The 115,343-nt window shown below is 56.4% G+C and carries 108 protein-coding genes, 1 tRNA gene and 5 pseudogenes (2 of these 114 cut by a window edge); 55 read left to right on the top strand and 59 right to left on the bottom strand.

The window, feature by feature from the left end; genetic code table 11:
* Both ADG72_RS08085 and ADG72_RS08080 read left to right on the top strand, forming a co-directional pair.
* Nucleotides 1-703: the 3' portion of a hypothetical protein gene (locus tag ADG72_RS08085; RefSeq protein WP_048714230.1), read on the top strand. It extends 224 nt beyond the left edge of the window; the window shows 703 of its 927 coding nt (coding positions 225-927); the start codon falls outside the window, past its left edge; it ends in the stop codon at nt 701-703.
* Nucleotides 700-1,500 carry a hypothetical protein gene (locus tag ADG72_RS08080; protein WP_048714228.1) on the top strand — a complete coding sequence of 267 codons (801 nt, stop codon included), beginning with the start codon at nt 700-702 and terminating at the stop codon, nt 1,498-1,500. Before ADG72_RS08085 ends, ADG72_RS08080 begins: the two co-directional genes overlap by 4 nt.
* Before the next feature lie 69 nt (nt 1,501-1,569).
* Here the strand turns inward: ADG72_RS08080 and ADG72_RS08075 are convergent, their stop codons facing one another.
* The 6 genes from ADG72_RS08075 to ADG72_RS08050 all read right to left on the bottom strand — a co-directional run bounded on the left by ADG72_RS08075 (nt 1,570) and on the right by ADG72_RS08050 (nt 7,587).
* Entirely contained in the window at nt 1,570-2,292 is a 723-nt protein-coding gene (locus ADG72_RS08075) for a hypothetical protein (protein ID WP_048714226.1), read from the bottom strand.
* A complete protein-coding gene (locus ADG72_RS08070) occupies nt 2,289-3,185 on the bottom strand; it encodes an ABC transporter ATP-binding protein (RefSeq protein WP_048714224.1) in 897 nt (298 codons plus the stop codon). The genes ADG72_RS08075 and ADG72_RS08070 overlap by 4 nt, the downstream gene beginning before the upstream one ends.
* Nucleotides 3,182-3,571, bottom strand: coding sequence for a GntR family transcriptional regulator (locus ADG72_RS08065; RefSeq protein WP_048714222.1), 390 nt, complete (start codon nt 3,569-3,571; stop codon nt 3,182-3,184). The genes ADG72_RS08070 and ADG72_RS08065 overlap by 4 nt, the downstream gene beginning before the upstream one ends.
* Nucleotides 3,572-3,767: 196 nt before the next feature.
* Nucleotides 3,768-4,664: a sugar ABC transporter permease gene (locus ADG72_RS08060; protein ID WP_048714220.1), complete on the bottom strand. Its 897-nt coding sequence runs from the start codon at nt 4,662-4,664 to the stop codon at nt 3,768-3,770.
* Nucleotides 4,664-6,250, bottom strand: coding sequence for an ABC transporter permease subunit (locus tag ADG72_RS08055; RefSeq protein WP_048714217.1), 1,587 nt, complete (start codon nt 6,248-6,250; stop codon nt 4,664-4,666). Before ADG72_RS08055 ends, ADG72_RS08060 begins: the two co-directional genes overlap by 1 nt.
* A gap of 110 nt (nt 6,251-6,360) precedes the next feature.
* The gene (locus ADG72_RS08050; RefSeq protein WP_048714215.1) at nt 6,361-7,587 is read right to left on the bottom strand and encodes a sugar ABC transporter substrate-binding protein; all 1,227 of its coding nucleotides are present in this window, start codon (nt 7,585-7,587) and stop codon (nt 6,361-6,363) included.
* Between the two features lie 170 nt (nt 7,588-7,757).
* Here ADG72_RS08050 and ADG72_RS08045 point away from each other — a divergent pair, with 170 nt between their 5' ends.
* From ADG72_RS08045 to ADG72_RS08020, 6 genes are all read left to right on the top strand, one after another.
* The gene (locus ADG72_RS08045) at nt 7,758-8,774 is read left to right on the top strand and encodes a LacI family DNA-binding transcriptional regulator (RefSeq protein WP_048714212.1); all 1,017 of its coding nucleotides are present in this window, start codon (nt 7,758-7,760) and stop codon (nt 8,772-8,774) included.
* Between the two features lie 33 nt (nt 8,775-8,807).
* Nucleotides 8,808-9,791: a metal ABC transporter substrate-binding protein gene (locus tag ADG72_RS08040; RefSeq protein ID WP_107070858.1), complete on the top strand. Its 984-nt coding sequence runs from the start codon at nt 8,808-8,810 to the stop codon at nt 9,789-9,791.
* 91 nt (nt 9,792-9,882) lie between these two features.
* The gene (locus tag ADG72_RS08035) at nt 9,883-10,650 is read left to right on the top strand and encodes a metal ABC transporter ATP-binding protein (RefSeq protein ID WP_048714209.1); all 768 of its coding nucleotides are present in this window, start codon (nt 9,883-9,885) and stop codon (nt 10,648-10,650) included.
* On the top strand, nt 10,647-11,579 hold the full coding sequence (locus ADG72_RS08030; RefSeq protein ID WP_107070857.1) for a metal ABC transporter permease: 933 nt from the start codon (nt 10,647-10,649) through the stop codon (nt 11,577-11,579). The genes ADG72_RS08035 and ADG72_RS08030 overlap by 4 nt, the downstream gene beginning before the upstream one ends.
* Before the next feature lie 44 nt (nt 11,580-11,623).
* The gene (locus ADG72_RS08025) at nt 11,624-12,019 is read left to right on the top strand and encodes a Fur family transcriptional regulator (protein WP_048714207.1); all 396 of its coding nucleotides are present in this window, start codon (nt 11,624-11,626) and stop codon (nt 12,017-12,019) included.
* Nucleotides 12,016-12,540 carry a membrane protein gene (locus ADG72_RS08020; RefSeq protein ID WP_048714204.1) on the top strand — a complete coding sequence of 175 codons (525 nt, stop codon included), beginning with the start codon at nt 12,016-12,018 and terminating at the stop codon, nt 12,538-12,540. Before ADG72_RS08025 ends, ADG72_RS08020 begins: the two co-directional genes overlap by 4 nt.
* A gap of 21 nt (nt 12,541-12,561) precedes the next feature.
* On the opposite strand, the gene ADG72_RS08015 is transcribed toward ADG72_RS08020, so the two are convergent.
* The 3 genes from ADG72_RS08015 to ADG72_RS08005 form a co-directional block, all read right to left on the bottom strand.
* On the bottom strand, nt 12,562-13,401 hold the full coding sequence (locus tag ADG72_RS08015; protein WP_048714202.1) for an isoprenyl transferase: 840 nt from the start codon (nt 13,399-13,401) through the stop codon (nt 12,562-12,564).
* Nucleotides 13,398-14,138: a DNA repair protein RecO gene (recO, locus tag ADG72_RS08010; RefSeq protein ID WP_048714360.1), complete on the bottom strand. Its 741-nt coding sequence runs from the start codon at nt 14,136-14,138 to the stop codon at nt 13,398-13,400. Before recO ends, ADG72_RS08015 begins: the two co-directional genes overlap by 4 nt.
* 100 nt (nt 14,139-14,238) lie before the next feature.
* Nucleotides 14,239-15,228: a DUF5692 family protein gene (locus ADG72_RS08005; RefSeq protein WP_239667706.1), complete on the bottom strand. Its 990-nt coding sequence runs from the start codon at nt 15,226-15,228 to the stop codon at nt 14,239-14,241.
* A gap of 86 nt (nt 15,229-15,314) precedes the next feature.
* On the opposite strand from ADG72_RS08005, the gene ADG72_RS08000 reads away from it, so the two are divergent.
* The gene (locus tag ADG72_RS08000; protein ID WP_048714200.1) at nt 15,315-15,944 is read left to right on the top strand and encodes a TetR/AcrR family transcriptional regulator; all 630 of its coding nucleotides are present in this window, start codon (nt 15,315-15,317) and stop codon (nt 15,942-15,944) included.
* Between the two features lie 83 nt (nt 15,945-16,027).
* Nucleotides 16,028-16,996: a Dyp-type peroxidase gene (locus ADG72_RS07995; protein ID WP_048714198.1), complete on the top strand. Its 969-nt coding sequence runs from the start codon at nt 16,028-16,030 to the stop codon at nt 16,994-16,996.
* A 143-nt stretch (nt 16,997-17,139) separates the two neighbouring features.
* Here the strand turns inward: ADG72_RS07995 and leuA are convergent, their stop codons facing one another.
* The 14 genes from leuA to lepA all read right to left on the bottom strand — a co-directional run bounded on the left by leuA (nt 17,140) and on the right by lepA (nt 34,123).
* Nucleotides 17,140-18,900 (bottom strand): 2-isopropylmalate synthase, encoded by a 1,761-nt coding sequence (gene leuA, locus ADG72_RS07990; protein ID WP_048714196.1) that lies wholly within the window; start codon nt 18,898-18,900, stop codon nt 17,140-17,142.
* A gap of 79 nt (nt 18,901-18,979) precedes the next feature.
* Nucleotides 18,980-20,269 (bottom strand): threonine/serine ThrE exporter family protein, encoded by a 1,290-nt coding sequence (locus ADG72_RS07985; RefSeq protein ID WP_048714355.1) that lies wholly within the window; start codon nt 20,267-20,269, stop codon nt 18,980-18,982.
* A gap of 162 nt (nt 20,270-20,431) precedes the next feature.
* The gene (gene era / locus ADG72_RS07980) at nt 20,432-21,568 is read right to left on the bottom strand and encodes a GTPase Era (RefSeq protein ID WP_048714195.1); all 1,137 of its coding nucleotides are present in this window, start codon (nt 21,566-21,568) and stop codon (nt 20,432-20,434) included.
* A 5-nt stretch (nt 21,569-21,573) separates the two neighbouring features.
* Nucleotides 21,574-22,884, bottom strand: a complete 1,311-nt coding sequence (locus tag ADG72_RS07975; RefSeq protein ID WP_048714192.1) for a hemolysin family protein — start codon at nt 22,882-22,884, stop codon at nt 21,574-21,576.
* Complete coding sequence (ybeY, locus tag ADG72_RS07970; RefSeq protein WP_009408972.1) at nt 22,881-23,330, bottom strand: rRNA maturation RNase YbeY; 450 nt, start codon at nt 23,328-23,330, stop codon at nt 22,881-22,883. Before ybeY ends, ADG72_RS07975 begins: the two co-directional genes overlap by 4 nt.
* Before the next feature lie 3 nt (nt 23,331-23,333).
* On the bottom strand, nt 23,334-24,341 hold the full coding sequence (locus tag ADG72_RS07965) for a PhoH family protein (protein WP_048714190.1): 1,008 nt from the start codon (nt 24,339-24,341) through the stop codon (nt 23,334-23,336).
* A gap of 1 nt (nt 24,342) precedes the next feature.
* Nucleotides 24,343-25,158, bottom strand: coding sequence for a 16S rRNA (uracil(1498)-N(3))-methyltransferase (locus tag ADG72_RS07960; RefSeq protein ID WP_048714188.1), 816 nt, complete (start codon nt 25,156-25,158; stop codon nt 24,343-24,345).
* Between the two features lie 17 nt (nt 25,159-25,175).
* A complete protein-coding gene (dnaJ, locus tag ADG72_RS07955; protein ID WP_048714187.1) occupies nt 25,176-26,294 on the bottom strand; it encodes a molecular chaperone DnaJ in 1,119 nt (372 codons plus the stop codon).
* A gap of 21 nt (nt 26,295-26,315) precedes the next feature.
* On the bottom strand, nt 26,316-27,332 hold the full coding sequence (gene hrcA / locus ADG72_RS07950) for a heat-inducible transcriptional repressor HrcA (protein WP_048714185.1): 1,017 nt from the start codon (nt 27,330-27,332) through the stop codon (nt 26,316-26,318).
* Between the two features lie 91 nt (nt 27,333-27,423).
* Nucleotides 27,424-28,308 (bottom strand): DUF3097 family protein, encoded by an 885-nt coding sequence (locus ADG72_RS07945; protein ID WP_080978686.1) that lies wholly within the window; start codon nt 28,306-28,308, stop codon nt 27,424-27,426.
* 138 nt (nt 28,309-28,446) lie between these two features.
* Complete coding sequence (gene hemW, locus ADG72_RS07940) at nt 28,447-29,712, bottom strand: radical SAM family heme chaperone HemW (protein WP_048714184.1); 1,266 nt, start codon at nt 29,710-29,712, stop codon at nt 28,447-28,449.
* Nucleotides 29,709-30,971 carry a CynX/NimT family MFS transporter gene (locus tag ADG72_RS07935; RefSeq protein ID WP_239667705.1) on the bottom strand — a complete coding sequence of 421 codons (1,263 nt, stop codon included), beginning with the start codon at nt 30,969-30,971 and terminating at the stop codon, nt 29,709-29,711. Before ADG72_RS07935 ends, hemW begins: the two co-directional genes overlap by 4 nt.
* A gap of 424 nt (nt 30,972-31,395) precedes the next feature.
* Nucleotides 31,396-32,268 (bottom strand): tRNA (guanosine(46)-N7)-methyltransferase TrmB, encoded by an 873-nt coding sequence (gene trmB / locus ADG72_RS07930; protein WP_048714181.1) that lies wholly within the window; start codon nt 32,266-32,268, stop codon nt 31,396-31,398.
* On the bottom strand, nt 32,249-34,123 hold the full coding sequence (lepA, locus tag ADG72_RS07925; protein ID WP_048714179.1) for a translation elongation factor 4: 1,875 nt from the start codon (nt 34,121-34,123) through the stop codon (nt 32,249-32,251). The genes trmB and lepA overlap by 20 nt, the downstream gene beginning before the upstream one ends.
* Nucleotides 34,124-34,413: 290 nt before the next feature.
* Here lepA and rpsT point away from each other — a divergent pair, with 290 nt between their 5' ends.
* Together rpsT and msrA are read left to right on the top strand one after the other, a co-directional pair.
* Entirely contained in the window at nt 34,414-34,677 is a 264-nt protein-coding gene (rpsT, locus tag ADG72_RS07920; RefSeq protein WP_009408961.1) for a 30S ribosomal protein S20, read from the top strand.
* Between the two features lie 150 nt (nt 34,678-34,827).
* Nucleotides 34,828-35,622, top strand: a complete 795-nt coding sequence (gene msrA, locus ADG72_RS07915; protein ID WP_107070856.1) for a peptide-methionine (S)-S-oxide reductase MsrA — start codon at nt 34,828-34,830, stop codon at nt 35,620-35,622.
* A 164-nt stretch (nt 35,623-35,786) separates the two neighbouring features.
* Here the strand turns inward: msrA and ADG72_RS07910 are convergent, their stop codons facing one another.
* Complete coding sequence (locus ADG72_RS07910; RefSeq protein ID WP_048714176.1) at nt 35,787-37,307, bottom strand: amino acid permease; 1,521 nt, start codon at nt 37,305-37,307, stop codon at nt 35,787-35,789.
* Between the two features lie 360 nt (nt 37,308-37,667).
* Between ADG72_RS07910 and ADG72_RS07905 the strand changes: the two genes are divergently transcribed.
* The 10 genes from ADG72_RS07905 to ADG72_RS07860 all read left to right on the top strand — a co-directional run bounded on the left by ADG72_RS07905 (nt 37,668) and on the right by ADG72_RS07860 (nt 49,768).
* Entirely contained in the window at nt 37,668-38,252 is a 585-nt protein-coding gene (locus ADG72_RS07905) for a hypothetical protein (RefSeq protein WP_239667704.1), read from the top strand.
* 113 nt (nt 38,253-38,365) lie between these two features.
* A complete protein-coding gene (locus ADG72_RS07900; RefSeq protein WP_048714172.1) occupies nt 38,366-39,268 on the top strand; it encodes a hypothetical protein in 903 nt (300 codons plus the stop codon).
* Nucleotides 39,269-39,444: 176 nt separating this feature from the next.
* Nucleotides 39,445-40,332 (top strand): hypothetical protein, encoded by an 888-nt coding sequence (locus ADG72_RS07895; protein ID WP_048714170.1) that lies wholly within the window; start codon nt 39,445-39,447, stop codon nt 40,330-40,332.
* Nucleotides 40,333-40,508: 176 nt separating this feature from the next.
* The gene (locus ADG72_RS07890; RefSeq protein ID WP_048714169.1) at nt 40,509-41,513 is read left to right on the top strand and encodes a DUF4366 domain-containing protein; all 1,005 of its coding nucleotides are present in this window, start codon (nt 40,509-40,511) and stop codon (nt 41,511-41,513) included.
* Between the two features lie 93 nt (nt 41,514-41,606).
* Nucleotides 41,607-42,836: a hypothetical protein gene (locus tag ADG72_RS07885; RefSeq protein WP_048714167.1), complete on the top strand. Its 1,230-nt coding sequence runs from the start codon at nt 41,607-41,609 to the stop codon at nt 42,834-42,836.
* A gap of 9 nt (nt 42,837-42,845) precedes the next feature.
* Nucleotides 42,846-43,874, top strand: coding sequence for a hypothetical protein (locus ADG72_RS07880; RefSeq protein ID WP_048714165.1), 1,029 nt, complete (start codon nt 42,846-42,848; stop codon nt 43,872-43,874).
* Nucleotides 43,875-43,981: 107 nt separating this feature from the next.
* A complete protein-coding gene (locus ADG72_RS07875; RefSeq protein WP_048714163.1) occupies nt 43,982-45,202 on the top strand; it encodes a hypothetical protein in 1,221 nt (406 codons plus the stop codon).
* 55 nt (nt 45,203-45,257) lie between these two features.
* Complete coding sequence (locus ADG72_RS07870) at nt 45,258-46,118, top strand: hypothetical protein (RefSeq protein WP_239667703.1); 861 nt, start codon at nt 45,258-45,260, stop codon at nt 46,116-46,118.
* Nucleotides 46,119-46,299: 181 nt separating this feature from the next.
* Nucleotides 46,300-47,352, top strand: coding sequence for a hypothetical protein (locus tag ADG72_RS07865; RefSeq protein ID WP_048714162.1), 1,053 nt, complete (start codon nt 46,300-46,302; stop codon nt 47,350-47,352).
* Nucleotides 47,353-47,434: 82 nt separating this feature from the next.
* Nucleotides 47,435-49,768 carry a hypothetical protein gene (locus tag ADG72_RS07860; RefSeq protein ID WP_048714159.1) on the top strand — a complete coding sequence of 778 codons (2,334 nt, stop codon included), beginning with the start codon at nt 47,435-47,437 and terminating at the stop codon, nt 49,766-49,768.
* A 119-nt stretch (nt 49,769-49,887) separates the two neighbouring features.
* Here ADG72_RS07860 and ADG72_RS07855 read toward each other — a convergent pair whose 3' ends face one another.
* Nucleotides 49,888-50,532: a GNAT family N-acetyltransferase gene (locus ADG72_RS07855; protein WP_239667702.1), complete on the bottom strand. Its 645-nt coding sequence runs from the start codon at nt 50,530-50,532 to the stop codon at nt 49,888-49,890.
* A gap of 185 nt (nt 50,533-50,717) precedes the next feature.
* Between ADG72_RS07855 and ADG72_RS08590 the strand changes: the two genes are divergently transcribed.
* From ADG72_RS08590 to ADG72_RS07845, 3 genes are read left to right on the top strand one after another with little or no spacing between them, the layout of a single operon-like run.
* A complete protein-coding gene (locus ADG72_RS08590) occupies nt 50,718-50,984 on the top strand; it encodes an EamA family transporter (protein ID WP_080978677.1) in 267 nt (88 codons plus the stop codon).
* 17 nt (nt 50,985-51,001) lie between these two features.
* Complete coding sequence (locus ADG72_RS07850) at nt 51,002-51,583, top strand: GNAT family N-acetyltransferase (protein ID WP_048714155.1); 582 nt, start codon at nt 51,002-51,004, stop codon at nt 51,581-51,583.
* Nucleotides 51,580-51,954, top strand: a complete 375-nt coding sequence (locus ADG72_RS07845) for a DoxX family protein (RefSeq protein WP_048714154.1) — start codon at nt 51,580-51,582, stop codon at nt 51,952-51,954. The genes ADG72_RS07850 and ADG72_RS07845 overlap by 4 nt, the downstream gene beginning before the upstream one ends.
* Nucleotides 51,955-51,994: 40 nt before the next feature.
* Here ADG72_RS07845 and ADG72_RS07840 read toward each other — a convergent pair whose 3' ends face one another.
* Both ADG72_RS07840 and ADG72_RS07835 read right to left on the bottom strand, forming a co-directional pair.
* Nucleotides 51,995-53,638, bottom strand: a complete 1,644-nt coding sequence (locus ADG72_RS07840; protein ID WP_048714152.1) for a sialidase family protein — start codon at nt 53,636-53,638, stop codon at nt 51,995-51,997.
* Between the two features lie 109 nt (nt 53,639-53,747).
* Nucleotides 53,748-54,752 (bottom strand): LacI family DNA-binding transcriptional regulator, encoded by a 1,005-nt coding sequence (locus ADG72_RS07835; protein WP_048714150.1) that lies wholly within the window; start codon nt 54,750-54,752, stop codon nt 53,748-53,750.
* A 190-nt stretch (nt 54,753-54,942) separates the two neighbouring features.
* Here ADG72_RS07835 and ADG72_RS07830 point away from each other — a divergent pair, with 190 nt between their 5' ends.
* The 4 genes from ADG72_RS07830 to ADG72_RS07815 are packed head-to-tail and all read left to right on the top strand — an operon-like array spanning nt 54,943 to nt 60,327.
* Nucleotides 54,943-56,283 (top strand): ABC transporter substrate-binding protein, encoded by a 1,341-nt coding sequence (locus ADG72_RS07830; protein WP_048714348.1) that lies wholly within the window; start codon nt 54,943-54,945, stop codon nt 56,281-56,283.
* A 41-nt stretch (nt 56,284-56,324) separates the two neighbouring features.
* Nucleotides 56,325-57,212: a carbohydrate ABC transporter permease gene (locus tag ADG72_RS07825; protein WP_048714346.1), complete on the top strand. Its 888-nt coding sequence runs from the start codon at nt 56,325-56,327 to the stop codon at nt 57,210-57,212.
* A 2-nt stretch (nt 57,213-57,214) separates the two neighbouring features.
* The gene (locus ADG72_RS07820) at nt 57,215-58,084 is read left to right on the top strand and encodes a carbohydrate ABC transporter permease (protein WP_048714147.1); all 870 of its coding nucleotides are present in this window, start codon (nt 57,215-57,217) and stop codon (nt 58,082-58,084) included.
* Between the two features lie 8 nt (nt 58,085-58,092).
* Nucleotides 58,093-60,327: a glycoside hydrolase family 2 protein gene (locus tag ADG72_RS07815; protein ID WP_048714146.1), complete on the top strand. Its 2,235-nt coding sequence runs from the start codon at nt 58,093-58,095 to the stop codon at nt 60,325-60,327.
* Between the two features lie 11 nt (nt 60,328-60,338).
* On the opposite strand, the gene ADG72_RS07810 is transcribed toward ADG72_RS07815, so the two are convergent.
* Entirely contained in the window at nt 60,339-61,241 is a 903-nt protein-coding gene (locus ADG72_RS07810) for a hypothetical protein (RefSeq protein WP_048714144.1), read from the bottom strand.
* Between the two features lie 41 nt (nt 61,242-61,282).
* Nucleotides 61,283-61,648, bottom strand: coding sequence for a hypothetical protein (locus tag ADG72_RS08720; protein ID WP_192831738.1), 366 nt, complete (start codon nt 61,646-61,648; stop codon nt 61,283-61,285).
* Nucleotides 61,649-61,800: 152 nt separating this feature from the next.
* Between ADG72_RS08720 and ADG72_RS07800 the strand changes: the two genes are divergently transcribed.
* The 5 genes and pseudogenes from ADG72_RS07800 to ADG72_RS07780 all read left to right on the top strand — a co-directional run bounded on the left by ADG72_RS07800 (nt 61,801) and on the right by ADG72_RS07780 (nt 64,960).
* Entirely contained in the window at nt 61,801-62,220 is a 420-nt protein-coding gene (locus ADG72_RS07800) for a hypothetical protein (RefSeq protein WP_048714143.1), read from the top strand.
* A 180-nt stretch (nt 62,221-62,400) separates the two neighbouring features.
* Nucleotides 62,401-62,655 carry a hypothetical protein gene (locus ADG72_RS08715; protein ID WP_192831737.1) on the top strand — a complete coding sequence of 85 codons (255 nt, stop codon included), beginning with the start codon at nt 62,401-62,403 and terminating at the stop codon, nt 62,653-62,655.
* A pseudogene (locus tag ADG72_RS07790) lies at nt 62,652-63,378 on the top strand (ABC transporter ATP-binding protein). Before ADG72_RS08715 ends, ADG72_RS07790 begins: the two are co-directional and overlap by 4 nt.
* Nucleotides 63,375-63,839 (top strand): hypothetical protein, encoded by a 465-nt coding sequence (locus tag ADG72_RS08845; protein ID WP_048714139.1) that lies wholly within the window; start codon nt 63,375-63,377, stop codon nt 63,837-63,839. Before ADG72_RS07790 ends, ADG72_RS08845 begins: the two are co-directional and overlap by 4 nt.
* Nucleotides 63,840-63,961: 122 nt before the next feature.
* Nucleotides 63,962-64,960 (top strand): hypothetical protein, encoded by a 999-nt coding sequence (locus ADG72_RS07780; RefSeq protein WP_157857685.1) that lies wholly within the window; start codon nt 63,962-63,964, stop codon nt 64,958-64,960.
* A gap of 124 nt (nt 64,961-65,084) precedes the next feature.
* Here ADG72_RS07780 and ADG72_RS07775 read toward each other — a convergent pair.
* From ADG72_RS07775 to ADG72_RS07760, 5 genes and pseudogenes are all read right to left on the bottom strand, one after another.
* Nucleotides 65,085-65,405: pseudogene (locus tag ADG72_RS07775) on the bottom strand (TSUP family transporter); the annotation flags it as partial.
* 111 nt (nt 65,406-65,516) lie between these two features.
* Entirely contained in the window at nt 65,517-65,762 is a 246-nt protein-coding gene (locus ADG72_RS08580) for a type II toxin-antitoxin system RelE/ParE family toxin (protein WP_239667701.1), read from the bottom strand.
* On the bottom strand, nt 65,734-66,270 hold the full coding sequence (locus ADG72_RS07770; RefSeq protein WP_048714133.1) for a hypothetical protein: 537 nt from the start codon (nt 66,268-66,270) through the stop codon (nt 65,734-65,736). The genes ADG72_RS08580 and ADG72_RS07770 overlap by 29 nt, the downstream gene beginning before the upstream one ends.
* A gap of 252 nt (nt 66,271-66,522) precedes the next feature.
* On the bottom strand, nt 66,523-67,605 hold the full coding sequence (gene ychF, locus ADG72_RS07765; protein WP_048714130.1) for a redox-regulated ATPase YchF: 1,083 nt from the start codon (nt 67,603-67,605) through the stop codon (nt 66,523-66,525).
* 79 nt (nt 67,606-67,684) lie between these two features.
* Nucleotides 67,685-68,737: a 4-hydroxy-3-methylbut-2-enyl diphosphate reductase gene (locus ADG72_RS07760; protein ID WP_048714128.1), complete on the bottom strand. Its 1,053-nt coding sequence runs from the start codon at nt 68,735-68,737 to the stop codon at nt 67,685-67,687.
* Nucleotides 68,738-68,848: 111 nt separating this feature from the next.
* Between ADG72_RS07760 and xseA the strand changes: the two genes are divergently transcribed.
* The 3 genes from xseA to ADG72_RS07745 all read left to right on the top strand — a co-directional run bounded on the left by xseA (nt 68,849) and on the right by ADG72_RS07745 (nt 71,408).
* Nucleotides 68,849-70,111, top strand: a complete 1,263-nt coding sequence (gene xseA, locus ADG72_RS07755; protein ID WP_048714126.1) for an exodeoxyribonuclease VII large subunit — start codon at nt 68,849-68,851, stop codon at nt 70,109-70,111.
* Nucleotides 70,112-70,157: 46 nt separating this feature from the next.
* Nucleotides 70,158-70,367 (top strand): exodeoxyribonuclease VII small subunit, encoded by a 210-nt coding sequence (locus ADG72_RS07750; protein ID WP_048714123.1) that lies wholly within the window; start codon nt 70,158-70,160, stop codon nt 70,365-70,367.
* A 93-nt stretch (nt 70,368-70,460) separates the two neighbouring features.
* Nucleotides 70,461-71,408, top strand: coding sequence for a carbohydrate kinase family protein (locus ADG72_RS07745; protein ID WP_048714121.1), 948 nt, complete (start codon nt 70,461-70,463; stop codon nt 71,406-71,408).
* A gap of 98 nt (nt 71,409-71,506) precedes the next feature.
* On the opposite strand, the gene ADG72_RS07740 is transcribed toward ADG72_RS07745, so the two are convergent.
* Nucleotides 71,507-72,268 (bottom strand): isoprenyl transferase, encoded by a 762-nt coding sequence (locus ADG72_RS07740; protein ID WP_048714119.1) that lies wholly within the window; start codon nt 72,266-72,268, stop codon nt 71,507-71,509.
* 203 nt (nt 72,269-72,471) lie between these two features.
* Here ADG72_RS07740 and trhA point away from each other — a divergent pair, with 203 nt between their 5' ends.
* A complete protein-coding gene (trhA, locus tag ADG72_RS07735; protein ID WP_048714117.1) occupies nt 72,472-73,149 on the top strand; it encodes a PAQR family membrane homeostasis protein TrhA in 678 nt (225 codons plus the stop codon).
* A 117-nt stretch (nt 73,150-73,266) separates the two neighbouring features.
* The gene (gene greA / locus ADG72_RS07730; RefSeq protein WP_048714114.1) at nt 73,267-73,746 is read left to right on the top strand and encodes a transcription elongation factor GreA; all 480 of its coding nucleotides are present in this window, start codon (nt 73,267-73,269) and stop codon (nt 73,744-73,746) included.
* A gap of 98 nt (nt 73,747-73,844) precedes the next feature.
* Here greA and ADG72_RS07725 read toward each other — a convergent pair whose 3' ends face one another.
* The 12 genes from ADG72_RS07725 to galK form a co-directional block, all read right to left on the bottom strand.
* The gene (locus ADG72_RS07725; RefSeq protein ID WP_065427166.1) at nt 73,845-75,374 is read right to left on the bottom strand and encodes an AI-2E family transporter; all 1,530 of its coding nucleotides are present in this window, start codon (nt 75,372-75,374) and stop codon (nt 73,845-73,847) included.
* Between the two features lie 25 nt (nt 75,375-75,399).
* Entirely contained in the window at nt 75,400-75,798 is a 399-nt protein-coding gene (locus ADG72_RS07720) for an FKBP-type peptidyl-prolyl cis-trans isomerase (protein ID WP_048714111.1), read from the bottom strand.
* 268 nt (nt 75,799-76,066) lie between these two features.
* Nucleotides 76,067-77,029: a Bax inhibitor-1/YccA family protein gene (locus ADG72_RS07715; RefSeq protein ID WP_048714108.1), complete on the bottom strand. Its 963-nt coding sequence runs from the start codon at nt 77,027-77,029 to the stop codon at nt 76,067-76,069.
* A 36-nt stretch (nt 77,030-77,065) separates the two neighbouring features.
* Nucleotides 77,066-77,139, bottom strand: a tRNA-Leu gene (locus ADG72_RS07710).
* Between the two features lie 8 nt (nt 77,140-77,147).
* Nucleotides 77,148-78,128, bottom strand: a complete 981-nt coding sequence (locus ADG72_RS07705) for a Ppx/GppA phosphatase family protein (protein ID WP_048714106.1) — start codon at nt 78,126-78,128, stop codon at nt 77,148-77,150.
* 30 nt (nt 78,129-78,158) lie between these two features.
* A complete protein-coding gene (locus tag ADG72_RS07700; protein WP_048714103.1) occupies nt 78,159-78,680 on the bottom strand; it encodes a DUF501 domain-containing protein in 522 nt (173 codons plus the stop codon).
* Nucleotides 78,681-78,848: 168 nt separating this feature from the next.
* Complete coding sequence (locus ADG72_RS07695; protein WP_080978675.1) at nt 78,849-79,622, bottom strand: FtsB family cell division protein; 774 nt, start codon at nt 79,620-79,622, stop codon at nt 78,849-78,851.
* A 150-nt stretch (nt 79,623-79,772) separates the two neighbouring features.
* Nucleotides 79,773-81,053 carry a phosphopyruvate hydratase gene (eno, locus tag ADG72_RS07690; RefSeq protein WP_009408921.1) on the bottom strand — a complete coding sequence of 427 codons (1,281 nt, stop codon included), beginning with the start codon at nt 81,051-81,053 and terminating at the stop codon, nt 79,773-79,775.
* A 240-nt stretch (nt 81,054-81,293) separates the two neighbouring features.
* Complete coding sequence (locus ADG72_RS07685; protein WP_048714097.1) at nt 81,294-81,878, bottom strand: hypothetical protein; 585 nt, start codon at nt 81,876-81,878, stop codon at nt 81,294-81,296.
* Between the two features lie 52 nt (nt 81,879-81,930).
* The gene (mfd, locus tag ADG72_RS07680; RefSeq protein ID WP_048714094.1) at nt 81,931-85,563 is read right to left on the bottom strand and encodes a transcription-repair coupling factor; all 3,633 of its coding nucleotides are present in this window, start codon (nt 85,561-85,563) and stop codon (nt 81,931-81,933) included.
* Nucleotides 85,564-86,172, bottom strand: coding sequence for an aminoacyl-tRNA hydrolase (gene pth, locus ADG72_RS07675; RefSeq protein ID WP_048714091.1), 609 nt, complete (start codon nt 86,170-86,172; stop codon nt 85,564-85,566).
* Nucleotides 86,173-86,253: 81 nt separating this feature from the next.
* Nucleotides 86,254-87,492, bottom strand: a complete 1,239-nt coding sequence (gene galK, locus ADG72_RS07670; protein WP_048714088.1) for a galactokinase — start codon at nt 87,490-87,492, stop codon at nt 86,254-86,256.
* A gap of 158 nt (nt 87,493-87,650) precedes the next feature.
* Between galK and ADG72_RS07665 the strand changes: the two genes are divergently transcribed.
* Nucleotides 87,651-88,193, top strand: a complete 543-nt coding sequence (locus tag ADG72_RS07665; RefSeq protein ID WP_048714085.1) for a 2'-5' RNA ligase family protein — start codon at nt 87,651-87,653, stop codon at nt 88,191-88,193.
* A gap of 4 nt (nt 88,194-88,197) precedes the next feature.
* Here ADG72_RS07665 and ADG72_RS07660 read toward each other — a convergent pair whose 3' ends face one another.
* Nucleotides 88,198-89,028: an exodeoxyribonuclease III gene (locus tag ADG72_RS07660; RefSeq protein WP_048714082.1), complete on the bottom strand. Its 831-nt coding sequence runs from the start codon at nt 89,026-89,028 to the stop codon at nt 88,198-88,200.
* Nucleotides 89,029-89,084: 56 nt separating this feature from the next.
* On the opposite strand from ADG72_RS07660, the pseudogene ADG72_RS07655 reads away from it, so the two are divergent.
* Both ADG72_RS07655 and ADG72_RS07650 read left to right on the top strand, forming a co-directional pair.
* Nucleotides 89,085-89,537 (top strand): annotated as a pseudogene (locus tag ADG72_RS07655) (zinc-binding dehydrogenase); the annotation flags it as partial.
* 63 nt (nt 89,538-89,600) lie between these two features.
* On the top strand, nt 89,601-90,638 hold the full coding sequence (locus ADG72_RS07650) for a cation diffusion facilitator family transporter (RefSeq protein ID WP_048714078.1): 1,038 nt from the start codon (nt 89,601-89,603) through the stop codon (nt 90,636-90,638).
* 141 nt (nt 90,639-90,779) lie between these two features.
* Here ADG72_RS07650 and pgi read toward each other — a convergent pair whose 3' ends face one another.
* From pgi to ADG72_RS07630, 4 genes are all read right to left on the bottom strand, one after another.
* Entirely contained in the window at nt 90,780-92,447 is a 1,668-nt protein-coding gene (gene pgi / locus ADG72_RS07645) for a glucose-6-phosphate isomerase (protein ID WP_048714075.1), read from the bottom strand.
* Between the two features lie 42 nt (nt 92,448-92,489).
* Nucleotides 92,490-94,784, bottom strand: a complete 2,295-nt coding sequence (locus ADG72_RS07640; RefSeq protein ID WP_048714072.1) for a 6-phosphofructokinase — start codon at nt 94,782-94,784, stop codon at nt 92,490-92,492.
* Nucleotides 94,785-94,888: 104 nt separating this feature from the next.
* Nucleotides 94,889-96,229: a dicarboxylate/amino acid:cation symporter gene (locus ADG72_RS07635; RefSeq protein WP_048714070.1), complete on the bottom strand. Its 1,341-nt coding sequence runs from the start codon at nt 96,227-96,229 to the stop codon at nt 94,889-94,891.
* A gap of 105 nt (nt 96,230-96,334) precedes the next feature.
* A complete protein-coding gene (locus ADG72_RS07630) occupies nt 96,335-96,625 on the bottom strand; it encodes a DUF3017 domain-containing protein (RefSeq protein ID WP_048714067.1) in 291 nt (96 codons plus the stop codon).
* A gap of 129 nt (nt 96,626-96,754) precedes the next feature.
* Here ADG72_RS07630 and pta point away from each other — a divergent pair, with 129 nt between their 5' ends.
* From pta to ADG72_RS07590, 8 genes are all read left to right on the top strand, one after another.
* Nucleotides 96,755-98,248: a phosphate acetyltransferase gene (gene pta, locus ADG72_RS07625; RefSeq protein ID WP_048714064.1), complete on the top strand. Its 1,494-nt coding sequence runs from the start codon at nt 96,755-96,757 to the stop codon at nt 98,246-98,248.
* Between the two features lie 149 nt (nt 98,249-98,397).
* Nucleotides 98,398-99,591: an acetate/propionate family kinase gene (locus ADG72_RS07620; RefSeq protein ID WP_048714059.1), complete on the top strand. Its 1,194-nt coding sequence runs from the start codon at nt 98,398-98,400 to the stop codon at nt 99,589-99,591.
* A gap of 99 nt (nt 99,592-99,690) precedes the next feature.
* Nucleotides 99,691-100,425, top strand: coding sequence for an NAD-dependent protein deacylase (locus ADG72_RS07615; RefSeq protein WP_048714056.1), 735 nt, complete (start codon nt 99,691-99,693; stop codon nt 100,423-100,425).
* 83 nt (nt 100,426-100,508) lie between these two features.
* Nucleotides 100,509-102,590, top strand: a complete 2,082-nt coding sequence (locus tag ADG72_RS07610) for an NAD(+) synthase (protein WP_048714053.1) — start codon at nt 100,509-100,511, stop codon at nt 102,588-102,590.
* Between the two features lie 148 nt (nt 102,591-102,738).
* Nucleotides 102,739-103,755: a siderophore ABC transporter substrate-binding protein gene (locus tag ADG72_RS07605; protein WP_048714052.1), complete on the top strand. Its 1,017-nt coding sequence runs from the start codon at nt 102,739-102,741 to the stop codon at nt 103,753-103,755.
* A gap of 82 nt (nt 103,756-103,837) precedes the next feature.
* A complete protein-coding gene (locus ADG72_RS07600) occupies nt 103,838-104,833 on the top strand; it encodes an ABC transporter permease (RefSeq protein ID WP_048714047.1) in 996 nt (331 codons plus the stop codon).
* On the top strand, nt 104,830-105,840 hold the full coding sequence (locus tag ADG72_RS07595; protein WP_048714044.1) for an iron chelate uptake ABC transporter family permease subunit: 1,011 nt from the start codon (nt 104,830-104,832) through the stop codon (nt 105,838-105,840). Before ADG72_RS07600 ends, ADG72_RS07595 begins: the two co-directional genes overlap by 4 nt.
* The gene (locus tag ADG72_RS07590; RefSeq protein ID WP_048714041.1) at nt 105,837-106,592 is read left to right on the top strand and encodes an ABC transporter ATP-binding protein; all 756 of its coding nucleotides are present in this window, start codon (nt 105,837-105,839) and stop codon (nt 106,590-106,592) included. Before ADG72_RS07595 ends, ADG72_RS07590 begins: the two co-directional genes overlap by 4 nt.
* Nucleotides 106,593-106,684: 92 nt before the next feature.
* On the opposite strand, the gene ADG72_RS07585 is transcribed toward ADG72_RS07590, so the two are convergent.
* From ADG72_RS07585 to efeU, 5 genes are all read right to left on the bottom strand, one after another.
* On the bottom strand, nt 106,685-107,059 hold the full coding sequence (locus ADG72_RS07585; RefSeq protein WP_048714038.1) for a cupin domain-containing protein: 375 nt from the start codon (nt 107,057-107,059) through the stop codon (nt 106,685-106,687).
* A complete protein-coding gene (locus tag ADG72_RS07580) occupies nt 107,046-107,864 on the bottom strand; it encodes a class I SAM-dependent methyltransferase (protein WP_048714035.1) in 819 nt (272 codons plus the stop codon). Before ADG72_RS07580 ends, ADG72_RS07585 begins: the two co-directional genes overlap by 14 nt.
* Nucleotides 107,865-107,875: 11 nt before the next feature.
* The gene (gene efeB / locus ADG72_RS07575) at nt 107,876-109,219 is read right to left on the bottom strand and encodes an iron uptake transporter deferrochelatase/peroxidase subunit (protein WP_048714034.1); all 1,344 of its coding nucleotides are present in this window, start codon (nt 109,217-109,219) and stop codon (nt 107,876-107,878) included.
* 94 nt (nt 109,220-109,313) lie between these two features.
* Nucleotides 109,314-110,513: an iron uptake system protein EfeO gene (gene efeO / locus ADG72_RS07570; RefSeq protein ID WP_048714031.1), complete on the bottom strand. Its 1,200-nt coding sequence runs from the start codon at nt 110,511-110,513 to the stop codon at nt 109,314-109,316.
* Nucleotides 110,510-111,382 carry an iron uptake transporter permease EfeU gene (gene efeU, locus ADG72_RS07565; RefSeq protein ID WP_048714028.1) on the bottom strand — a complete coding sequence of 291 codons (873 nt, stop codon included), beginning with the start codon at nt 111,380-111,382 and terminating at the stop codon, nt 110,510-110,512. The genes efeO and efeU overlap by 4 nt, the downstream gene beginning before the upstream one ends.
* Nucleotides 111,383-111,548: 166 nt before the next feature.
* Between efeU and tatA the strand changes: the two genes are divergently transcribed.
* Together tatA and tatC are read left to right on the top strand one after the other, a co-directional pair.
* A complete protein-coding gene (gene tatA / locus ADG72_RS07560) occupies nt 111,549-111,749 on the top strand; it encodes a Sec-independent protein translocase subunit TatA (protein ID WP_019126448.1) in 201 nt (66 codons plus the stop codon).
* Nucleotides 111,750-111,786: 37 nt separating this feature from the next.
* Nucleotides 111,787-112,566: a twin-arginine translocase subunit TatC gene (gene tatC, locus ADG72_RS07555; protein ID WP_009408876.1), complete on the top strand. Its 780-nt coding sequence runs from the start codon at nt 111,787-111,789 to the stop codon at nt 112,564-112,566.
* A 58-nt stretch (nt 112,567-112,624) separates the two neighbouring features.
* Here the strand turns inward: tatC and ADG72_RS08915 are convergent.
* Nucleotides 112,625-112,708, bottom strand: a pseudogene (locus tag ADG72_RS08915) (hypothetical protein); the annotation flags it as partial.
* Nucleotides 112,709-112,712: 4 nt separating this feature from the next.
* A complete protein-coding gene (locus tag ADG72_RS07550) occupies nt 112,713-113,378 on the bottom strand; it encodes a hypothetical protein (RefSeq protein ID WP_239667700.1) in 666 nt (221 codons plus the stop codon).
* Nucleotides 113,379-113,403: 25 nt separating this feature from the next.
* Between ADG72_RS07550 and ADG72_RS08640 the strand changes: the two are divergent.
* The 3 genes and pseudogenes from ADG72_RS08640 to fumC form a co-directional block, all read left to right on the top strand.
* A pseudogene (locus ADG72_RS08640) lies at nt 113,404-113,664 on the top strand (dihydrofolate reductase); the annotation flags it as partial.
* A 76-nt stretch (nt 113,665-113,740) separates the two neighbouring features.
* A complete protein-coding gene (locus ADG72_RS07540; protein ID WP_048714025.1) occupies nt 113,741-115,075 on the top strand; it encodes an MFS transporter in 1,335 nt (444 codons plus the stop codon).
* 77 nt (nt 115,076-115,152) lie between these two features.
* A protein-coding gene (fumC, locus tag ADG72_RS07535) for a class II fumarate hydratase (protein ID WP_048714022.1) crosses the window boundary here: on the top strand, nt 115,153-115,343 show its beginning. It continues 1,219 nt past the right edge of the window; only the first 191 of its 1,410 coding nucleotides appear in the window; it begins with the start codon at nt 115,153-115,155; its stop codon lies beyond the right edge, outside the window.

Here is a 115,343-nt window from a genome sequence, read left to right as displayed (position 1 = left end):
AATTTTTGCCCGGCAACACGGCTTTAGCACAGATATCGTTCTTGCCCTTGGCTGGCTCACAATCGCTTCAGTCCTTCTTATTCCCCTGTGCCATCTCCCTCTGAATTTTCCGACGTGGCTGGATCCCCGGTGGTACGACAACGCCCGTAAAGGGCTTGTTGACGAATTAGGAAACCTTCTTCCCCGAGGCGGTACGGTTCGTACCACTACAGAACTCACGCTGGGCGGTAGCCAGAAAAGAGAGTTCTCGACTCGTATTGACCTTCCCCTAGGCTGGCAGCGCGTTGAGGAAATGCCCTCTTATCTCACGCCTACTCCTTTGGCCCCCGTTGTTCTGGTCGCCCAAGGACCTATGGATTACAAGAATCTGCGGCCATCAACACTGTCAATCTGCGCGACTCCGGCCAGCAGCGAGCAACGTCTGCCTCTGGGAACTTTGAGCGAGGCAATTGCACGGCAGATTCCGGGGTGGTTCACGCTTGACGAGATCACGCAGAGTAAGCCGAAAGCCTCCCTCATGTGCACGGGTACCTACACCGATGGAGGTGTTTCCTTCACTGCAATTCAATGGTCATGGAGTGAAAAACTCGACTCGTCGACATTCGTCAGGATCACCGCCACAGCAACAACAACGACGCGCATGTTTCCCGAGCATTTCAAGGAGATGGGCACGATGGTAACGAAGATGAGCGTGGCATTATGAGCACTTATTTCTCCGCTCCCCTCAGCCTACCGACAGCCTCGGTTCCCGCGTTCATTGCTCTCGCGGGCCCCGAAGAATCTGTGCGGGAAGGTATTTCGGGGGAAGCCCAGATGCGCCTCGACACTATTTACGAGGCCGATGGCCAGTTGCGTACCCAAGCGAGGAAAGCGCTTGCTGCGATCGGCGAAGCCAAGACTCCTCTTAGTCACCTCTCACTATCGCCACGATTTCACCCCAATCCTCTTCACGGTTTTTGCTATTTCTTCGCCGCTGAAGAGAGCGCAATTGTTCAAACTCTAGGAGATTGCGAAACAGTGGAAGTTTTCTGTCATAAGAGCCAGGATCTTCCACGTTTCATCGCTGAGAGGTCGCCCTTCCCATCGCGAAAAAATCGATTTGATGGGCCGAAACGAATCTCTTCTGTGTTCCTCGAAGCAGTCCACCGCGGTGATGTGGAGGGTGCTCAAAGGATCCTCTACGAAGATGTGAGTTCAGAAAAGAAACGCTCTTCCTTCTTGCGACAGGTCAGAGAGGGCCAGTGGGAGTATCACATGTGGACGCAGTGGGAGCGCAGTACCGATGGGTACCGGGCCCGGCAGACAATCAGTACGCTCTCTGTTCCTTCAGCGTTATACCTGGTTGAGTCGTCCTCAATTCCAACATTTTTCCCACCGCTGATGCCCAGTTTCACTGTTGCGGAGGACAAAACGAAAATTCCCCTCTCGCGATGCACCCGCACCGAGTTGTGGAGTCAGTTAGCACGCTTCTTCGCCGTGGACGTAACTACTAGTCACTAGTCGCTTCGTAGATATCAGTGTGGGGAGCAGCTGTAGCTGCTCCCCACACTCATTTGGCCGATCTGCCTTTCAGCCGACGCGCCGGATGTGGCCGGATGCCGTCAGGGGCCAGCCCGCGACGACAACTGCTGCCGAAATAAGGCCGAGCAGCCAAAAGGCCGGATTCATCGGGGGCAGATAGCCTGACTTGTGGACAAGCGTGAGAATCACCCAAGTGATCGGCACGCCGATGCTACAGATACCCAGCGGGATTGCGAGCATGAACGCGAAAGTCCTCTTCCAGGTCGAGCCGATGCAACGAGAAACTCCTCCGATGAAACGTCCGGCCCCATCGCAGACGACCCAAGCAAAGACAACAAATAACCACGTGTCGACGCCGAGCGGAAAGGAGCCGCGTCCCATGAAGAAGAGCAGGGGATGGATTGCGATAAGAAGCCACCAGATAAGAGACCCCAAGCCAATGATGACAATGGAATGCAGGTAACTCGCTGCGGTGAGTGCGGTGCGCGAGCCGCCGCTAAGAGCAGAAGCGCGCAAGTCGACGGTAGCGCTGACGAGCCCGCAAACAAAGAGGAAAGTACCCGTGACAAAAGCGGAGTTTGTGGCGGACTGTTCAATGTTCTTGGTGACATCGGAGACTGAGAGGTAGACGATGCCGTTGATCACGAAGTTGACCAGGAACTGGCAGCCCACTACCAGCAGGTAGAGCACCACAGTGAATCTCGAGTTGACAAGGCCAATGCGCAGGGGCGAGGGGGAGGATTTGATGAGGTCTGGGGTTGCGGTGTTCATTGGTCGTTCTCCTGGATGAGGTAGGCGAAGGCGTCCTGGAAAGAACAGGGTGAGGAGGTCAGTGAGTGGGATGCAATCTCATGGTCAGCGACACCACGGCCACGCAGGTCCACGATGACTTCTCGTGCGGACCCAAGTGCGCGAGAAGTGATGACGGAGATATCGGAATGATCGGCCAGGAAGCGTTCCACGTCGGCGGCGTTACCGGTAATCACACAGATACGCGAAGTGAACTCGTCAACGCCCTCATGGGCAAGCAGACGCCCATTTTTGAGGGCTACGACGTCTTCGGCAACGTTTTCAAGTTCGGACACCATGTGCGAAGAAATGAGGAACGTACGCCATGGCCGACGCCCCTCCATGATGTCGCCGGCTAGTGAGAGCAGTTCCTCGTAGAACGCGTATCGGGTGGGGACGTCCATTGGAGCCTGAATCTCATCAAGGACGGTGATGGGCGCGCCCGAGGCCAGCGCGACAGCACCGGTCAAGATAGCAGCCTGCCCCGAAGACATTTTGCGCAACTTCTTACGACCCTTCAGCTGAAAGTCAAAACGCTGGACGTAGTGGTCAAAAAGTTTCTGATCCCACGTCTGACGCAGTGAGGCATAGGCGACCAGTGCAGCAGCCGAAGAGTTGTCGAAGTCCCTGTCGGAGGAGGCCATGATCGAGTACCCGAGCAGGTCGTTAGAGCTCACCTTCGTTCCATTTATGGACACGTTTCCTGCCGAAGACGGGAGCAGACCGCTGAGGATCTGCATGAGCGTCGTCTTGCCCGAACCGTTAGGGCCGACCAAGGCTGTGACGGTCGCGTCTCCGAGGGTCAGGGAGACATCGCGCAGGGCTGGTGCTGCCTCACCCGGATAGGTGTGGCTGATGGAGTCGAGGGTAATCATGAGCGTTCCTTGGCAGTCGTGTCAGCGCTGTAGGCGCGGACGTGGTCGATGATGGCGTCGATATCAAGGCCCAGGGCCAGGCCCGCTTCGACGGCGGGGTTAAGAGTTTCCTCCACGTAGGTCGCAAGCCCATCGGTAACGAGCGCATTGCGTGCCCCCTCAGCAACGAACATGCCAATGCCGCGTCGCTTTTCGACGAGCCCTTCATCGACGAGGATCGCGAAGGCCTTGCCGACGGTTGCCGGGTTGATGCGGTAGGTCGCGGAGTATTCCGTGGTGGAGGTGAGCTGGTCCCCGGCGCGCAAGGCGCCGCGCAGGATCTGCGCGCGGATGTCGTCGGCGATCTGGACGTAGATCGGGATCCCCGAGACGAATGTTGGTGCCATGCGCAAGCCCTCCCTTCAGCTTCAGTGGTTCATTACATGACTAATGAACCATATAACCAACTCACCTGTCAAGCGATCTCACCAAACTGGCCTCAGCTCACCCCCCCGTTCCCCCGCTTTCGCGCACAAAAAGAACCCCGGCCTCGTCCCCACAATGAGGAACGAGGCCGGGGTCAGGTCGGCGAGAAGCGGGCGCTTAGCCCTTCACCGCACCGGAGGTCAAACCAGAAACGATGTACTTCTGCAGGTACTGGAAAAGCAAGATCACCGGAATTGCAGCAATGATCGAGCCCGCCGCGAAGACACCCCACGGGGCATTCAGTTCACTCGACCCCCAGTTGTACATACCAACCGCCAGCGTGTACTGATCGGGAGTTTGCATAACAACCGTGGCAATGACGAAGTCGCCGAAGCTGGAAATGAAGCTCAGCAGGCCAACAACTGCCAAAACCGGTAGAACCAGCGGCATGATGATGGTCCAGAAAGTCTGGGCATGCGATGCGCCATCAATCTCTGCGGCCTCGTCAAGTTCACGAGGAACGGAGTTGAAGAAACCGAAGAGTAGGAAGGTGTTCGAACCCAATGCGCCACCGAGGTAGACGCAGATCAGGCCGAGCTTCGAGTTCAAGCCCAGAACCGGGAAGATATCCTTAATTTCCAGCAAGAGCAGGAACAGCGCCACGAAAGCTAGCATCTGCGGGAACATCTGGACCAGCAACAGGAAGGTCAAGGTTCCTCGACGGCCTCGGAAACGGAAGCGACTGAAGGCGTAGGCTGCGGCTGCGCCCATGAGAACCGTTCCAATTGCCGTAACGCTTGAAACCACCAGTGAATTAAAAATCCACTTCCAGTACATGCTGTACTGGTCACTCCCCAACGCCTTGAAGTGATCGAGGGTTAGTCCATCAGAGAAGCTAATATCAGAGGTCAGCGTCGCGTTCGGAATGAAGGACACCGAAAGCACATAGAGCAGCGGGATAAGGCAGTAAATAATCACCGCAATACCCACGATATGCCTCCAGCCAACTTCCTTCCACCAACGTGAGCCGCGGAGCGTTGTCAACTGTGTCTTTTCTTTGCTTTGTGCAGTCATCACAGTTCCTCCAATGCCTTCGTCTGACGGAACCCAAGCCAGGCAATCACACCAACAACAGCGAAGATGAAGATCGACATCGCCGAGGCCAAACCATAGTTGTGCTGGTTACCTTCGAAGGCAATCTTATAGACCATCGAGATCAAGATGTCGGTCTGCCCCAAACCATGGGGCGCACCATCGAAGTCCGGGCCACCCTTCGTCAGCATGTAAATCAACGAGAAGTTGTTGAAGTTAAATGCGAAAGAGGCAATCAGCAGCGGGGTCGTGGACTGCAAAACCAGCGGCAACTTAATTGACCACACGGTACGCAATCCAGATGCGCCATCCATCTTCGCGGCTTCTTCAACGTCTCCCGGAAGAGACTGAAGCGCGCCCAAGCAGACGAGGAACATATAGGGGAATCCCAGCCAGAGATTCACACCGAGGATCGCGACCTTTGCCATGAGTCCATTGGTCAGCCAATGGATTTCCGCCCCACCGAGCAAGACCTTGTTAATGAAGCCAAATTCCTCGTTGAGCATGCCCTTCCACACCAGGGTCGCCAGGAAGGCTGGGAAGGCATAGGGAAGAATCATGAGCGACTGGTAGATCTTTCGGCCTCGGATGCGCTGATCCGAGAAGATCAGCGCAAGGACCAATCCGAAGGCGAAAGTCGTCAGCACCGAGCCAATAGCAAAAACGAAGGACCAAACAAGCGCATTCAGGAAGGGCTTGACAATTCCGGAACCCGAAAACATCTGCGAGTAGTTGGAAGCGCCAACAAAGACTCGCCAGCCGGTGGGCAGCTGGTTTCCCTGACTGTCTTCAAAGACACCCTTTTGATTATTCGCTTTGTAAACGACACCAGTCTCAGCGTTCGTCAAAGTATCGGCGGCTTCGTCATAGGTCAAGGTGGACTTGGCGAGGTAGCCGGAGGTTCCGTCCGTCGTCAGATAGAAGCCATCATTCGGGTTAGAGCTTACGGGGACCGTCAGTTGAGAAACTTCCGCCTGGCGGCTGGCAAGAGCAGCTAGGTCGAGGACTTTATAGCCCGAAACCTCGGTAATACCCATTGCAGTGACCGTACCCTGGACACTCTTGAGGGGCTTGGTTGCCGTACCAAGCTTCAGTTCGCCGGTCGCGGGGTCTGCGACAACGAGGCCAAGCTCGCTTCCGTCTTCAACAACCGCGGTCTGGACAGTCGGAGCTCCTTCAACACGCTGACGGTTCGACGAAAGAGCAACTTCGATCGCGTCTGCCTTTGTCGAGTTGTGGCCATCCCCGTAGTTAGTCAGAGAAACATACCCGGTGTAGCCCATGACGAAGAGCTGATAGATCAAAAGGAAGATCATGCCGGGAAGAAGATATTTGGCAGGAAGTGCCCTCTTCGAGAAATACACCCAGTTGATGATGATGAGTAGGACCGCCATCACGCCGATGATGATCCGAGAATTGACGGCCCATGCCGCCATGATTCCATAGATGCCCAACGCGTCAATGAGCATCATAATGATGAGTTTTGCAATAAAACCGGGTCGCATGACGTCACGCGCATGCGAGGTACGGTCCTTTGGAACGGTATTCGAGGAAGAAGCTGCAGGCATTGTGGTCCTTCGTTACCTTGAACAGCGATTAAGGGACCATGAGCACAAGATGCTCAGGTATGGGTTTTGCGGGCGCCCCGTTTTGGCGCCCGCAAAACCGTGAGACCTCACTACTTGTTGATGGAAGTCTGAATGTTGTTGACCATGGTCTCCCACGAGGAGGCAGGATCGGCGCCATTCACGATGGAAACCTCAGTCTTGCCCCAGTAATCCCAGACGGAACCCATTGCGGGGATTGCCGGCATGGGGAGGCCGTTGCCTGCGATGGAAGCGAACTGCTTAAGGTTCTCATCACTCAGGGAGTTAGCAACCTCGGTCATTGCCGGAACGCGTCCGCCCAGCTGCTGCAGCTTGGACTGTGCTTCCTTGGTCTCCAGGTACTGGAAGAACTTGCTGACCAGAACCTGGTTCTGGGTCTTTGAGCTCTGGTAGAACATCTGAACACCAACAAAGGGCTTAGCTTCCTTACCGCCAGCGGAAGGAATCGGGAGGACGGAAACGTCAAGTCCAGCCGCCTTGGCAGCAGTCACGTTCCAGGGGCCGGTCACCATGTAAGCCGCATTGCCCTTGAGGAAAACGTCCTTGGCAATATCGGAGGTGATATTCGGGTTGAGGGTCTTTGCTGCACCCTGCTCCTTGAGCCACTGGGTGAACTCAGATGCGCCTTCGCCGCCCAAGGTCAGCTCGGAGGTGTAGGAGCCGTCAGCGGACTGCTTGAAGACCTCGTTACCGAAGGAGCTCTCGAAAGCGTAGAGGTGGTAGGGGTCGCCGTCGGTGCTCATCTGAACAACGAAGGGGTACTCCGAACCGGCCTTCTTACCCGATGCAATCATTTCATCGAAGGTCTTCGGGGTGTCAGTGGTGAGCTTGTTGTTACGAACCAGTGCAACAGACTCGACCGCGTAGGGCACGCCGTAAGTCTTGCCATCGTAGGTGACGCCCTGAACTGCTGCCTCGGAGAACTTGGACTTTGCTTCACCCAAGTCCACAGGGGAAACAACGCCGTTCTTCACCATCTGGCCGAGCTTGTCGTGGGCCATAACAATCACGTCGGGGCCATTGCCGGTCGGAACCTGGCTAATGAATTCCTGGTCCATATTGGTTTCAGACTTCTGAACAACCTGAACATCCACCTTGGTGGCTGCAGTGAAGTCCTTGGCCAGTTCCTGAATCTGCGAGTAACGGGTGTCATCGGCCCAAACCGTCAGCGAACCGACGGAAGAACCGGAACTTGCGGATGCAGACTGGCTGCTCGAAGAGCCCGAGCTTCCATTGGAGCACGCTGCAAGCGTTGCTGTAACTGCCAAAACGCCGAACATCGCGATGCCTCGTCGCATGTCAACTCCTGATCAATTGAGTTCTGCTCGTACACAGTTGTACTTCGCACTTAAGGACACTGTAGCTGCAGAAAATCATTTTCAGCAAGCGTTTTCAGGATTGTTAGAGAAATGATATCTTTACCCCAGATCCCAACCATCACACTTGCCCCCTTCTGAAAGGCACTTCGATGTCGAAGAACCGCACCCGCATGGCGGATATCGCCTCACATGCCGGTGTTTCCATTGCCACAGTTTCTCGTGTATTTAACGGAGTCGGGCAGGTCTCAGACGACACTCGATATCGAGTTCTGACCGCAATCGACGAGCTTGGCTACGAACGCCCCACCATGCTGGCTGACGACAATCGCCTCATCATCGGGGTCATCGTCCCAGAACTCACAAACCCCATCTTTGCCACTTTCGCCCACACCCTTCATTCCGAGGTCGACAGGGCGGGGGCCCAAGCCTTCATCGCCTCGCAAACTCCGGGCACCACCAGCGAAGAGGAACACACTCAAGCTTTTCTTGCGCGAGGGGTTTCAGGCTTAATCTTCGTCTCCGGTCGACACGCAGACCTTCAAGCAGACTTAAGTCGCTATACGAATCTTTCACAGATCCACATGCCCTTCGTCACCATCAATGGCGCCCGCAAGGAAGTACAAGCACCAGACTTTTCAACGGAAGACGCACTTGGAATCCGTGCCTCGATCCAACACCTCAAGGAACTGGGGCACCGCAAGATTGCCATGCTGGGTGGACGCCACCACGTCGTCCCCGCGCGACGCAAGGCCGAAGCTTTCCGCCACGTGATGGCTCAAGAATTCGGAATCACCAATCCCACGATCATCGAGACCTTCTACACCTACGAGGCCGCGGCCTCGGCAACTCATGCGCTGATCGACGCCGGAATCACAGCCATCATCGCCGGCTCAGATCTCCAGGCAATGGGAGCAATCAGAACAATCCAATCTCGAGGCCTCAGCGTTCCCGGAGACATTTCGGTGATCGGCTTTGACGACTCTTTCCTCATACCTCACCTCTCCCCAGCACTGACGACGGTTCGACAACCGGTTCAGGCAATTTCACACTCGGCCGTGTCGTCACTTTTTGATGCGATTCATTCCCAGAACCCGCAGCAACACCAAGATTTTGCTTTCACTCCCGACCTTGTGGTGCGCAGCTCTACGGGACACGCTCGCTTTTGACAATCATTATCACTTCCTCTGATAATGATTATCATGAGTTTTTCGCGTTCACACACCGTATTTGCCATTACAGCCGCTGCAGCGCTTGCATTAAGCGCATGCTCCTCTTCGGCCTCGTCATCTTCAAGCGCCTCCAGCTCCCAAGCTTCCGCTTCTCCCATGAAGGTCATGGCCAGCTTCTACCCGCTCCAGTACCTCACCCAGAAGATCGGCGGCGATCTGGTTGACGTCGAATCTCTCACTCCTCCGGGAGCGGAGCCTCACGACCTCGAACTGTCGAACCAAAAGGTTCAGCAGCTCTCCCAAGCAGGGGCTGTCGTTTACCTCAAGGGCTTCCAATCCGCTGTTGACAAGGCAGTTGAGCTGAACGCCCCCAAGACCGTCATCGACGTTTCCGGCAGCGTTGATCTGGTTGATGCTGAAAAGCACGAAAGCGAATTGGACGTCGCTGACGACGGTGAAAAGACCGAAGAAGCTCACGAACATGAGCACGATCACGGCTCAACCGACCCACACTTCTGGCTGGATCCCACGCGCATGGCCAGCGCAGCAACCCAGATTGGGGACGCTCTTGCTCAAGCCGATCCCGCCAACGCAGAGACCTACAAGAAGAACGCTGCAACCACAAAGTCTCAGATGGAAGCACTGAGCAAAAAGCTCGTTGACGGCACCGCAAAGTGCCAGCACAAGGAGTTCGTCACGTCTCACGAGGCCTTCGGATACCTTGCCGACCGCACCGGCCTGACTCAGTTGGGACTGTCCGGCCTCGATCCCGAGTCCACGCCTTCCCCCGCTCGCCTCAAGCAGATCTCGGACGCGGTCAAGGCCAAGGGAATCACCACAATCTTCACCGAAGAACTCCTCAGCCCCAAGGTTGCTGAAACCCTGGCCAAGGACCTGGGAATCACCACTGCAGTTCTCGATCCGATCGAATCACAGGCCGATGATTCGAAGGACTACGAAGCAGTGATGAACGAGAACCTTGAAGCACTGCAAAAGGCTCTGAGCTGCGAGTAAGCATTTCACTACAAGTCAACTGATATCTCCGCGTTGGGGCGGCATGATTCCACAGTGAACCATGCCGCCCCAACGACTACACTCGACACTAATGGGAACGACCTTCAATATCTCTACTGAACCGGTGATTTCACTGGACCATGTCCACGTCGCCTGGGACCATGACCTCATTCTTCACGGCATCACCGCATCGATTCCCCAGGGGCAATGCGTCGCAGTCACCGGCCCAAATGGCGCAGGGAAGTCCACCCTGATGAAAGCAATCCTCGGAACTGCACCAATTTCCTCGGGCGATATCAGACTCTTTGGAAATTCCATCCGCAAACGTTCCTTGATTCCATGGCAGCGTATTGGCTACGTTCCTCAGCGGGCTTCCTCCGGCGGTGCGATCTCTTCATCATGCATCGAAGTCGTTCTTTCCGGGCTCCTGGGCACTCGCAAGTGGTGGCACTCCCGCGGTGACCGAGCAAAGGCGCTGGAAGCACTGCGTTCCGTCGGCCTCGCACATCGCGCGAAGGATCCCCTCCACATTCTTTCCGGCGGACAACAGCAGCGCGTACTCATTGCGCGCGCGTTGGTCCGAAAGCCCGAGCTCCTGATCATGGACGAACCGATGGCCGGAATCGATGCCTCTTCGCGCAGCAGACTGGCCGAAATCTGCCAGGCGGCAAAGGACGAGGGCGTAACGATCCTGCTGGTCCTTCACGAACTGGGCGAACTCGCCCCAGTGCTTGACCGCGAGCTCCACATCCGTTCGGGACACTTCACCTATGACGGGCCCGCGCGAAGCGATTTGCGTGATCCTCACTCTGACCACTGCAACACGGCCAACCACCACGAAATGGAGGGCAGCCGATGATCCTCGACATGCTTGCATCCCCCTTGATGCAGCGTTCCCTTCTTGCCGCACTCCTCGTTGGATTATGCGCACCGATCGTCGGAACCTACCTAGTTCACCGACGCCTCGCAATGCTCGGTGACGGGATCGGCCACATCTCCCTGACCGGGGTTGCACTGGGATGGCTTGCCGGAACCGCCGCAAATGTCACGCCACACGATCAATGGGCAATCCCCGGAGCCTTAGTTGTGTCTTTGCTTGGCGCGATCACTATCGAGCTCGTCCGACAGTCTGGTCGCACCTCCTCTGATGTTGCACTTGCCATGCTCTTTTACGGCGGGATTGCCGGAGGCGTACTCCTGATCGGCTTGGCAAATGGAACATCCTCCCAGCTCAACGCCTATCTTTTCGGCTCAATTTCAACGGTTTCAAGCAGTGATGTCTGGTCAATTTGCTTGCTCGCACTGGTCATTGTCGTGATCGGCATCGGCCTGCTTCCGGCACTCTTCTCAGTGACAAATGACGAGGAATTCGCTCGCTCGACCGGGCTTCCTGTTCGCGCGCTCACCATGCTGATCGCGATTTTGTCTGCTCTGACGGTTGTCGTTGCCATGCGAATTGTTGGTTCGCTTCTTGTTTCAGCCCTCATGGTTGTCCCTGTTGCCATCGCACAACTGGGGGCTCATTCCTTCCGACGCACCATGGCTTACGCAATGGTCTTAGGAGCCTTCCTCTGTCTGGGAGGGCTAACCCTGACCTACTTCATCGATCTCTCCCCCGGTGCAACGATTGTTGTGGCCGCGATTGCTCTCTATGCTGTTGGATGCGGAATCCGAGGATTGCGTGATCACTTCCGTCGCAAGCAGCGAATGCGTGAACTATCCGCACCCGCGGAACATCCCGAGGCCTCGCCAAGAGATCGTGCGGACACCACCGCCGCGCGCGGGTAGGGAAAAGAAAACTCACCACAGGCCTCGTCAATGAAAGGGACGCCATGCAACGAATGACCAAGCAACGCCAGGCGGTTTTCGACAACCTCAGCGAGCACCGCGACTTCCGCAGCGCACAGAAGGTGTTTGAGGACCTCACCGCTCGCGGGCACAAAATCGGTCTGGCAACCGTGTATCGCAACCTCCAGGCGCTGGCCGAAGACCACCAAGTCGATGTTCTGCGCTCCGCTGAGGGCGAGGCGCTCTACCGAAAGTGCGACACTCAAACTCACCACCACCATCTGGTCTGCCGTAACTGTGGGCGTGCTGAAGACCTGGGGGCAGGCGAGATTGAAAAATGGATCTCTGCGGTGGCGACCTCGCATGGATACACTCAGATTGAGCACTCAATTGAGCTATTCGGGCTCTGCTCTGATTGCACGCGAAAGGCAGACAGTTGACTCCTTCATGGGCTTCCTCGGGACTCCCGCTTTTTATCTTCCTCTTTTTCGTTGTCTTTCAGCGCGCACAGCTGACCTACTGGCTGGGTCGCGCCGCAGCTAAAGGAGCATTGACTGCATCAGGAAAGAAGGGCCTTCGCGGGAAGATCGCTGCTTGGTTTGAGGGGCCTGTCCCCCGTTCGGGCGCTCATCTTTTGGAACAGTGGGGAATTATCATCATTCCGCTGTGCTTCCTGACAGTTGGCGTACAAACTGCGGTCAATGCCGGAGCAGGTATCGTCCGCATGTCGTGGAAAAAGTACACGCTTGCCATGATTCCAGGCTGCATTGCGTGGTCGATCATGTACGGCCTGGGAATGCTCGCAGTGTGGATGGCTGTCGTTCGCGCGGCAGCAGGTTCAGTGTGGGGTTGGCTGGGGCTCGCGGCAATCGCAGCGATTATCACCGCAGTGGTGCTGATGAAGCGGCGCCGCGGACGCGAGCAGCGGCACGCCGAATTGACACAGGAAGTCGCAAAATAACACGCGACTTCCGCATCTCACCTAGTTGCCACCACTTCCGGCAACTAGATCTTGCGCACCGCCAAAACGCCTCTCACGTCCGGCGTATTCAAGTAGGCAGTCCCACAGAGCTTCGCGGTCAAAGGTCGGCCACGGCTTAGGACTAAACATGAACTCCGCATAGGCCATTTGCCAGAGCATATAGTTCGAAAGTCTTTGTTCCCCCGAGCTTCGGATCATCAAGTCAACATCGGGAACATCGGGCAGATACAGGTGGCGAGCGAAAGTTCGTTCATTTACCCCGCGCGGCGACAAACGCCCTGCGGCGACATCTTGGGCAATTGAGCGCGCAGCATCTGCTATTTCTGCACGGCCCCCGTAATTCACGCACATCACCAAATCCAAAGTGGTGTTGTCATGCGTCTTTTCTTCTGCACGCTCCAAAGCGTGAATGACCGATTTCCACAGTTTCGGCTCGCGACCGCTCCACCGGACGTGAACTCCCCACTCATTCAGCAGGTCCGTTCGCCGAGCCAAAACATCACTGGCGTAGCTCATGATGAAGCGAACCTCTGCTGGCGACCGCTTCCAGTTTTCCGTTGAGAAGGTATAGACGGATAGATAGCGCACACCGGCATCGATAGCCCCGGCAATTGTGTCGAGAAGCGCATACTCACCAGCCCGGTGGCCCTCTGTGCGCGCAAGCCCCCGTTCATTGGCCCAGCGTCCATTACCGTCCATGATGATGGCGACGTGGCGTGGCACTTCCCCGGCTGCAAATTCGGGTGCTTGCCGAGGCCACTGCCCCGGTCCTGCGACCGGCTGACGTGGGTCTTTGGGAGCACGTTCCATGGGCGTCAGTGACGCAATTTCGGGGCTCATGCGTGCGGGCTCCTTTCCAGGAGTTGCAGGGATTTCAGTCGTCGTTCGATATGCCATTGAGTGTAACTAGAGACCAGGCCCATCATCTCGCTGCGAGCCCACGTTGGTGCGCTATCCGCGCTTTCCCAATCACCACTGAGAAGATCGCCCATCAATTCCATCGAATCGGGAGCGGGAAGCGAGGCACCGGGCGGACGGCAGTTATCACACACCGCTCCGCCCTCAGTAATGGAAAAACCAAGGTGTGGTCCTTCGCTGCCGCACACCGCGCAGTCGTAACACGATGGCGCCCATCCCGCGATGGCCAAGGCGCGAAGCATATACGAGGCCAAGATCAGAGCCGGGTCGTGCCGGCGATGAGAAAGCGCATGGAGAGCTCCGACCAGCAGAAGATACTGCTGGTGGGTTCCATCATCTCCATCGCTCGAAAGCTTATCTGCGGTTTCGACGATGACCGAAGCACGCGAGTACAACTCGTAATCCGCAGCGAGCAATTCCCCGTGCGAGGCAATTGTTTCTACCTGAATAATCGTGTCGAGGCTCCGCCCACGGTGAAGCTGAATATCAACAACGGAGAAGGGCTCAAGTCGCGCTCCGAACTTCGATGTTGTTCGGCGAACACCTTTTGCGACCGCCCGAATCTGGCCGTGTTCAGAGGTCAGGAGCCAGATGATTCGATCAGCCTCGCCCAGCTTTTGCGTACGCAAAACCACGGCCTCATCCCTGTAACTCCTGATCACTTTCTTATTGTCACATTCCCTGCCAGAGCAGGCCCACCACGACACAAAATTGCGCTTGGGGCCGAAAGGGCCCCAAGCGCAATATGCCTGCATGATTTCAGATATTGGCCTCGCGAACGCTCTTGTATGCCTCGAGATCGGTGTAGAGCTCATCGCGCAGCGGGTTCTTACGCCGACGGACAATCACGTAGATCTGATAGAGCGCAACAGCCACGTTAGCCGCGAGTGCGATCGCAGAAACAGTCATCAGAGCCGCGTCATTGTGCGAAGCGTTAACCGCAAACTTCGACGAAGTCACGAAGGAAGGAACTGCCATGGTGAACATCATCCACAGTGCGAGGGTGTGCGCACGGTGTTGGAGCCAGGCGCCTCGTTTAATGAAGAAGGCGGGGATGGTGCAAGAAATCAGCAGTGCAGCACCCGCGTAGAAGGAGTGGTCTCCCACGCAGTTGTAAACGTAGGCGAAGTTCCACAGATCGTAGGCGATGATCCAGAACCAGAGCATATCGGGCCAGATCATGTCCTTTTCTTTATCGCGAGAGATAAAGATTCCAAACCACCCACAGATCGTCAGGAGGTTAAGCAGACCGGCGATACCGTTCATGTAATTCCAGGGGCCTGAGACCATGAAGACTCCGTCGACCATCTCACGCACACCCATGGCGCCAACTTGGAAGTCACGGATGCAGGCCTCGGTGATGTTAATGGCCAAGATCGCCGGCGGGAAAGCAAGCGCCCAACGATTCGTCTGCAACTTGGGAATGTAGCGGATTGCCATGAAGCCCAGACATCCGGCCAGGGCTGAGTACACCTTGACCCAGTGGAACCAGGTCCCCGTCGAGGAATCCGGTCCCGCTGTCGTGGGCCAGACGAAGATTGTCAGAACGATGGGAAGAACAATAAATACTGCAATTCCTGCCCACTTCCAGCGACGGGTGATCTCGTTGCCAATGATCAGAGCAGCAAGGACTCCAAACCAGGCGAGCCAGGAATACCAGGGGATCGATTCAAAGAGGAACAACTCTCCAACTCCTTTGGTGAAATAAGCTGATGAGGAAACATTAAGGTTATTTTCAGCAGGAGTCATTGGACATCATTTCGAAAGTGTCTAATACTCAAAGGAGTGCGACTCATACGCATGCCTGAACGCGAATCGATCCCATCAAGGAAGTCATGTCTACCAGCGCAGAAAACACCCGCGAGAAGCTCGGTGCTGCCCTCAAAGACGAATTGCGTTCAACACCGATTACAAAGGTGACGGTCCGTCGTCTTACCGAACGAGCCGGTGTCACTAGGCAAGCTTTTTACTATCACTTCCCCGATGTCATGTCCTTGGGAACCTGGGTTTTCGAACGCGAGATCGTCGCACACATCATGGCTCATGCGACCTACCAGGAATGGTCAGATGGACTATGCGATCTCTTGGTCTATATGCGCCAGCACCATGAACAGACCTACGCTGTCGTCTCCTCGCTTAGCCGTAAAGAGGTGGAAGAATTTTTTTACCATGCGTTCCGCGAAATGATGGCCGCGATTATCACTGAGCTCGAAGGGGAAGCACCTGAGCGCACCGGCGATGACGGCACCACAACTCCAGTTTTTTCGCCTCTTTCCGCCCAATACCGTGATTTCATCATCGACCACTTCACATTAAGTGTCGTCGCGCATGTCTTACATTGGCTGAACCAGGATATGCGCGCCGATCCATACATCCTGGTGGAGAACATCGAAGTCATCATGCGTGGAAGCGTTCTTACCGCCTTGAAACGTTATTCCACCACTCCTCCCCCGCCGCTGCACTGACTTCCCTCCTTGCATCCCCCAGCCTCGATACATCAAGCGGCCTATCATCGAAGACGATTGAAAAACTGTAAGTGGAGGCCATCATGTCAACTCATCCCCAAGACGTGTACAAAGATGCCGGCGAGTGCGTCCTTTTCGTTTACCTGCGGTTCAATCGCAAGGATCAGGCCGCAGAACTGGAGGCCTTCCGCGACTTCGCCGATCGCAGCCAGGCGATCAACCGTTCGATGAATATCCGAGCCCAAAATGATGATCTGCGCGTTGCGCTGGGAGTGAGTCGTAAGGGCTGGGACTACCTCTTCCCGGGCGCACCCCGGCCGAAGGAACTCGAGGAATTCACCGGACTGACCAATCAGGACAATCCTTCCATTGCCATGCCCGAAGGCATCGGTGAAGATGCTGATCTCTTCCTTCACATTCGCGCACAGCGCGAAGCCGTGGTCTACGAAGTAGCCGAGCAGTACCGCTTATCCTTCAAGGAATTCGCGACGGTCGTTGATGAGACCCACGGCTTCCGTTACCTCGAAGGCCGAGCAATCATCGGTTTCATTGACGGCACCGAAAATCCAACAAACGCCGATGCCCCCTTCTGGGCAGAGATTGGCGACGAGGACCCCCAATTCGCAGGAGGTTCCTATGCATTTGCTCAAAAGTGGGTTCACGACATGGATGCGTGGCGTTCACTGGGCACCGCTGAGCAAGAGCGTGCGATCGGACGCGAGAAGTTCACCGACCTTGAACTTGATGACGACGCGAAGGCAGCGAACGCACACAATGTTTCCTCAAAGTTCATCGTCGATGGCGAAGAAAACAAGATCGTTCGCATGAACGTGCCCTTCTCTGACCCCGCCGCAGGTATCACCGGCACCTACTTCATCGGCTACTCTGCGCGTTGGAGCATCACCAAGGGCATGATCACGAATATGGTCGCGAAGAAGGACTACCTGCTGACCTTCTCGCATGTGCTCTTTGGTCAGGTATTCTTCATTCCTTCCCTTGAGCTTCTTGATGAGATTGCCGGTGGCGATTTCCCCTCGAACGAGGCCAACTAAGCTTCCGCGTAAGACTTCTTTTTCCCTGCGTTAGCGAGGAGAAAAATGGGTGAGGGGGCATCTTAGCGATGCCCCCTCACCTATACGCTGCACTGGGCGGTTTACTCACTCACCACAAAGTGCGCGTTGATTATAAAACCTACTTACTGATCTCGAAGTGCACGGTTCACTGCTGAGATCACAGCTTTGTACGACGCGCGGGTAATCGAAGAGTCGATTCCAACGCCCCAGACGATCTTTCCATCAACAGCTGCTTCGACGTAAGAAGCGGCCTTCGCATCTCGTCCCTGGCTCATTGCGTGCTCGGAGTAGTCCAAGACGCGCACGTCCAAGTCGAATTGATGCAGTGCTGAGACAAAAGCGTCAATCGGACCAGTTCCGTTTGCATCGATTGCAGTGAGCGCACCGTTGTCCGTGAGCTCTGCGTGCAATTCAACATGCTCGTCGTCGACCGTTCCCACCTGGGACTTACGCAATTCGAAGCGACCCCACGACTGAAGACCAGGAGCCGCACTTGTCGGCAAATACTCGTCCGCAAAGATCTTCCACAATGTTTCGGCATTGATCTCTCCGCCGTAAGTGTCGGTGTGGCGCTGAACAATTCGCGAGAACTCCACCTGCAGGCGGCGAGGCAGCTCCAGGTTGTGTGCCCGCGACATAAGGTAGGCAACCCCACCCTTACCGGACTGGGAATTCACGCGCACAACGGCCTCGTAGGAGCGACCGACATCGTGAGGATCGATGGGCAGGTAGGGAAGCTCCCAGACCACTGCGTTCTCGTCGCCCCCTGCGGCGTCCACCTTCGTCTTACGGGCGGCAAAACCCTTCTTGATGGCGTCTTGGTGAGAGCCCGAGAAGCTGGTGTACACCAAATCTCCGACATAGGGAGATCTCGGCGAAGCCTCCATCTGGGTGCAGTGCTCCACGGTGCGGCGGATCTCGTCGACGTCCGAGAAGTCGATGCCCGGATCAATTCCCTGGCTGAAAAGATTCAGGCCCAAGGTCAGCAGGTCAACGTTACCGGTACGTTCGCCTTGTCCCAGGAGGCAGCCTTCGATGCGGTCTGCGCCGGCGAGGAGTGCAAGTTCAGCACTGGCGACACCGGTTCCACGATCATTGTGCGGGTGAACAGACAGCGCAATGTGCTCGCGTCGGGAAAGGTTACGCGACATGTACTCGATCTGGTCGGCGAAGACATTGGGGGTCGCGCGTTCAACGGTCGAGGGCAGGTTGAGGATGATCTCGCGGCCTTCTTGTGGCTGCCAGATGTCCATAACGGCTTCGCACACTTCCAGTGCGAAATCACGCTCGGTATCAATAAAAACTTCGGGAGAATATTCAAAGCCAAAGATAGTCTCGTCACCCAGTTGGCGTTCGGCCTGTGCAATGACTTCACGCGTACCGAAGCGTGCGAGCTCAATGGTCTGCTCGCGGTCTGCGTGGAAGACAACCTCACGAAAAACCGGAGCGGTTGCGTTGTACAAGTGCACGGTCGCCCGGGGGAAGCCAATCAGCGATTCGACGGTACGCTCAATAAGCTCGGGGCGCGACTGAGTAAGCACCGAAATGGTGACATCCTCGGGAAGGGCGTCGTCTTCCAACAGAGAACGAACAAAATCGAAATCAGTCTGTGAAGCCGAGGGGAATCCAATTTCGATTTCCTTGTATCCCATGCGAACAAGAAGATCAAACATCTTGCGCTTACGTGCCGGATCCATGGGCTCGATCAGAGCTTGGTTTCCATCGCGTAGATCCGTTGACATCCACCGAGGCGCATGGGTGATACGCTTCGAGGGCCACTGTCGGTCAGGAAGGTCAACAGGGTTCGTGTCGAGGAATGCTCGGTACTTGACCGTGGGCATTCCAGAACCTGCAGGACGAGGAACATTCGATGTAGTCTTCACACCTTCAGTCTATGAAGACCCACTGATACTGGCACTTTGAGTGCACATGGTGGACAGTGTTTACTTGGCGTGCTCGCCTTTACTCGGCGTCGCATTCCCCGAGCTTCGGGACGCACACTGGTTTCTCCATGAGCCACGCGCGGTCGGTAAGCATTCGTGAAATCGCCAGGCCGATACCAATCGCAACAATCGTGAAGAGGACCGTAAAGAGCTGCGCCAATGCGTCCAGGGTCTGCCCATTGTTCAAGTATGTGAGCGAACGGTACAGGGGCACACCCGGGATCATGATGACCACCGCGGGAACGGAGAGTGTCACACGCGAGAAGCGCGTGCGGTTTGCAACTGCTGCCGCAAGAAGACCAGCTGCAAGCGCTGCAAGCCCGACTGCTGCGGGGACCGGAACACCCACGACAACTGCAAGGAAGATACGACCGGTATTAATAGCCGCACCGATAAGAGCGGCAGCCGTACATACCTTAGGCGGAGAATTAAAGAGCATCGCGAAGCCATACGCCGCAACAAAGCTGGTAAAGAAGCGCAATGCAAAGTGAATGATCGGCGGAAGTTCAACGATGTATTGCGGGGTGACCGACCAATTGAAGACCTCCGAAATTGTCCATACCGCAACGCCCGCAGAGACCACGAGCATTGCAACATACACGATTCGCTGAATACCACCCGCAAAGTCGTGACGGACCAGGTCAATAATTCCTGTCACCAATGGGAAGCCAGGAACCAAGAAGAGCAACGCAGAAATGAAGCCCGCTTGATGTGTGGGTTCAACACCCAGATATTTCTGAGCCATATAGACGCACAGAATGTAGATAGGAGAAGCAACTGCACCACAAAGCATCCACACACCAAAGTGGTTCATGTGTCGCTTGAGCATCTGGCGCCGGAGGAACTGCCCGAAGAAGGCTGCAATTGCCACGACAGAGCACTCAACCCATCCCCCGGCGTTGAGGAAGGAGAAGGCCGCACAGGCTAAACCAGAAGCAAGCGCATTCGCTAGCCAGCCATACAGCGGCTTCACACATTCGATCCGGTCAAGAGCCTTATCGACATCCTCAACAAGCACCTGCTTGCCTTCAATGGATGCCAGGTAGTTTGTAATGCGGTCAATCTTGTCCGCATTCACTCCCAGAAGACGCTGCTCAGCAAGCTCGGTACGGAAAGTACCATTCGCATAAGCTGTCGCAACAATCTCGGTAAAGGTCACCTGAGCATGGTGCTTCTCAATACCAACGGCCTCGGCACAGGTCCGCATCGAAGCCTTCACGCGGTACGAGCCCGCGCCGGCAGAAAGAAGCATCTGGCCAAGGCGCAGAACGACTCGGGACTGATGGGACAGACGATCATGTGCAGCCATGCGGTGCACAGTCAGTGATGCGTCGTCCTGGTCAAACGGAAAAGGCGCTGAAGCGTTAGGGTTCTGGGGATTTTCGCTCACGGGATAAGCATGCCACGAAGAAGACAGCAAAGCTCGGGACCCTGGTCAGGATCCTTTTGTTGCATCCCCCACGTTCAGGTATTAGAAGCCCAAACGCTGAAGCATCTTCGGGTCGGACTGCCAGTCCTTTGCGGTACGCACATGCAGATCGAGGTACACACGGCGCCCCAGATATTCTTCAATATGCACTCGGGCCCGAGTGCCGATCTCCTTCAAACGCGAACCTTTCTTGCCAATAATGATGGCTTTTTGGGAATCGCGTTCGACATAGACATTGACGTGGATATCCAGCAGAGGCGGACGATCATCGCCTTCACGCTTGGGGCGTTCAATGATCTCTTCGACCTTTACCGCAAGCGAGTGCGGAAGCTCATCGCGCACGCCCTCCAGCGCGGCCTCGCGAATAAATTCTGCAATCATCGTTTCGCGTGACTCATCGGAGATGTCGTCCTGCGGGTACAGGGGCGGTGAGAGAGGAACCTTTTCCGCCAAAACTTCACGCAGGCGATCAATGCCTTCGTGCTTGAAGGACGAAACCGGAACAATCGCGCTCCACTCCCCCAGCTTTTCAATTGCCAGAAGGTGTTCAAGCACGCGTTCGCGCGGCACACTATCGCACTTCGTTGCAACCGCAATCACGGGGCGTCGGACAGAACGCAGCTCCCGAGCAATGAACTGGTCTCCCGGTCCGATGCGCTGATCCGCAGGCATACAGAAGACCACGCAATCGACTTCGGCCAAGGCCTCGCGAACCATGTCATTGAGACGCCTACCCAGCAGCGTGCGCGGACGGTGATATCCGGGCGTATCGACCAATACCAACTGGTAGTTTTCGCCGTGGACGATCCCGCGAATGTTGTGGCGTGTCGTTTCGGGGCGACCCGAGGTGATGGCGACCTTGTGGCCGACAAGAGCGTTGGTCAGCGTCGACTTTCCGACATTAGGGCGGCCAACAATGGAGATGAAGCCCGCGCGAAAGTCTTCTGGGAAGTCGGGAACAATGATGTCTGCGCCCGCATTTGTTTCTGCGCGGAGTTGACGCAAGGATTCGACGGAATCCTCAACGTCGTGGGCGCGCTCATCATCGGCCTCGTCAAGCTCAGCATCGACCTCTTCATCGTCCTGCGAGTCCTCATCAGGAAGTTCAAGAGCATCGAGATCCACGCCTTCGAAGGCGTTCGGACCGGCCATCAATTCATCATCGCTGGGGAAATGCATCTTTCTCACTCCTGGTGATCTTCAGAGTCTTCGGTCTGGGTTTCAGGGACATAGGAACAGACAATTGTGCCAACTTGGCGACGGCGGCCTCGGGCTTCTTCGGCAACCATGTGCACACCGAGCATATCGCCAGTTGCCCCCGGAAGCGGAACACGGCCAATCGCTTTGGCCAGCAAGCCGCCAACGGAATCAACGTCTTCATCTTCGAGTTCCAATCCCCACAGCTCTCCGAGCTCGCTAATGGAGAAACGCGAAGGAACGCGCCAGACGCCCGGGGAAATTTCTTCGGGCTCGATGGTGTTGCGATCGTGTTCGTCGGTGAGTTCGCCGACAACTTCTTCGATGATGTCTTCGAGGGTAACGAGGCCCGAGATCCCGCCATATTCATCGACGACCATCGCCAGGTGGAAGTGTTCGGACTGCATCTGACGCAGCAGATCATCAACCGGCTTCATTTCGATGGTGAACTCGGCAGGACGCATCATCTGATCGGCGCGAAGTTCATGTTCTCCATCATGGTTTTCAAGGCGCTGAACGACATCCTTAAAGAACAAAATTCCACGGACGTCGTCGGTGTCCTCTCCAATAACGGGCAGACGCGAGAAACCGGAGCGTACAAAGAGGCGTAATGCCTTCCGAGCCGGAACATCGAATGCGATCGTCAGCATTTCGGTCCGCGGGACCATCACCTCACGAACCAAGGTATGCCCTAATTCGAAAACCGAGCGCAACATCTCTCGGTCTTCTTCTTCAAGGCCTTCGGTTTCGCCAACGCGATCAACCATTTCACGCAGTTCATCTGCCATGTCTGCACGCATCTCAGCTTCGGTTCGCTCAGACTGCGGAAGATAGGCCTTGACCTTCTGAGCAGCAGGCGAGAAGAAATGTGCAATTGCGACCAAACGGCTCATCAGGGGCGTGAAGAAGAGCGCGATACCAGTGGGATTGCGCTGTGCCCAGCGCGTGGCAATGATGCTGTTAGCAAAGAATTGCACAATCGTCACAATGACGATTGCAACTAGCCCTCCCAGCCACCAGTAGTGTGAAAAATGCAGAGCAATGGTCGCCATTGAAACGGCAAAGACAACCTGCAGGAAGGTGCGGACGCCTCGAAGGACAAAAATAACTAAGCGACGTTGATCAACCAGTTTGAACAGGGCTCGGGCGTTCTTTTTGTCGTCCTCGATCAGGTCTTCAACCGCGGCGTGGGTGAGCTTAGCGATCGAAAACTCACTTGCCGCAAAAACCATTGCGCTCAGAAGAGCAATTGCGGCAAGGATACTCATCCCCGCGACGGGGATAGCAGCTTCGATCATCGCTGTGCGAGGAAGCTCAAGAGGAGCTGGCGTTGCAGGGTGAACATTTCTTCTTTTTCAGCCGGTTCTGCATGGTCATAGCCCAGAAGGTGAAGCATGCCGTGGGTCGCCAAGAAGAGCATTTCTTCAACCGAGGAATGTCCGGCCTGGCGAGCCTGCTGCTCTGCAACCTGCGGACAGATGCAAATATCGCCCAGGGTTCCCGATTCCGTCGGATGATCCGCAGTGCCCGGACGGAGCTCGTCCATGGGGAAGCTCATGACATCGGTCGGGCCTTCCAGATCCAGCCAGCGAACATGGAGTTCTTCCATGGGTTCGGGGTCGATGAAAATGATATTGAGCTCGACCTCTGTGGAGACATGCATGGCGCTGAGCACGAAGTCGGCCAAGCGCACGAACTCTTCACAGTCGATCTGGTAGTCGGTTTCGTTAAGAACTTCAGTCATGACTCAGCGTCCATTGTGTCGGTTACGGGTGTGCAGGGAACGGTCACGGCGTGCTTTGAGGCTGGCCATGGATTCGTCCCAACGTTCGTATGCGTCAATAATTTGGCCGACAAGGCGATGACGCACAACATCGGCGCTTGTCAGATGACAAAATTCTATGTCATCGATGCCACTGAGAATATCTTCAATGACGAGAAGACCGCTGGAGCGCTCCCCCGCTAGGTCAATCTGTGAGGCGTCACCGGTAACAACAACCTTTGAGTTAAAGCCTAAACGGGTCAGGAACATCTTCATCTGCGCGAGCGTCGTGTTCTGAGCCTCGTCCAAGATGATGAATGAATCATTGAGCGTTCGTCCGCGCATATATGCCAAGGGCGCGACCTCAACTGCACCAGAGGCCATAAGTTTTGGCAGCGCATCCGGATCCATCATGTCTCCCAGCGCGTCATAGAGCGGACGCAGATAGGGATCGATCTTGTCCGTGAGCGTGCCCGGAAGGAAACCAAGATTTTCTCCCGCTTCAACTGCAGGGCGGGTCAAGACGATTCGGCGCACCTGTCCGGAAAGCAGGGAGGATACAGCTTGGGCCATCGCAAGGTAGGTCTTTCCAGTGCCGGCAGGTCCCAACCCAAAGACGACGGTCGAACGCTCAATCGCCTCGACATACGCTTTTTGCCCGGCAGATTGCGGTCGAATGGATCGTCCCCGCGAGCGCAGAATTTCTTGGGGGCGTTCATCCGTGGAGCTAGCAGTCATGAGCAGAGCAATTGCCTGTTCAACGCCGTCAGCGTCAAGAGAATGCCCATCTCGAGCAAGTTCAATGAGCTCTTCGACCAGCTGAGCGGCCATATCCACAATTCCTTCGGGGCCAATCATGGATAAAGTGCGGCCAAGTAAGGTGAAGCGGACCTGAGGGAAACCGTTTTCAAGAGCTCGCAAAACGCGGTCTGAAGTTCCAAAAAGTACGACGGGATCCACGCCGCGGGGAATATCAATTCGTTTGGCGTCCATGTCACCATCTCCCAATAGCGTCGCTGATCAGTGAAAGCGCAACTGGTCCGGCGCTTGAAGCGCGAAGGACGGTATTTCCCAGCAGGCAGATTTTCGCTCCCGCGGCCTCGAAAAGAGAAAGCTCATCGGGGTCAACCCCACCTTCAGGGCCAACGATGACGGCGATCTTGGGAGGACAAGAAGGCTGGGACTGGGCGGCCAAGGCCGACGAAGCGTGGGCGCTTAGCTCGCGCAGCTGAGGAAGGAGTTCACTCAGGCGGCGATCGGTACTCTCGTGACAGACCAAAACCCAAGCATCATGTTCCGTGGCTTGTGAAATCCATTGTGCTAAGGCAGCAGACGAATGGGCTTCTTCAAGGCGTGGGATAAATGCGCGCCGCGATTGTTTTGTCGCTGATCGCAAGGTGGATTCCCACTTTCGCATGCCCTTCGCGGCTTTTTCGCCCTTCCAGCGGACCTCACTGCGATTTGCCTGCCACGGCATTACTGAGTCAACGCCAACTTCTGTTGCCATTTCGATGGCCATTTCATCGCGTCCACCCGTCGAAAGGGCTTGGATCAGCATTAGTTCAACCTCAGGCTGATCCTCACGTTCAAGGTGGTCAATGCGCAGAGTCAGGGCCTTTTTTGCGCGGTCAATAACCGTGCAACGGGCGCGAAGCCCCATCCCGTCAACGACATCAAGCATGGCTCCGACATCGATCCGTCGAACGGTTGCCGCGTGAAAGCCTTCATCCCCGTCTAAAACGTAGGAATCTCCCCGTGCGCAGGCACTCAATTCGTCCGCGTCGGGAGCGATGAAAACCGGAAGCGTCATACAGGTGATGTCCTTAACTAGGCGCCGAAGGTTTCACGAAGCTTGTCGAAGAAGGAGGATCCGCGCTTTTCAGGACGGACGCTTTCTTCTCCGCGAACCTGGGAGAGCTCTTCAAGGAGCTCGCGTGAGCGGTCATCAAGTTTGCGCGGGATTTCGACGTTAATTGCGACGTGAAGGTCTCCGCGACCGGGGCGTTGGAGATGGCCAACACCCAGTCCATCCAAGCGAACCTCATCGCCGGGCTGCGTACCGGGCTGAATGGTCACGGACTGGGCGCCGTCCAAGGTCTCCAGCTCAAACGTGCTTCCCAAAGCAGCTGCGGTCATGGGAACGGTCACCGTCATGTACAGGTCGTCCCCCTGACGCGAAAAAGTAGGATCGCGCTTCTCGACAATGTCGACGTAGAGATCGCCATTGGGACCACCGCCGGGACCGGCCTCGCCCTGTCCGGCAAGACGCAAGCGCATTCCGTCGCCCGCGCCGGCGGGGATATCAATGGTCAAGGTGCGATGCGCACGAACGCGTCCCTGACCGGAGCACTCGTGACAGGGGTGTTCAATGACAGTCCCATAGCCCTGACAGCTTGGGCAGGGAACCTGAGTTTGCATGGTTCCCAGCATGGTGCGCTGCTGCTGAATCGAGTACCCCTGTCCCTTACAGGTCGTGCAGGTCACCGCTTCGGTTCCCGGCTCACACATAGCCCCGTGGCACACCTCGCAGGTCACATAGGTGTTGAGCGAAATCTGCTGGTGAGCACCAAAAGCGGCGTCCTTCAAGGTGATTGCAACCTGGGTTAGCTGGTCGCGTCCTTGGCGAGTTCGCGATGCAGGTCCTTGGTTTCCGCCAAAGCCTCCGCCAAAGGCACCTCCGAACATTGTCGTCAGAATGTCACCGAAATCGAAAGACTCCGCACCGTAGCCGCCACCACGCGCAGCATCGGGACCACCGATGTCGTACATGCGGCGTTTTTCTGGGTCGGAGAGGGTTTCATAGGCAACCGACACGGCCTTGAAAGCCTCCTCATCCCCACCGTAATCGGGGTGAGTTTCGCGGGCCTTCTTGCGATAGGCCTTCTTAATCTCGCTCTGGTCAGCGTCGCGAGAGACTCCAAGGATTGCGTAGTAATCGTCGTTCACGAATGTCCTTTTGTAACCCGTTCAGTGTGTGGAATTCAGGAATTTAGAGAGGTAGGCGGCCACGGCGCGGACCGTGGACATTGTCGAGGCGTAGTCCATGCGCGTGGGGCCAAGAACCCCGAGGTGCGCCGAGTTTTCTCCGGAGGCATAGGTTCCGGAAACAAGAGAGGTTTCAACGAAAGCATCGTGGCCGTTTTCAGAGCCAATGGAGACATGAACATCGCCGTTGCCTTCATCCATCTCAGCGAAAAGACGAAGAAGGACAACCTGTTCTTCCAAAGCATCCAAGACCGGTGCAATATCGTGGAAATCAACACCGCTGCGCGCAAGATTCGACATTCCTGCCATTGCAATGCGCGAGGAGGGCTCCCCTTGAAGCAATGTCGCGACGGTGTCGCTCATCTCTGTTGCAAACGCAAGCAGCGTCGGGGGAAGTGTCTGAGAGAGAGCCTCACAATGCGCACGCACCTGAGCAGCACTCATTCCCTGGTAAGCAGCATTAAGAACCGCTCGGACAGCCAAAAGATCATCTTGAGTGACGTCTTGAGGCATCTCACGCAGGCGTTCAAAAACTTTGCCCTGCTGGGTAATAACAACAACCAACAATCGCTGATCTGACAGGTCAACGCATTCAATTCGACTGAGCGTCGAGCGCGCATGAACGGGGTATTCAATGAGCGCCACCTGATGCGTCACTTGAGCAAGCAAACGCACGGTATTCATGACGACATCGTCTAAATCCTGCGCCTGTGCCAAGAATTTTTCGACGGCTTGGCGTTCTGCCGGACTCATCGGCTTGAGAGTGGACAGCTGATCAACGAAGGCACGATAGCCTTTATCAGTCGGAACACGTCCCGCACTGGTGTGAGGTTGGTAGATCAACCCAGCTTCTTCAAGGACGGCCATATCGTTACGAATAGTCGCCGAAGATACCCCGAGGTCTTGAGATTGCGCGATCGCTTTAGATCCGACGGGTTCGCGTGTGTGGACATACTGGGACACGATGGCACGCAGAACGTCCAGACGACGGTCGTTCATTCATCCTCCCTCATTTGGCACTCACACTATCTGAGTGCCAGTTTACCGCGAGATTACCTTTTTCGTCCCCTCATCAACACTTTCCGCCGCGTTATTCCAGACCCGGCTGCGTCACAAAATCAATAAGCTCTTCAACCCGGCCCAAAAGTGCCGGTTCAAGATCCTTGTAGTTACGAACGGTTGCCAAGATCCGCTTCCAGCCCTGAGCAATATCCGCCTGATTTGCGTGAGGCCACCCCAGATATTCCAAGGTTCCGTGCTTAATATCGGTCCCCCTGGGGACATCCGGCCATGCCTGGAGCCCCAGGCGCTGCGGCTTCACAGCTTGCCAAATGTCAACGAAGGGGTGCCCAACGACCAACACTGCGTCTTCCCAACGGATAGATACGGCCTCGGCAATGCGCGATTCCTTGGAGCCCGGGACCAGGTGATCAACCAGGACTCCTGCACGGACGGTCTTCGTGGGTCCAAAAACCTCAAGAATTTCCTCTAAGTGGTCCACACCTTCTAGAAGCTGGACGGCAACGCCGACATCGGCCAGATCCTCGCCCCACACGTGCTGGATCAGTTCCGCATCATGACGCCCCTCAACCCAGATGCGCGATTGCCTGGCAACCCGAGCCACACGCTTCTCAGGTGCGATCGACCCCGAATTCGTCAGCGCACGACCACCCGCAGTGGTGAGCGCAGGAGCTTTTTGAGCGGGAGCAGCCTTCGGAGGGAGCGCAATAATCGGCTTACCCTCCAGCCAAAACCCGCCTCCCAGGGGGAAAGAACGCTTCCGGCCTCGACGGTCTTCAAGCTCGACCAGGTGCACTCCCCCGGATTTTTCGACGCGAGTTACCGCACCAACCCATCCACTGGAAATATCCTCAAGCACCATGCCGTACTCGATGGGCACCTCCACTGAGCGCGGTCGTCGAGCACCCGGCCCATCGCGGTGCGGGTCGAATTCAAAGATATTTGTCCCGTACATATCTGAAGTCACCGCACCACACTATGAGTGCGAGCGCTCAAGGCAGGCTTCAACACTCGGATGCAGAGAAGTTGTGCGACTCCTAACTGAGTAGCCGCAGAGGCTCAGTAACCCAGGGGACTCAGTAACCGATGGGATTCAGTATCCCAAGAGGCACCGAGTCACATAATCCGCCAGTAGACGTCCCTGAAGAGTGACGATCGCGCGGCCTTGGGCAGCGGGTGTTGCCTCGATGAGGCCTTCCGAGGCCAAAGTCGGGAGGGCTTGAAGGAAAGTGTCGCGCTCTGCCCCAGCGCGAGGCGCGTCCACGCCTTCGCTGGTGCGCACCGCAAGCAAAACACGTTCCATTTCTCGTGTTTGAGCATCGAGAATTTCGCCTGCCTGCGCGGGGGAAAGCCCCTGGGTAACACGTTGCGCATAGGCAGAGGGATGCTTGACATTCCACCAGCGGTAGCGACCGACATGTGAGTGCGCTCCGGGGCCGAACCCCCACCAATCCCAGTCACGCCAATAGGCAAGGTTGTGTTTCGAGGCATGACGAAGCTGGGTCGAGGGGCCTTCTTCTCCCGATTCCCTCCGGGCAAAATTCGAGATCTCATACCAGGCGTATCCGGCCTCCCCCAGCAAGCGATCGGCAATTTCATATTTCGAGGCCTCATCGTCGGGGTCTGGCATGGGCAACTCTCCGCGGGCTACCTGCGCTCCCATCTTGGTTCCCTCTTCGATGACCAGCGCGTAAGCACTGATGTGATCCGGTTCCATTGCGATAGCCTCGCGAAGAGAAACTTCCCAATCCTGCAGGCTTTCGCCCGGAGCACCGTAAATGAGATCAACAGAGACATCTAAACCCAGCTGACGAGCAGCTAAAACCAGTCCGGGAAGTTTTGCGGGGTCATGGCGGCGGTCCAGCGTGCGCAAAACCGTGGGGACAGCGGATTGCATGCCAAATGACACGCGAGTAAACCCGGCCTCACGCAGACTTTCAAGAACGGCCTCGTCAACGCTTTCGGGATTGGCTTCCACCGTGACTTCTGCACCGGGAGCAATCCCAAAGTTTTGGCGAATGCCCTCAAGCAGGCGAGCCAAGGCGGCTGGATCAAGAAGGGTGGGGGTTCCCCCTCCAAAGAAAATGCTCGAGGCCGGGCGCGCAGGCATCTGAGCATCGCTGAGAATTTGCGCGGCTAGGCGCATTTCCGCGAGCGCGCTGGAGTCGTAGCTCACCCGGTCTGCACCGGGACCGAAGCCCACCGTGTAGGTGTTGAAGTCGCAATAGCCGCAACGGACCTGACAAAAAGGGATATGGACATAGATCGACAATGGGCGATTAATACTCGCTTCTGCCAGCTGCGGAAGAAGGAGGCCGTGTGGATCCCAGGGCTGACCGTCGGGCTGTGCTGGGCTCATCGCGAGTGCGGCCTGGAGGTCGAGCGGGCAACAACTTGAGAAATCACAACAAGGCTTCCTGTCAGTACCGTCAATACGATGAAGGGCCAGAACCAGTTCGCTGTCAGATCCACCATGCGCCCAATAGCCCACGGCCCCAACGCACCAAGACCATAGCCAAGGCTTTGGACGAGCGCCGAAAGCGTTCGTGTCTGCGCTGTGGTGGCCGTGCGTTCAATAACCAGCGTAAAGGTAATTGAGAAGAATGCACCTTGGCCCAGTCCTCCGCAGGCGCTCCACACAACCCACCAGGAGGGAAGCAGGAGCATACCAAGGGGCATGAGAAGCCACGCGCAAGAGACTATCCCCAGAATTGTCGAGGTTTGGCCGCGGATCAGTCGCTGCAGGGCCATCATTGTCAGAGGGGCGATGACCCCGATGACGTGGTAGATCGAGGCGGCAAATCCGGCATCAGCGCTGTTCATCTGCAGCATTTCTGCCAAGATTCGCGGCAGCCATGCAGCAACACCGAAATAGCAGAAAGTATTGATCGCGAAAGCAAGCGCCATGAGCCAAGCGATCGGCCAGCGATAGATTTCCGAGGCCGTGGCCGCTTCGCTGGTGACAAGCGCATCGTCTGAGCGGACCTTCCAACCGGCCTTGCGTGCCAAAAACGGCCTAATCCCTGGGTGTTTGAGGGGATAGACAATCAAACAAGCTACCAGTGCAAGTAGAGCTGGACCAACTCCCCATACACCGGCAGCGCCCTGCCAACCGATGTAGGCAACCAGGGGAAAGGTAAAAGCCGTCGAGGCCGCGATCGTCACATCGATCATCGTGGAGTAAACGGCAGTCATGATCCCAGCGCGATGGCGAAAGTCCCTGCTGATCAGCATGGTGATGACAAGATTTCCCGCGGTTGTTCCAAGGCCGATCAGGAAGGTCCCCAGAAAAAGGGTGGAGCTCAATCCTAGAGAGCGCACAATCGCACCCACAATAACGATTGCTAATCCAAGAGAAACGGCTTGGTTGAGAGCAAAGTGGCGAAGAACAATCGAGGTCAGCGGGGTGAAGAAGCCAAAACAGAAGACGGGAATAGAAGTGACCAAGCCTGCCTGGGCCGCAGAAAGTCCCAATTCTCTTTGAACAACATCAATGATCGGCGGCAGCGCGGTGATGCCTCCCCGCAAAGAGCCGGCAAGAAGGATGAAGGCGCTGAGAATGACGAGGATCCACACGAACCTACGCTGGAAAAATCGCGCGTAAGCACCCTGTTTCACGGCAAGCTCTTTCTTCGTTGTGACCGTACACACCCATCGGCAATGTTTTCACAGTTCGCGCAGGAAATCACCTAGCGTACAGATTCCTCCGAAACAGCGGGCACAACCACAAAAGAATAAGAGAGTGCCCGCTTCCTCTTTCGAGGAAGCGGGCACACGTTGCGGACCGAGGCGGGGAATTCTCGGTTCATCGAGGAAGCCCCGCCCCGCGCGTTCTCGAGAGAACGCATCTCCACTCTTCGCAGATCCGCCTATCGCGAAGAGGAAGCCGGCGTTTCACGCAAGGTGAAAGCTCAATGCACCAGACAGCATATAAAACTTTGTCAACCGCGTGAAATATTGACACCCAGAATGTCACGCGAATCTCTTTGTGATATGGGAGGAAAGGATGCTGATCGCGCAACAATTTGGGCTCCGATCGTCATCATTGTCGAGGCACGCGGACTCCGACGATGTCATGAGCCCTGCGCCCCGCGTCAATGCCTCGGGTTTCAAAATGGGTAACGACTCGCCCCTCGTAGCGGGGAGCAAATCCGCCGCGCGCAGGTTCGGGATCTTCTAAATCAGGTCTTTGCCCTCGATAGGGATTTTCAAAAAGCGGGCAGGCTTCGACGGCATCACGCATTTGCCATGCGTAATTGTCCCAATCGGTTGCAAGACGCCACACTCCCCCATCACGAAGGACTCGGGCAACTTCTCTAGCGAACTCATCACTGACAAGTCTCCGCTTATGGTGACGTGCCTTTCGCCACGGGTCAGGGAAGAACGTCCAGACCTCATCAAGGCTCGCATCCGCTAAAAGGAAGGGAAGGGCTTGGGCTGCATCGGCCTCGAGAACACGAATATTGTCGACGCCGGCTTCTACAGCCTTTGAAACCAACTTGGCAATCCCGGGAACCCACACTTCGAGCGCAAGATAATCACGATCGGGATGAGCAGCAGCCGCAGCAACGATCTGTTCGCCCGTTCCCGAGCCGATCTCCAAAGTCAGCGGAGCACTACGACCGAATAGTTCCACGGGGTCAAGTCGAAAATCTTCGGCAACGGTCGTGTAACCAATACCTCGGCGAGGCTCAATGACGTAACGCTCGGCGTGAGCATCCCACGTCCGCGCAAGGTTTGGAGGAAGCTCGCGACTGCGCCTGGTGAAGGATTTGGTCCGGCTCATGAAGACGGTGCCCTCGGGTGCGTCTCCCGGTCGGCGACCATTGCGGATATTGGCGCCGGCGGACTGAGCGATATCAGCAGCCTGTGCTGCTGACCCGCCCACGGCCTCGTTATCCTCTGCCACGATCATTTTTTCCAGTGGGCACGTCAGAGGTCAATGCAGCGATGAAGGCCTCTTGGGGCACGTCCACGCGCCCGATCGACTTCATACGCTTCTTGCCTTCCTTCTGCTTCTCCAGCAGCTTGCGCTTACGGGTGATATCGCCGCCGTAGCACTTGGCAAGCATGTCCTTGCGAAGAGCCTTGATGTTTTCGCGGGCAATGACGCGTGCACCCACTGCAGCTTGGACGGGGATTTCGAACTGTTGACGAGGGATCAGTTCCTTCAAGCGCTTCGTCATCCGCAGACCGTAGGCATAGGCCTGGTCCTTGTGGACGATCGCACTGAAGGCATCCACGCGGTCACCGTTGAGCAAAATGTCGACCTTCACTAGGTCGGCAACCTGCTCGCCGCTTTCGTGGTAGTCCAACGATGCATAACCGCGAGTGCGTGACTTCAGGTGATCGAAGAAATCGAAGACGATCTCTGCCAGGGGCAGCTGATAGTGCAACTCAACGCGGTCCTCAGAGAGATAGTCCATTCCTCGCATGGTTCCACGGCGATCTTGGCACAGCTCCATAATCGTGCCCGTGAATTCAGTCGGAGTCAGGATCGTTGCGTTAACAACTGGCTCACGGACCTCAGAAATCTTTCCCTCGGGGAATTCTGAGGGGTTATCGACCTGGATTTCGGTCCCATCTTCAGCAACGACCTTGTAGACAACGTTCGGTGCTGTGGCAATCAGGTCCAGCTTGAATTCACGCTCTAAGCGTTCGCGAACAATCTCAAGATGGAGAAGGCCCAGGAAGCCGCATCGGAAGCCAAAGCCCAGTGCCGCACTGGATTCGGGTTCGAAAGTGAGCGCCGCGTCATTGAGCTGGAGGCGCTCAAGCGCGTCTCGCAGATCCGGGAAATCCGATCCATCGACCGGGTAGATGCCCGAGAAAACCATGGGCCGTGGATCACGGTAACCGGCCAGCGGTTTCTCGGCGCCGCGAACTGCCAAAGTCATGGTGTCACCAACACGGGATTGGCGAACGTCTTTCACACCGGTGATGAGGTAGCCAACTTCACCTGCACCAATTCCTTGCGAAGGCGTTGGTTCTGGTGAAATAACACCAATCTCAAGAAGCTCGTGGGTCGCGCCCGTCGACATCATTCGGACGCGCTCGCGGGTGGAGAGCATGCCATCGACAACTCGGACATAGGTAACGACGCCTCGATAGGTGTCGTAGACAGAGTCGAAAATCATCGCTCGGGTCGGGGCGTCGGGGTTGCCCGAAGGCGAGGGAATCTGCCGGACGATCTCATCAAGAAGGGCGGGAACACCTTCACCTGTTTTGCCTGAAACTCGCAGAACTTCGTCGGGGTCGACGCCAATGAGCTGGCTAATTTCCTGGGCGTACTTTTCAGGCTGAGCTCCGGGAAGGTCGATCTTGTTCAGCACTGGGATGATCGTGAGGTCATTTTCCATGGCAAGGTAGAGATTTGCCAGAGTCTGGGCCTCAATCCCCTGTGCGGCGTCAACAAGGAGAACCGCGCCTTCACATGCGGCCAGGGATCGCGAAACCTCGTAGGTGAAGTCGACGTGTCCGGGGGTGTCGATCATATTCAGCGCAAAAGGTTCACCCTCATAAGCCCATGGCATACGCACGGCCTGGCTTTTGATGGTGATGCCGCGTTCGCGCTCAATATCCATACGATCCAAGTACTGATCGCGCATATCTCTGCTAGCGACCACACCGGTGAGTTGGAGCATGCGGTCAGCCAGAGTGGACTTGCCGTGATCGATGTGAGCGATGATGCAGAAATTACGGATACGTTCCTGCGGAGTGGCCGCGGGTTGGATCTGCGCGAGCTGCTCAGGAGTAGGAATCGGGGACAAGCAAGACCTCCGGAAGGGTTGTGACGTCTGGTCTATCGTCCCATTAGTAAGCACCGGGGTGCCAATTCCACGCCGATAGGGTGTGCGTTCTCACCATTTATCGGGCTTTTATGGGGATATCGGAGGTCGTTCTGCGCTTCGATTTCTGCTAGAGTTGTCCTTCGGACTCCCAGCCTGGTCGGGCAGGGGGTCTGGTTAGAGTCGTTTGCGGGTGTCCCCATGCCCCAGTCCCGACACTGACACAGCCCTCACCGACCTGTACGAACGAAAGACCAAGGAGTAATCCGACTGTGGCGAACATTAAGTCTCAGATCAAGCGGATCCGCACCAACGAGAAGCGCCGTCAGCGCAACCTGGCAGTCAAGTCTGAACTGAAGACCCTGGTGCGCAAGACTCGCGAAGCCGTCGAGGCTGGCGACAAGGAAGCAGCTATCGAAGCTCTGCGCGTCGCATCGCGTAAGCTCGACAAGGCCGTCTCGAAGGGCGTTATTCACCGCAACCAGGCCGCGAACCGCAAGTCCAAGCTTGCCCGTCGCGTCCAGTCGCTCGGCTGATTTAATCGCTTGATGTGGCCCTTGCAGGAAACTGCAGGGGCCACATTTTTGTCTACAAAGGCTTGAATATCGCCATAGAATACGGGACAGAAGAACTCATTTCCCCGTGGCAGTTTGCACCTTGCCCGCCACACATTGAAGGAGCCAAAGATGACCACTAATCCTTCACCCACTACTGACCACTTCGCTGCAGGGCCACACCAAGACTGGCCTCGTCTACCAGAGGGCGCCGAGCGCTACCTAGACTCCCCTACTGCGGGCACTCTTCCCGCAGACATTCCAGGTGGCAGGCATCCAATCTTAGATGCGCTTGAACTTCACCCGGTAAACGGAACGCGCGCGACCGATCCGGTTCCTACCGGCTTCGAGGTGCTCTACCTTGCCGCGGGCTGCTTCTGGGGCGTTGAACGCATCTTCTGGCGCCAAGAAGGAGTCTGGGCAACGGCCGTCGGCTACATGGGTGGCGGGAATGCAAACCCCACCTACCGAGAGGTATGTACAGGACGCACGGGCCACGCCGAGACCGTTGCTGTTGCCTACGACCCCTCCGTAACCGGCGAAGGCGGAGCGAGCCTGATCAAGACCTTCTTCGAAAACCACGATTCCACTCGCCCCAACCGTCATGGCAACGACGTGGGCACTCAGTACCGGAGCGCGATTTGGGTGACGACGCCGAGGCAGGCTGAGGTGGCATCGCTTCTGCGCGGTGCGTGGGTGGCTGAGTTGGAGCGCGCGGTGCCGGGAGCCCGCTGCTACACAACGATTGGCGAGGCCGGGGCCTGCTTTGCCCAGTCAGGTGGCCCTTTCTACCTGGCCGAGGACTACCACCAGGCCTACTTAGAAAAGAACCCTGATGGCTATTGCAATCACGGGCCAAATGGAGTGAGCTGCCCCGTGGGAATCCTCAATATGCCCGCACAAGTAAGCATCGAACCACCGCGGTAGACACTCATACACTGCAGCGCGCTGCGGGCATTTGGGAATATAGAGAGCTGCGACGCATCACAACACACTTTCTGCTCTCTATTAATTACAGTCCCCATGCGGGAGCAAATAATTTGGGGGAGGCAGAAACTGCCTCCCCCAAATTGCGTTTAACAGCTAACGGCTCATGCCTCTTCAGGCGTGATGGTCACGCCCTCAACGTCCATTTCGTCCAAGCTGACGGTACGATCCTTCTTCACCAGGTGGTAGCCCAACCAGATGAGCAAGAAGATCGGAAGGCCGATGTACGAGGAGGCAACCTGCAGGAGCTGGCCGCGGAAGACGGCCTCGTAATTCTGGCCCAGCAGAACGATCAAGCACATGGTGAAGGCCAAGATCGGACCGAAGGGGAAGAAGGGCGCCTTGTAGGGAAGCTCGTCAAGGGAGCGTCCCTGCTTGACGTACGCCCGGCGGAAACGCCAGTGGCATGCCGCAATACCCAGCCAAACGATGAATCCGGAGAGGCCTGAAACGTTGAGCAACCACGTGTAAGCGGTGTCTTCACTCACCAGTGCTGCAACGAATCCCAGTGCACCAACAGCCGAGGTTGCGAGCATTGCGTAGATCGGCACGCCGTGGCTGGTGACCTTTCCAAAGAAGCGAGGAGCCTGGCCACTCAGTGCCATCGAGTGGAGCATGCGAGTGGATGCGTAGAGTCCAGAGTTTCCTGCGGAGAGAATCGCGGTCAAAATGACGGCGTTCATGACGGCTGCCGCGGCAGCAACACCCATACGCTCAAAGACCAAAGTGAAGGGCGAGTAGGCAATATCCGAGGCAGAATCGCGCAGCAGGTTCGGATCGGTGAAAGGAATCAGAGTGCCGATGATTGCGATTGCGCCAATGTAGAAGAACATAATGCGCCAGAACACGGTCTTGATTGCGCGAGGCACATCGCGGCGAGGATTCGATGATTCGCCTGCGGCGACACCCACAAGCTCGGTTCCTTGGAAGGAAAAGCCTGCGATCATGAAGACTGAGATGATGGCCAAGAATCCGCCGTGGAAGGGAGCATCGCCGGTCGTCCAGTTCTGCACTCCCGGAGAGTCGTTGAAGATTCCGAAGATCATCAGGGTGCCAGAAATCAGGAAGATGACGACGGTGATGACCTTGATCAGGGCGAACCAGAATTCTGCCTCACCATAGACACGGGCGCTCAGGGCATTAAGAACAGTCAGTAAGACAAGGAAGGAAATTGCCCAAACCCATGAGGGAACATCTGGCAACCAGTAAGACATCACCAATCCCGATGCCACAAGTTCAGCAGCGACGGTAATCGCCCAGTTGAACCAGTAATTCCAGCCCATTGCAAAACCGAAGGAAGGGCTGACGAAACGCGTGGCGTAGGTCTGAAAAGATCCCGCAACGGGCATGTGTGCGCTCATCTCACCAAGAGATTGCATAAGCAGAAGCACCATGAGGCCAATGACGGCGTAGGCAGTCAAAGCGCCACCGGGGCCAGCCGTTGAGATCGTTGCGCCCGAGGCGACGAAGAGACCGGTACCAATTGCACCACCGATCGCGATCATCTGCATGTGGCGTGCCGATAAACCACGCTTGAGTTCCGTGCGCTGGGGCTTGTCCTTGGACTGTACCTGCTGGTCAGTCTCAAGGTTCACTTCCACTGCACTGGGGTTCGGCGTTTCCATGCCGCACTCTCCTTTGGTTTATCAGTCTGCGGCCGGACGCCGCCGACTCTGGTTCCACTAGTGTGCCATCTAATGACCCACTTTTTCCAAACTGTTTACCTTTTGGACATGCTTGTGAGGGAATTTATATCCGTGTTACTTCGCCAACATATTCAACCAGCAACCCGAAGAAGCACAGTATCCTTGAGAAAAACAGATCAATCCTACAACTGCATGATTGGAATAATTATGAGGCGAAACCTTCCGAAGATGTTATGGGTATGCAGTCTGTCTCTTTCAGCGCTCTTCATTGGCAGTTCAAGTTACGCAGCCCCTACCCTCAGCGTCGACGAAGGCTATGACTTCACCACGCCTTCACACATGAGCTATACAGCATCTATCACTGACGCGTCAGGGGCAATCCTCACGGAAGACATGTGCAGCAAGCTCCAACTCGGTGGAGAAACCCCCATTTTTGAGTCCAATGGATCAGCTCATACATGCAGGATTTCAGCTGATTATGAGGGATCATCGCTTTCACAATTCCTGACCACCAGCGAGGCAGGTTTTTCTTTCACATCCCAAACGTCAATAATCTTGGCGGGAATCGCCGACGGGGCTAATACAAGCGGCGATAGCCCAACAGTCAACATCAACGCCCAATTCCCCGAGGGATACGTACCAACATCCGCCGATAGTTCAGGAGAAGTTGACCCAGCCAAGCGTGCAGTGCATTGGACCAATGCGCCTTCTATAGTTAGCGCGACTGGAGAGGTCGACGCTACCCAACAAGCGGCTCCTTCTGCATCGACCAATGATGATCAGCCTTCTTCCCAAGACGGAAGTCAAGGGGTACCAGCAAAGTACATCGCTATTGGAGTCTCCTTCCTTGCAGCCATCACCGCTTGGACCGTAAGGCTGCGTAAGGGGAAGGATTGTCGCCCTGCCCAGCACCAACAGCGCTAACTAGGGCCTTTTACCCACTTCAAGAACTCTCACGTTGATACAAAACTGGATCACCTGACGCTGGTTCTGTATTCTGTCTTCGCTTTAAACATCACACACAGAGGGGGCGATTTATGAAGCGCCGTATTTTTGGATCTCTTGGAGCAATTGCACTCACCGGGGCATTGGCTTTGTCTGCAGGTACCGCCAGTGCTGATTCCACCATCAGCCTTGAAGAGGAGTACAACTTCTCTTCCGCAACAAAGATGACCTACACCTTAAGGATGAGCGATTCTTCGGGCACCGTGGTCACGAAGGAGTCGTGCGAGAAGGCGCGATCCGCTGGTGCAAATACAGTTTTTAAGCAGGTGAATTCCAGCACTACCTGCGCAATTTTCCAAGACGCTCCTTCTGACGAAGTCGCAAAAATCCTGAAGGTCAGCGACGATACTTTCACTTTCGAATCACAGAGTCGCACTGTTTTAAGCAGTATCGGTTCCCGCATGGGCATTGAAAACATGAAGGTGATCGCGACCTTCCCCAAGGGATACAGGATCGAGTCTGCAGTTGTTCCAGACGGTGGCGACACACAGATTGCCCCAACCGGCGATTCGGTTACCTGGATCAATGCGTCAACGGATGTACATACCGAAGGCAAGATCTATTCATCTTCATCATCCTCGACAAAGTGGATCCTTCTGCTGATCCTTGGAGTTGTTGTTATTGGCGGCATTGGTGCGTTCATTGTCATGAGCAACCGCAAGAAGAAAGCCCAGCCGCAAACCGGCCAATTCCCCGTCCCGCCTCTCGGAGGCGACTTCCCACAACAGGGCCAGCCACCCGTACCCGGGCAATACCCCGAGCAGTACCCGGCCACGGCTGGACAGCCCCAGCCCGCTCAGTACCCAGCGCCGAGCGAACAGCCCCAGGCAGGTGTCTCCCCCTCGCCGGATCAATATCCGCAGGCTCCGCAGCAACCTGAGCAGGGCCAAGTTCCTGAGCAAGGAGAGCAGCCAGGTCAGTACCCCCAAGCCTGAGCAATACTCGTGATACATGTGGTGGGTGGCGCGTTATATACGCGCCACCCACCACACTTTTGCACTCAATTCAGCTTCTTTAAAGCCTTTCGTTATTCAAACGATACTCAATTCGTCACAGCCCTTAATTACTGCTTATTCTGTGAGCAAGCTTCCCTCTAGACAAAGGAACTCTCATGAAGCGACGCACGATCGGGGCAGCAGGTACCCTGGCGCTCACAGCCACCCTCGTGTTGGCGACAGGACCAGCTTTCGCTGACGAGCCGCGTTTTAGCGTGGAAGAGACCTACGATTTCACCTCTGCAACTCACTTGAGCTATACCCAGCATTTCAGGGACAGCACGAAGACTTTGATGACAGAGTATACATGCAGCTACATTTCAAGCAAGAACCCAGAGCTCAGCACCAAGTTCCACACAGAAGGCTCAGTTAACGTCTGTGATGTAATCCCCGAGGTCAACGAAACTGATATCGATGAGCTCTTGGAGGTCTCTGGAAACAACTTCACCTTCACTTCCGAGTCTGATGGCGTGTTGAAGGTCATGTCTAAAGAGTTCCCCAACAACATTGACAGCATTAGGAAGGTGACTGCGAAGTTCGCTGGCGGCTTGGTTCCCAGTTCTGCCGATAATGGCGGCACGATCGATAAGTCGACGGGCACAGTCACTTGGTCCAATGTCAAGAGTAATGTCAAAGTAAAGGGCAGTACGGACGGTAAGGCAGCTGCTTCTTCCACAGCGAAGAGCGGTTCAACAAGCACTGCCTCAGCTGACTCCGACTCCACCAGCGCAGCATCCTCAACGCCTGATTCCACCTCGTCTTCCTCCTCTTCTGGTTCGAAGTGGATCCTCTTGCTGGTCCTGGCAGTCATCGTCATCGGTGGCATCGGCGCATTCGTTGTCATGAGCAACCGCAAGAAGGCCCAGACCCAAGGCGGCCAATACCCACAGGGCCAGTTCCCCGGCCAGCCCATGGGCGGCCAGTACCCGGCACCCGCAGGACAGCCCCAGCCCGGTCAATACCCTGAGCAAGGCCAGCAGCCGGGACAATACCCACAAGCCTGAGCGGTTTCAGACCAATAATTGAAATGGGTGGTGTGTAGAGCTTGCACACCACCCATTCACATTCGCAGCTTTCTTCAAACCACGGCATTTTCAGAATTTAAACGTCATCCAATTCGTCTGTATTCACAAATGCATTTATTCTGTTGAATACATACCCTCTAAACAAAGGAACTCCCATGAAACGACGCTCAATTGGAGCTATCGGCATCCTTGCCATTGCAAGCTCTTTTGCGTTGGCAGCAGGCCCTGCTTTCGCCGACCCAGAGATCGCCGTGGAAGAGGTCTACAATTTCTCTTCTCCGACGGAAGCCAGCTACACAATAAGCACTATCGATGTCAACGGAGAAATCATCACCAAGGAGAATTGCGATAAGGCTCGACGAGGCACTGCAACTCCTACCTTCCGCACTGAAGGTTCATCGACGATCTGCGACGTGACCCAGAAGATTTCGGGTAGCAACGTTAAACAACTTCTCACAACTTCGGGGAGCACATTTACTTTCAAGTCCCAAAGTGGCGATGCGCTCAAGACACTATCAGGGACCATGCCGATCGATAAGATCCAAAAAGTAACCGCCAAGTTCGCTGGAGGCTTGGTTCCAACCTCTGCTGACAATGGTGGCACCATCGATAAAGCTGCAGGTACGGTTACCTGGACCGACGTGACGACTTCGCTCAAGGTCGAAGGCAGCACGAACGGCAAGGCAGCTGCTTCTTCCACAGCGAGCTCAACCGCGAAGAGCAGTTCGACAGCGAAGAGTGGCTCGACGAGCAGCGCTTCAGCTGATTCCGACTCCACCAGCGAAGCATCCTCTACACCTGAGTCCACCTCGTCTTCCTCTTCTTCCGGTTCGAAGTGGATCCTCCTGCTGGTCCTGGCAGTCATCGTCATCGGTGGTATTGGCGCATTCGTTGTCATGAGCAACCGCAAGAAGGCCCAGCCTCAAAACGGCCAATACCCCGTCCAGCCCATGGGCGGCCAGTACCCCGCACCCGGACAGTACCCGCAGGCACCCCAGCCCGGCCAGTACCCGGCACCCACAGGACAGCCCCAGCCCGGCCAGTACCCGCAGGCACCCCAGCAGCCTCAAGCCGGCCAGTACCCGGCACCCACAGGACAGCCCCAGCCCGGTCAATACCCTGAGCAAGGCCAGCAGCCGGGACAATACCCACAGGCCTGAGCAGCGCTCGCTCTCAGTTCTGAATACTTTTCGGGGCGACCGCGCGCAGCCGCGGTCGCCCCGACGACAGTTAACCCCTCACAGGAGCATGACATGTCTTTCTCTTTGACAAAGCGAGTTGCGACCTTCTCTCTTGCCGGCATGTGCGCTTTGGCGATGGTCGCGCCAGTAATCAATGCTCCATCAGCTCAAGCAGCAGGCCATCGTTTCGGTATTTCTCAGACTTTCTGGATCCGAGTTGACGGACGTGTCACTCACCAGTTTTCACTCATCGAGCAGTCCAACTTCATCAGTAAGGAAGCCTGCGAGTCTCTTCCAGTGGCATTGGAGTGGTCTCGCGTCACCTTCAGTGCCTCACCAACCTCAACTCGATGCACCATCGAAACTGACTTCAATCGCCATGTGAACCCCTATGTAGCTGTCGATCAGAATCGAAGCGTAACTTTTGCCGCTCGCCCCATCGCACTTGAAGACCTTGGTCTTGAGCTTCCTGAAGACACGACTCTCACCTACCAGTCCGTGAGCCTCACCGGAAGAGGGTTCCACGCAACGCAGGTCAACGCGGGAGCAGAAACCCGCCAGGACAGCACAGGTGATAACGTCTCATGGAAAAATATCGGAAAGAATGTCGTCGCCGCTGAGGGGACTATCGACGTCGACAACGATTTCCACACTCAAGAACGCAAGACCTATCAAGGTATCGAAGCCGTTGATATGCCCGGCGATTTTCAAGACGCTTCCTCTACTGTCAAAGCAAACTCAAGCAGCTCTAACAGCCCATCCCCTTCTTCGACGTCAGCGCGTTCAAGCTCAGGCTCCTCGGGAATGATGTCCGGCCTCATACAATTCATCATTCGCTTGCTCCCAGCGATTGTCATATTTGGCGGTGCGACGTTTATAACGAGGTATTCCGCCCGCCGGCGTCGCAAGAACAAATACCAGAGCGGCGGATTCCCAGTACGCGTTCCTACACCGCTTCCATCCCACAGCACGTCGGGGGCTCCTTCACAGGCACCAAGCCCCTTCAGCGTTCGCGGAAAGGACCCCTCTGCCAGCACGTTCTCAACAGGATCGCAGGCCCCCTCAACCAGCACGCCGAAGAGCACTGTGCCCACTGATCCCCACCTCGCGCCCAGCGAGCCACAGCCGGCCTCGGCCTCGCAAACTCCGACTTCGCCCCCGCCTGCTACCTCCTCGGAGCCGTACAACCCCTATGCGCCGTCCCCTGATCCCGCTTCTTCCCTGCCTCCAGCGGCAAGTCCGGCGGAAGCCGCCGATTCAGCACCAGATCCGTACTCGACCGACTGGCGAAATTCCCTCTAGGAGTATCTGATGCCTTTTTCTTTCCCGAGGCCGACAACGCGCTCTTTCCTTGCCTGCGCTTTTGCGTGTGGATTCCTTGTCTCGATTGGTTTGCCCGCCCCTACTCATGCTGCAGAGCAAGAGGTCTCGATTAGCGAAAGCGTTTACGTACGCGGTAGTGGACGTAGCCAATACGAGCTATCGATCTTTGACCGCACTCAAACCATGACCGAAGCTGCCTGCGAGGCAGTCCCCTTGGCTCAACAGTGGTCGGTCGTCGAATTCGAAGCCAATTCTTCTTACAACTATTGCCGCATCGAAACCGATTTCAACCGACACAAGAATCCCTATGTGGCGGTTGATTCAAGTGGACACCTCACTTTCGCTGCGAAACCAGTGAAAATTGAAGACCTCAACCTCGGCCTTCCCAGCAATACCGTTGTTTCTTCGCATCACTTTTCATTGATGGGGAGGAACCTGAATACATCGCGTGTGAGCGAAGGCGCCTCGGTGCGTCGCGATGATTCTGGCGACACCGTTCACTGGGATGAGGTTTCTGAAGAAGTGGTCGCTGCCGAAGGAACGGTGGAAATCGACGACCGTTTTCACGCTCAAGAACGCGAGGTTTTTAACGGCATTAGCGCTGTTGAAGTACCCACTGATCTTCAGGCCCCCAATGTGACGACCCCGTCCAGCGATACAGGAACCGGCGGGCTAGGGCGCATGTTCTTTGGAACTCCTGGCATGCGTTTGGTTCTCTTCTCCTGTTTATTCATCACCGTCGTTCTCGTGCTTATTTCTGCAGTTTTGATTTCACGCAGGAATAAAAAGAAGACCGTCTACTACCAAAGCGGTTTCAGCTCATACCAAGCTGGAGTATCAATCCCCCAACCATATGGCTCAACGACGCCCGGAGGCACCTATACGCCGACCGGCATGGGCCCACAGGCAGGATCAGCACCCGCTTCGCCCTACCAGGGTTCGTCCTCCGCCGGCGCTCAACCGCCTTCTCCTTCTTCAAGCGGCTGGCACAACCCGTTTGAGCCACCAAAGAACTGAGCGTTTTCTGCTGGCACAGCGGGAGTGCTCACCTACCTCACCCCACACAGGAGGCGTACTCCCACTAGACTGGCCACAGCCTCGGCAATGATCATGGAAGGACTCATATGCGATCCACTCTGATGCGACGCGTGGTGCGCCTGCTGGGCATATCAGCCTGCACGTTCCTAGTTGCTGGTAGCGCCTCCACGCTGATGGCGACACCTGCACTCGCTGACAGCGCCTATGTCTCCATTGGCGAGAGCGTCATCTTCAGCGATATCGGATTCATCAAATATGAGCTCAACATTATTGATTCTTCTCAAACCATGACCGAAGAGGCATGCCGTTCTCTACCCCAGTCGAAAGCCAGCGCGGAAACAACCTTCTCAAACGACAAAAACCTGTCATACTGCAGGATTAACGCAACGATCGTGGGTAATAATCCCTACCTAGCGATCAATAAACAGGGCGATTTCACCTTTGCCGCACGCCCGGTAGCCCCTGAGGACCTCCATCTTTCTTTCCCCGCGGATACAGATTTCAAAGGCATGCGTTCGATCACTTTCAGCGCACCGAACGCCGCAGTTACCCAGCTTTCATCAGGGGGTTCTATTGACGATGGTTTTAATCACTGGGTCATTGTTAAGTGGAGCGGTGATGCACTGAATGCTCCCGTCGCAGCTATTGGCACACTCAAGGTGCCCTCAAATTTCCACCCGATGAGCCGCATGAAGCTCGGGGGTATTTCACCAGTTGATGTGCCTAGTGACCTCACAACCGTCAATCAAGCGACCTCGGCTCCGTCCAAAGCCGCGTCGCGACGGACAACAAGTTCTCAGAATTCAAGCTCCACGCCTGGCGTCATTTCGTTTTTTGACACCGTCTTGAGTTCGCTTCAAAAATACGGTGGCCTTCCGATAGCCATCATCTTTATCGCGATTGTCTGGGGCTTTGACTCGCTCAAAAAGAAAAAGAAGAAGAAGCAAAAGAAAGCAGAGCCGTCGCCACTCAGTATTCCCCAGTACTACGAGCCAGCTCGACCGCCTGCCCAGCCAAGTTCAGAGACTCCTTTTGATGTGAGTTCTCAGCCTGTTACCGAGGCCGAGGCCGAAGCCTCCACAGCGCTCCCCCATCCCGAGCCCTCCCCATCCCCTACCCCGCTTGGACACAATCCCTTCTCCTTGGAGCCTGCATCCAGAACCCCGGACATTCCTTCGATTCCCGAGGCAGCGTCGGCAGCCGAGGCCGCGGATGATCCTTTCCGGCCATCTTCTTCCACACAGGGCGGGACAGCATCGCACAAAGCCTCAGAAGGACGTAATCGTTTTGCGCCGCCGGAGGAATGACTTCAGACTTACGCAATCACAGCCGCAGGAAATCGCGAAAACTAAGGAATTACTCATGAGAGCATCTATTTCCAGACGAAACCGCATTTTGCTGAGCATTGCGGCCTGTGCGCTCATGATTTCCGCTTCCTTATTCGGGGCATCGCCCGCTCATGCTGTTCGCAATCAGGCGGAGATCAGAGAGTTTTTCATGATTTTGTCGGACGGTAACGTCAGTCACTCCATTACGGTAATCGACTATTCAAAGACGCTCACCCAAGATGCTTGCGACGCATCTCCTATGGCCCAGCAATGGTCTCAGACTCGATTCACCGATGACTCATATTTGAACCAATGTGAAATTACTACGGATTTCAAGCGTGCAACAAACCCGTACGTTGGCGTCGATCAGGATGGAAAGGTGACCTTTGCTGCAGCTCCTGTGGAGCTCAAAGACCTCGCCCTTGGCCTTCCCGAAGACATTTCCGTGATAGCACGTCGAGTTGACTTCACCGGAGGCTACCTGACCATCACAAAGGGCACGAAAGGCTCGGAACTTGTGGAGAGCGATCCTACGAGCGATTCGGTGAGATGGATTAATGACCTCGGTTCGATCGTGGGTGCCGAAGGATATATCCAAGGTTCTTCTTATTCCCACCCGATTGAGCGCAAAGATTTCAACGAACTTACGGCTGTTCCTGTGCCGACCGAAATGACGGATTTTCCGCATTCACGCACTATTGCGGCTCCGACGTCGTACACTCCTTCACCTACAGCAAGTTCATACACTCCTTCGCCTACAGCAAGCTCGCCATCACCCTTTAGTCTTGGGTGGCTGATCAACCGGGTCATCAACCCCGTAATCGGCGTGGGACTGGGGGGGGTTTTTCGTGTGGTGCATGTGGTGGATACTGAAGAAGGGTCTAGAACGAAATAAGACTCAGGCGGGGACCCTTGCCTCCTCGGACTACCAAGCCCAATCTTCGACACCCCCCGCACCCACCCCGACTGTTCAAGAACCTCACAATCCTTTCGATTCGGAGTGGCGTAGCCCTTCGGCTTAAATCGAGCAGGACTGCACGCACGTCCTTGGATCTCAGCTCACCTTGAGGAAATTAATGCACCCCTATCACCGACACCTTCACCGCCTGCAGACTTGGGCGGCTGTGTGTGCATCTGTCATCGCGCTGTCGCTTTTCACCGCTACCCCCGGCTATAGCGCAGAAAACGAAGTAAAAATTAACGAAGTCTTCACAATTCGTGAACCAAATTCGGTCAGCTATCAAGTTACGGTGCACGATTTCTCGAAGACACTGACTGAAGAGGCCTGCCAGGCTTCTCCCGTTGCGTTGGATTGGTCCTCGGTGACTTTTACTCAAGAGACATATTCGAACGATTGCTTTATCTCCACGGAATTTAACCGATACGCAAATCCCTATGTCGGCATCGACGAAGACGGGAAGTTAACATTCGCTACGTCACCACTGACCTTGGAGAAGCTGTCTTTGGGTCTTCCCGAAAATACAGTCGTCGCACGTCAGAGCGTCACACTTTCAGGGTTTTACATGCGTTTCATTAAAACCAGCAGCGGCGCTCAGCTGGATGACAGTAACCCCAACTTCAGTACCGTGGAGTGGCTAAATATTGACACACCCACCTTTGCTGCTGAGGGAATTGTAGAAAAAGCGAAGAATTTCCACACCATCGAACGTAAAAACTTCAATGGGGTTGTCGCAGTCCCCATGCCAACGAATCTTCAAGACGCGTCGTACGCGCGTCGCGCTACCGCTGCGAGTTCACCCACGGCTCAATCAGCATCGTCCTCTTCCCCCGGAACATTCACCCGACTGGTTCTAGTAATGACGATGACCCTCTTATTTCCGGCATCTGTGATCATTCTCTTGCGTACATGGTTCGACAGACGTCAAAAGCGCAAGGCCAAAACGAAGACTCCCACAGCTCCATCCCCCGTCAGTTCCTCCTCTATTCCAAGCGCGATAGGAACATCTGCTCGCACTTCCCAGAATCCTTTTGCGACGGAATGGGAAGGTGAAACGGATACAACAGGCGATGACAAGGGACACTCCGAAAAACCGGGTTCCGCATCCACTGAATTCCCCGGCCCCCCTGGAGATTCACCGCGAAATCCCTACGGACCGCCAACTAGCTAAGCACTCTGCTTCAGCATTTTTGCCACACTAAAACAATTCGATATGCTTGCAGCAGCTTGATTCAATTTCGAAGGATGTCTCAATGAAGCGTTTGTACTCGACGGCAGCCGCACTTGTGCTTGCCGGAGCGCTCGTGCTCCCAACAGCAACGACAGCACACGCAGCTAATTCAGATCTGACCGTCTCCGTGACTTTGAGCGTCTATAACAAGGGAAGCGTCGGCAAGGCCTTCGATATTTATGACCGTTCCAAGCAAATCGATGAGGGAAAATGTAAATCCTTCTCGAATGGGAACGGCGACTACCGCATCGAATTCACGCAGGGTGATAACTTCACTCGATGCTCAGTCTTCCCGCCCTTCGAAAGTGGAGATGCCGTCGGGAAGTACTATTCGCTGACCGAGCAGGGCGATTTCACCTTGGTCTATTCCGCAGACCAGTTGATGAAAGAGACTGACTTCCTGGGCCGCCAGCGCGATATTGGTTTCATCAATGTCCGTCCGCTGGTATTTGAACTTGATAGCGCTTCTGAAGGCGCCCAGTTCCACGACGAAGACCGTGCAAAGCGTGGTACCGACGAATACTCGCCGGTTAACCAGATCGTGACGTGGCAAAAGCCCACCGGAAAAGTGGCAGTCCACGGTAAGAAGACGAAGTCCTATGAGGGCGCCGCGACAGTGAATGGGCAATTTGGAACTGATATTCCTACCCTCAGCCCGCTGCCCGAGCCCGCTCCTGAACCAAGTGCGCCTGACCGCAACCGCACAGCTCCTTCAACTCCGGCTTCTTCTTCGTCTTCATCGTCACTGATTTGGATTATCGGTGGTGTTGTAGCAGGTGTGCTGGTGGTTGGAGCACTCATTATTTTCGTTCTTCGCCGCCTTTCTTCCGCGTCTAAGAATGCTGATCAAGCATCGGGAGACGAAGAGAAGCTTGCAACAGCTTCGTCGACGCGCGAACGCACTCGTGAAGATAAGCGTCGCGAGCGCGATGAGCGAAAGCGTGCAAAGGCAGCGGCAAAGGCAGCTCGTCAGCAGAGCAGCGCACCCGGTGCGATTCCTCAGGGCTCGGCTCCGCTGGGCACAGCTCCTCAGAGCGTCGCTCCCGCTACTTTCCAGGCTCCTACTCAACCTGTAGCTCCTGTAGCACAGCCCGCAGCCTCTGCAGCCTCGGCTGCCGTTCCGGCTGCTCAGCAACAGGCCGTACAGCCTCAGACTCAGGCCCCCGCGGCCCAGTCTCAAGCGGCAGCAACGCAAGATGCTGCACCGCAGAAACAGCCCCAGGTACCTGCAGTGCACATTCCTCCGGCACCGAAGTCAGAGTCTTCGCCCGCCCGCCATTCTGCGGTTTCTCAGCCTGAAACTCAAACACCGAACCAATCGGCGCCTTCCGCACAACCTACAGCTGAACCCGCACAGGCAAAGCCCCACGTGGAAGAGCAAGCGGCTGCAGCGGCCTCGACCCCTGCACCAGTTGCTCCGGCACCAACTGCTTCTACGCAACCTACTCAGGCGCCAGCCGCACCGGCTCCTTCTGTGCAAGCTACCCAGGCTCAACCTACCCAGGCACCAGCTGCTCAGTCGCAGCCTGGGCAAGGCTCGCAGCAGCAGTGGACGCAGCCTCAGCCTGCCCAGTCCCCCGCGCCTCAGCCTGCTCCGCAGCAGTGGGGACAACGGCCACAGCAGCAACAGCAACCCGCACCACAGCAGTGGGGACAGCCGCTTCCACCCCAGCAGCAGCAACAGCAACCCGCACCGCAACAATGGGGACAGCAGGGATATGCTCCCATTCCCAGCCAGCAGCAGGCGCCTCGTCAGCAATGGGGGCAGCCGCTTCCTCCCCAACAGCAGCAACAGCCACAGCAGCAAGGTATGAGCTTCCGCGGTCAAAGTATTGTTCCGCCGGCTCCGCAACAAAGCCAGCAGCCCCAAGCTCAGGGCTCCCCTTACGGTGCTCCTCAGCAGTGGGGACAGCAACCTGCACAGGGCCAACAGCCCGGGCAGAACCAGCAATGGCAGTCGCAGAGCCAGGTTCCAGCTCAGCAGCAATGGCAGCAGGGCGGCCAGCCTTCTCGCAATCCCTACGGACCTGCTTCGCAGCAGGGCCAGCAGTGGGGCGGGCAACCCGCACAGCAGCCCTATGCCCCCGGACCGCAGCAAGGCCAGCAGTGGCAACAGTGGCAGCAAGGACAGTCCGCTCAACAGGCCCAGCAGTGGGGTGGACAACTCACGCAACAGCCCTACGGCCCCGGCCAGCAACAGGGGCAGCAGTGGCAGCCTCAAAACGGTCAGAATGCCCAGAATGGGCAGCAAGGCCAGCCCGGCCAACCGCAGCAGGGCCAACAGCCGGGTCAGGGACAGCAGTGGCAGCAAGGCCAGCAGGCAAATCCCTGGGCGCAAGGCCCCACGCAGCAATAACGAGCTAGAGAGCTCAAGGATAGGTTGAGGGCTTGGTATCACGTGATACCAAGCCCTCAACCTCTTTGTAGAAACCTTTAACGCGTTCTTCCCTCCATTAAGAACGCGCCAGAAGACCTCTACTCGATCACCTTCTCAAAAGACCACACATGCACATCGTTCCCATCCAAAGACACCGAGTGCTCGCCAACAATTCTGTATCCCGCACTCGAATAAAAGTGTGCATTCGCTGGGGTGCAGGTAATAAATGCGAGGCAGCCTCCCCCATGGGAACGGATATATCCTTCAATCCCACGTTCAAGGAAAAGCCGACCAAGGCCTCGGTGTTGAAATTCCGGATCCACTGCTATCACCGTCAGGAACCACTGAAAATCCGATGCTTTACGGACAACTGAATCCGCGGCCTCGGTAAAAGAGAAGAAACGCACCAATCGGTCAAAGCGCATGTATCCAAGGAGGGGCCTGCAGTAGCGCAAGTACTCAAGCAGCCCTGGCGGGCGGCGGTTCAGCGCCGCAACGCCAAGGATTTTCCCCTGATCTTCTAAGACCAAAACCGTGTGATACCGCACGAATACGCGAATCATGACGCCGTGGAGATCACGAATCCAGTCGGAGAATTTTTCGGGTTCAGCAAGTAACCCTTTCACCGCCGTGTGAAGAGGGTAATTTTCGAAGGCTGCACCCGCGAGATCAGCGAGTTTATCTACCTGATCCTCGCGCGCAGAGTAAACGTGCATGGCCTTCCCCGATCGTCGGTTCCTCATGTCTGAGTGTGAGTGGATACTGAGGTTTTGAGGCTAATGCATCAACCTGCACCCGTTCTTTCAAAAGTCAGTATGAAGGCAGAACAGCGCACTCGCAACAGTTTGCATTCATAAATGTATCGGGAATTTTTTGAGGAAATTTCAGGCGAGTAGCCGATCGACCTCTGACTAGCGTTAACCTGAAAATGTGTGGCTTCTCTTCGCCTGAGGTTCAGCATTCTTCGCTGGCATCACCGCTGTATTTGCGAAGCTGGAAATCCACGGCCTCGTGGCTGTGCTACTACCGAGCGCTCCAGGAAGGCCCCGCGTCCGTCGTTGTCCCTATCGACAAGCTTTCTATACTGGTGACGGTTGCATTTTCAGCACTCATGTTGCGCGAACAGGTCTCGGGACGGTACCTATTGGGGATCGCTAGTATGTGTGCTGGGGCCGTACTGATGGTCATCGGCTAGCTAGAGGAGGAAAAGTTATGCTGCGCCGAGCAACACTCGAAGATGCATACGCTCTGTCCGCGCTTGCGTCCACGTGCTTCACGCAGACTTTTGGCCACCTCTATGCACCCGACGACCTTGATCGTTTTATTCACGAGGCCTACTCCCCCGAGGTCCTTCGCGCAGAGCTTGCGGATCCGAAGCGCCCGACCTGGTTGCTTTTCGAGGAGCTTTCCATGGACGCCGAAAGCGCTCCCTCCCCCGCGCATGTGGACGAAGGCTCGGAAGGCACGTTGATCGGCTACGTGACGGCTTGCCCCGCGCACCTGCCCCACCCCGAGGTCAAGGAGGGCGACGGGGAAGTACAACGCCTGTATTTGCTGCAGGAATACCAAGGTGGAGGGCGCGGTTCCCGAATGCTTGAACATGCGTTGAATTGGCTCGAGGCAGACGGGCCGCGAACACTGTGGATTGGCGCATGGAGCGAGAACTACGGTGCACAGAGGCTGTACGGTCGCTACGGTTTCACGAAGGTCGGAGAGTATTCATTTATGGTTGGCGATCACGCTGACCGCGAGTTCATTTTGCGGCGCGACGCCGCGGTTCAGGAGTCCTCATGAAGACAGCACACTGGCACGCACTTTTGCTTGCAGGAGCAGGAGTTATGCATTTCAAGGCCCCTCAGGTTTATGACGCGATTGTGCCACGTAGCCTTCCCGGGAATGCGCGAACCTACACCTTGGTGAGCGGCGCTGCCGAGTTAGCAATTGCCACTGGCCTTGCGCTTCCATTGACGAGGCGACTGGCCGGCTTGGCCGCGAGCGCACTGTACGTCGCCGTCTTCCCTGCAAACATCAAGATGGCCATGGATTATCGCAAGGAAGGCAAGCCTGCGGCCGCACAGGCACTTGCATATGCTCGACTACCGCTTCAGATTCCTTTGATTCGCGGGGCGTGGAGGGTGTTTCGAGGAGATGCCGACGCAGGCTAACTTCCGTTTCCTCGCGAATCTCAGATATCTAGCGGAGGAATCACCTACGGCTTAGCCTCCATCTCTGGGTCCACAGCCCGTTACACTCGTAGATTTGCAGGTGTGTTCCGTTCTCAACGCGCCCTTGGGGAGCATCAAGACACTTTGCGGATTGTGGGTTAAACAATGATCCGTCTGCGCGTAACTTCCATTTCTGCGCGCCGGTACCATTACATTCCCACAACTGAACTTTTGTGAAATTGGAAGTCCCCTGCGCATCGACATCTAGGCATTTTCCAAGAGACTCGATCGCACCATCAGGCGTAAGGTTCCAACGCTGTCCGCTTGCTTCATTACAGTTCCATAGCTGCACTGGGTTTCCATTACGCGATGTGTTGGTATCAACATCAAGGCACTGCTGACCTGGGCCAACCAGCTGTCCTGTGTTTAACGGCAATTTACCGCGCGCGAAGCGAATCTCACATTGGTCTCCTACACCTAACCATGTTGCTGCGAGATAGACATAATCACCGTTCTCAGCCAAGGGAATTACAGGAGAGGAATAGCCTGGGCATGAGGGCAGTCCTTCGGCGTACGCACCTGTCGGCACGACAGAAAGAGGCAGAGCAACTTCCCTCCAGTCTCCCTTCCCCATTGAGGTATTAACTAGCATCACTGAACCGCTCTCCTCAAGAACGCGTTCATCACCAACATGCCCTGCAGTCACTCGCTGCCCAGTAAGCACCAGTGTCCCATGGGGACCGCCACCCTTCATCCAAGAAATCAATGGCGTATGGAGAAGATGACGGTGATCAGCAGTACTCACGAGAATTCCCGGATCATCAAGAGGTCCCCAGTGAAAGCCGTCCTCACTGAACTTTATAAAAACCTCGCATGCATGATCAGGATCGGTTGCGTCCCTACACAGTTCATAGCTCATGACGGTACGCCCATCCGGAAGTTTCGCGAATGTCTGCATGCCCGGACGCTGGAGATTGTCTGCGGGGAACGCTACGTCCTGAGTAAAGTTTGGCTCCCACGTTCTTGCACCATCCCGGGACAAGTAGTGCCCAATCACTTGGTTATTAGTTCGAGAATTTGCCGGACGCTCATCGGAAATATAACAGCCAACTCGACCGTCACTTGTCATTAGGAAAGCAGGCTCCCAAATCCCATGTCCCCAGGTATTGGGGAGATTCTTTGTCTCTGTACAATTTGAGAGATATTCCCAAGATTTTCCTTGATCCCTACTCAAAAAGACTTCAATCTTCTGAGCTGTATAGTTCTTCCGTTTCCAGGCAGTCCCAGCTGCAAGAATATCGCCCGCTTTAAGGCCGTTACGCGTAAATGGGACCTCGAACAATGTTGGAGCTTCAATGTCCCACCCGTCCGTATGGGAGCGAATTGATGAGATCAGACTCCAGGTCTTTCCTTGATCTCCACTTCGAAAAATCGGAAGAGAAGTGGGGGCGTGCTCTCCTTCGCGAGCAAACGTCGCAAGAAGAGTCCCACTGCCTGCACCGTATTGAAGTTGAATTCCCCTCGGATAGCCAGCTTTCCCCTTCGGATGCACTTTCAAGTTCGGGGAATAGAGAACTTGTCCAGATTCAACTGCACCTACTGGTGGCGAGACGGCGACCAACAAAGGCGAGACCACAATCAGCATGATCACCAAAATCAGAAATGCGAAAGCACGTGAACGCATATTCTTCTCCTTCAACGCAAAGGAAAAATAGTGGAACCGACGGGTTTATTCAGTTAAGGGTGCATTGACGAGGTGAGCCGAAACCAGAAAAGTAATCGGCCTACACCGCTTATGCACTCTCCCGGATCACAAGACTGTGAGGCACAATGCATTGCTGCGCCTTACGCTTTGGATCTTCGATCCGATTCACAAGAAGATTGAGTGCTGTCTTTGCAATATAAGGAATATTGATCGAAACGGTGGTTAAAGACGAGGTCTGATACCGCCCCTCGGGGATGTCATCAATTCCAACAACAGCTATGTCATCAGGAACCTTGACGCCAAAATCATGTGCAGCGCGCAGAGCACCGACAGCTAGAAGGTCGGAGAAACAAAAGACAGCATCAGGCCGGCGGTTTGAGCTAAGCAGGTTCCGCATTGCCAGATATCCGTCTTCGCGACTGTAGTGCTCGGCGGGCACAAGCCATTCTGCCATAACACTCAGACCGCGCTCTCGTAGCGCTTCTTGATATCCCAATGTTCGTTGAAGGGGCGTAGTGAAGACTTCATCAGGCTGAGCCCCAATCGCTGCGATATATTTACGTCCCGAAGAAATCAGATATTCCACGGCGTCACGAGCTGCTTGTCGATTGTCGATCGCCACATGATCCGTTGTTCCATCAAAGTCATACTCGCCCAGCAGGACAATCGGAGCTTGACGCGGCTTCCTCTTCACTACCAAACCCGCATCCGTCACCCGGGAAGTGAAGAGCAGGCCGTCGAATAGAAGATTCTTCGTATTCCCTCGCAAAAGAGCTTCTTCTTGCTCAAGATCGTTACCTGTTTGAAGGACGATGGCGCTATAACCGTGCTCACCAGCCTGCTTAATGACCTCTTTCGCAAGCTCACTAAAGTAAGGAACATCAAGTTCCGGCACAGACAAAGCGATGATCCCAGTTTTTCCAGTTCGCAATGTTCGAGCAACAAGGTTGGGCTGATACCCCAGTTCTTGGATAGCTGCTTGCACACGAGCACGTGTTGCATCGCTAATATGCGGGTAATTACTCACGACGTTAGACACGGTCCGCACAGATACCTGAGCGCGTTCAGCAACGTCTTGCAATGTCACAGCCATGTAACAATTCTTCCACTTCTTTGCAACGTTTGCAAACCTGTGTAATATAACATCTACGCGATTCGATGCGAACTAATTTGCAACGTTTGCAATTTAGTGAGCTGCTATGGCTACGTATCACGCCCACCAACCTAACAAAGGAGTTTTGATGCAAGGGCTACAATCGCGGCGCCCACATTCGTGGCGACTCATGGTTTCATTCGTCGCCGCGGCCGCCGTTCTCAGCACCAGCCTGTCAGCCTGCACAACCCCTATCACTGGAAGTGCAGACTCAACAGCATCCTCATCAAACAAACTACAAGCCCCGACGGAAGAATCCCCAAGCGGCGAAATCACCATTTGGGACCGCTCGGGTGACCTCTTCGAAGTCTTCGAAAATACCATCGCAGACTTCAATAAGAAGTATCCCAACATCAAGGTTCACCACGAAGCTGTCGATATCGACGCAAAACTTCAAAACACCCTTATCACCGGAACAGATGTTCCGGACGGAGTCTTCCTCGATGATGCCAAGGTGTCTGCATTCACCGACCACCTTTGGGATCTTAGCGACGTGCTGAATCCCTATACCAAGGACATCTCAAAGCAGAAAGTTGATGTTAACCGAAAGGGAGACGGCATCTACGGTGTCCCCTTCGACCTCAACCCCGGCCTGCTCTACTACAACGAGAAGGCCCTCAAAGCTGCGGGAATTGATCCAACGACAATTAAGACCTACGACGATCTCCTCAAGGCCGCCAAGGACTACAAGGCTTTCAAACCTGATGCTGCGCCAATCCACATTGAACGTGCAGGCTTCCTCAGCCAACTGCAGTTGGAAATGTACGCCAGCCAGCTTGGAACTTCACTTGGCGACAGCCAAGGAAAGCTTCGCCTAGACAGCGCGGAATACCGCCAGATATTAACCTGGCTCGACACCGTAAACAAGGAAGGCTTGGGAACGCGAACAGAATACTTGGATGCCACAGATATCGCTGAACTCGAGAATGGGAACGAAGTCTTCTATCCCTGGGCGATCTGGTACAGCTTTGCACCGGAACAAATGCTCAAAGAAACCCGCGGTGACTGGCGGGCGATGGAACTCCCGGCATGGAAATCCGGTGGCGCCCGAAGCGGCGCGATGGGCGGCTCTTCCTTTGTTCTTCCCAAGAATGGTAAGAACTCCCAACTCGCCTGGCTCTTCTACAAGTTCCTCATGTTCGACAAGGACGGATATTCAAAGGTCTGGGGAACCTCAAGCACCTATCCGAACGGCTTAACGACCTCGATCCCCTCGTATCTTCCTGCTGCGGACCCGAAGGTGCCACTCTTCACGCCGACTGACGCACTAGGCAAACAAGATCTGTGGGCTGTGGCGACTGAAGCCGGTTCTCAGATCCCAGGCGGTACGCCAATTCCTAGCTGGTGGACCGGCGCTGTCGATTACTTGGGAACCAATATCCAGTTGATGTACGACGGCAAACTCAGCGTTGACGAAGTCATCACGAACTCATCTAACGACATCCAGAAGAATCTTGTGGATCGACAATGAGCACTTTTACTCAGCCTCACCCGCACAGCTACAAAGCAAGAGTGAGCACTCGCGCTGCTCTAACGAGCGGACGCCTGCGCAAGAAAACTAGCCCATATATTTTCATCACGCCTTTCATCATCTTCTTCTTGGCCTTTAGCGTTTATCCAATGCTTTTCACTGCCGAGCTGAGTTTGACGAACTGGCACGGATCCGGAAATGCCGTGTGGGTGGGGCTGGGTAATTACTCTTATCTCCTGACAAATAAGGCTTTCTGGGCTTCACTGGCAAACTCCGCCATCTTGTGGCTCTTGGTGCTTCCGACCCAACTCGCACTCGGGATTGTCAGCGCTGTCCTACTCAACATAGCCGAGATGAAGTTCCGCAGTTTATACCGCGTCACATTCATCATTCCGTTTGTCACTCCCCTCGTAGCAATTGCACAGGTCTGGGTAGTCGTTTTTGACGAACGATATGGAGCTGTTAATGCCTTTCTGCGCATCTTTGGAATTGAGAACATCGGCTGGCTAACCACGACAACTTGGGCAAAACCAACCTTGGCGCTCTTGTTCCTGTGGAAGACCACTGGATTCGTCGTCATTATTCTTCTCTCTGGTCTTCAGTCAATTAATTCAACCCTTTACGAAGCCGCTGAGATTGATGGCGCGGGCAAAGTCCGCCAGTTGTTCTCCATTACTATGCCGCTCCTTCGCCCAACCTTAGGTTTCGTTGTGGTGATGCAGACGTTGGGAGTCTTCCAAATGTTCGCCGAGCCTTTTGTCGTGACTCAAGGAGGTCCCTACAACTCGACGACAACCGCCGGATATCACCTGTACAACTTCATCACCCGCGCAGACCTTGGAACTGGAGCCGCTAATTCCATCCTGCTCGTTGTGATTGTCATGACCTTGTCTCTTTTGTTCGTCCGCGGCCTGACTTCGAAGGAGTAGATATGTCATCCCTACTTTTCCGCCAGTCACGGCGCAGTCTTCATCTTGGGGCGCATGCTTTCTTGATGATTCTGATGTTTTGCTTCCTAGCCCCCGTGGCTTGGGCAATTCTTTCCGGTTTTAAACCTGCGAGTGAAATCGTCCGAAGCCCTCTGGATTTTGACCTATCGACTCTGACCCTAGATAACTACCGTGCGATGCTTTCGGATGTCCCAATCTTGTCTGGGTTTAAAAACACTGCGATTGTCCTTGTAGTTAAGGGCGGCATCACGATGTTCTTTGCACCACTTGCCGCATTTGCCTTCGCAAAATACAACTTCCGAGGCCGAAACTTCGCCTTTGGAGCAGTTTTGTTAACGTTGATGCTTCCAACCATTGTCTTGATCATTCCATTGCTACTAGAGATGAAAGCACTCGGTTGGATCAACACTTATCAAGCTCTGATTCTTCCCGGAGCAATTGATGCCTTCGCAATTTTTTGGATGCGTCAGGTCATTTCAACTGTTCCAGACGAGCTCCTTGATGCAGCTCGGGTTGATGGTTGCGGCGAATTCACTATTTTCTGGAGGATAGTCATCCCCGTGATCCGCCCGGGTCTAGCTGGGCTCGCAGTCCTGACGATCATGAATATCTACAACGATTTTGTGTGGCCAGTAGTCGCTGCGAATTCTGATCGAATGGCTACCCTTCAGGTTGTTCTTTCAACCCTCGCTCAAAACATCTCCGGAAACCGTATTGGCGCCGACTATGCAACAGTTACCGGTGAACTTCTCGCTGCGGCCTCAGTCGCGCTTATTCCTCTTCTTCTTCTCTTCATGATCTTCCAGAAACACTTCATCAACGGAATTCTTGCTGGAAGCGTTAAAGGCTGAATACTCTGATGTACACCGATACCACGACTCCTCGGAGCGACTACCCCCGCCCAGACCGAGATCGTTCTCAACACTGGATCAGTTTGAATGGACCTTGGAGTTTCCAAGCAGACTACGGCTCTTCCTCAACTCCGGAGGGGTTAAGGAAAGCAGTCAACGAACAAGTTCCATCACTTATTTGTGTACCCTTCGCCTGGGAAACCAAACAGTCTGGAGTCAACCGCACATGGCTCGAGCACGGAGTCTATTCTCGACAGGTTGACATTCCCAAAGAGTGGTTGGGACGGCGCACAGTCCTTTGTTTTGGCGCAGTTTTTTACCGTGCTGAAGTCTACGTAAACGACATGCGAATTGGTGTTCACACGGGTGGGCACACATCTTTTGAATTCGACATCACAGATGCGTTACAGACAGGTTCAAGGCACACACCGGGACTCGATTCTGACTTCTCAGCAACAATTACTGTTTCCGTGGATGCTCCCGTAGATAAGCGCCATATTCCGCATGGAAAGCAACGTTCAATCCCGCGTGATGACTATGACGGCGTTTCTTTCACTCCAACCTCTGGTATCTGGCAATCCGCATGGTTAGAGAGCCGCGGCGCACCATTTCTTGATTCCATTCAGGTTGACGGTACTTCGCTGAGAGGTTTCCAAATTACTGCTGCTCTCTCCGGTTCAAAGATTTTCGCGACAGAAACCTCGGAAGCTCGGGCTAGCTCCCCCGACAGCTTCCGCGGTCAAGCAGTCACGATTAAGGTCGAGGAAAGCAACGAGGAAACCATAGTATCCACAGATGAAAATGGCTTTCTCACAGCATTTCTGCCCATTGAAGACCCTCATTTATGGTCACCATCCAATCCTTTCCTCTACCGCCTTACTCTGACCACCGGCGCTGGCCACACAGCCGATCAGGTGACCGTAACCGCGGGGTTACGCAAGATCGAGAGCCGCGATGGGGTCCTGTGGCTGAACGGAGAACGTCTTTTTGTTAGAGGTGTCCTTGACCAAGGCTATTGGCCGGAAACTGGGCTCACTGCACCCAGCAAGCAGAAGTTACTGCAGGATCTGTACCTAGCCCGCAAGCTCGGCTACACAATGGTTCGTAAACATCTCAAACTTGAAGATCCACTTTGGCTTCACGAGGCGGACAAAATAGGGATGCTGGTATGGGCTGAACCCCCATGCTCGAGCCGGTATTCGCCTGAAGGCGCCGAAGTGTTTAATTTGCAGATTGCAGATATGGTTGCGCGCGATTTCAACCACCCATCAATCATCTTATGGGGGTTGTACAACGAAGAGTGGGGCCTAGATTGGGATATTCCAGGCAGCCCGATACGTGCGGCTGCGGCAGCGGCAGCTTTCGATCAATTGAAACGTTGCGATCCGACGCGTCCTGCAATCGAAAACTCGGGTTGGTCACACGTTAAAAGTGACATCATCGACTGGCATTATTATGAGCCTCAAATTGCGGTTTGGAATCAGCGCCTTGCAGAGCTCATGCGCGCTGAACGAGACGACTTCCCGGTTCGTTTAGGACCCAATTTCACAGTTGATAAGCACTTATACGGGAACGAAAACCCCGCGCTGCGAAGTTTACCGAACCTTAATAGTGAATACGGGGAAGGTTTTACAAGCGTAGAGCGCGCGTGGCATTTGCGCTGGGAGACACAGGAAATGCGCCGATACGACTCCATGAGTGGATACGTCTACACAGAGCTCACTGACGTTGAACACGAAATGGCAGGACTGCTCGATGCTAATCGGAATCCCAAGGAATGGGCGGGTTGTATACCGTCTGCTGTTAACGCCGATACCGTCATTGTACTGAACGTTGTCCCGCGTGAAGCCGGAGCAGATATTGCTATCCCCTTTGCCGGGCAACTGATCGGTTTTCATCTTTCACATCATGGAGTCAGCGAGATACGAGGGCGCGCCTATGCAATGTGGATACCCGCTCACAGCCCGGTGGATTTTGACATCCGCAAGGTCGCGGGTGCAGCAGGTGTTCATGTATCAGCTTGTGAGGTTTTCGCAGAGCCTTTTATTCTCTCTCCCGAATTCTCTCTCTCCGTTTCAGGGATAGAAGACCCTGCCCGTCTACTGATTTGGGTGGAAGACGAGTCAGGAGTAGTTTGCGCGCGCGCATACCTAGACGCCGCCGAAGTCGAAGCTGCAAACCGACGCGGCGCAAGAGCCGGTGAATTTGTCGATGTTCCCAGGCCGGGGTGGAAAGAGGATTAGCTAGACGCCTGCTAGCCCTGTGCCCGCCCCACTGCGTCAGCTCCAGGAGGCGGGAGCTGACGCAGGTGCTGCTTGAGTCGATTGGCCTGAGTTTGAAGCGAAACGAAGGTCATGCCACCCGAAATCACTCCGCCAATAAGCGGGAGGATCTTCGACATTGTTTTGGTAAAGCCCTGCCTCGTCACGGAAATTCCAATGACCTTGAGAGATTTCTTAACGACCGGATACCAGGTCCCCTTCATCAAGGCCTTGCGCGCAACTCGCTTTTCAATAGCAGGGGCAACGATCATCCGAGCAAAATCCCGCATCGACTCAGCAGCTCCTGCAACCCCCAGCATGACGCCGAAGAATAGGCCCATCTGCGCAATGGTCTCATCATCAATATCTTCTGGATCTGTCAGGAATTCTTTCCATCCATACAAATACGCAAGCTTTTGCATGATCCGAAGCGAGTGAACGTAATACTGCGCCAAGTCAGCGGGCACGGTCCCCACCATTGCGAGCCCACCCGGAATACCAGCGACAAATGAGAGAGCGGTCGATTTCTTCGTTTCATAAGAAATCGCGTCATTGGCCAATTTGTCCAAACGCTTCTGAGAAATTCCCGCCGAGATCGGATCACTGGCAATAGCTTCTTCAATTTGTGACTCACTCAAGTGAGCTTTCTGAAGCTCTTGGCGCAGGAAGTCTTCACGAGAGATCCGCACTCCCCGAATGCGCACGAGCTTCTTCAGAAAGAAGACTGCATAAACCGAGGCCTCTTGCCCTTCCTCCGTCGAGAGCTCAGAAAGCAGAGGGACATTCTCATCATCTTCAATGAGTTCACCTTCAAAAACGGGAGCATCAAGAAGTTCATCTTTCTGATAGCCATGCGTGGCTTCTTCGGAGAACATAGGTTCTTTCTCCTGGCTCATAGTGCCTCTTATCACTCACATCGAAAACAGGTAGTGCGATTCTACTGGAAGTAGGGATTACTCACGCTTCGTCGGATAGCGCCGATCCTCGACCCCCTGCCCACGGGTCCGGCGCGCGCCAGCAGGTGCTGCGCACCTACTTCCCCGACATGAACTTCGACGAACCCGGCGTCGGATAGGCGGAATTCCAGCGTATTCGCGCGCTCGATACGGCCTCGGAAAACCTGGTCGGAATCACCCGCATCCTGGCCGAGCTGCGCCCCGACACACCCGCGCTCGCGGCCACCGGGCGCGTGCCCGTGCACATGCTGTACGGGGACCAGGACGAGATCTGGCCGCCCTCGTGGCACGCCGAGGAGGCCGCCGACCTGGGGGCCCGCGAGAGCATCATCCGAGGGGGCACGCACAGCCCGCAGCTGCAGTTCCCGCAGCAGTGGGCGGAGTTTGCCAGCTCGTACTGGGCGGACGTGGATTCGGGAGCGCTGGTCTGGTCCATGTGACGTGAGATGATGTGGCATCGTCCCAAAACAGGCCTTGTGATGCATATCTGTGAGGATGGATGCTTAGTATTGTGCTTATGAACAAGCGTTCCATCCTTACTGCAGTGCTGGCTCTCGGCCTGGGCGTCACCGCCCTGACTGGCTGCGCCACCGATTCCGATTCCGCTCACTCCTACGTGACCCCGAAGGACGTCAAGACGGTCGAGCGTCCCATCGCTCAGATCGACGAGCACGGGATCAAGGTCCCCGAGAAGCACGACCTGAAGGTCAAGCTGGCCGACTCCGACAAGGCCGCCAAGTGGACGATCGAGGTCTCTGACCCGACCGCCCTTGAGGTGGGCAAGTCCGAGAAGAACATCGTCACCCTGCACCCGCTGCGTGCGCTGGGCGAGGACGACGACCCGATCACCGTGACCCTGACCGATCCGGACGGCATCAGCACCGAGATCACCGTCGTTATCACGCCGGGCGCCAACTGAATCTAACCCTGTGAGGGCCCGGGATCGGTATCGATCCCGGGCCCTCACATGTTGGCGCCTAATCGAAGTGCTTCACAGAGCGTCTATGAACTCCCGGAGTGCGCGTAGCGACAGCATGAGGTGGTTGTCTGCCCCCCGGGCAGGGAACAAACTGCGAGGACTGGTGGAGGTAGAACTCACGTGCCCGGTCGTCCGCGTCTCGGACCATTCGGCCTCGGAGTGGGACTCGCCCAGGTGGATATGGATGCGCATGCCGCGACGCTTGGCCATGTCCGGCAGATCCAGCAGCAGCTGGGCGGCGAGGGGATCCAGGGCGCGCTTCATGCGTCAAACGTAGCAACTGCGGCGTCGATGTCGGGGATGAACCAGGGGGCGACGACCAGGGTGGACCCTCATAGAAATGCGCGAGGCTGCGGGCCTATCGTTCACACATGACACACGACACCGCGGGTCTGGTGACCCGAGCACTGACGAAGACATACATGCGTGGGAACACGCCCGTCCACGCCCTGGTTGGCGTCGACCTGACCCTCCCGCAGGGCACGCAGCTGGCGATCATGGGCCCCTCGGGCTCCGGTAAGACCACGCTCCTGCACTGCCTGGCGGGCGTGCTGCGCCCCAGCTCAGGGTCCATCACCCTGGACGGTGAAGAGATGACGACCATGTCGGAGCGCGTGCTCTCCGACCTACTCCTGCATCGCTTCGGCTTTGTGTTCCAGGACGGCCAGCTTCTGCCCGAGCTGCCCGTGGAAGAGAACATCGCGATGCCCCTCATGCTGGCGGGCACACCCAAATCGCAGGCCATCGCTCGCGCACGTGAGATCCTGACGAGCCTCGGCCTTGACGGCGCCGGACCCTACCGCCCTGGCCAGCTGTCGGGCGGACAGGCCCAGCGCGTCGCGATCGGCCGCGCGCTCGCCACTAATCCCTCGATGATTTTCGCGGATGAGCCCACGGGGGCCCTCGACCAGGCGACCGGGGGGCGAGGTCATGCCCCTCCTGACGAGCGCCTGCGCCTCCACGGGCGCTTCCCTCGTCCTCGTCACCCACGACCCGGCTGTTGCTGCGCGCCTGCCGCACACGATCCACGTGCGCGACGGCCGCATCTCCCTCGAGGCCCGAGGCAGTGGAACCCCCAACCAGGGGGTGGCCCGATGAGCGCGGGACGCACCGCCGCCGGAGTGCTCCTGCGCTCGCGCGACCGGGCGACGAGTGTCCTCACGGTCGCCGCCTTTGCCCTGCCGCACGCCTTCCTGCTCGCGGTGACGGGTGGCGTCATGGCCTTCGGGTCGCGTGCAGCCATGGCCGCCACCTCCGCCACGGCCAACGACCCCGCAAGCCTCGATGGGATGGCGTCCTTCTACGTGATCCTCGCGTACTTCGCGGCCACCCTGCTCATCGTCCCCATCATCTCGATGGGTGCGGCGGCCGCGCGCCTGGGCTGCTCGCGCGGCGTCGATCTGGCAGACGTGGGCACGATGGTCGCCTTTCTGGAGCGTTGCTCGCACTACACGCTCGAAGAGCTGGAGGTACTCCTCGGAGTGAGTGGAGCGTTATCTCTGGACGGTGCTCAGCGACATGCGCTTGGACAAGAAGGTTTGCATTTCGTGATATGTTGATTTGCAACACATCGGCCATCGCATACGGTGGAGAAAATGTGGCTAGCTGATGATGTGTAGAAGCGCATTCTTTTCTGCTTTGTAAGTCATGTTGATAGGAGTGTTGAACGCTGAGTTTAATATTGTCTATTGTTTTGGGTGTATTCGCTGGAATGCTGCTCAAGGGTTTCTATTCGATGGTCAAAATAGAAGAACCTGCATCATATTCCTATAGTGTTTCAAAGCTTGAGCGTAGCCGGGGAAAAATTGCCACTCAGTATATTGGTTTTAGAACCATTCCAGTATTCGTTGCGACCCTTGGCGTGGTTGTCACTGCACGTCGTTTGATGCTATATGATTGGGTCACTTTCTTTGCGTGTGCGCTTTCCTTCGTGTGTCTCTCATCAGGCAGAGCGTTGGTCGAACGGATCAAGAGTGGAATGAGAGATGCGCCTTTCCATTGTATTGTCCTGATTGGGGAGATCATTGGTTCTTTCGTTGTAGGCGCTACTTCATTACTGTTTTCTTCTTACCTGGAAAGTTTTGTCCCGGAGCCTCGAGAGTTTGTGTCTGGTGCATGGACTGCTTTGTTCGTAGCGCTTGTCTATCGGGGGATGCGGACGGTGAGCCGTGCTCCTAGATCCTTAAGTCCGTGTGACCGATTGCGGTTGGTGCGTGAGGATGTGGGGGATGATATTTGGAATGACATATATGACATGGCAAAGGATAAAGCAGTTCCTTGGTGCGTACTAGCTGCGATCGTGGTGGTGGAGGTTACTGAGAGGCCAAGGTGGGTGCGGAAATGTGAACGGATCTTTTCTTCGCTGATGTTTCATAAGGTGAAGATGAGCTTCGGCGTGACGCAGGAACAGTCGAAACGGCCTTTGACTGATTGTGAGGCGCTATCTCAAACGTGTGATTGGATCAAGCGTGAACTCTCTGACGAAACGATCAATACCCTGATGGCGCCCTATCATACGGCGCAGAATCAGCCGGGTCATTCCTCTTTTCGAACCGAGCTAGATTTCTGCTTTAAGGAAGTTGAACGAATCGCCAATGAAAGAAATCCTGACGGTATTTACGGTGGGATTGTTAGTCATTGCGCTCGTGAGCTGTATCAGAATGTGAGTTTGAAGAGATAGTCGCCGCGCCACTGTGAGGGTAAAACGCCTATTTAAGAGCGCGGGCATGAGTCGTGTCGTCCGTGTGTGTCACTGACGCTTACGTCGACGGTAAGTGGTCTGCTTGAAGCAGCGGCAACTTGATCTACAGGAGCAGCGGCACCGTCGGAACTATCGTCGTCGTGACGACGAGGGGTTCGAAGACACGCAACGGGATGTGGGCGGCCAGGCGGCGCCCCGCCCACGCGCACGCGAGTACCACGGGTGCCAACAGGGCGACGAGGGGCAGATGCTCGAGACGCAGCAGGCCTATGCCGATCGTGAAGGGTGCCTTGATGACGTTGACCGTGAAGAAGAACCAGGCTGTGGTGCCCAGGAACTCGCTCACTGAGAATTGTGAGGCCAGGAAGTACATGGAGGTCACGGGTCCGCCTGCGTTCGCCGCCATCGTCGTGAAGCCCGTGAGTGTCCCGTAGACGGCTCGAGCGACGCGCCCCTGGCTGACGTGCGGAGGTCCCCAGCGGCGCTGGGCGAGCCAATGACGACGACGTCGACGCCGTCGTCGGTGAAGACGGAGTCACCGTCGGTCGTGTGGCGCACGCCGTCGACGCCCCGCATCGCCCCACCTGAAGCAGATACGCCACTGATCATTGATTCGGATACTGTACTGCCCTGCACGATTACCGAGCAGACGCTCGAGGCGATTGCCCGGAGGGATCCGGAGGTCCTCCAAACGACACGCAGCATCAATCTGGCGTAACTTGCGCAGCGCGACGCAGAAGGATCCGAGGCTACTACCCCTCACCTCCGCCGGAGCCAACACTCCGCAGTTCACGTCCGCGCACGAGTTCCCATTTCTGCGACGCGGCGTCGACGAATGACACGTGGGTGATCATTTCTCCCGCTTTTCCTTTTGTCATCATATTCAGTTTCATGTGGGCAACTTCCTGGTCAATGACCGAGCCCCAGTTGTAAGTGGGGTGAGCAGGGATGACAAACTTCCCCGGCGGAAGCACGGCAAGGTCTAACGGCGGGTTTTCGCAACTCTTATCAGCTCTCTGACTCTCCACGCGAATGTCGTAAATGGGCGCATCCGAACCATTCACCACCAAGATCGCGTACCGCTCCTCCTGTGGAGCATCAGGACATTGAACGCCGACAACTGTCACATGCTCAGCCTGTCGGCGCTCCGCCGCAGACTCACGCTCCCTGTCACGCTTCTCTTCGAGCTTCACGACTTTTTCACTCGTCTGCCATGAAACAACCGCAGCGAAAACTGCTAAGAAACCGCTAACGGCTCCTACCCAGTCCGCAACCGACCCCACGTCCATCTACTGTCCTCCTTGACATCTATTCCGAACCCGACGAGGTCACCATCGATCCCGTTAGAGGGCGCGCGCCGCAGGCTACCAAAACCGGGGCACGGTGTCAGGCCATTCATGAACGGTTTACAGGGACGCCATCATTTTGTCAAAGAGGCGCATGTGAGGGCATCGACTAGACACCTCACCCCCGATCGCACCACAACAGCAAAGCCGGGCCACGCCCTCGCGCGACCCGGCCATTGCCTCGTAGAAGAAAACTCAGACGTTGAAGCGGAACTCCACGATGTCGCCGTCCTGCATGACGTAGTCCTTGCCTTCCATGCGGACCTTGCCAGCAGCCTTTGCTGCGGCCATGGAACCGGCCTCGATCAGGTCGTCGTATGAGACGATTTCAGCCTTGATGAAGCCCTTTTCGAAGTCCGTGTGGATGACGCCGGCAGCCTTGGGAGCAGTGTCGCCCTTGTGAATCGTCCAGGCGCGCGCTTCCTTCTCGCCAGCGGTCAGGTAGGTCTGCAGGCCAAGGGTGTCAAAGCCGACTCGCGCCAACTTATCCAAGCCGGATTCGCTCTGACCGGACTCCGCTAGCATCTCTCGCGCGTCATCCTCATCCAGCTCAACAAGCTCGGACTCAAACTGTGCATCCAAGAAGATCGCTTCAGCGGGGGCAACAAGTGAACGCAACTCGTCCTGCAGTTCCTTGTTGTCCATTTCTTCAGCATCCATGTTGAACACGAAGATGAAGGGCTTAGAGGTCATCAGCTGGAAGGACTTGAGTGCATCCTGATCAAGCTTTGCCCCCGCGGGGCCGCTGAGCAGTTCGCCCTTTTCAAGCAGTTCCATTGCTGCGCGCGCAGTTTCCAGGACAATTGCCTCGGTCTTCTTGCCGCGAACTTCCTTTTCCAGACGCGGGATCTGCTTCTCAAGCGTCTGCATGTCAGCCAGAATCAGCTCGGTCTTAATGGTTTCAATATCCGACTCAGGATCAACCTTGCCATCAACGTGCACAACGTCGGGGTCGGAAAAAGCGCGCGTCACCTGGCAAATGGCGTCGGCCTCGCGAATGTTCGCAAGGAACTGGTTACCCAAGCCCTCACCCTCAGACGCACCACGCACAATACCCGCGATATCCACGAAAGAAACTGTCGCGGGAATGATGCGCTGAGAACCAAAAATCTCGGCGAGCTTGTTCAAACGCGCATCGGGAAGCGGAACGACGCCCACATTCGGTTCGATGGTTGCGAAGGGGTAGTTCGCAGCCAGAACGGTCGCGCGGGTCAGAGCATTAAACAGAGTGGACTTGCCAACGTTGGGCAGGCCGGCGATACCAATAGTTAAAGACACGCCTCTATCCTATCCGACGAGGCCGCACTCCCGTTTGCCCGCGCCTAGAAAGTGCGCGCATAATCGGGTGAAATTTCGCTCAGCTGGTGTGATCCGGTCCGGCAGTGCGACGCGCATGCGGGCGCACATCGATCTGTCCGGCCTTCTTCAAATCCGAACGCAGGTCACGGGGAAGCGCGAAGGTCGTCGTTTCCGTCTCAGTTCGGACTTCCTCAACAGTCGGGAAACCACGTTCTTGCAGCCAGGCAATCACATCACGGACAAGGATTTCCGGCACCGATGCTCCCGAGGTCAAGCCCACAGTCTTCGCCCCTGCGAACCATTCGTCCTGAAGCTCTTCGGCCTTATCGATGCGATAGGCAGCGGGAACACCCGATTCGAGCGCAACATCAACCAGACGTACCGAGTTCGAGGAATTCGCAGAACCCACAACAACCATGACATCGACTTGAGGGGCAATGACCTTCACAGCCCCCTGGCGGTTCTGCGTTGCGTAGCAAATGTCATCTGAAGGCGGATCAACAAGTTTAGGGAAACGCTGGCGCAAGCGATCAACCGTTTGACGCGTCTCATCAACAGAAAGGGTCGTCTGCGAAATCCACACAACACGCTCGGGGTCACGAACGACCAGGTTGTCGACTTCTTCAGGCGTTCCAACCACTTGAATGTGTTCGGGAGCTTCGCCAAAAGTACCTTCAACTTCTTCGTGGCCTTCGTGGCCAACCAAGATAATGTCGTAGTCTTCCTTCGCGTAGCGCACGGCCTCTCGGTGCACCTTCGTGACCAGCGGACAGGTCGCATCGATTGTCGCGAGGTGACGCTGGGCTGCAACCGCATGAACTTCAGGCGAAACCCCGTGAGCAGAGAACACCACACGCGCGCCTTCGGGAACCTGATCGGTTTCTTGGACGAAGATCGCGCCACGCTTCGTCAAAGATTCGACGACAAACTTGTTGTGAACGATTTCCTTACGGACGTAGACGGGCGCACCGTAAAGATCCAAGGCTTTTTCAACAACATCAACCGCGCGATCAACACCCGCACAATATCCACGAGGCGCTGCAAGCAGGATCTTCCCACCTTCGACGCGGGAATCGCTTTCGCTAGTACGAAGGGTGTCGTCATGAGTCATAGATCAACCGTACAGGCCGCCATGTGCATCTGCGAACCATAATTGCTTTTCCTTCCCAGTCTGGACGCAAATGCCCCTGGCCTGTGTCATGCTTATTTCGTGCCAGAGAACATGCCCCCCGCAGCAAAAGCTGCTGATACGACGCGCGAAAACCCGTGGCCGCTGCGCAGACTCACGCAGAACATCAAGATCTACGTTGACCGAATGTCTTCGCTCTGGGTGGAAGGTCAGGTCGTTCAATACAACCCGCGCCCGGGCTCGCGCATGGCATTTTTCACCTTGCGCGACACCGAATCTGACACCTCGATGACCGTTACGGCTTTCCCAAATGTCATTTCTGCCGTTGGCGCAGGATTTGAAGAAGGCGTCAAAGTCGTCACGCGCGTCAAGCCCGTTTTTTGGGAACGCAGCGGAAGCTTGAACCTCCAAGCCGCCGAGGTTCACCTTCAAGGTCTGGGCGATCTATTGGCTCAAATCGAACGCCTGCGTCAAAAACTCGCAGCCGAAGGCCTCTTTGACGAACGACGTAAGAAACCTCTTCCTTTCCTTCCGCGCGTTATTGGCCTTGTGTGCGGGCGAAATGCGAAGGCAAAAGATGACGTCATCGTAAATGCAAGTGCGCGCTGGCCCGCTGCGGCCTTCGAGGTCCGTGAGGTCGCGGTCCAGGGTCAGTACGCGGTGCGCGAAGTCAGCGATGCCATTGCCGATCTCGATCAAATCCCTGAAGTTGACGTGATTGTTGTTGCTCGAGGCGGCGGTTCCGTTGAGGATCTTCTTCCCTTCTCTGACGAGGCCTTGGTACGTGCCGCTGCAGCCGCCTCCACTCCCCTGGTGTCGGCAATCGGGCATGAAGGCGATGCGCCACTTTTGGATTACGTGGCCGACTTCCGCGCATCGACCCCGACGGATGCAGCCAGACGCATTGTTCCTGACCTTGCCCAAGAGCTTGAGGGTTTGGCTGGCGCTTCTCAAGCAATGCGCAATGCGATCGAGCGCAGACTGACACAAGAACGTCATCATTTAGATCTTGTTGTTTCGCGTCCCATCTTCCTCACGCCGGCAGCAACATTGGAACCTCATCGCGTTCTCATTGATTCAGCGGTGACAAATTTGCGTTCCCGGATAGAGCGACGGCTGAGCGAGGAGCGCCAGGGAATCATTCAGGCCTCGGCAACCCTGCGCGCTCTTTCACCACAGGCCACTTTGGAACGCGGGTATTCCATGCTCAAGCTTCCCTCTGGCGAATTGGTTCGCGACGCCTCGCAAGTTCCTAAAGGCACCCTGGTCGAAGGCATCCTTGCCTCAGGCCGCTTGGTTGCCCAAGTCGTTGGCTCCACCCAAGCAACAAATAGCGCAGCACCGGCAAACGAATAACTCTCCCACTTTCTCACCAAAACACCCACCCGACTTGGAGGATCACATGGCAGAAAATACACTCCCGGCACCGGAATCTCTGTCGTATGAAGCAGCACGCGATGAGTTAATCGCCATCGTGAAGACACTGGAAAGCGGACAGGCACCCCTAGAAGACACTCTTGCCATGTGGGAACGCGGCGAAGCACTTGCCACCCGCTGCCGCTCGATTTTGGACGCGGCAACCGAACGGATGGAACAGGGAACAGAAAATTAATTCTCCGTCGCCCAGGCCCCCAGAGATTGGTTAGACTGAGAACGTCAATTGTTCGCGGAAACCAGCCAAAGTGGTCTGGAAACAGGAGGAAACATGGACCTCGCAACCGACCCCCACATCCTCTCCATCGGAGAAGCCCTGATGGATATCGTGGTCCCCGCAGATAGCCCTATCCCGGCTGCCGAGATCCCCGGGGGCTCACCGGCAAACGTTGCAATGACGCTCGGACGCTTGGGCCGTAACGTTGGCCTGCAAACGTGGCTGGCACACGATGAACGCGGCGACATCCTCGAAGAACACTTCACGGCCTCCCACGTTGTCATCACCGAGGAGTCCTTCGGTGCTGATCACACACCGACCGCACTCGCAAAGCTCAACGAAAAGGGCGCGGCAACCTACACCTTCGATCTTGATTGGTGTCCAAATAGCCCCATTGCCGTATCCACTCAGGCTCGAATCGTCCACTCTGGTTCAATTGCCGCAGTGATCGAGCCAGGCGCACACGCCGTTTTGGATGCGATGGTCACTGCGCGCCAGCACGCCATCATCACTTATGACCCCAATGCTCGGCCCGCGCTCATGGGAACGCCTGAAGAGGCCTTGGCAACTGTCAATAAGTTCATCGGTATTTCCGATGTCGTCAAGGTTTCCGACGAAGATATCGCTTGGCTCACCAACGGGCGCGACATTGACGATGTAGTCCGTGATTGGCTCACCGCAGGCCCCTCGCTCATCATTGTCACGAAGGGCAAGGACGGCGCAGCGGCATTCACCTCGAGTGGTGTTCGCCGTTCTATCCCCGCCGGAGATGTCAAGGTTGAAGACACCGTTGGTGCAGGCGATTCCTTCATGGGAGGTCTGATCGACGCCCTGTGGTCACTCGGCCTGGTGGGCGCCATGTCGCGTCCCGCTCTGCGTGATTTGGATGCCTCAAAGGTTGACTTCATCTTGGAGCGTGCAGCAACGATCGGTGATATCACGGTCTCTCGTGCGGGTGCGAATCCACCGTGGCTCTCGGAGCTCGCTGATTTCCTCGCCTAAGACTCTTCACTCACTTGGCTTTGAAAGACGTGGGGGGCGCGGATCAAAAGATCCGCGCCCCCCACGCTGTACCAAGCTGAAGCCTTCACAACAGGGAGCTACTTCCCCATCCGCCGCTCTCTTTGGGCGTAGGCACGAAGTGCACGAAGGAAATCAATCTTCCTAAAGTCAGGCCAATAGGTTTCGCAGAAATAAAACTCAGAGTGTGCAGACTGCCAAATCATGAATCCTGACAGTCTCTGTTCGCCAGAGGTTCGAATGACAAGATCAGGATCGGGTTGGTCACCGGTATACAGGTGTTCAGCAATGTCCGAATCCTTCAAACGCGAAGCAAGTTCTTCAAGACTCTCACCCTGCTGCCCAGCATCACGGATCACCTCACGCACGGCCTCGACAATCTCATGACGACCGCCGTAGCCAACCGCAATGTTGACACTCAAAGCGCTCTTTGAGGGACTTTCCTGAGCAGCCTGACGAAGAGAATTGGCGATATCTTCAGGAAGCAGTCGTAGGTCACCAACAATTCGCAGGTGCCACTTACCGGCCTGGCTCAATGCCGAAACAGCCTGAGAAATAATCGCGAGCAGCTCAGAGAGCTCATCACTTTGGCGAGATAGATTATCTGTCGAAAGCATCCACAAGGTGACGATTTCAACGCCGACTTCTTCGGCCCAACCCAAGAATTCGGTGATTTTCCCTGCACCAACACGGTGTCCCTGGGACGCGGTGAAGCCAATCGATTTGGCCCAGCGACGATTCCCATCCAAAATTACGCCGACGTGGCGAGGAATTGGACGCCCCAACAAAGACGCACGAAGGCGCTTTTCATAAACGTCGTAAAGCACATTCCACTGTGACACTGCTAAACCCTCCCACGCGTGAGCGCGTCAACATGGGTTAAGAGTATCGCGAATATGACGCTCATCGCATATTTGTTCCTCATGCAAACATCGAGTTTAACTGTTCACAATCAGCGGAAGACTGCTGCCTTTCCCTTTAAATTGGCGTACCCTACGGTGTAGTAAGTTACGCATGCGTAGGTTGATCTTTCGTGGAGGCACTCATGAAAATCGCTTCCCTCAAACCCACCCAGTGGTTTCCCGGACAGAATGTATCGGTTAAGCCCCACCTGCGGGGTTGGATTCACCTTGTCGCCGCACCGCTGTCTTTGGCGGCCTCGATTGTCCTCACCTGCCTTGCGCCCACCGGTGCAACCAAAGGCGGGTCCGCAATCTACCTTGCCGCCTCGCTGATCCTCTTTGGGATCTCTGCGCTCTACCACCGCTTCTATTGGTCCCCACGCTGGGAAGTCGTGTGGAACCGCCTTGACCACTCAAACATCTTCCTTCTGATCGCAGGCACATACACCCCCCTTTCCATCGCGATCCTCCCCCATGACCAGGCAGTGACAATCTTGTCCATCGTCTGGGGAGGTGCACTCCTGGGGATCTTGCTCAACCTGTTTTGGCCGACCGCACCGCGCTGGCTGGCAACACTGATCTACGTCGCTCTGGGATGGGTTGCTCTCTGGTATCTGCCGCAGTTTTGGTCCTTGGGTGGCGCTGTGATCGTGTGGTTGCTTCTTGCAGGCGGAATTTTGTACACAATCGGCGCAGTAGTCTACGCGACGAAGAAGCCAGACCTTTCACCGCGTTGGTTTGGCTTCCATGAGATCTTCCACCTGTGCACCGTGCTTGCGTGGGCGTGCCACTGCGTAGCCGTGTATCTCGCTGTCTTGTAATTCTTTTTCCACAGATAGCGCAAATGCGCCCGCACCGCCCTTAAGGCTGGTAGGCTGTCAAATCTGTAGAGTCAAAGAACACGTCGACACTCATCGACACATGTCGGAGGCAAAGTAATGGCTGATACCCAGTGGCTGACCCAAGCCCAGTATGACAAGCTCCAGGCGGAGCTGACGGAGCGCGTCGAGGTACGCCGCCCCGAAATTGCGCGTCTTATTGACGCTGCACGCCAAGAAGGCGATCTGCGCGAGAACGGCGGTTACCACGCTGCGCGCAACGAACAGTCCTTGAATGAGACTCGCATTCAGAGCTTGGAAGAGATGCTGCGTAATGCGCAGGTCGGCGAAACTCCTGCAGATGACGGCATTGTTGAGCCCGGAATGGTTGTGACCGCCATGGTTGCTGGCCGTGAACAGAAGTTCCTTCTGGGTTCACGTGACGCCGGCGGCGACCTTGGTGTGCAGGTCTTCTCCGCGCAGGCTCCGCTAGGCGCCGCAGTCATCGGACACCGCAAGGGCGACACCCTGACCTACGAGGCCCCCAATGGCCGCGAGATCACCGTTGAGATCTTGGACGCGACACCTTTCGTTGGCTGAGTAAACCCAGACGCGCTGTGGGGCCCAGAGTTAATCTCTGGGCCCCACAGCTTTATGTATTCAATCAGAACAACGCGCTCGCACAAGGTCTTATCGCGCTATTCGCTCTCTTCTTCATTCGTCTGAGAGCTCTCTGCGATTTCTTCGGCGACACGCGTCCCTACAGTATCGCCCGGCTCTACACTTCCGGCAGTAACCATACGCTCGCTGAGCTCTTCATCCACGGCATAGGTGTGCGCATCAACTTCATCCCCTGCAAGGAGCGGAAGATCTTCCCCATAGGAATGAGCGATCATCGCATCGAGGGTTCCGGGAGCGCCTCCGGGACGATCCATCTTCGTCGCCAATGATGGCTCAGGATCATGGCCATGCAGGTACAGGACCACTGAATTAATGAAGGCAATAACAGGAATACAGAAGATCGCACCGGTAATTCCAGCAACCATCGACCCCGCCGTCACGCCGAGCAAAACAACCAAGGGGTGCAATGACACCGCATTGGACATCAGAAGAGGCTGCAGGAGGTTCCCCTCAACTTGCTGGACGACCGCAATAATCACCAGCATGATCAAACCAACGGTAAATCCTTGATCAACCACCGCGACGAGGACAGCAATAATGCCCGAGAACAGTGAGCCAAGAATCGGGATAAAGGAACCGAAGAAGACCAAAACGACAATCGGAATGACCAATGGAACGCCGAGGAAGTAAGCACCAATACCGATACTCAAAGCATCAATCGCGGCGACCTGCATCTGCCCAACGACGTAGCCACCCATCGACGCCCAACCGCGGATTGCGGCCTCGTGAACGGGTTCGCGCGCACCCTTGGGAAGCAGACGGACGCACCAGACCCAGATCTCACGTCCATCCTTGAGGAAGAAGAAAAGACAGAAGAGCGCAATTACCGAGCCGGTGGCCAATGAAATTGCAGAAGAGGTGGCGTTGAAGGCACCAAAGACCAAAGTCTGGGCATGGGATTGGACCCAGGTGACAACCTCGGATTGGAGGTTTTGAAGATGGGAATCGATGGTTGAGGTATCAAGCCCCATGGGGTTAGTCCGCAACCAGGTTAAAAGCGCGGATACGCCTTCATTCGCGCGGGTCAGCAGCGATGGAACCTGGTTCAAAATCTGAACGCCAGCCGTCGACAGCGCCGCACCAACGACGAGCAAAGTCGCAAGTAGGCCGCTGAGAGCAGCCAGAGCCTGCGGGAAATGCAGCTTTCGGTGCAGCCACGACACCAAGGGACTCAAGAAGACTGCCAAGAGCATTGCAACGGCGACGGGGACAACAATTCCATAGACAAAGGTCATCCCAAACACGAGCAGCCCAACGGCAGCCGCAATGATAATCGCCCGCCACGCAACCGCGGCGCCCACGCGCAAAGACCAGGGAACAGCCTCGGCAGCATCACGAGGCAAAGCATCGCTGGCAGCAGAAGCAGGGGCTTTCTCGGGGGCCGAGGACTGAACTGCGCGCCGCTGATCGCTCACGCGGCGTCGCAGCTCATCCAGGGATTTTAAAAGCGACGAGGCAAGGCCTGAGCTCCCCGCGCTTTCCTCGCCACGCTCCCGATCCGGTTGCTGGGAAGAACTGTGAGTACGCGGTGTTTCGTTCTCGCTCATACCTTGCCTTGTCTATCGTTCACAATCAGGAGACACCGAGGATGTCGGTGACAAAGACTAGCGTATCGCCACCGCGGATTCCCGCCTGGGGAACACCACGGGAACCGTAGCCATAATCAGAGGGAATTGACAGCAGAACGCGAGATCCCACTCGCTGTCCGATCAGTCCTTCATCCCAGCCGCGGATTACCATGCCGACGCCGATTTGGAAGCTCAGGGGTGCGCCGCGATCATAGGAATTATCGAAAACATTGCCATCCCATACCTGACCCAGGTAGTGGCAGTGGATCGTATCGCCGGGTTCAACAACCTGGCCATCGCCCTCATGAAGAACCTCAACCAGCAGTTCATCGCTTGGGGTTGAATCGGTAAATTCCAGAGTGGGCTTGCGGCCGAATTCGCCGCTGACGTTCACGTTTTCCATGGTTCCTCCTTGGGGAATCACAGTGGGGAAAAATGGTGACGCTCTAGTTAAACATTCCCGCAACCCAGTCGCGCGAGATAGGACACGCGTTCCCTAAATTGCACAAATGTTCCCGGAGATCAACCTGGATTCACTGGGCACGCAGGCATATTCATACTTGAACGGGACATCCGGTGGGCAGCGGAAAAATGCACTGCACACAGGAAAGGAGCCGCCTCTATGTGAGGGCGGCCCCTTTCAAACGTCAAACGTCAAACGCTAAACGAGCTTATCGACGATTCAGAATTGCCAGGATGCGCAGGATCTCCATGTACATCCAAACAACCGTCACCATGATGCCGAAGGCGCAGTACCATGCGAACTTTGCGGGAGCACCTCGTTCAACGCCCTGCTTTACGGTATCGAAATCGCTAATGAGGCTCATCGCCGCAAGGAAAACAGCAACCACCGAGACAACAATTCCCAGCGGAATACCCATGATGTACATCGAATCAATGGGCGCCATCAAGCCAAAGGCAACCAGCACTGCATTCGCAAGGCGTGTGATCAGCAGGCCGAAAATACCAATGAGCGTAAACTTCATGAGCTTGGGCGAGTTACGGACCTTGCCCGAAGCAAAGAGCACCAGCGTCAGGCCCGTAACCACAACGGTTGCGATAAATGCCTGAGCGACGATACCCGGGTATTCCATCTCCATAACGGCCGAAAGCGCACCCAGCGTGAGCCCTTCAGCAAAGGCGTAGGCAATGATCAGTGCGGGACGGATCGTCTTGGAGAAGCTATTGACCATAGCAAGAATGAAGGCAAGCACGCCGCCAACAAGAGCAAGACCGAGTCCCAGAAGGGGGCTTGTCAGCGTCAGAATCCATGCCGGGGCAGCGCCCAAAAGCAGAACCAGGAAAGTAATCCCCGTCTTGATCAGCGCATCATCGTAGGTCATTCGACCGCGATCAACGGCATCTGCAGAGGGCGCCTGGTATGCGGCTTGCATATCGGCGTAGGCCGAAGGATCAACCGCTGGGGCTCCGCTTGGCGCGCCGTAGGGGTTCTGCGCGGAAGTTTGTGCCGAGGCCTGTTGCTGCGCATAGGGGTAGCGCTGCGGGTCCAGCACGGTGGTTCCAGAAGGCTGAGCGTTCGTTGGCTGATAGCCGGGCATTGTCGGGTAGCCAGCGGGAGTCGAATCAGCGCGCGACCAATCGCGCTCCATCTTTGAGAACACGGGGTTTGACATGTCAGTTTCCTTTCCCTCGGTTCCTGTTCTTATGAGTACCCCCAGTCGGACTCGAACCGACAACACACCGATTTTAAGTCGGTTGCCTCTGCCAATTGGGCTATGGGGGCACAGCCCACTATCGACGATTGAGCATCGAAAGTGCGATACCGTCAAGGATATCGTGTTCTGAGACCAATGCGCCCGTGATTTCGTGTCCGCTACTCTCACAGCGAAGAGTCACTCGATCCATAACGCGCTTCCAAATGAGCGCTCCGCCTGCAATAACGTCAGCGCGTCCCTCAGGCATAAAGCCCAGAGCTGCCTTCACAGCAAGAGGTTGCTCAAGCATAAAACGCACGGAGGAATCGGTGGCCTCGTGGCTCAAGAAAGCGCCATCAATCTTCTCAGGCTGGTAGGAACTCAAACCCAAGGCGTGAGCAGCAATCGTCGTGATGGTGCCAGCGACACCAACAACGGCGCGGACCGAGGAAAAGTCAACGATCTCCTCGGCCTCGTCAAGGCGAGCGTCGATCCACTCGCTTGCCTGCGCCTGCACCCCGTCGGGAATCGGCTGGTCGCTAGCGCAAGAAGCAAAGAACTTCTCCGTCACGCGGACTGAACCCATATCTGCGGAATAGGCCTCAGCAACTCCCTTTCCCAGAGTTCCCACGACCATTTCGGTCGACCCTCCCCCGATATCAACGACAAGCACCTTGCCGCGTTCTTGGCCAACGACGCCACTGGCTGCACCGGCGAAGGAGAGTGCGGCTTCCTCGGTTCCGGGAACGACCTCGGGGTAAACGCCCAAGATTTCCTTCACAGGTTCAATGAATTCGTCGCGGTTTTCCGCATCGCGCATTGCAGAGGTTGCGACAAAACGAATCTCTTCGGCTTCCAGATTGTCAATCATGCGCTTGTACTCACGTACTGCGGCAAGTGTCCGCTCGATCGCCTCGGGAGCCAGTCGTCCCGTACGATCAACGTCCTGCCCAAGGCGCACAATGCGCATCTGGCGCGTCAAATCGTTGAGCGCAATGGCATCACCCTTGAGCACGCCATCGGCCACTAGAAGTCGAATTGAGTTTGTTCCACAGTCAATTGCCGCTACCCGCGTCATGATCTCATTCTTTCTTAGTCGTATTGTCAGTCAGCAGGTGCAGGCGGCCGTATCCCACAGGCCGCGTTCACGCATCATGTCCAGCGCGCGATCCCCGATCGGATTCACGCCGCGACCAGCAGCCAAAGCATGTCCAACCAGTGCGTGCAGGCATTTGACGCGGGTCGGCATTCCGCCAGCAGAAACCCCATGAATTTCAGGAACATCAAGCTTCAACTGCGCGCCCAGTTCCTCGCGCGCTGCGATGTAGGCCTGATGAGCATGCTGATAGGCCGCACGCAGTTCCTCGTCTTCGGCAAGGTCCTGGTTGAATTCCTCCATCACCTTGGTTGCTTCCAAGGTCGAGCACGCACGGACAGCGCCGGGACTAGTCAGGTAGAAAGTCGTGGGGAAAGGCGTTCCGTCTTCAAGGCGAGGCGCGGTTGCCACGACTGTGGGTTTTCCACACACGCAGCGGGCTGCAATCCCGACAACGCCGCGCGGAACGCGTCCCAATTGTTCTTCAAGAACCTGAAGATCGGCGTCACTCGCCGGCGTAATGGCGCTCATCATTCCTCACCTTTCGAATAAACCCGGTTTATTTTACTCGATCACGGGCAAATGACGGCAGTAAGCCCAATGAAAAAAGACACGAAATGGGTTGCCACCTGCACAGTTGATACGGGATGAATATGCCCACTTTACGAGGCCGTCCGCCCAGTGCGAGCGCTGAAGAAAGAATTAGTTTCCTGACCCCTGCGAGCTTAGAGTTTGCGAGGCGCTACTACCCTGCTCCGTACCCGCCGTTTCGCTGGACTGTGGGGCCTGGCTGGGAGAGGTCGAAGAACTGCCTCCCGCAGTCTGAGCGGTTTGAATATTCCCCGTTGGGTGATCAGCCTCTTCAACGGTGAGCGAAAGAACCTGGATCCACGGGCGAGCCGGTCCAGCTTCACGCGCGGCAGCAACCTGAGCCTGATCCTGATAGTCCTTACCCGGATCAAGAACCGAATACTGAGTTTCTCCGGGTTTCACGTAGCCCAAACGCTCGCGCGCCTGAGAAGCAATGTATTGCGGATTCGACCAAAGTTGAAGCTGCTGACGTTTAGCTTCGTTATCAGCTTGCGTCTGTTGAACTTTGTTTTTGATCGCAGACAGTTCGCGTTCTTGGCTCCACAGCTGCATGAACGAAGGGACCAGAAGAAGGGCGAGAAGCGCACCCAACAGAAGAAGTCCCAAGATCCTCAGAGAGATCTCGATTCCACCAAAGGACAGGGAGGCAGGACGCTGCGCTGTTGCCACCGCAGAAGTACGCGTCCGGGTCGCTCGGTCCTCCTTCCTTCCGCCCTGCGGACGAGAAGAACCCGCTGAAGTTGAGGTTTGGGAGCCTGCGGCGGAAGAACGCAGAGGATTTCGACTTCCTTGCCGAGGCCGCCGTTGCGCATCGGGCTCAGAGACACTGCGCCGCCTGCGGGCGTTTGGAACGACCGGTCGTCCCTTTTTCGGTTTCTGAGCCATATCCCTATGGTGCCTTACATCGGTCGCTCGGGTCGACTCTAAAACTCGCGTGGTAGCAAATGAGGGGCGGATCGCAAAATGAAGGGTGGGTGACGATTTCTCGTCACCCACCCTTATTCACGCTTCTAGGAGCGTGTCAGTGCGTTCTTCTCAGAAGGAAGCGCGGGGGAAGGAGGAACGACCCGCGTACACTGCTGCATCGTCGAGATCCTCTTCGATGCGCAGGAGCTGGTTGTACTTCGCGACGCGCTCGGAACGAGCCGGAGCACCGGTCTTGATCTGGCCGGAGTTGGTGGCAACTGCGAGGTCAGCAATGGTGGTGTCCTCGGTCTCGCCGGAACGGTGAGAGGTCATGGAGCGGTAACCATTGCGGTGTGCCTCTTCCACGGCGTCCAGGGTCTCGGTCAGCGAACCGATCTGGTTCACCTTGACCAGCAGGGCGTTTGCTGCGTGCAGCTCGATGCCCTTGCGCAGACGCTCGGGGTTGGTGACGAAGAGGTCGTCGCCAACGAGCTGGACGCGGTTGCCGATTTCTGCGGTCAGTGCGGTCCATGCATCCCATTCGTCTTCTGACAACGGGTCTTCGATGGAGACCAGCGGGTAGTCGCGGATGAGCTTCTCGTAGTAGGAAACCATGTAGTCGGTCGAACGGCCTTCGCCTTCGAACTGGTACAGGCCGTCCTTGAAGAACTCAGAGGAAGCGACGTCCAGTGCGAGCGCAACATCGGTGCCGGGCTTGAAGCCGGCCTTCTCGATGGCCTCGATGATCAGGTCCAGCGCAGCGGCGTTGGAGGAGAGGTTCGGTGCGAAGCCGCCCTCGTCGCCCAGGCCGGTGGACAGACCGCGTTCCTTGATGACTGCCTTGAGGGTGTGGTAGACCTCGGCGCCCCAGCGGAGGGCTTCACGGAAGGTCGGTGCACCCAGAGGAGCAATCATGAACTCCTGAATGTCAACGTTGGTGTCCGCGTGAGAACCACCGTTGAGGATGTTCATCATGGGAACGGGGAGGATGTGAGCGTTGGGGCCACCCAGGTAACGGTACAGGGGCAGGCCTGCGGACTCAGCTGCAGCCTTTGCAACAGCAAGGGAGACACCGAGAATTGCATTGGCGCCGAGCTTGCCCTTGTTCGGGGTGCCGTCCAGCTCGATCATAATCTCGTCGATACGACGCTGATCGGATGCGTCTTCGTCAATGAGTTCGGGGGCGATGATCTCGTTCACGGCGTCAACGGCGTCTTGAACGCCCTTGCCCTGGTAACGACCCTTGTCGCCATCACGACGTTCAACGGCCTCGAATGCACCGGTGGATGCACCAGAGGGAACTGCTGCGCGCTCAAAGGTGCCGTCTTCAAGGACGACCTCAACCTCGACGGTGGGGTTACCGCGGGAATCAAGGATCTCGCGAGCTCCGATTGCTTCAATGCTTGCCACGTTAATTCTCCAATCGATTAACTACGTGACTACTGTCGTGTCTAACGCTAGTACATTCAGCCCCGCTGCATAACTGCTACGCGAGTGGGCCGTGACATTTTCTTCCTCACGTTTGGTCAGTTAGTGGCGCAATTTAGACATAGGTCCCCATAAATGCCGTATCGCCCACCCCGAAGGGTGGGCGATACATCACATTTCAGAAGTTCCGGTGCATGCTCATACACCGCAGGTGAGTCGGTCTTATTTTTGTCCGCCCTGCTGGTTCACTGAGCTGGAACGAACAACATCGCCAAAGACTCCCTGAGTCAGTTTGCGACTTTGAGTGTTGTAGGTGCCATAACGCGGGTTGATTTCGACCTTAGTCGAGGACATGATCTGTGAGACTTTATTGTTCAGTTCTTGCGACTTTTCGGTCGACAAGTCCATCGAGCGCAGCTTCTGCAGCGCCAAGGTGTCTTTGACAAGGGTCTTCAGGAAGGGCGTGGGATCTGCAATCGGAGTGCTTGTTCCACCGCGGTCCACCACGCGCTGTCCCATAATCTTGAACTGTTCGGCGATTTCTTCATCCGAAACAGTCACGCCGTTTTCTTCAGCGACTTGTCCCAGCGCGCGCGACGAGCTCAGTTCGGGGAGGAATTGGGCAGCGTCGACCTGTTGGCCATGAAGATCGCTGAGTTGCTGGCTTGAGAGGTCAAGTTCGGCCTCGCTCACGCTCCAGTCCCCGATGATTGCCGCGGTTCCCGGGTGTGCAGAACAGGCACCCAATCCCAGACCACATGCGACAAGGATCGCTGCCGCCTTCGATGCACGCGAGAGAGAAACCATGAAAACATCCTCCGAAATAACGCTCTGTATAGGTGTCAGTGTAGCGCTCTCATCAGCGCTTTGAAGCCACGGTCGGATTCAGAACCTTTGTCAGAAGGTTCTCGATCCATTCAAGCAAGGCGTGATCGGTCAAAGGTACTCCCCCAACCCGCGCCGTCATGGGGAGAGGAACCAAAAGTTGGCGAACCGCAGCTTTAACGACACAACCGGGGTACAAACGCTTCAGACGAAGCGCCTGAGATTCCTTCAATTCGATCGGGTGAATACGCAGGTACTTGCCCTGTGTGGCGACTTCGTCGATTCCGATCTGTCGAAGAAGAGCACGCAGGCGCGCAATTTCGAAGAGCAAGTCCACCTGAGGCGGAATGGGGCCATAGCGGTCTGTAATTTCATCGCGCAGGTCCTTTTCCTGCTCACTGTTTTCCACCGCGGCGATCTTGCCGTAGACCTCCAAACGCAAGCGTTCTGCGGAAATATAGCTTTCGGGAATATGCGCATCAACGGTCACGTCTAGGCGCAGGTCCTTCTTCTCTTCCTTGCGCTGCCCCTTGAAGGCCGCAACCGCATCGGCAACCATCCGGACGTACAGGTCAAAGCCCACGCCTTCGATGTGTCCAGATTGAGCGCCTCCCAGAAGGTTACCGGCGCCTCGGATCTCAAGATCACGCTGGGCAACGGCAAGACCGGCCCCCAGATCAGCGTTCTGGGCAATCGTTTGCAGCCTCTCGTGGGCGGTTTCTGAAAGCGGGCGATCCGAGGGATAGAAGAAGTACGCATAAGCGCGCTCACGGCCTCGGCCCACACGCCCACGCAACTGGTGCAATTGGGACAGACCAAAGGTATCCGCGCGGTCAACGATCAATGTATTCGCATTGGAAATATCCAGGCCGGTTTCCACGATGGTCGTACACACCAGCACGTCAAAATCGTGGTTCCAGAAATCAACGATGACGCTTTCCAACTGATGTTCGTTGAGCTTTCCGTGGGCCACTCTAATTCGCGCCTCGGGAACAAGCTCTTGGATATGTGCTGCAACCGAAGAAATCGAATCCACGCGGTTGTGGACGTAGAAAACCTGCCCATCGCGCAGGAGTTCCCTGCGAATCGCCGCACTGACCTGCGCATCGGTGTGGGCACCCACAAAGGTAAGGACGGGCTGTCGTTCTTCGGGAGGAGTCTGAAGAATCGACATTTCACGAATACCCGAAACCGCCATCTCCAAGGTTCTGGGAATAGGCGTTGCCGACATCGAGAGAACATCGACATCCGCACGCAGAGCCTTGAGCGTTTCCTTGTGTTCAACGCCAAAACGTTGTTCCTCATCAATGATGACCAGACCCAAGTCCTTGAAAGCAATGGCACCACTGAGCAGCGAGTGGGTACCAATCACCAGGTCCACTCCTCCCGAGGCCAATCCTTCCTTGACTTTCTCTGCTTCCTTCGGCGTTGAGAAGCGCGAGAGGGTGCCGATCGTCACTGGGAATCCCGCGTAGCGCTCCGCGAAGGTTTCCGCGTGCTGTTGAACCAGAAGGGTCGTTGGAACCAACAGTGCGACCTGCTTGCCGTCTTGAATCGCCTTAAAAGCCGCACGCACGGCGATTTCGGTCTTTCCGTAGCCAACATCGCCCGTTAGCAGACGGTCCATGGGCATCGGCTTTTCCATATCCGCCTTGACTTCGTCGATAGTGACCAGCTGATCGGGAGTCTCGACGTAGGGGAAGGAATCTTCCAATTCGCGTTGCCAGGGGGTATCTGGGCCGAAGGCATGACCCTTCGTCGCCTGACGGACGGCGTACAGGCGGATGAGCTCTTGCGCGATTTCTTTAACGGCCTTGCGCGCCTTAGCTTTTGTTTTCTCCCAGTCGGCACCGCCCATCTTGGTCAGTGCGGGCTGATCCGAGCCGGTGTATTTCGAGATTTGATCCAGGCTATCTGTGGGGATGAAGAGACGATCTCCGGGCTGGCCTCGTTTCGACGGTGCGTATTCCAAGACCAGGTAGTCCCTGGTCACCTGGCCCTCACCGCGTCCAACCGTGCGGGACACCAATTCGATGAAGCGCCCAATACCGTGCTGGTCGTGGACGATGTAGTCCCCCGGATGGAGGCTGAGAGGATCCACACCTTTGCGTCGCCTCGAGGGCATCTTGCGCATATCGCGAGTCGTTGCACCAACTCGCCCAGAAAGATCCGACTCAGAGATGATCGCCAGTTTTAGATCCGGCGCGACAAAGCCCTTCGTTCGTGGAGCTGCCACAACATCAAGAACCGATGAGTCCTGCGTGGGATCGATTTCTTGAACAATTCGACTTCCGATTCCCGCATCGGTCGCAATCGAATACAGACGCCGCGCTGGGCCTTCACCTTCTGCTGCAAGGATGAGCGTCCATCCGCTGCGAATAAGCGTTCGAATGTCCTCAAGTGCGCGAGTGTAGTCCCCTCGGTAGGGACGAACATCGCGCGCGCCAAGCGCCACCAAGGTATCCGAGACGATGACCGAGTGCGCTTCTTTTTTGAGCAGCGCCCCCGATGTGGCTTCGCTTTCCACCCCGTCCCCGAGGCCGTGGGAATTCTTGGCCATGGCCTCGGCAAGTTCAGCCGGGGGAAGTGCCGTCAGCTCCCACCACGGGCGTCCCTGCGCTCCCCAAATTTCCTCTAGCGGGATGAAGGAGGCATCACCCGCCTCGAGAGGGACCGCTCCCCCACCTGCTGCCTGTGACCATGCAGCAGAGAGAAATTCTTCGGTTGTCGCAACCAAGTCCGTGCCGCGAGCGCGAATACGTTCGGGATCGATGGCGACAAAGAGTCCACCCGCGGGGATCAAGTCAAGGAAGGAATCCATTCCACCGACAAGGATCGGTGCTAGGGATTCGAGGCCGGGGGCAGCGATTCCTTGAGAGGCAAGCTCGAGGATTTCTGCGGCGCCGGGCAGACGATCCATCTCAGTGCGAGCCTTTGCGCGAACTTGAGGCGTCAGCAGTAATTCGCGGCAGGCAACAGCCCATACACCCGAATCAACAACTCCCAATGTTCGTTGATCTGACAGAGAGAAGGCACGGATTTCATCGACCTCATCCCCCCACAATTCGATACGCAGGGGGTGTGCTTCCTGGGGCGGGAAAACATCAAGAATGCCACCGCGAACCGAGAATTGTCCGCGTTGCTCCACCATATCGACGCGCGTATAACCTAGGTTTTCAAGCTCCCGGGCAAGGTCGGGCAGATCGACAATATCTCCGGCTTTAACGCGTACGGGAGCGCGATCCGCGATCCCGTGAATGATGGGCTGCATGAGAGCGCGAACTGGGATGACGACGACATTCAGTGCCCCCGCATGTTCGTCTCCCGATTGCGGGTGGATCAGACGGCGTAAGACGGCAATTCTTTGCGCCATAGTGTCGACCTGTGGCGACAGGCGCTCGTGAGGCAGCGTTTCCCATGAGGGGAAAACCTCGACGTCTTCAACCCATGCGCGCAAGGCACTTGCGGTTTCTTCTGCTTCGCGTCCCGTAGGAACAACGACGTAAATTGTCTGATGACGGCGTTGAACCATTGAGGCGATCAGAGGAATGCGAGCACCCGCAGGCGCAACAACGCATCCTGATTCACCACGATCAATGGATTCAAGGACGCAATGAAGCGCCTCATCCTGAGCAAAGACGGGAAGAAGAGCGGAAAACTGTGGCACTTAGGCTCCCTGACGCGTGTGCAGGCGCTGCTGCGCCTCACTGAAACTGGTGGTCACAATATCTTCGACAACATCGGCGGCCTGGGCGATGGTGACGGCGAGGTCATCAAGCTCGCTGCCATTCATCCGCGCTAAGACGTAATCGGCTGGATTCATACGTCCCGGCGGACGTCCAATCCCGATACGAAGGCGGTTGTAGTCTTTTGTCCCCAGTACCTGGGAGATCGACTTCAAGCCGTTGTGCCCGCCTTCGCCACCACCTGTCTTCAAACGCAATGAGCCAGCGGGAAGGTCCAGATCATCGTGGACGACCAGAAGATGCGAGGGGTCAACATTCATGAACTTTGCAAGGCGCCCAATGGGGCCGCCGGAGGTGTTCATGTAGGAGTCACTGGTTGCCAGAATAACGCGGGGCCCCGGGATCCCTCCGGGGAGCATTCCCAGCCGAATATCCGCGCAGTGGGTTCCCGAGCGGTGCGAACTCAGCTGCACTCCCGCATTGTGGGCAAGAAGATCGATGAGCATATGGCCGACATTGTGACGGGTATTGGCGTACTGCGCGCCAGGGTTACCCAGGCCGACAACCATCCAGGGATCCGTTGAAGTCATAGAACGATTGTGCCACCCCCTTCCTGCATCTGCGTCCAGGAAAGAGCTGGCACACCTCGCTCATCCGTCAATTGCGCGGCATCAGAGTCTGCCGGCTGGCGCAGAAGGTACAGCAACAATGAATGCCGGCGCACCCAATCCGCGTTCGCTATAAGCCTGCGCGACCGCCTGCGCGGTTTCCTCTAGGCACTCGCGGTCAACAAGCGCAATTGCACTTCCACCAAAGCCGCCACCAGTCATCCGCGCTCCGTAGGCTCCTGCCGCTCGCGCAGCGTCAACGGCAACGTCGAGCTCTAGGCACGACACCTCGTAATCATCGCGCAGTGAGTCATGCGAATCATTCATAAGGGCGCCCACGACTTTGAGGCGGTCTCCCTCAAGCGGCCCTTCCTTCAGGAGCTCAATAAGGGCGCGGGTGCGCGCAATTTCAGAAACAACGTGACGCATACGCTTGATCAAGCGCTCATCACTCAAAGCTTGAGTGGCAGCCTCGAGGTCCTCGACGTCAACAAGCTGATCAACGCCCAACTGGCGTGCGGCCTCTTCACAATCGGCACGACGCTGACCATACTGTCCGTCCGCGAGTGAATGAGCAGCGCGGGTATCAATGACCAGTAAAGCAAGCCCCTGCGATTCCAGATCGAAAGGAATGTGCTCAACACTCATATCTCGACAATCCAGTGCCAGCGCATGTCCACTGAGGCAACGCAGTGAAGCAGTCTGATCCAGGCCGCCGGTGTTCGCGCCTGCGATCTGATTTTCTGCCATGCGAGCACACTCGACAAGTATTGTTCGACCGGCGTCATTGGGCTGGCTCACGTTTCCAGCGAGACCCAGCCCCTCGGCCTCGTCAATCGCAACAGCCATCGCGCACTCAAGCGCAGCCGAAGATGAAAGCCCGCCACCGCGGGGCACGCAAGAGTAGAGCGCGGCGTCGAAACCATGAAGCGGACCGTACCCCGATTTCTCAAGGGCCCAGGCAACGCCAGAAAGATACGCGGCCCAGCCGCTTACTTCGTCCTCGCAGCCGCGCGGAGCAATGCGGTCTAGGTCCAACTCATCCACGGCCTCGCGAGTCTGGGGCGACACCAGGCGCAACAAACGGTCTTCGCGGGGGGCATAGGCAATGAATGCCCGATGCGGCAGTGCGATTGGCAGACAGGGACCACCGTTGTAGTCAACGTGCTCACCAATGACGTTGACACGCCCGGGGGCAGACCAGACATCTTGGGGCTGGTAGCCAAAAGTTTCTTCAAAGAGCTGAGCAGCTAGTTCGCGTCCTTCTTCGGCGCTTAAAGCCGCTGACCATGACAGTTCCACGTGCACACTTCCTTGGGTGTTTCAAACTCGTACACTACCGACAAGCCTAGCCTATTCAGGCAGTTCTCTACGCAACGATCTTTGCCAGCTCAATGTGCCCCGAACCCCTGCATCCATGTACCATGAGCAGGTTCCTATTCCCCATTTCAGGTAGTTCAATGTATCTTCCACAGCGCTTACCGGGCCAAGAATGGCTGGGCGTTGTTGTTGCCCTGCCTGAACCATGGGTGAGCGTTCTTACCGATATCCGCGTGAGCCTTGGGGATGATCAGGGTACGAAAGTGCCCGCACACATTACAATCTTGCCGCCCACCGCAGTAGATATGGAACGGCGCGAAGAAGTGATCGAGCACCTTCGCAGCGTCGCTCAGCGCTACACACCTTTCCGCGTCACTCTGGGGGACACCGGCACTTTCCGTCCCGTTTCTCCCGTCGTTTACCTTTCCCTTGCCGAAGGTGAGCGCGAGTGCACGATGTTGGCCGAGGATATTCGCTCGGGCCCCTTGGATGCACCCGCACGCTTCCCCTATCACGCCCACGTGACCCTAGCGCAGGGCGTCCCTGACGCTCTCCTTGATCGCGCAATGAATTTGGGCCCCTGCGACGAGGCATCGTGGATGGTCCCCGGATTCCGCTTAGATCGCGTGGACGAGAACGGCGTCTACTCCTCCATGGCACTCTTCGATTTCGAGAGCGCCTGAGCACTTAGAGTTCGTAGCTCACCGACAGCGGGGCGTGGTCGCTCCACCGCTCCTCGTACGAGGCCGCGCGGCCGATTGAAAAAGACTGAGCCTTTGCAGCCAGCGCGGGTGTTGCGAACTGATAATCGATACGCCAACCGGTGTCATTGGTAAATGCCTGACCGCGCTGGGACCACCAGGTGTAGGGTCCCTGAACTTCTCCGGCAAGGTCGCGCATGACGTCATGCCACCCCGCATCAAGCCACTGATCCAGGAATGCGATTTCCTCATCGAGTACGCCCGCACGCTTATTGTGGTTCGAGGTCCAATTCTTAATATCGGACCTGGTGCGAACGATATTGAAATCTCCGGCCACAACGGTTCCCAAGACGTCCGTAGAACCCGCTTCGGCCTCGGAAAGAAGCTCCCCCATGCGCTGACCAATGCGCGGAAGGTGAGCCATCTTCGCATCCTGCTTGGGGGTGTCTTTTTCGCCCGAGTGGAAGTAGGCCGAAACTACACGGACGCGCCCCGCATTGGTTTCAACCACTGCTTCTAGCCAACGTCCCGAATCGACATCGGTTTCCTGATCGTCAAGGGAAAGGCGCGGTTCTCCACTGATATGAGCGCTATCCTTGCGCACTGCAACTGCAACGCCAGCGCGTCCCTTAATTCGGCAGGGAAGAATGATGCTTTCCCACGAATCGCCCAGCAGTTCAGTGGCGATTTCTTCATCCGCACGGACTTCTTGGAGAAGAAGAACATCACAGGGGTTGGCGTCGAGCCACTCCATCATGCCCTTGCGGTGTGCGGCGCGGATTCCGTTGACATTAACGCTGGTAACAGTGAAAGCCATGGACTTTAGTGTACTTGCTTGCGAATCAGCAGGCTGAGAGAGCAATCTTTGCCTTCAGTGAAATCGCAATGTCAAGGCACGCGGATCGACAGGCACTGGCCCGCGCATTTGGCGCAACTGACATTGTCGAAGAGCGCGGCGAAGAGGGCATCGCGCGCATCAAGGAAATGACCGGAGGCCTGGGCGCCGACGGCGTCGTCGAGGCGGTGGGTAACGAGGTCTCCTTCGACCAGGCTCTAGGCTGCGTGCGCCCCGGTGGCCATCTGTCATTCGTGGGCGTTCCCCACGGCGTTTCCCTGGATATGGGTCGCATGTTTGGTGCCGAGGTACACATGTTCGGCGGTCCCGCTGCCGTGCGCAAGTACCTGCCGACCATGATTGATCTAATCTACCGCGGTGAGATCAACCCGGGTGCTGTCTTCGATTTAGTCCTGCCGCTTGAGCAGGCCGCCGAAGGTTACGCCGCAATGGACGAGCGCCGCGCGACAAAGGTGATGTTGACGCTCTAATCACCGGCTCCGTCAACTCTCAGTGCCTTGTCTTCAGTCAAGACAGGGCACTATGCTTACTTCATGCGTTCTTCACTCACTCCTTCTCCCCAAGACGAACATCTGGCGGCTCCGTGTGTACCCGGGGTGAAAGACGATCCCTGTGCAGAGTCACTGAACACCATTGACGGACGCACTGAATCCACAACGCATACCCACGGTCACGATCATTCGCACGGACATGTTGCTTCTCGTAAAAGGCTTGCAATTGCGCTGGCAATTACAGCGACGATTTTCATCACAGAACTTGTTGCCGCTTTCTTCACGTCTTCTTTGTCTCTTGCGGCCGATGCCGGACATATGGCGGTTGATTCTGCCGGGCTCGTCATCGCTTTTATCGCGACAACGCTTGCTTTGCGTCCCCGCGATAACCGGCGGACATGGGGATGGGCACGTTCAGAAGTTCTTGCCGCAGCCTTCCAAGCTGGCATGTTGGTCATCATCAGTCTTTTGGTTGCGGTTGAAGGCATTCAGCGCTTGCTCTCCCCCGTTGAGGTCCATGCAACACCCATGCTGTGGGTTGGAATTTTAGGTTTGGTGGCGAACGCGCTCTCACTCTTGGTCCTGATCGGTGGACGCCACGCTTCGCTCAATATGCGCGCTGCCATTCTTGAAGTGGCCAATGATGCCTTGGGGTCCCTGGCGGTCATCATTGCTGCAATCGTTGAATTGATCGGCGGATGGAATCGCGCAGATGCCGTGGCCTCGATCTTCATCGCACTGCTTATGGCTCCGCGAGCCTGCATGCTACTACTTCGCACTCTGCGAATTTTGATGGAGGAAGTGCCCGAGGAAATCGATCTTGCACAGGTCCGCCAGCACATGCTCTCGATTCCCTTGGTCGAGGAGGTCCATGACCTTCACGTGAGCTCAGTGGCTTCGAACCTCATCACCGTCACCGCACATATTGAGGTTGCCGAGGCCGTCACCGCCAGCCAACGAGACCAGATCATTCACTCACTGAACGAATGCGCGATGCACCATTTCCCCGTTGAAATCGCGCACTCAACCTTCCAGGTCGAATCAATCTCTCACGCACAACACGAGCATCTTCAGCACTAAAACCTTTTCGGCTCTACGCCCTCCACTTCTCCCAAGCTGCTCAGGGACAGACACCCACACGGCACTGTGCGCGCATAAGCGAGGGCCGCAGCCACTGCCTCGGCAATGACCACGGCCCCCAGACGCGAACTTAGTTCAATGTCAGCGGTTCGCGCGATAGAACTCGATGAGCGAACGAGTTGAGGAATCCTGTTGGTCCAAGACCGCCTGATCGCCCTCGATCGCGGGAAGAATCTGCTTGGCCAAAACCTTACCCAGCTCAACGCCCCACTGATCGAAGGAATCCAGTCCCCAGACCGCACCCTCGACGAAGGTGATGTGCTCATAGAGCGCAATGAGCTGTCCCAAAACCGAAGGGGTCAGCGCGGGCGCCATAATCGAGGTCGTCGGACGGTTGCCGGTGAAGACACGGGCAGAAACCAGTTCCTCGGCAGTACCTTCAGCGCGAACCTCTTCTGCGGTCTTACCGAAAGCCAAGGCCTTGGTCTGAGCGAAGAAGTTCGACAAGAACAGCTCGTGCATATCCGCATCAGCGTCGCGAATCGGCCACGAAGGCTGTGCGAAGGCAATGAAATCTGCGGGAACCATGCGGGTTCCTTGATGAATCAGCTGGTAGAAAGCGTGCTGACCATTCGTTCCGGGCTCACCCCAGAAGACCTCGCCGGTGTCATAGAAGACCGGGCTTCCATCGCGGCGCACGGACTTGCCATTTGACTCCATGGTGAGCTGCTGCAGGTATGCGGGGAAACGGTGCAGGTACTGCGAGTACGGGAGCACCGCGTGGGTGTCGGCACCCAAGAAGTTTGAATACCAGACATTGAGCAGGCCCATGATGAGCGGGACATTATCCTTGGGCGCTGCCGAAGCGAAATGCTGATCGATCGTGCGCATGCCTCCAAGGAATTCCTCGAAGTGCTCAGGGCCAATCGCGATTGCCAGAGAGGTTCCAATCGCGGAATCTACCGAGTAACGGCCGCCAACCCAGTTCCAGAAACCGAAGGCGTTTGCCGGATCGATACCGAATTCTGCGACCTTGTCCAGCGCGGTCGAGACAGCAACGAAATGCTTGGAGATCGCTTCCTTTTCTTGTTCGGGGTCATCGCCGATGACTCCCTTTTCACGCAGCGACTTCAAGAACCAATCGCGAACCGCATGGGCGTTGGTGATGGTCTCCAAAGTGGTGAAGGTCTTTGAAGCGACGATCACCAGAGTGGTTTCGGGGTCCAGATCCTTGGTGGTCTCTCCCACGTCGGTCGGGTCGATATTGGAAATGAAGCGGCATTCCAGACCCTCTTGGACGTAGGGCTTCAAGGCTTCGTAAGCCATGACGGGTCCAAGATCCGAGCCGCCAATACCTACGTTGACAACGGTTGCGACGCGCTTTCCGGTGACGCCTACCCAATCTCCGCTGCGCACACGATTGGCGAAGGAGTAGACGCGATCTAGAACCTCGCGGACATCTGCAACGACGTTGCGTCCCTCGACGATCAGTTCCTCACCGGGAGCGCGACGCAGCGCAGTGTGGAGGACCGAACGGTTCTCAGTGACATTGATGCGGTCACCGCGAAGCATGGCATCACGAAGGGGGAAGACCTCGGTCTGATCTGCCAGTTCAAGAAGCTGATTGAGAGTCTCTTCATTAATCAGGTTCTTGGACAAATCGATGTACAGGTCCCCGACTTTCTTCGTCCACTTCTGGGCGCGCTCTGGGTCTTGCTGGAACCAGCTACGCAGATCGGGGTTGAACACTTCTGCATGCTCATCCAGTGCTGCCCAAGCGGGGGTTGTCGTCGGGTCAATTGCGCTCATCGTGCTTTCTCCTGATGATCGACGGTCACGGGAATTTCCCGCTTAGTGATTAAAGCTCTCTGCTTGCATGATAGTCACCGGCTCAAGCTCTCGCGGCTGGGACTGCATGGACACTGCGGTCAGAATCGGGCGAAGATCACGCCACCACTGATCGAAGGGACGACGATTCGCCATGTCCAAATCATCAAACATTCGGTCTACCGGACGGACTTGGATTGTATTCCCCACGTCACCGATGTAGACAGCCTGCGAACGTCCCTGCGAGAACTGGCTGTCCAATTCACCCAGAGCGGCAAAGACTAGGCGAGTCGCAAGCAGACGGTCATAAGGACTGGGAGCACCGCCCTGCTGGAGGTGTCCAAGCGCAGAGGAACGGACGTCATAGAGCCCGTCACTTTCAGCCTCGAAAACGTTCGCAAGGAACTCACGGTTGTAATGCGCGTCCGCTTCCTCGTTGACAACAACAAGGAATAGACGGCGACCGGCCTCGAAAGTTTCACGCAGGCGGTGCGCATCCTCATCAATCTCTGCCAGGGTCGTGTTTTCCTCATTCAAATAGGCGTATTCGGCGCCCGAGGCGATTCCTGACATGAGCGTGAGGTAGCCGCAGCGTCGCCCCATGAGTTCTGCGACGAAGCAGCGCTTGGAGGCAGCCGCGCTTTCCTTAATACGATCCAATGCCCACACAGCATTATTCAGTGCGGTATCGGTCCCAATCGCCAGTTCAGCGCCGGGAAGGTTATTGTCGATCGAGGCTGGAATCAGAACGATGGGAATACGGAAAGCCGGGTAGCGATCGAGCTCCGAGGTCATTTCCTTGACGGCCAGGTATGCATTAAGACCACCGACCACCAAGAGGGCGTCAATTTCATTGCGTTCGATTGCGCGCCCCAAGGCGTAGTACTCGTTCACTGTGGGAACGGGGCGGCGCGTTCCGAGCTCAGCACCACCGTGGAATGCCCATCCTTCAACGTCATCCCACGTCAGCTCGCGAACCTGATTATCGGCAAGTCCCGCCCAAGAGCCATCGATTCCAAGCATCGTCCAGCCCTTAGCGATACCAAGCCTGACGGCAGCGCGCGCAGCAGTATTCATGCCGGGGGCAAGACCGCCTGCGTGGATGATGGCAACGCGCTTAGCGGATCCGCTGGGGGGATTCTCTGCCAGCGTCGGAGGCGTCGACAGGAGCTGGTTAATTCCGACCATCACGGTGAAGGAACGTCCACGAGCCGCCTGCGCGGCTGCAAAGTCCCCAGCTTTAATGAGGTCCTTGACGCCTCGAGTCTGATGGACCGCTTCCATGAGCGGAATTCGGGTCACCCGATTGTGGCGGACACCCAGAATTGTCGCTACATCGGGATCAGCAGGGTTCAAGATCTCTTGGACTGCGGCAAAGCCCAAGAGTGTCGACATCCAGCGGTCATACGCGGAAGGAACACCGCCTCGTTGAACGTGACCGAGGATGGTGATTCGCGCATCCTCTCCGGTACGTTCTTTGAAGGCATCAGCGATGTCTTGAGAAGAAATGGGGTTACCAGCGCGGTCAGTCGCGCCTTCAGCAACGATGATGATGGATTCGCGTCGTCCTGCAGCACGCCCTTCTTTCAGGCGCTCGACCATTTCATCTTCCCAGCCATCACGTGCCGGATCCTCGGGAGTGAAGACATAGTCAGCACCGCCGGCTACCGCTGACATGAGCGGTAGATACCCGCAGTGGCGTCCCATAACTTCGACAACAAAGGTGCGCTGATGCGAGGCTGCAGTCGAAGAAATCTGGTCGATGGCGTCAACGATGCGATGAAGCGCGCTATCCGCCCCGATCGTCATATCGGTACCGACCATGTCGTTATCGATGGAGCCAACCAAGCCGACAATATAGAGGCGCTGATGCAGCTGCGCTTGCTGCGTAGAGATAGCCCCTTCATCGACCAGCTCGCTGAGGTGTTGGGCCCATTCCGTACGGAATTCTTCCGTACCGGACAGCGAGCCGTCACCGCCGATGACGACCAGGCGGTCGATTCCCTTTTCAATCAGGTGCAAGGCTGCCGCGTGACGGCCTTCGTATTCACGAAATTCGGGGCAGCGAGCGGTCCCAATAACGGTTCCGCCCTCTGCAAGGATTCCCGAGGCGTCCGACCAGCTCATTTCGCGAATGCAAGCTTCGCCTTTAACCGCTCCCGCCCAGCCGTCAAGGATTGCGTAAGGCTGCGCGCCACGTGCCAGCGCGGTGCGGACAACCGCACGAACCGCAGCATTCATTCCTTGGGCATCACCACCGGAGGTGAGGACGCCAATCTTTACGGGCTCGGACGCGCTTGTGACACTCACTTGCTCCACGAGTCGTGCTCCATTTCCACAGTGATCATCGGTGAACAACTTCTTTAAGTCTATTGCTTAACGCACGCAGTTGCATCCACCCTAGATCCCGGGTGAAAAAACGTTCAGGAACGCGGGCTTTCAGTGATTGTCGCACCGTTCAAGGCCGCAGATTCTGCAAGTTCTTCCGGGCTAACAACGCCCTCGACCGAAACCTTGTGCAGGTAGGCCATACCGTCAAAGGCAAGCTCACGCGTGTGCTCTGAATCGCCTTCGGGCCCCAACTTGCCGCCGGTTAGACGGTCCATGATGATCGCGATCGCACCGTCACCCGTCACGTTCGTTGCGGTTCCGAAGGAGTCAAGCGCAATGTAGGTGGCAATCATCAGAGCAACTGCAGAATCATCGAAGCCCAGCATCGACTGCAAGATACCGGTAGCTGCCATAATTGCACCGCCGGGGACACCCGGAGCAGCCACCATAGTGACGCCGAGCATGAAGATGAATCCGACCCACTGAGCGGTGGTAACCGTCATACCCTGGGTGTAGACGATCGCAAAAGCGAAAGCGAAAATCTTCGAGGTTGAACCCGCCAAGTGAATCGTTGCGCACAGAGGAATGGTGAAAGAGGAAACAGCATCGGACACGCCATTCTTACGGGTCTGTCGCAAGGTGACAGGAATCGTCGCTGCCGAAGAGGAAGTTCCCAATGCGGTCAGGTACGCCGGAAGCATGGTGAAGATCGCCTTAAAGGGGTTGACGCGGCCAACCGCACCGGCAACAAAGTACTGCGTGAGCAGAATGACTACTTCCAGAATCAGAACAATGACAACCACGCGAATCAGGGTTCGCATGATGTGAACCGCTTCTCCGGTGTAGGTGAGGTTCAAGAAGATACCGAAGATGTGCAGGGGCAGAAGAGGAACGATGATGTTCTCGATCAAGCGGGTGATGATCGCGCGGAACTCAATAAAGCCCTTTCGCAGAACGCCCCGGGGCACCAAGGACAGCCCAATTCCAATGACGAAGGACAGCAAGAGTGCGGTCATCACACCAACGACCGGAGGCATTTCGATGGTGAAGTAGGTCTTGAGGACTTCCTTCGGGGTTTCTACCTGAGTCAGCTGCCCAACAAGAACCTTCGGGAAGAAGTAGGCACACACTGCGTAGGTGAGGAAGCCCGCAAACATGGTCGAGGCGTAGGCGAGAGCCGCAGTCAGACCCAGCCAGTGGCCTGCACCCTTACCCAGGTCAGCAATTGCCGGGGTCACCAGACCAATGATGATGAGCGGAATTGAGAAGGACAGGAACTGCCCAAAAATAGTAGAGAAAGTTACGAAAACATCGCCCAGTGCCGACGGCATAATGTGGGAATCACCAATGGTGACAGAACCCAGAACCAATGCCAGAACGATCGCTACCAGCACCCAGATCAGGATGCCGCTCTGTTCAAGAAACTTTCTCATTGCTCAAACCTCGTATAAAGAAGTACGGACTTGGCAAGAGTGACAGCTTTCGCCTAAGAAGTCACCATCGACCACATTATGGACACTTTGTCTACCGGGTCACATTCACCCGAGCCCCAGCGTTGCAGTGTAGGGCGAGAAGTACCAAATCACGGCTCCAAGCAGGACATACAATCCAACATCCGCCCAGCGTCGTCTTGAGGCAAACCAGGGACGTCCAGGCCACACTGCGCGCATCACCGCCATGATGAACATCGTCACAACCAGGACCAGAACAGCTTTATGCGGGTGGTTAAAGACCGCAAGAAGGGTGATCAGCATGCATGCAAGGACAACGAAGGCAACGCTCACTAAGGTAGCGACTCCGCCTGTCGATCCCGAGGACTGATCTTCCATGTCTTCAGGGTATCGCGAAAGCAGACATAAGCGCGACGCACTCAAACGAGCGGACTACGATAGACCCGTCGGCTCACTTGATTGTTAACCAATCCAGCCAAAAATACATACCGATATAAAGGAGTAGACGTGAGCACCCGTTTTATCGTCATTGCCGCCCAGGCAGAAGCCGCCTCACAGGTCAGTGACGACTTCGCAGCGCTTGTCCCCGCTTCAACGCTGGCACGGGTGAGCGCCGCCGGCACCTCCACTTCCGAGGCCATCACCTCCGACCCCGAGCAAGCCCTCCCCCGCGTCGTGGAAGATATCCGCAGCCACGCAGAAGATACTGTCCTGATCGACGCACTCCCCGAAGGCTCCGTCTCGACTTTCGACACCTTGGGATGGAACCTCGACGTGGCAGCATCAACCAACGCTCGCGTCATCGCAGCTTTCGATACCGAAGGCGCCTCCCCTGAACTTATTGAACGTGAGATCGAGGTTCTTGAGCGTCGCGCGCGCCAGCACGCAAGCCGCGTCGCAGCGGTTGCTCTTCCCTCAGCAGTCGCCTCGCACGTCAAGACTCAACTTCCCATCCTTGAACTGCCTTTCAATGCACAAACTCTGGAAGCGGCCTCGGCACTGGAAGCTCCACAGGTTGTTACTCCCCTTTCCTTCCAGGCAGATCTGATTGATCGCGCACGTTCCAACCGCAAGCGCATCGTCTTGCCTGAACCCGAAGACGATCGTGTCCTGCGCGCCGCAGCCATCGTTCTTGAACGCGGAATTGCGGATCTGGTACTGCTCGGTGATGCTCAGGCGATCAACTCACGCGCTGCAGAGCTTGGCTTGGATGTCTCGGCAGCAACCGTTGTTTCCGTCGACGACCCCGCATACGCGGAGCGCTACGCGGAAGAATTCGCACGCCTGCGCGCCAAGAAGGGCGTGACCATCGAACAGGCTCGCGACAAGGTTCGCGATGTCTCCTACTTCGGCACGATGATGGTCCACATGGGCGACGCCGACGGCATGGTGTCTGGTGCAATTCACACCACCGCTCACACCATCGTCCCTTCCTTCCAGATCATTAAGACCGCTCCCGGTGTCTCGATCGTTTCTTCAGTCTTCCTCATGCTGCTGAAGGATCGCGTGTGGGCATTCGGCGACTGCGCCGTTAACCCCAACCCCAACCCCGAGCAGCTGGCAGATATCGCGATTTCCTCGGCCGCGACTGCACGTCAGTTCGGCCTCGATCCGAAGGTCGCAATGCTTTCCTACTCGACCGGCACCTCTGGCTCCGGCGTGGATGTGGATGCAGTTGTCGAGGCCACTCGCTTGGCTCACGAAAAGGCTCCCGAGCTGGCCCTCGAGGGACCGATCCAGTTTGACGCTTCCGTTGACGAGGCCGTCGCCTCGGTCAAGCTGCCCGACTCCCCCGTTGCCGGCCACGCAAACGTCTTCATCTTCCCCTCGCTCAACGCTGGAAATATTGGATACAAGGCCGTTCAGCGTTCTTCCGGAGCCGTTGCGATTGGCCCGGTTCTGCAGGGACTCAACAAGCCCGTGAACGACCTCTCACGCGGCGCTTTGGTTGAAGACATCGTCAACACTGTCGCCCTCACTGCCGTTCAGGCGCAGGGCTGAGAATTCTCGGGGGTGTGGGGACAATCCCACACCCCCGAATTCCGTCTCCATCACTTCCACGCGTAAACTGCACTCATCAGACCACTCATCCATGCGTGACATTGCGCCGCACACCGCGGCCTCGCAGGTGATTCTTAGAAAGGCACGTCGTGACCGACACCGTTCTTGTTATTAACTCTGGTTCTTCCTCTATCAAGTATCAGCTCATCAACCCCGACAACGGCGATGCGATCGCCAAGGGCTTGGTTGAGCGCATCGGCGAATCCGAGGGCCACATCCAGCACAAGTACGGCGAGAAGGTCGTCGATGTGAACGAGCCCATTGCCGATCATGAAGTTGGCATGCGCGAAGTTCTGCGCCTCTTCGATGAGGTCGGCCCTTCTCTTGCCGAGGCCAACATCGTGGCCGTTGGTCACCGCATCGTTCAGGGCGGTAAGTACTTCGACGGTCCGGCTCTGATCACCGACGAAGTTCGTGACCTGATTAATGACCTATGCGCGCTGGCTCCCCTGCACAACCCCGCGCACCTCAAGGGCATCGATGTTGCTCGCGAGCTCATGCCCGACACTCCTCACGTCGCGGTTTTCGACACCGCTTTCTTCCAGCGTTTGCCTGAGGACACCGCAACCTACGCGTTGAAGCAGGAAGTTGCCGAGAAGTATTCAGTTCGTCGTTACGGCGCTCACGGAACTTCTCACCAGTACGTTTCTGAAAAGGTCGCCTCCCTGCTGGGCGATAACGCCCTACGTCAGATCGTTCTGCACCTGGGTAATGGCGCATCCGTCTCCGCCGTTAAGGCTGGCCGTCCAATCGATACCTCCATGGGCTTGACCCCGCTCGAGGGCTTGGTCATGGGAACCCGCACCGGCGACATCGACCCCGCCGTCGTTTTCCACCTGCAGCGTCAGACCGGCTGGAGCGCCGACGAGGTCGATGACCTCTTTAACAAGCAGTCGGGCTTGAAGGGTTTGACCGGTGAGAATGACATGCGCGCAGTCCGTAACATGGTTGATTCTGAGGACCCCGAGGTTGCACGCCGTGCGCGCCTGGCCCTGGACATCTACGTCACCCGCATCATCAAGTACATCGGCTCCTACACCGCTGAGCTCGGTGGTCTGGATGTCATTACCTTCACCGCTGGCATTGGCGAAAACGATGCTGATCTGCGCCGCGAGGTTTGCGAGCGTCTGCTCCCCTTTGGTGTGCGTATTGACAACGAGATCAACAACCAGCGTTTCTCTGCCCCCACAACCATTTCGACCGATGATTCCTCGATCACCGTCATGGTTGTTCCCACCAACGAGGAGCTGGCAATCGCACGTCAGGCTCTGACGCTGATCTGAGTCTAGACGCGACTTTTCATCGCAATTCGAGGCCGGGGCTGCCATGTGCACCCCGGCCTCGGCGTATTCTTAAACGGTTCCATCGTCTAAGGAGCCACAATGACCAGTGATATCTCAACCCTTGCGAATTGGATTCGCACCTCTCCTTCGACGGTCTTTTTCGGCGGCGCGGGAGTCTCCACGGAGTCTGGAATTCCGGATTTCCGGGGTGCGAACGGTTTCTACTTCCAAGAGCGCACAATCCCCCTGGAACAGGTACTCAGTATCGATTTCTTTTCAATCCATCCCGAGGCCTATTGGGAGTGGTTTCGCGAGGTGCACAAGCCGGTCGAAGCCAACGCTGCCCACCGCGCACTTGCCACGCTCGAGGCAGATGGGCTTCTCGAGTGCGTCATTACCCAAAATATCGATGGTCTTCACCAGCGTGCCGGTTCCAAACAGGTGTGGGAACTCCACGGAAACTGGGAGCACCTTCTGTGCACCGCTTGTGGGGCCGGCTATCCCCTTTCCTCTATTCCCGAGGCCTTTGAGGAGTTAGTCCCGACCTGTCCTCGCTGCCACGGACAGCTCCGTCCCGATATCGTCATGTACGGCGAAGCACTGAACGAGGACGTCATCAGTGGCGCCGTTCAGGCGATCGTGCACGCTGACTTATTGATCGTTGCTGGAACATCTCTGGTCGTCTATCCCGCTGCCGGACTGCTCAACTATTTCTCGGATTCGCACTTGGTCTTGATGAACGCGACGCCAACGAACGCCGATGCTGACGCAGACCTCATCATCCGCGACCCCGTCGCTCAGTCGTTTGAGCGGATCATGAACGAACTGAAGTAGACACACCAAGCCAGCTACGGCCTCGGGAAGGCGCAAGGCGCCCAAGTAGGCGACAATAGCCCTAGCGACTCAGGAGGAAAGCCATGAACTTCCATTCCCTTTACGACCAGGGCTTTACGCGCGTGGCGGCAGTGACGCTCCCCGTTCATCCCGCACAGCCACTGGCCAATGCTGAAGAAATCATTGCAGCCGCGCGAAGCTGCGATGAACGCGGCGTCTCGATCGCGCTCTTCCCTGAGTTGTGCGTTTCGGGGTATGCAATCGATGATCTTCTCCTTCAAGATGTTCTTCTTGACGAGGTCGAGCGCGCGCTGACCGCCATCATTGCTGCCAGCGCGGATCTTCTCCCCCTGATCGTCGTCGGCGCGCCACTGCGCAAGGGAGCAGTCCTCTACAATTGCGCGGTTGCGATTCACCGCGGCCGCGCACTTGCCGTCATCCCGAAGTCCTATCTTCCGAACTACCGCGAGTTCTACGAAAAGCGTCATTTCGTGACTCCGCCGAGCTTTGATAACGATCTTCTTCAAGCTCCGTGGGCCCCAACAGAGCCCTACACGGGGGACGCTCCCCTATTGCCTTTTGGCTCCGTGACGATCGATGTCACCGATATCCCGGGGCTGTGTGTGGGTATTGAAGTCTGCGAAGACATGTGGGTTCCCGTCACCCCTGCTTCACTCCTCGCACTCTCAGGCGCAACCGTGCTGCTCAACCTGAGCGCCTCCCCCATCACTGTCGGACGAGGCGATGAACGCAAGCTCTTGGCACAGTCGACCTCCGCGCGCTGCGCCTGCGCCTACGTCTACACCGCCGCCGGACCGGGTGAGTCAACGACTGACCTTGCTTGGGACGGGCAGACCCTGATTTACGAGGCCGGCCAGCTTCTTGCCGCCGGGGAGCGTTTCGCCTCGGGAACCCAAATCACCATTGCCGACGTTGATATTGAGCATCTGCGCACCGAGCGCACGCGTCAGAATTCTTTCACCGACAACGCTCAAAAGATGCTTGAGGGCCTCTCAATCCCGCGCCCCTACAGCATTGCCATTGAGATGAACCCTCCGCGAACGGATCTAGGTTTGGAACGCGAAGTCGATCGCTTCCCCTTCGTCCCCGACGACCCGAGCCAGCTGGAGCAGGACTGCTACGAGGCCTACAACATCCAGGTTGCGGGGCTCGCGAAGCGCCTGAGTGCTATTGGACAGCCCAAGGTTGTCATTGGTGTTTCTGGCGGCTTGGATTCAACGCACGCGTTGATCGTTGCGGCTCGCGCTATGGACCTCTTGGGTCGTCCGCGTACAGATATTCTGGGCTACACGCTGCCCGGCTTTGCGACTTCTGCACGCACGAAGACCAATGCGATTGCGCTATGTGAACGATTGGGAGTCTCCTTCAAGGAAATCGATATCACCCCTGCGGCCAGGCAGATGCTGGCCGATATCGATCACCCCTACGCCGATGGCCACGACGACTATGACGTGACTTTTGAAAACGTTCAGGCAGGGCTGCGCACGGACTATCTTTTCCGCCTCGCAAATCACCTGGGCGGTATTGTCTTGGGCACAGGCGACCTGTCAGAGCTTGCACTGGGTTGGTGCACGTACGGTGTCGGCGACCAGATGAGTCACTACGCCGTCAATACCGGTGTCCCCAAGACGATGATCCAGCACCTGATTCGTTGGGTGGTTTCTTCCGGCCAGTTCTCCCCCGAAGTTGGCGAGATTTTGCTGTCGATTCTGGGAACCGAAATTTCTCCCGAGCTCGTCCCAGCAAAGCCCGGACAGAAGATGCAGTCCACGCAGGACAAGATCGGCCCTTACAACCTGCAAGACTTTAACCTGTACTACGTGCTTCGACGTGGAGCTCGTCCGTCCAAGATTGCATTCTTGGCAGAGCAGGCCTGGTCAGATGCTTCTCGCGGCAACTGGCCAGCTGGCTACCCCGAAGAGGACAAGGTTTCATACTCCTTGGACGAGATCGTGAAGTGGGAGCGCCTGTTTATCCGTCGTTATTTCACTCAGCAGTTCAAGCGCAGCGCGCTTCCCAATGGCCCCAAGGTCATGGCTGGCGGATCGCTGTCCCCGCGCGGGGACTGGCGTATGCCTTCGGATGTTTCTGCCGAGGCCTGGCTGCGCGAGTTGGACGGCGCAGTGCAGGGGCTGGTTGAGTAGCGCGATCTGACGGAGTGCCCGTCAAAACAGTGAGATGATCCGCAATAGTTGCTGCAGGTTTCTACGCTCACCTATTTTTATTTAGGTAAGCCTTTCTTCATCAATATGCTTACACACTCGCTACTCTCACATTCTGCTGGAGAAAAACATGTCGCGTAAGCTCCTGTCTCTGACCGCTCTTGGTGCAGCATCGTTGATGGCACTGACCGCCTGCTCAGGGGGCACGGCCTCGTCAAGTCAATCCTCAACAAGCGCTGCAGCAAGCTCAAGCAGCTCTGCGCCCAGCTCTATCACTATCGAATCCGACCAGGGAAACGTTGAAGTTAAGCTGCCCGTCCAGCGCGTTGCATCCCTTGATAACCGCACATTCGAAGTGCTCGAACAGTGGAACGTGCCCTTGGTTGCTGCTCCGAAGAAGCTCATCCCCTCGACCGTCAAGGCATACAACACCGATTCCGTCGCCGACATCGGCATGCACCGCGACCCGAATCTTGAAGCACTTGCGGCATCAAACCCCGATCTGATCATCTCCGGTCAGCGTTTCACTCGATTTGATTCGCAGATTGCGGAAATGAACCCCGGCGTCCCGATGATCAACCTCGAACCGCGCGATGGCAAGCCTCTTAACGAAGAGCTCATCCGTCAGGTCACCGACCTCGGCGAGATTTTTGGACACCAAGAAGACGCGAAGAAGTTGGTCGACGACTTCAACAATGCATTGAACCGCGCAAAGAAGGCTTACGACGGCAAGTCCACCGTCATGGCCGTGGACGTTTCCGGTGGCAACATCGGCTACGTTGCTCCTTCCAAGGGCCGCACATGGGGACCAATCTTCGATCTTTTGGGCCTCAAGCCCGCGCTTGAAGTTCAGGGCAGCACCGACTCTCACACCGGTGATGACATTTCCGTCGAGGCCATCGCTCAGGCAAACCCCGACTGGATCTTCGTTCTTGACCGCGACGCCGCGATTTCCAAGGAAGGCAGCTACACCCCTGCACAATCCGTGATCGATGGGAATGCTGCACTGAAAAATGTCACTGCCCTGACGAAGGGTCAGACGGTTTACGCACCGAATGACACCTACACGAACGAGTCCATCATCACCTACACGGAGATTTTGAACTCGATTGCCGATTCCTTCGAAAAGGCTTCAGCAAATAAGTAAGTTCCCAGTCATTCGTCTGAGAACTCATTCTTAACACAGGGGTGTGTTGGTCCTTTCGAGGGCCAACACACCCACAACACTTATGGCTCAAACTTCTGTGACAAACCAGCACTCACCCCAGGTCCTTAAACGACGAATCGCCCTGCTTGTCTCTGCGTTCATTGTCCTTGGACTTCTTGTTCTTTCGTTGTGCACCGGGGAATATTCGATTCTGTCCCATGATGACGGATGGGACATGTTCATCGCGGTTCGCATCCCGCGGACTGTCGCACTCATACTTTCAGGCGCGGCGATGTCGATGTGTGGTTTGGTCATGCAGATCATTACTCAGAACCGCTTCGCAGAACCCACGACAACGGGAACCACCGAATGGGCAGGCTTGGGATTACTGGCGATTATGATCGTGTACCCCAGCGCATCGGTCCTTCTTCGTATGACGGTCGCAGTTGCCTTTGCCTTCTTGGGAACCATGGTGTTTTTCGCCTTGCTCCGAAGGGTATCTCTGCGTTCTTCACTGCTGGTCCCAATCATGGGAATGATGCTGGGAGCGGTCGTTTCGGCAGTTTCAACCTTCCTTGCCCTTGAGACAAACACTCTTCAAAACCTCAGCGTCTGGTTCCAGGGATCCTTCACGAGCGTCTATACCGGCCAGTATGAAATTCTGTGGATCGTCACGCTTGCTGTTCTTGGCGTGGTCGTTTTAGCCGATCGCCTGACAGCGGTGGGCCTCGGTGAAGACATCGCAACGACCTTAGGCGTGAACTATCACCGCGTGATCCTCATTGCCACTGGGTTAATCGCCTTGGCCACAGGCGTGGTGACCGTTGTCGTTGGTTCCCTGCCTTTCCTTGGACTTGTCGTTCCCAACCTGATCTCTATGGCTCTGGGTGATCATCTTCGCCAAAACCTTCCCTGGGTCTGTCTTGCCGGTGTCGCTCTTGTTACGATCGCTGATCTTCTGGCGCGGACGATCATTTCGCCCTTCGAGATGCCCGTGTCTGTCATCTTGGGGATTGTCGGCGCCTTCGTTTTTATCGCACTCATCCTGCGCCAAAGCCGCAGAGGAGGATTGCAATGAAGCGCTCTTCATCTTCGTCTTCCTTTGTCAATTCGTCTGCGCGGCGACGCTGGTGGTTGCTCTTTGCCGCGACACTGATCGTTGCGGCCATTTGCTGTGTTGGTCTATTGCTGTGGAAGAATCCCGTTCCTGTCACCAGCCCAAAGTTTTGGCCGATCGCCAGAAGACGCGCGTTTTCCATCCTTGCAATCGCGGTTGTCGCCATATGTCAGGGCCTTGCGACCGTCGCCTTCCAAACCGTTGCGGGCAATCGGATTATCACCCCCTCGATCCTCGGTTTTGAATCTCTGTACCGCGTGATCAATACATCCGTGATTTTCTTTGCCGGTGTTGCTGGGTTTAACGCTGCACAGAACCTACCGATGTTCATCTTCCAACTGGCCATCATGGTTCTCTTCACTCTGCTTCTCTATTCGTGGCTTCTGACCAGCCAACATGCGTCAATGCACGCAATGCTCTTGATTGGAGTGATGCTGGGGGCAGGCCTTGGATCCGTTGCCACCTTCATGCAGAGATTATTGACCCCCAGCGAATTCGACGTCTTGACCGCCCGTTTATTCGGCTCGATCTCAAACGCCGATCGCGCCTACTACCCCGTTGCTCTCCCCATCGTTGCTATCGCAGCGGTATCCCTTTTCCTTTTGTCGAACCGACTCAACGTCATCGCATTAGGGCGCGAAACCGCCACTAACCTCGGCCTCAATCACAAACAAACCAGCATCATCGTGTTGGTTCTGGTTTCACTGCTGATCGCCACATCGACCGCGCTAGTTGGCCCAATGACTTTCCTGGGCTTCTTGATAGCAACGCTTTCCTATCAATTCTCACCAACCAGCGATCACAAATACTTATTCGCAATGTCGGTTGCCCTGGGACTGGCGGTTCTTTCCGCTTCATATTTCTTGATGAACCATGTCTTTAACGCTCAGGGTGTTGTCTCAATCATTATTGAATTTATCGGTGGCTTGGCCTTCATCGTGACAATTCTGAAGAAGGGGCGTCTATGATTCAGCTCAATACAGTCGCGAAGCATTATTCCGAGGCCGTCCGCATCGGTCCCGTTAGCCTTGAGCTCCCGCGCGGTGGAATCACCGCCCTTGTCGGCCCGAACGGCGCCGGAAAGTCAACGCTTCTGACCATGATTGGCCGCCTCCTTGGCATCGACGAAGGCACAATTACAGTTGGCGGTGCGGATGTATCAACAACAAAGTCGAAGGAATTGGCGAAGATCTTGTCTATTCTTCGCCAAGAGAACCACTTCGTCTCGCGCCTGACTGTTCGCCAGCTTGTCGCCTTCGGTCGTTTCCCTCACAGCCATGGGCATCTCAACGCCCAGGATGAAGACATCATTACTCGCTATATCAATTTCTTGGGACTCGATTCGATAGAAACGCGTTATCTCGACCAGCTCTCTGGTGGACAGCGTCAACGGGCCTACGTTGCGATGGTTTTATGCCAGGAAACGGACTACATCCTTCTTGATGAGCCGCTCAATAATCTGGATATTGCACGCAGTGTTGAAATGATGAAACTGCTCAGGCGGGCCGCTGAAGAATTTAAACGCACGATCGTCATTGTTCTTCACGACATTAATTTTGCGGCTCGCTACGCCACGCGCATCGTTGCGCTCAAGGATGGCACTGTCGCTTACCAGGGCACTCCCGAAGAGATCATGACTGACCAGGTGCTCACTGATGTCTTCGATACCCCGGTTCACGTGATCACAACTGAAGACGGGCCTCTTGCGAGCTATTTCTAGGTCTTAACGCGCTTTTCGCGCGCGAACAGAGGCGAAACTGTTGAGGGGGTGAAGGCCTAGGCCTTCACCCCCTCAACAACCGCAAAGTATTTTTACTTCTTGGGTGCACGCTCGCGCGAGTCAAGCATGAAAAGCGCCAACTTCGAGGGCTCCAATGCGCGCACTGCATGCGGGAGGCGTGTTCCAAAGTGGATGACATCACCGGGACGCAGAATCACTGTACGGCCATCAGCTGTGATTTCCAGAGCACCCTCGAGGGTCTGAAGAATGACGGGCATTGCCGCGGTGTGCTCACTGAGAATCTCATCCTTATCGAAGGAGAAGAGCACCAGACGCATTCCTTCACAGTGCATGACGGTGCGCGAAACCGTTGCTCCCTCATTGACCTGAATCATGGACGCAATGTCTTGAACATCGGTCATGATCGGCACGGGGACCTCAAGATTGGTGTCGTCACTGAGCGTCATTGGTGTTTCCTTCCAGTGGCTTGTGGGCCACGATTGTCACCCCGCACATTGAGTCTTGATAGGTGCGGAAAGTCTTTCTCATTCCTAGCACACGGGCCCGCAGCTCTCGATCCGAAAGAACATTTCGAATGATTCGCAGTGTCTGTGCAAAGCCTTCGTCGCGGACATTGCGCGAGAAATCAAGCAGAGCCATCGGCGCGGTTTGGATCGTTTCAACCACGAGGCCGCACTCCTCCAGTAGTTCCGCCCACTGCTCGCAGGTCAGCGGGCGCGCGTTCACGTGAATAGCTCGCGCAAGATCTTGACGAATCCGCGTGTGCAATTCTTCGTCGATGTTGTCAGGTTGGACGGCAAGCTCATGGATCGCATAGCGTCCTCCCGGTGCCAACAGCCGCACGGCCTCGGAAATGATAGCTTTCTTGGACTTCTCCCCCTGCATGGTCAGCATCGCTTCACCAACAACAACATCGGCAGACCCAGACTCCAGTCCGGTGTCGGAGGCATCAGCGTTAATCACCGTCCCCCGTGTGCCGACCAACTCGCTCACGTGTTTTGCAGCAACCGGATCCTTGTCGACCCCGGTGTACGAGGCCGGGCGCGCAGCGAGAATCTCCGTTGCGGTACGTCCAAGCCCAGGAGCGAACTCAACAACGCGTGCGCCGGTCAGGCGCGCATTGGAAAGCATCTGGAGGGTCAGTTCCAGCCCTCCGGGACGCAGAACGCGTTTGCCGACGCGAGCGAGTACCCAGTGTCCGGGAGCGTTTGAGGCCGGGCGTTGTGAAATGGGAAGAGCATCGTCAGTCATGGCTTTTCCTCTCACTCGAAGAGCTTCTGGCCGACGTAGGTGTCATTCTCACGCACTCCGGGGAGCATGAGGTAAACACCCGACGCCAAGTGCTGGAGGTACTCGGTCAGTTGATCGCTCTTCATCTTCGCCAAAACGGGGATAAAGCCCTCTGCAGGGTTGCGCACGTAGGCAACGAAGAACAGTCCCGCGTCCAAGCGCCCCAAGTAGTCCACGCCCTCGAGGTAGTTGTATCCGCGTCGCAGCATGCGCCGCCCCGAGTTGTTATTTGGGTTCATCATGGCGACGTGAGAGTCCGGGGCAATAGCCAAGCCGGAGGAACCAACAGTGGGGTTACCCTCTTGTCCTTCCTTCGCAAAATCAGGGTTGGTGAATTCTTCACCGCCCGACAGAGGTGCCCCGTGGATCTTGTCGCGCCCGATGATCTGTTCTTGTTCGGCCAGGACCAGTTCGTCCCAGACCTCCATCATCATCTTGATTTTGCGCACGCACATGTAGGATCCACCGGCAGCCCATGAGCCCTGATCGTCACCGGCTTGGATCCACAGGTGCTTATCCAATTCGGCTTGAGAGTCTTCGGCCTTGATGTTGGATGTTCCATCCTTGAAGCCAAATAGATTACGAGGCGTTTCCTGAGACTTCGAGGTCGATGAAGTTCTCCCGTATCCCAGTTGCGTCCAGCGCATGGTCGCGCGACCAAAAGCGATACGCGTGAGGTTGTGGAGGGCGTGAAGATTCACCATGGGGTCTTCGGAACAGGCCTGGATGATGAGGTCTCCACCGCCGCGCTTGGGGTCGAGCTTTTCTGCTGCCATGGGAGGAATTCCATCACGCAGGGCAACGGGAAGTTTATCGCCAAGACCAAAGCGATCTCGGCCCTCGTCATCGATGAACAAGGTTTTGCCAACCCCGAAGGTGATGGTGAGGCCTGCAGGACCAAGCCCCATCGATTCACCGGTATCGGCCGGCGCCTTCGTCAGGGAAGTTGTGTAGTCCTTGACGAGTTCGCCATGAGTCAGGCGTTCAGCGGCCAAGGTCCAGTCTTGGAGAAGCTCAATGAGCGTATCACGGTTCGTAGTCGTTAAGTCGAATGCGGCAGTGTGCATCTGCTGCTGAGCTGGGGTAATGATTCCCTGCTGATGTTCACCACGGAACTCGTAGGTCTTCTTCATGACATCGGAATCGATGCCATCACCCGCGTGGCGACCGAGGGCAAATCCGCCGCCACCGCCCAGCCCAAGAGTAAGTGCACCGAGGCCGGCTAATCCTAAAAATTGGCGACGCGAGAGTCCTTCTTTGGTGCCCTCGTGGTCGGCATTGCCATTGTTTTCAGCTGTTTCGTGATGCTGAGTCATGACTGGGTCCTTAAATGACAGATGGATTTTAATGATGCGGTTGGGCGTGGCGCCCCTCCGAAGTGCGCCACGCCCAACTTGCCGTGTTCAGTGATTACTGAACGATTGCTGCGGTCAGCTGAGCCAAGGGAAGGCGCAGCGCGTTGACCTTGTCGGAAAGGGCCTTGCGGCCTGCCTCGTCAATGGTGTCGTAGGAAACGTATCCGTCGCCGTCCTTGTGCTTATCCAGCTCGTGCTGAAGCTCGGTGAAGGCATCGGAGATCTTTCCAGCCAGCTTGGGGTCCTTTGCCTTCGCAAGATCTTCAACCTCGCCGTAGGCAACCTTGGCGCCCTCGACATTGGTAACGAAGTCGTAGAGATCAGTGTGAGAGAAGGCTTCTTCTTCACCGGTGATCTTCGTGGTTGCGACCTCTTCAAGCAGTGAGATCGCGCCGTTGGAGATATCGGACAGGGAGATCTTGAAGTTGTCCGAGTAAACCAGATCGTAGAGCTTTTGAGTGTCCTCAACCAGCTTATCGGCCATCTTTGAACGCTTGTCCTCGCTCAGACCCTGGTAGCCATCCGGGCGCCACAGGTCCTTTTCTATCGCGTGCCAACCGGTCCATTCACCGTCAGCACCTTCTTCCTGCCAGTCAGCTTCGCGCTGGTCAAGAGCAGGATCGATGTCACCAAAGGCCTCGGCAGTGGGCTCAATGCGCTCGTAGTACATACGCGCGGGAGCGTATGCCTTGCGAGCCGCATCGAAATCGCCCTTCTTGTACAGCTCAGCAAAGGACTTGGTTTGCTCCAGGAGCTGACCGGACTGATCACGGACGTATGCGGTGTAGTTCGTGACGGCGGCGTCGATCTGTGCCTGCTCGTCCGAGCTCACCTCGACGGGCTTTCCAGAGTCGGTCACGGTGAACTCAGTTGCGCCGACAAGTGCGCCAACCATGTTCTTCTTGCAGGCGGTGAAGTACTTTCCGGGCTGCAGGGTCACGGTGTAATCAACCGAGGTTCCGGGGCCCAAGTTTTCGCGTTCGCCGACAATGCGGAGCTTATCTTCGGCAAGGATTTCGAACTCATTGCGAACGGTTCCGTTGTTCGTCAGCTTGAAGTTCACGACACCGGAAGGCACGCTTGCGGCAGAGACCTTGCAGGTGTCATCGGTGATGGTCACGGTCAGGGGTGCGTCGCTTGCGCCCGCACTTCCCGAGGCCGAGGTGCTTGAGGGGTTGTTGGCGACACAAGCGCTCAAACCCAGTGCTGAAACAGCCGCAACTCCAATGACGAGGCGCGCGCGGGAGGCGTTCATTTTTCTCCTTGTGGGGTGTGGTGTTGTGAGCCGATCATCCCGGAACGCACCAGGAAAAGCGGCAGAATAATGACGATGTAGAGCACCCAGCCGATGAGCTGCAGGTGGGTGGGGGCGGCATTGACGTTGAACATTGCTTCCAGAAGCGTCCACCACCACGAGGATGTGGTCAGCCATGAGTAGACCGAGCCGTCCAGGTATGCGGTGATGTCATAGATGGGGGTTCCCCATCCCGGAATCACCGAGGCTTCCTGAAGGTCGCCAATGCCGTAGGAAACGATTCCTGCAGCGACGAAAATCAGAAGAAGACCGGTGATATTGAAGAAGATTGAAAGGTTAATTCGAGCTGCGCCGGTGTAGATGAGCCAGCCGATAATAACGGCAACGACAAGACCGGTCACAACACCAAGAGCGGGCGCTGCAATTGCATTTTCGGCAGAAGATTTGATTGTTGCCCATACGAAGAGCGCGGTTTCAATGCCTTCCCGCGCAACTGCAATGAAGGCAATCCATACGACTCCCCACTCCGAGCCAGATGCAAGTTGTGCTGCCGTATCCTCACGAAGCTTGCGCGCAAATTCACGCGAATTTGAACTCATCCAGAGGATCATCCAGGTCACCATGGCGACCGCAACAAGTGAGAGCGTTCCTCCCAGAATTTCCTGAGCCTGGAATGACAGCGTGTAGGGCCCCCAGGTCATGATCGCACCAAGGCTTAAGGGCAGCGCTGCGGCAATGATGACGCCAAACCAAACTTTGGGGAGCAGGTTTCTGCGTCCAACCTTCACCAGGTATGCCGCTACAACTCCGACGATCAGTGCCGCTTCGACACCCTCTCTGAGGGCAATCAGGAAGTTCGCGAGGAACATTTATCTCCCAACCGAATGATTTACGACAACCATTCATAACCTAATTAACTGAACTTAGGATAACCTGTGTTACCTATGTACGCCCCCTTTCGTTGTCTTTCTCACGCTAAACAGACGAAAGGCGGTGTAGGCTCATCCCAGGAATGCCGCCCAAGAAGGAGAAAACATGCGTCCCATCCACTGGATCATCGTCTTGATCGTTGTCCTTGTTCTTTTTGGCGCTCAAAAGCTCCCCGACTTGGCGCGATCCATCGGCAAGAGCGCAAAAATCCTCAAAGAGGAAATGAACGACCTGTCTCAAGACTCCTCATCCACCAGCGAGCAGACATCTACGTCTGAGCCTGAAAACACAGATTCGTCGAAGTAATTCCCCTCTCAACGCGCCATCATTTCGCTGCGAACCAATGACCCGGGCTGATTCTGACGCATATATGTCATTGACGCGCCACCTCCTCGAGCTGCGCGCGCGGCTTCTGCTCAGTCTTGCAGGCATCCTCGTTGGAGCAATCGGCGCGTGGTTCCTCTACACTCCGGCAACCACGTGGCTCACGCGTCCACTCGCCTCAGCCGGGGCCTCGGGAATCAACTTCCGCACAATCATCGGCCCCTTTTCGACCCACATCACCTTCGCGCTCTGGGCAGGCTTCATCCTGACAACTCCGTGGTGGCTGACCCAACTTTGGCTCTTCATCGCCCCCGCTCTGACGCGCACGGAAAAACGACGCACCGCACTGATCGCAATTCCCAGCGCGATTCTTTTCCTTGCGGGAGTCGCCTCGGCGCTGTGGTTTCTCCCCCACGCGGTCAGCCTTTTACTTTCTGAGCTTCCCCAAGGCACCTCCGCGCTGCTGGATTTTGATTCCTATATCAGCTTCGTCGTGATCCTGACCTTGGTGATCGGCGCGTCGTTCCTTTTCCCCATGATCATTATTGGGATTCACGCCTTGGGACTTGCCTCAACTGGGCAGATCCTTCGCCATTGGCGCTGGGCTGTTGTGGGGGCGACCGTCTTCGCCGCGATTACAAATCCGCTTCCCGACCTGTGGTCGATGATTCTTCAGATGTGCGCGCTTCTGGCTCTGTATTTTGGGGCGATTGGGGTGTGCTGGCTGCGCGATCTTCTTGCGCGGCGCCGTCAGCGTAAGCGCGAAGCTGCGCCATCGCTTGATCCGACTGCTGCCTGAACGAGGCGGTGAGCGCTTGGTAACGCCTGCGCACATCGATGATGCGCCGCGCTGCTTCACTCATTCCTTTGGGGCCTAGAACCGCAAGGACGACCACAGCGATGATGATCGCTTCGGGTCCACTGATTCCAAGAAAGTCCATGTCTTCACTTTTGCACGCGTAGCTGCCTGGGGGCAAGCACAAGGGAGCTTGCCATCAATGCAAGGCCGGCGGCGGGAATGACCAGCATTGCTGCCAGCAGAGACGTGTGCTGAACCAAAACACCGACAAGAGGCGGTGCGACAAGAAAAGCCAAGCGCCCCAACCAAGAGACAATCGTGAGGCCAACCGCGGGATCCATTCCGCGGATATCGTGAGCGGCATTGTAGGCCAGAGGTACCGAGGCCGAGGCCCCAATTCCCGCCGTCGCAAAACCGAACAGCAGGGCTGGGGTTGTTCCGATAAGCAGTCCGCCTCCCATCCCGGCAAGGATGAGCGCTCCCCCACCCGCTACGACTGCTCGCGGGCCAAATCTACCGACCAGGGGATCTGCAATAAAGCGCCCGAGGGCGTGAGTCGATAACAGAACAACGTATCCGCTACCCGCGAGCGCCGCGCCTGTATTCGCGTAATCACGCATAAAAAGCGTCGCCCAACTAAATCCAGCGTCCTCGATGAGCATTCCGGAAATACATAAAACAACAAGCAATCCCAACACGATTGCTGGCGCCAACGGACGAGTTCTGACACGAGAGAGATCCTCTCGGTCTGTTTCTTCGGAGTTGTCGGGGTCTACGCCAGGAAGGGTGAAGGGAAGGACAAGTAATCCCAACGCAATGCAACCCAAAGAGGCAATAACGGCGCGTACGGACGCCCCCTACATCTGGATCACGGGCGGGGCTCAGCTCTACGCGCAGACCCTTCCCCTCCTGGACGAGGCCGTGGTGACCGACCTGGAGCTGGACGTGGCCGCGAGCGCGCCCGAGGGATCGACCTTCGTATACGCGCCGCCGCTGGATCCGGCGCTGTGGCGCAGGGACGAGGAGCGCAGTGACGCGCAGTGGCGTGAGCGCTCCGGGGACGCTCGCTGGAAGGTGAGCACCTGGGTGCAGCGCTAAGCGACGCTCCCCCCGCTTCGATACCTGTCCGGCAAGGCCCCGCGCATCGCGCGGGGCCTTCGTCGTAGGATGCACTGTGCCCTCATCACCTTTGCTGACGAATCCGACGCTGCGCGCGCTCGTGGCGATCGCGCTGTTTACGTACACGGCGCAGAACATGCTCAACGTGTCGATCGCTCCCCTGTCGCGCGCTCTGAACCTGCCCGAGTGGATCGTGGGCGCGGCCGTGTCCTTGGCGGCCGCCGCGGTGACGGCGCTCAGCCAGTTCTGGGGGCGCCGCTCGATCGCCTGGGGGCGCAGGCGCGTCATCCTGTTGGCGCTGTTCTTGGCACTCACGGCGGGCACGCTCTTTTCCGCGGCTGTGTGGGCGCGAGCGGCCGGTTACATCGGCGCTTTCCTCGCGGCGGGCGCCATCATGGCGGCGCGCGGCCCCTTCTTCGGAGCGGCCGTCGCGGCTATCCCGCCGACGGGCCAGGCCCTCGTCGCCGAGGTGACCCCCGACGAGGCCTCGCGCGTGCGCGGCACGTCCGCGTTTTCCGGTGCGATCAACCTGTCAGTCATGGTCGGCTCCCTCGTCTCCTCGGCACTGGGAGCCTGCTGGATCTTCGGCCCCGTGCACGCCACCCCGATTTTCGTCCTCATCGCCCTGGCCATCGCCCTGTTCTGGCTGCCCCGCGACGGAGCATCGACGCGCCCAAGGAGGAGCCTGCCCCGCCTGACGGCCAGGAACACGGAATCCGAGCAAGCGGCCCCGGCCTCGTCGACTGAACCGGTGACAAATTACGCGAGCGGTGCGACGGCCACCGCCGACCTACCCCCGCGCGTGCGGTGGACCGACCGGCGCATCGCCCCGTGGATCGCTTCGGTGTTCGGCATCTACTTTGCGAACGGCGTCGTTCAGATCACGATGGGTTTTCTCGTCCAGGATCGCGGCGGACTCGATCCCGCGCCCGCCGTCTCCGTGACCGCCCTCATGCTGCTGGCCAACGCCGCTGGCGCCATGCTCATGCAGCTGATCGTCGTGCCGCGCCTGGGGTGGAGTCCGCGCAGACTGCTGCGCGCCGGCATGACGCTCGCCCTCGTGGCCCTCACGTGCCTGACGATCGCGCCGTCGCTGTGGGCGCTGGCTGTCTCAACGTTCGCGATGGGCGTCGCCTCGGGCATGGCCTCCCCCGGCTACTCGGCGGGCGCATCCCTGGCGGTGAGCGCACGCGAGCAGGGCGGCATCGCCGGCGTCATCAACGCGACCGGCGCGATCACGTGGATCGTGGCCCCCGTGAGCGCCACGGCCCTGTACGGCTGGATGCCGCTGTCGCCCTTCGCGCTGGCACTCTCACTGGTCGCGCTGTCGTGCGCGTGCGCCTGGTGGCTCCTGCACCGAGCGGACATCGGGGCACGCGCGCGCGACTAGGACGAGTGCCCCACACCTCACAGCGCGCGCGGCGCTATCCTAGGAGGGTACGTAAGCCCTACGCGAAGGAGCCACCTGTGGCACAAGAAACCCGTACCGAATCAGATTCGATGGGAACCGTTGAGGTTGCCGCAGATCGTTACTGGGGAGCACAGACCGAACGTTCACTGCACAATTTCGACATCGGCCGTAATACTTTCGTCTGGGGCCGCCCTATGGTGCGCGCACTGGGAACGCTGAAGAAGGCTGCGGCACTGGCAAACGCCGA

Source organism: Trueperella pyogenes, assembly GCF_001070855.1.
Taxonomy (GTDB): domain Bacteria; phylum Actinomycetota; class Actinomycetes; order Actinomycetales; family Actinomycetaceae; genus Pauljensenia; species Pauljensenia pyogenes_A.
This window is presented reverse-complemented; position numbering and strand designations above follow the sequence as displayed.

Coding starts and splice junctions, on each gene's coding strand:
- ADG72_RS08080 (WP_048714228.1), top strand. CDS start 700: ATGAGCACTTATTTCTCCGCTCCCCTCAGCCTACCGACAGCCTCGGTT.
- ADG72_RS08075 (WP_048714226.1), bottom strand. CDS start 2,292: ATGAACACCGCAACCCCAGACCTCATCAAATCCTCCCCCTCGCCCCTG.
- ADG72_RS08070 (WP_048714224.1), bottom strand. CDS start 3,185: ATGATTACCCTCGACTCCATCAGCCACACCTATCCGGGTGAGGCAGCA.
- ADG72_RS08065 (WP_048714222.1), bottom strand. CDS start 3,571: ATGGCACCAACATTCGTCTCGGGGATCCCGATCTACGTCCAGATCGCC.
- ADG72_RS08060 (WP_048714220.1), bottom strand. CDS start 4,664: ATGACTGCACAAAGCAAAGAAAAGACACAGTTGACAACGCTCCGCGGC.
- ADG72_RS08055 (WP_048714217.1), bottom strand. CDS start 6,250: ATGCCTGCAGCTTCTTCCTCGAATACCGTTCCAAAGGACCGTACCTCG.
- ADG72_RS08050 (WP_048714215.1), bottom strand. CDS start 7,587: ATGCGACGAGGCATCGCGATGTTCGGCGTTTTGGCAGTTACAGCAACG.
- ADG72_RS08045 (WP_048714212.1), top strand. CDS start 7,758: ATGTCGAAGAACCGCACCCGCATGGCGGATATCGCCTCACATGCCGGT.
- ADG72_RS08040 (WP_107070858.1), top strand. CDS start 8,808: ATGAGTTTTTCGCGTTCACACACCGTATTTGCCATTACAGCCGCTGCA.
- ADG72_RS08035 (WP_048714209.1), top strand. CDS start 9,883: ATGGGAACGACCTTCAATATCTCTACTGAACCGGTGATTTCACTGGAC.
- ADG72_RS08030 (WP_107070857.1), top strand. CDS start 10,647: ATGATCCTCGACATGCTTGCATCCCCCTTGATGCAGCGTTCCCTTCTT.
- ADG72_RS08025 (WP_048714207.1), top strand. CDS start 11,624: ATGCAACGAATGACCAAGCAACGCCAGGCGGTTTTCGACAACCTCAGC.
- ADG72_RS08015 (WP_048714202.1), bottom strand. CDS start 13,401: ATGAGCCCCGAAATTGCGTCACTGACGCCCATGGAACGTGCTCCCAAA.
- ADG72_RS08005 (WP_239667706.1), bottom strand. CDS start 15,228: ATGACTCCTGCTGAAAATAACCTTAATGTTTCCTCATCAGCTTATTTC.
- ADG72_RS08000 (WP_048714200.1), top strand. CDS start 15,315: ATGTCTACCAGCGCAGAAAACACCCGCGAGAAGCTCGGTGCTGCCCTC.
- ADG72_RS07995 (WP_048714198.1), top strand. CDS start 16,028: ATGTCAACTCATCCCCAAGACGTGTACAAAGATGCCGGCGAGTGCGTC.
- ADG72_RS07985 (WP_048714355.1), bottom strand. CDS start 20,269: ATGGCTGCACATGATCGTCTGTCCCATCAGTCCCGAGTCGTTCTGCGC.
- era (WP_048714195.1), bottom strand. CDS start 21,568: ATGCATTTCCCCAGCGATGATGAATTGATGGCCGGTCCGAACGCCTTC.
- ADG72_RS07975 (WP_048714192.1), bottom strand. CDS start 22,884: ATGATCGAAGCTGCTATCCCCGTCGCGGGGATGAGTATCCTTGCCGCA.
- ybeY (WP_009408972.1), bottom strand. CDS start 23,330: ATGACTGAAGTTCTTAACGAAACCGACTACCAGATCGACTGTGAAGAG.
- ADG72_RS07965 (WP_048714190.1), bottom strand. CDS start 24,341: ATGGACGCCAAACGAATTGATATTCCCCGCGGCGTGGATCCCGTCGTA.
- ADG72_RS07960 (WP_048714188.1), bottom strand. CDS start 25,158: ATGACGCTTCCGGTTTTCATCGCTCCCGACGCGGACGAATTGAGTGCC.
- hrcA (WP_048714185.1), bottom strand. CDS start 27,332: ATGAACGACCGTCGTCTGGACGTTCTGCGTGCCATCGTGTCCCAGTAT.
- ADG72_RS07945 (WP_080978686.1), bottom strand. CDS start 28,308: ATGTACGGGACAAATATCTTTGAATTCGACCCGCACCGCGATGGGCCG.
- hemW (WP_048714184.1), bottom strand. CDS start 29,712: ATGAGCCCAGCACAGCCCGACGGTCAGCCCTGGGATCCACACGGCCTC.
- trmB (WP_048714181.1), bottom strand. CDS start 32,268: ATGATCGTGGCAGAGGATAACGAGGCCGTGGGCGGGTCAGCAGCACAG.
- msrA (WP_107070856.1), top strand. CDS start 34,828: ATGACCACTAATCCTTCACCCACTACTGACCACTTCGCTGCAGGGCCA.
- ADG72_RS07910 (WP_048714176.1), bottom strand. CDS start 37,307: ATGGAAACGCCGAACCCCAGTGCAGTGGAAGTGAACCTTGAGACTGAC.
- ADG72_RS07905 (WP_239667704.1), top strand. CDS start 37,668: ATGAGCTATACAGCATCTATCACTGACGCGTCAGGGGCAATCCTCACG.
- ADG72_RS07900 (WP_048714172.1), top strand. CDS start 38,366: ATGAAGCGCCGTATTTTTGGATCTCTTGGAGCAATTGCACTCACCGGG.
- ADG72_RS07895 (WP_048714170.1), top strand. CDS start 39,445: ATGAAGCGACGCACGATCGGGGCAGCAGGTACCCTGGCGCTCACAGCC.
- ADG72_RS07890 (WP_048714169.1), top strand. CDS start 40,509: ATGAAACGACGCTCAATTGGAGCTATCGGCATCCTTGCCATTGCAAGC.
- ADG72_RS07885 (WP_048714167.1), top strand. CDS start 41,607: ATGTCTTTCTCTTTGACAAAGCGAGTTGCGACCTTCTCTCTTGCCGGC.
- ADG72_RS07880 (WP_048714165.1), top strand. CDS start 42,846: ATGCCTTTTTCTTTCCCGAGGCCGACAACGCGCTCTTTCCTTGCCTGC.
- ADG72_RS07875 (WP_048714163.1), top strand. CDS start 43,982: ATGCGATCCACTCTGATGCGACGCGTGGTGCGCCTGCTGGGCATATCA.
- ADG72_RS07870 (WP_239667703.1), top strand. CDS start 45,258: ATGAGAGCATCTATTTCCAGACGAAACCGCATTTTGCTGAGCATTGCG.
- ADG72_RS07865 (WP_048714162.1), top strand. CDS start 46,300: ATGCACCCCTATCACCGACACCTTCACCGCCTGCAGACTTGGGCGGCT.
- ADG72_RS07860 (WP_048714159.1), top strand. CDS start 47,435: ATGAAGCGTTTGTACTCGACGGCAGCCGCACTTGTGCTTGCCGGAGCG.
- ADG72_RS07855 (WP_239667702.1), bottom strand. CDS start 50,532: ATGAGGAACCGACGATCGGGGAAGGCCATGCACGTTTACTCTGCGCGC.
- ADG72_RS08590 (WP_080978677.1), top strand. CDS start 50,718: ATGTGTGGCTTCTCTTCGCCTGAGGTTCAGCATTCTTCGCTGGCATCA.
- ADG72_RS07850 (WP_048714155.1), top strand. CDS start 51,002: ATGCTGCGCCGAGCAACACTCGAAGATGCATACGCTCTGTCCGCGCTT.
- ADG72_RS07845 (WP_048714154.1), top strand. CDS start 51,580: ATGAAGACAGCACACTGGCACGCACTTTTGCTTGCAGGAGCAGGAGTT.
- ADG72_RS07840 (WP_048714152.1), bottom strand. CDS start 53,638: ATGCGTTCACGTGCTTTCGCATTTCTGATTTTGGTGATCATGCTGATT.
- ADG72_RS07835 (WP_048714150.1), bottom strand. CDS start 54,752: ATGGCTGTGACATTGCAAGACGTTGCTGAACGCGCTCAGGTATCTGTG.
- ADG72_RS07830 (WP_048714348.1), top strand. CDS start 54,943: ATGGTTTCATTCGTCGCCGCGGCCGCCGTTCTCAGCACCAGCCTGTCA.
- ADG72_RS07820 (WP_048714147.1), top strand. CDS start 57,215: ATGTCATCCCTACTTTTCCGCCAGTCACGGCGCAGTCTTCATCTTGGG.
- ADG72_RS07815 (WP_048714146.1), top strand. CDS start 58,093: ATGTACACCGATACCACGACTCCTCGGAGCGACTACCCCCGCCCAGAC.
- ADG72_RS07810 (WP_048714144.1), bottom strand. CDS start 61,241: ATGAGCCAGGAGAAAGAACCTATGTTCTCCGAAGAAGCCACGCATGGC.
- ADG72_RS07800 (WP_048714143.1), top strand. CDS start 61,801: ATGCTTAGTATTGTGCTTATGAACAAGCGTTCCATCCTTACTGCAGTG.
- ADG72_RS08845 (WP_048714139.1), top strand. CDS start 63,375: ATGAGCGCGGGACGCACCGCCGCCGGAGTGCTCCTGCGCTCGCGCGAC.
- ADG72_RS07770 (WP_048714133.1), bottom strand. CDS start 66,270: ATGGACGTGGGGTCGGTTGCGGACTGGGTAGGAGCCGTTAGCGGTTTC.
- ADG72_RS07760 (WP_048714128.1), bottom strand. CDS start 68,737: ATGACTCATGACGACACCCTTCGTACTAGCGAAAGCGATTCCCGCGTC.
- xseA (WP_048714126.1), top strand. CDS start 68,849: ATGCCCCCCGCAGCAAAAGCTGCTGATACGACGCGCGAAAACCCGTGG.
- ADG72_RS07750 (WP_048714123.1), top strand. CDS start 70,158: ATGGCAGAAAATACACTCCCGGCACCGGAATCTCTGTCGTATGAAGCA.
- ADG72_RS07745 (WP_048714121.1), top strand. CDS start 70,461: ATGGACCTCGCAACCGACCCCCACATCCTCTCCATCGGAGAAGCCCTG.
- trhA (WP_048714117.1), top strand. CDS start 72,472: ATGAAAATCGCTTCCCTCAAACCCACCCAGTGGTTTCCCGGACAGAAT.
- greA (WP_048714114.1), top strand. CDS start 73,267: ATGGCTGATACCCAGTGGCTGACCCAAGCCCAGTATGACAAGCTCCAG.
- ADG72_RS07725 (WP_065427166.1), bottom strand. CDS start 75,374: ATGAGCGAGAACGAAACACCGCGTACTCACAGTTCTTCCCAGCAACCG.
- ADG72_RS07720 (WP_048714111.1), bottom strand. CDS start 75,798: ATGGAAAACGTGAACGTCAGCGGCGAATTCGGCCGCAAGCCCACTCTG.
- ADG72_RS07715 (WP_048714108.1), bottom strand. CDS start 77,029: ATGTCAAACCCCGTGTTCTCAAAGATGGAGCGCGATTGGTCGCGCGCT.
- ADG72_RS07705 (WP_048714106.1), bottom strand. CDS start 78,128: ATGACGCGGGTAGCGGCAATTGACTGTGGAACAAACTCAATTCGACTT.
- ADG72_RS07700 (WP_048714103.1), bottom strand. CDS start 78,680: ATGATGAGCGCCATTACGCCGGCGAGTGACGCCGATCTTCAGGTTCTT.
- ADG72_RS07695 (WP_080978675.1), bottom strand. CDS start 79,622: ATGGCTCAGAAACCGAAAAAGGGACGACCGGTCGTTCCAAACGCCCGC.
- ADG72_RS07685 (WP_048714097.1), bottom strand. CDS start 81,878: ATGGTTTCTCTCTCGCGTGCATCGAAGGCGGCAGCGATCCTTGTCGCA.
- pth (WP_048714091.1), bottom strand. CDS start 86,172: ATGACTTCAACGGATCCCTGGATGGTTGTCGGCCTGGGTAACCCTGGC.
- ADG72_RS07665 (WP_048714085.1), top strand. CDS start 87,651: ATGTATCTTCCACAGCGCTTACCGGGCCAAGAATGGCTGGGCGTTGTT.
- ADG72_RS07660 (WP_048714082.1), bottom strand. CDS start 89,028: ATGGCTTTCACTGTTACCAGCGTTAATGTCAACGGAATCCGCGCCGCA.
- ADG72_RS07650 (WP_048714078.1), top strand. CDS start 89,601: ATGCGTTCTTCACTCACTCCTTCTCCCCAAGACGAACATCTGGCGGCT.
- pgi (WP_048714075.1), bottom strand. CDS start 92,447: ATGAGCGCAATTGACCCGACGACAACCCCCGCTTGGGCAGCACTGGAT.
- ADG72_RS07635 (WP_048714070.1), bottom strand. CDS start 96,229: ATGAGAAAGTTTCTTGAACAGAGCGGCATCCTGATCTGGGTGCTGGTA.
- ADG72_RS07630 (WP_048714067.1), bottom strand. CDS start 96,625: ATGGAAGATCAGTCCTCGGGATCGACAGGCGGAGTCGCTACCTTAGTG.
- ADG72_RS07615 (WP_048714056.1), top strand. CDS start 99,691: ATGACCAGTGATATCTCAACCCTTGCGAATTGGATTCGCACCTCTCCT.
- ADG72_RS07610 (WP_048714053.1), top strand. CDS start 100,509: ATGAACTTCCATTCCCTTTACGACCAGGGCTTTACGCGCGTGGCGGCA.
- ADG72_RS07605 (WP_048714052.1), top strand. CDS start 102,739: ATGTCGCGTAAGCTCCTGTCTCTGACCGCTCTTGGTGCAGCATCGTTG.
- ADG72_RS07600 (WP_048714047.1), top strand. CDS start 103,838: ATGGCTCAAACTTCTGTGACAAACCAGCACTCACCCCAGGTCCTTAAA.
- ADG72_RS07595 (WP_048714044.1), top strand. CDS start 104,830: ATGAAGCGCTCTTCATCTTCGTCTTCCTTTGTCAATTCGTCTGCGCGG.
- ADG72_RS07590 (WP_048714041.1), top strand. CDS start 105,837: ATGATTCAGCTCAATACAGTCGCGAAGCATTATTCCGAGGCCGTCCGC.
- ADG72_RS07585 (WP_048714038.1), bottom strand. CDS start 107,059: ATGACGCTCAGTGACGACACCAATCTTGAGGTCCCCGTGCCGATCATG.
- ADG72_RS07580 (WP_048714035.1), bottom strand. CDS start 107,864: ATGACTGACGATGCTCTTCCCATTTCACAACGCCCGGCCTCAAACGCT.
- efeB (WP_048714034.1), bottom strand. CDS start 109,219: ATGACTCAGCATCACGAAACAGCTGAAAACAATGGCAATGCCGACCAC.
- efeO (WP_048714031.1), bottom strand. CDS start 110,513: ATGAACGCCTCCCGCGCGCGCCTCGTCATTGGAGTTGCGGCTGTTTCA.
- efeU (WP_048714028.1), bottom strand. CDS start 111,382: ATGTTCCTCGCGAACTTCCTGATTGCCCTCAGAGAGGGTGTCGAAGCG.
- tatA (WP_019126448.1), top strand. CDS start 111,549: ATGCGTCCCATCCACTGGATCATCGTCTTGATCGTTGTCCTTGTTCTT.
- tatC (WP_009408876.1), top strand. CDS start 111,787: ATGACCCGGGCTGATTCTGACGCATATATGTCATTGACGCGCCACCTC.